Source organism: Neisseria sp. P0007.S010 (assembly GCF_051962875.1).
In the GTDB taxonomy this organism is placed as follows: Bacteria; Pseudomonadota; Gammaproteobacteria; order Burkholderiales; family Neisseriaceae; genus Neisseria; species Neisseria subflava_A.
The window spans coordinates 57,672-171,367 of the sequence record NZ_JBQCUX010000005.1; the positions used below are offsets into that span (position 1 = coordinate 57,672).

A 113,696-nucleotide genomic window follows, 5' to 3' on the forward strand; every position below is an offset into this window, starting at 1 on the left:
CATGCCTGTTGCGAAAACGGCTCGGTAGCGCGCACCAGCAAATCGCCGCCGATCAGAGCGGAAGATACAAATGTATGCTCCTTCGGATAGTTGCGCCCAATAGCAAACTGGAGTTTCAGACGGCCTGAAATATCGACGCCAGTCACACGGTTTTCCTCTTCCCATGCACAAACTGCGGTCAGCGGCAGGGTATATTGCGACAAATCCAACGGCTCGGCAAAAGTAATGCTGCCTGTCTTAAGGTCTGCCGTGTATTTCTCAGCGAGGACGTGTTTGCCCTTGCTGTCGACCAAGCAGAGGCGGTCGATATTTTGACGGTTGAGCATGATTTTTTGAGCGGCGGTAAACGCGCTGCCCAAATCCTGCTTGAGGCGGTTGGAAATCACGATCATATCGCCCTTGCGAATCACGGGGACGCGTCCGTCGGCAGGCAGGCGCACAGCATCGATACCGATAATCGATGAGTCCAAAGGCAGGTTGTCTTGGGTCACGGCGTTGTAGCGTAAATCTTCGGGGTAAAAACCCTCATCGCGCTTGATTTCATAAAAGCCTGTCTCGTAGTCGATTTTGCCTGTGATGCCGCCGGTAATTTCGCCTGCAGCGTTGCTTCTGCCGACAATTTCGCCATTGCCCGCGTAAACGGTAAAGCTTTCAGGCTTGACCGGCGCGGCAGGTGTGCGGCCTGCATAACTGAATGTCTTGACTTGGGGCAACCGGACGACACCACCTGTTACCTTAAGGCTTTGGAATTTAATGGCCGGATCTCGAATCGAAACATTACCGTTGATATATAACGTACCGATATTTTCTCCACTGCCTTTAGTCTCGCTCCAGTTTTTATAAAGCGTACCACCGTATTCAACAATTTCAGTCTCGCCGTCCGAGAAAGACCATGAGTTAAAGACACAGGCGCTGCCCTGATCAAAGTCAATTAAAACATTAAATGACAACCCACCCGCCAAACGTCCACTCCGGGCTTTAGCATGAGAGGAATCGGCAGACAGAAACTCCACATCCCACTTTCCAAAAGACATATCAACGGTCTTTTGAGCGGACACATTTTTTCTTTGCGCAAACCAAGTAGCCTCTAACGTCGAATGAGTCTCAACAGCCCATGCCAACGCCTCAACCCTTAATACCGATTTCGGAATAATGAGCTTTCCGCCATCCCAGCGAATGCCCTGTACGGCGTTTTTACCTAGCCGCCAGCCGCCGTTGAATGCAAACAAACTGATGCGGCCCGTACCCGATTTAACTACTTTACCCAAATAAATAGCCATTAAATCCCACCATTAAAATGTTTCTCTAAACGCCGCGCCATACCAATTCGGAACTGTATATTCGTTTTTTTCGGAGACGCTCCCCTCCAGCTTAAGACTAAAAGTAGCTTGATTTGGCAAGGAATCCTTAAACATAAGCTCAAAGTGTGTACCCTTATCTCCCAGCGTCATACCATATCCCGCGCCTCCGACCACGCTTGCGCTTATTTTGAGCGCCTCCTCGCAGGTGTAATCAACCGCATTGCTGTTGATGTAACGAACGGTCGTTATAACTCCGTTGAGATAATCCACTGCTCCTTGGATATCACCCATCAGATTTCCGTTACCATCATCTCGGGCAGTTTTTGCACCATTGTCGGTCCACGTTAAAACAAGCGTACCCGGCTTAATAGGGTGTCCCAAATCATAAGTACATTTACTCTCTGACGGCTTCGGCGTTGCCACTACCCCTGTTTTCCCGCCATCGAACGAGGCGAATCCGGAAATGCCGCCCCACTGGAACACTAGACGGCTACCGATATCGGGCAGAACAGGTAAATTGAGCACAACCGACCCCGTCGCCGATGATACTGTGCCGACAGCTTTCCCTGCCTCATCACGCAATATACCGTCGCCCGAATCTGAGAGCAGATACCAAACGCCCAAAGCCATAAACGACACTTTCAGACTGCCCAATACGGGAGTCGGCTTCAGGAGCGGCGCAAATGATGTACCGTGATTGGTTTCTTTAATTTCCACAGCAAAGGCATATCGCGCCGCAGATGAATTAGCGGCAGGAATTGCCGTTACCGTATGATAGCCATCAGGTAGGCCGGACAGGCGACCTTGTGCATAATCGACACTGATTAAATTGTCGCCGCTTTTTAGTTGCCCCAAAGCGTTGTCTTGATAATTCCCTATTTTCACGCTACCCGGTAGCAGCGAACATGGAAATATCAACGTCCCATTGCTGACACGACCAGAAAAAAGCTGCTTTTCCGGCGCAGCGGCGACCCATGCTTCGCCGGGAACCGGGTATTCATCCGCATAAGGTGTCTCGACTGTCGAGGTCGGTACAAGCTTTTCGTAAATGCTAGACACCGTCAGCGTGGCATCTCCTGCCGAAAGGCCGTCAGATACAGGTTTTACGCCATAATAAGCCGCGGAATCTGCAACTTGGGTTTCTAAAATCTTAACTTTAGGCGCGGCATAACCCTTGACCGGATAATCGACGCCGTCAAAATCTCGGGTTAACGGATTGCTGATTTCCATTTTGACTACACGGCGCGGTACTTCCTCGACCTCACCGTTTGATTTTGGAATCTCAAAAATACGCACTTCGTCCTCGATGTTGATAATGCGGAAATACTCCGTGATACGGCGCGTCACATCTTTGGTTTTTTCCTCATATTGCAGGCAATAACGCTCGCCGACCTTCGGTAAAGGAGCCTCTACGCGCTGATACGCCTGCACAAGGCGAACGCCTGCCAAATGGCGACCCAATAACGTCATGCGACTTTCGACAGTCGGCACAGAATACGCTTCAATACGCGGCATAATATCCGCGCGGCTCTCGCCGTAGTTGCGCGCTTTAAACGCCAAGAAAGACACGTTTTCAGAGGTCGGCGGCTCGGTAATGACGAAATGCCCGCCGTAAAGCGGCTCGGAGTCGTTACGCAGGACGGCAGGGTACAGCAGACGCGCGTCCAGGCTGCCCATCGTACGGTCAACGTCTGAGACGGGCGGGAAAATCTCGTTATCCTCGCCGGTCAGCGGCTGACCGACCATCAAACCACCGCCGTCAGGCGTATCGGTCATGCGCTGGCTGGGGTAAATCTGCAAATCCTGCTGCGTCAGACGCGTTGTTTTTTCCATGTTTGAAACCTTTTTAAATCCTGTTTAAATCTGTTTTCAGACGACCTTAAAATGTCATCAGGCAGAGCTGGGCAGTGTATCGCTCGCTATCCGTTTCCGGCGTTGAGTAATGCACGGGCTCGACATTATTCAAAGCCGCGTTGTGGGTACGCCAAATGACATTAAATTCGCGGCCGTCGTAGTGCGTCAGCGTCATTTCCAATTCGGGGACGTCCGTCCAGTCACGCAACGTACGCAAGATACTCAAATCAAGCCACACCCAATCGCCCGACAGCGTAATTGGGCGACCGTTTGCCTTAATTCCTTGCTGGATGACCAATCCGCCCGACAAGGTGCGCTGCGGCGCGGCCTGCGCCACCTTGCTCCATTCAAATTCATCGTCCCAGCGCATATCCTGCGGCAGATGTACGGCCACGCCATTGTCTTTCCGTTTCAGCGTCCATTCTTGATTTGCCATTTCAGACGGCCTTTGCGTATTTTTCTCAAAACCCTATTAAAACAAAAGCCCCGAAAATCGGGGCTTGGCATGGTTGCAGTCAGATGGTTGCAGGCCGTCTGAATTATGTCGTGCGCTTTAATGAAGTTTGTAAACTATTCATAAAACCGTTAACAGCTTTCTCGGCAACCGCTTGGTCGCGCTGCGCCAAAATTTGGTTAAGCTTTTCCGGGTCGATATTAACCTGCGGATTGCCGATTTGTTGCAACCGCTGGGCGGCATTGCTGTTACCCTGAGAACCTTGGTTGCGGACTTGCTCTTGCGCGGCAGATTCGGCGCGCTTGCTGCGCTGCCTGTTGTAAATCTGTTGCTGCAAATCGATTTGACGCTGATATTCGCGCGCAACATCGGTTTGCTTGAGGCGGTTGGCATTGTCGAGTTTTTGTTTTAGCTCACGGATTTTTCTTTCTTGCTGCAAAGAATAAATCGCTTCCGTATTGCCATTAAGCTCGGCAAGCTCGGCCTCAAGCGCGCGGGTTGCATCATGTGCTTCTTGACGCAGGGCATTCAGCCGGCGTTGGGCATCGGATATCGCATTGCGGAATTTTGTCAGCTCAGTATTCCCCAATTTATCGGCAGCACGAGATGCCGCGCTGGCCGCATCGTTCAAGATATCCTGTGTCACTGCGCCTTGAGCAGAAGCATTGGTCAGCCTTTGCATCGCGGTATTCGCGTTGTAAATCTGTTGCGTGTACTCTTTCATCTGAGCAGCGCGGAATGTGGCCTCCATGCCCAACTTAATCCCGGAGAACTGTCGGTTCATCAAATCCAGCTGCTCATTATTGAGCTTGTAAAAGCCTGCCGTTTGCGTCAGACGGTAGCCATAATCGCTAAACGATTTAGACGCATTTGCCGCCGCTTTGGCTGCATTGTCTGCCTCCGCTGCCGCCTCTTTGTTGGCTGTCGCCACTTTTCTGACCGATTGGGCATGGTTTTCCGCCGCTTGCGAGCCTTTGTCATGAGCGGATTTCGCGGCTTCGCCTGTTTTAGCGGCAGTATCGTTCAGCCCTTGATAGGCGGCTTTGGCTTTTTCAGCACCTCCCGAAGCCGCATCGCCCAAACGGGCAAGCTGCTCCTGTGTCAATAGTGCCGCGTCGCCGCTGGCTTTGAGCTGATGTTGAAACTCGGCAAATTCCTCCTTGCTTTTAAGTTTGCCCATCATAGCGTCAAAGGCTGCCTGTATCAGCTTGGCATCTTTTTGACCGGCGGCCGCCGCTTCTGCCGAGGCTGTCTGAAAATCAGCGAATGCCTGCCGCGCATCACTGCTGATTCCCGTCATCACAGCTTTGCTGTCCACGCCGATTTTGGCGAAGGCGTCGGCAACCTTGTCCGTCGACTCCCTTGCCGTATCTCCGATTTTCTTGATTTCCTCGGCCGTCAGCCCGGATTGTTTGCCTACCTTTTCCAATTCGGCCAAAAGAGCATCGGTTGATTCTTTACTGTCCATCTGCTTGAGCGCGGCCTGAAACACCCGGCCCATCTGCTCGGCATCATTACCAAACTGAGAGGCAACTCGCGAAAAATTGGCAATACCTTCCACCGCCTTTTTGCTCATGCCGGTCGTTACTTCTTCCGCCGTCAAACCCAAAGCCTCAAGGGCTTTTTGTGCTGCGGCGAGCTCGCCTGTATCTGCGCTGATTTTGACGTTTTTCTTGTCAAGTTCGGCTTTCAGTTCGGCAGTTTTGGTGCGCACGTTTTCCAGCTTGATTGCCAGTTCACTGTAAAAGTCGCTGGTTTCTCGACCGTCGGCACGCAAGGCGGCCATACTGTGTTCCAACGCTGACAACTCTGTTGCAGACGCACGATATTCGGCCTGCAGTGCTTTGACGGCAGCTACCTCTTCTTCGGCTGCTTTTTTCTTGGCGACGGCGGCTTTTTCGGCAGCTTCAGTAGCCTTTTTGTTTGATTCTGCAAGCTCGCGCTTGATTTCGGCGTCAGTTTTGAAAAATTCGTGATATTTATCCAAACTTCCCGTTGTTACCAGACTCTCTATCATGGCGATCGGGCGTGCTATCTCGTCAAAAATACCGCGTAGGCCCGGGATGTGTTCGTATAGGTCCTGAATAAATGATCCGAGGGCTTCACCGGCGGTTACCGCCAACGTCCCAATCAGTCCCCATCGGGAGGCGACCGCAGACAGTCCTGATGCCAAACCACTCACGCCGCGTGTTTGCGCCGCACCTGCCGCCGCACTTATTCCATATTCTTTGGCCGCCAAACCGGCTTTTCCATATGAAACGGTCAACGCATCGACAGCAGCTTTTTGAGACACCAAACTTTTCAGCGCAGCAGCACCACCAAGACGCACAACTGCAGAATACGCCTCCATTGCAACACGGGCGGCCGCAAAGTAAATTGCCAGCTTTGACAATACCGGGAAATCTTTTGTGAAATCGCTAATTGCCGTTGCAACCGTTTCAACTGTGGATGCCGTTATTTTTAAAATAGGCAATAAGGCATTACCCAGTTCTCCCGCCATATTGGAAACTGCCGCCTTGGCCTTATTGATTTGCCCTTCGGTAGTATTTAATGCAGCTGCCGCCTCCTTCTGCATCGCGCCTTGTATTTGTGATTGGTCGTTTACCAAGCCCAAAGCCTTTTCGTACTCGCCGAGCGAGCCGACCAAGAGGGCGATGTCGTCGCTGTACTCGGTGCCGAAGAGTTGCGAGAGTGTCAGGGCGCGGCTTTGTTTGTCCAAGCCTTCAAGTTTATGCAGGAACTCGGTCAAGGCCTGCTGCGGATTCGCGGCGATATTGGCCGCCATCTCGTCTGCGGACGTACCGATACCTTCCAAGGCCGCCTGAAAGTCTTTGCCCTGGCTTTGCGCGGTTTGCAGTTTTTGCAGCATGGCGTTGATGGCGGTCGCCGCCACTTCGGGCGGTTTGCCCAATGCGATAAATGCGTCGGCAAGCGCGGCGGCCTCGTCGGTAGCCAAGCCAAACTGTTTCGCCGTACCGCCGATACGCGCCATTGCGGCGACAATGTCTTTTTCTCTTGCGGCGGTATTGTTGCCCAAAACGTTGATGGCATCGCCGAGTTTTTCCACCTCTCCAATCGGAAGTTGGAACACGTTGGCAATCGTCGCGGCGGCATTGCCTGCCTCTTCAGCGGTCATGCCGAAGGCGGTTGCCATAGTCGCGGTAACGCGTGCAAATTCATCCAACTTATCGGCAGCAATACCTAACTGACCGCCAGCGGCAACAATTTCAGCCATCTGCTCCGGCATCATGCCGAACTCTACCGCCAGTTTTTTAACTTGCCCGCCCAACTGTTCGATCTGCTCAGGAGTGCCGTCCACGACTTTCCGAACACCTGCCATTGCGCTTTCAAATTTTACTGCCTCACGTGCAGCATACGTCAGCCCGGCAGCACCACTCGCCACCCCTCGGAACTCATTGGCAAAGTCGGAAAGTGTAGGACGCAAATCCGATAAGCTCTTATTCAACTGGAACACTTTATCGTTATAGTGGGCAGTTGCACGGGATAGCTCTTCCTTGGTTAACGTGCCGCTACTTTTTAAAAGGTCATAGCTTTTCTTAAGCTCCTGCAACTCACGCAAGGCTTTCTCATCGGTATCGATACCAAGTTTGATTTTTGCATCGGCAATGGCTTTAAGTTCCGATGCCTCGGCTGACAGCTTATCCAATTTTGCCGTCGCAGTTGCTGTCTCAGCAGTCAGTCGGCTTTCTTCGGCAGCAAGGTTTTTGACGGACACGCCCGACGCATTCATCGCCTGTGTGGTGAGAGCAAGACTGTCTTTCAGACGGCGTTTTGCTCCTTCGAGCCTGTTGACCTGTTCGGAAAGTTTTTGGTATTCCCGTTCCTGTGCCTTGGTTGCGCCATCCTTCATTTGCGCCGACAAGGCGGATAGGCTAGATTTTGCCACCTTCAGCGCAACATCCGTTTCTTCAAGTTCGCTGCCGAGCTTGCGGTAATAGTCGATAAGCCCCTGCTGCTTGGCAATTTCAGCAAATTCCCGACCTGCTTCATCGGTACTTTTTGCCAAAGCCGACGTATCCACACCCGCTGCTTCGATTTGTGCCGACAGTGCCTTGATGTTTTCGACACCCTCGACGCCCGCCTTAATCTCAATCCCTGCTTGAATATTCGCCATTATTTTGATACCTTTACTATCTCGAATGAATAACCCTTAACAGATTTCAGCCAATGAAAACCCTCGCTCTAACCATACTTTTCGCCGTCGGCGCATTCTTCGGTTTCGCTGCGCTGTATCTCGGTTTCGATATGTTGGCACACATCCGCGGCATGAAACTGCTGGAGTTTTTCGCCTTTATGGCCGTCAGCGGATACCTGATTAAATCAGTCCTGCATCGGTTCTAATCTGTTTTTAAAACCACTTTAAAAAAGGCCGTCTGAAACCTGCCGCCGCTGCGTCTAGACGCAGAAGCCAGTTTCAGACGGCCTTTGTTTATTACCGAATCTTTAGTTGTTGTACGACGTGAAGGAATAGGTCGAGGTCTCGCCCGAAGCCAATACCGCCGTGCCTTTAAATTCGGCTTCGTTGAAGTCGTCGCCGAACCAGTCGATACTGCCGTCCGCCGCCAGTACGGCATGGGGGATGTGCAGAATGCCTGTCTCGCCGGTAACGCGGTTGCGGCCGTCGACGTAGATTTCCAAGTCCAATTTAGACAAGGTCGCGGCAGAGACTTTATAGCCGCCGGAATCGCGGGTTTTGTAGTCGACGGTGATGTTTTCGCCGTCGTTGACGGTATCGGCGGCCGGCAGGATGGTAATCATGCCCAAGGTGGCATTGATGTCCAAATGCTTGGCATCAACATTGGCGTTTGACTTGTTTTTGACTTTGACGGTAGCTGGATCGATATTGCCGTTTGCCAGTTTGTACGCCATGCCTTTTTTGCCGATGGTCACGGTCTCGCCGGTAACGGTCTGCGTCGTAGCCGCGATGACGGCGGCTTCGCCCATCAGGGCAAGCGCGAGGTTGTCTTTATCGAAAGTATCGAGCTTCAGGCCGATTTCGGTAGGCTTGACGGTTTTCAGACTGTCCAGTGCGCTGCCATAAGTGCCTTTTTGCTTGGACACGCGCTCTTTGGTTTCCACGCTGGTCTGCGTGGTCAGGGCGGTGGTGTTGCCGATGTCGATAAAGCCTGAGCCTTTTTGATTGAGGTTGCGTACCTTGACGTCGCCCTCAAAGATTAAGCCGTGGTCGTTTTGTTTTGCCATGTGGCAGCTCCTTTAGTTTGCCGCCTGCACGGTATCGCAGGCGAATGAAATGGGGTAAAAAGCAAAGCCGTCGTTGTATTCGATGGATGGCGAGGCGATGCGGCGGAAGGGGGTAACGGCATATTCGTCGCCCGCGTCCCAGCCCGAAAACGCCCGTTGGATTGCCGTCAGGGTCTCGCCGACCTCGTACAGCGTGGATTTGCCGTTGGCGGTATAGCTTCGTGCGAGGACGAAGGTAAAGTGCAGCGTCGATTTGAGGAATTTGCCGTTTTTCGCTTCGTCGGCAAAGGTCGAGCCGCCGTAAACGACATAGACCGCGCCGTCCAGCGGGGCGGCTTTGCGTTTCGCCGCGCCTTGGGCGAGCAGCTCGGCAAGTTCGCCGATTTCCTTGACCGCCTTAATGCCTTTGACGGTTTTCAGACGGCCTAGGATTTCGGGATAGACCGCCAATAAGTTTTCATGCTGTTTCAAAGCCATATCAGACAATCAATCCTTCCAGCCAATCGGACATTAAATCGTCAATGTCCTGATAATCTTGCGAAGACAAGCCCAAAAACGGGCGGGCAGGCATGGTTTTCGTGCTTTCCTGTACATAAACCGAGTAGCCCATTACCGAGCCGGTAATCACGCTTTTTATCGATGCCTCGTGCGTAATGCTTGCCAAGAGGTTGCCGTGATCCACCAAAATCCCGCCGCGTCCGTTTTTGGCTTCTGCCGTAGCGGGGCTGACATCCTGCCAGCGTTTGCCGTCAGGCGCGGTTTTGGTTTCGGCGATACGGTGGCGGGTCGAAGATTCGAGGATGCCGCCGATAGCGCGCAAAGGCTCTTCAAGGCTGCCGTTCAACCTGCCCGACAGGCGGTTCAGGCTTTGGGCGATACGCGACAAGTCGTGCGATACCGTAATCCGCATTGCCTACTCCTTCAGCCATTCCCGCAAATCGGGTTCGGCATTCACATAAACGGCACACGTTGATGGTCTGCGGTCATCCGATACGCGGCTTTCGTCCAGCATATTCGGATTTTTGACGACCATCTTCAGCCAAGCGATTGCCGACTGATAACGCTCTTCGACAATACCTGTTACCGCATCGTCGTAGAGGTAGTAGCGGGCGATGTCGCAGACTTTGATTTTCAAAACCTGCGGCGCAGTGTCGTTGGTAAAAAACAGTTTCGCCGCCCGAAGGTAGCTTGCCGCTTCTTCTTCCGCATCGGAGATTGCCGCCGCCATCACCGCTTCGTCTATGGTTTCGTAGTTTTCATGGTTCGACCGCTCCGCCATTTCCTGCTCGCCGAAGCGGGTAATCATGTCTTGGATGGTAATCATGCCGTCCTCCGTTTTCAGACGACCTTTAAAACTGCCTTAAAGGCCGTCTGAAATCCGTTTAAGACATGGTCAGCGTTGCCAACAACTCGGGGCGCAGCGCAATCGGCAATGGATTGGACTGCATATGCAGGCTCCAGCCTTTGTCGTGCTGCAATTTCTCGCGGCTGGCGTAATACGGCAGGGCGCGGGTGTTGACGGTGGCGTTCATATCGGCAGGCGCGAAATACTCTTTGTAGAGGTTGCGGCCGACCGGCAGCAGAATGGCTTTGTCCGCACCGATGTCGGCTGCGCTGCCGAAATGGTTGGCATACTCGATAAAGCGGATGCCTTTGTGGACAAACTCGGTCGGATTGAGCGTATCGCCTTCGCGGTAGGCGCGTGCTTCGTCAAAGCGTTTGTACACTTCGAAGATAGACTTATGCTCTTTGAGCGCACTCAAAAACTCTGCGCCGCAATAGACAACCCAGCCGCGCACTTGCGCACCGTTGAATTTTTGGCGTTGTTCGGACAAGAGCTTGTCCAATACCGCGCCGACTTTGGTCTCGTCTTTCGACAATTCGATGTTTTGCGTTTTGCGCGTAACGCCGAAATCGGTGTTGATGTCCAAAATCACGCTGCCGTCCGCATCCAAAATCTTGCCTTGCAACGCGCCGAGCATGAGGTGTTCGCGGGTGTATTCAAGGTCGGATTTGCCGCCGGCCAGCTTTTCGTTGACCTTGTCCATGACGGTCGCGGCTTGGGTCGTGCCGAAAGCGCGCAGGTTCTGCACATCGTCCGCGCGGATGACGTCATGAATCGGCAGGTGTGGGATTTTGACGGTACGCACGGTGCGTTTCGGACTTTCGACCGCCTGGCCGGCTGTACCGCGCTCTTTGCTGGCTACCAAGTGGACTTTACCGTCTTGGAACTCAATGTCGGCGTAGGTGGTGGTCAGGTATTCGGGTTCGAAAATACCCAGTTCGCGGATTTGGCTTGCGCCCGGGTCGATTTTGTTGACGGCGGTGGTCAAAGCCTGCACGCCAAATTTGCTGTTGTCAGATAAAGGCATATTTTTTCCTTGTGGTTACAGTTCGTCGCCATTCGGGTTGACAATACGGTTTACAACATAAACGATGCCGTATGGATCGCCGTCTTTATTCAGCTGCTCAATCACATTACCTCCCGTTTTCGATGTACCGCCGCGAATTGCATCGTCTGAGCATCGATCCAGATTGATGATGCAATTGTGCGGCTGTACGATGACTTTACCGTCGGCTTCATCCGTCAACGCCAGCAGTTTGAACTCGCTGCGGAGAGGAAAGCTAACAAATGTACCGGCTTTTGTGCCTTGCGAAGCAGTAATCGCCACACGGGTCTGCGGTGTCGCTTCATATTTCAAAAAGTCGGAAATAGAAGGGCCTAAGATTTCGGTTTTGGCTTTAGACATAAGAGCCTCCCAATAAGCCTTTGTGGCTGGCGACGGAGAACTTGCCCTCCGCCTCGCCGGTGTGTTCGGATTCGCCTTTGCCTGCGCCTTCGCTCAACAGCGCGGGTGGTACGGAAGATTGAGCGGCTTTCGGCTTCAAGTCGGCAATCATGGCTTCCGCCGCTTCGATGTCGGCAGACAAAAGCACGGTCATCGTCGCATCGGACAAGCCTTCAAACTTGCCGTCTTCGGTTTCTTTGAAACCTGCGGCGGACAATTTCGCCTTGACTTGGTTTTTCTTGGCAGCCGCTTCGGCTTCTTTCAGCTTTTTATCGGTTTCGGCTTTTTCAGCCTTGAGCGTATCGACTTCCGCTTTCAGGTCGTCAAACGCTTGCTTTTCTTCGGGTGTCATAGATAACTCCAAAGGTTGTTTAAAAATATCCGGCAAGGGGCTGCCGTCCGACAACACCACCGCCTCCGTCTCACTGTCCACGCCGATAGCGGTAAACGATACTTCGCGGATGGTGCAGCGGCGCAAAATTACCGCAGGACCTGTTACCTCATTGCCGTTGACGGACAATACCGCGCCCGCCGCCAGCTCCTCGTAGGATTCCGCCTGCGCATAAACAGACATCTCCCACGGAAAGCCTTGGTCGGCGGCTTCGGCAATCTGCGTGCCAAACTCGTTGGACAACAGGCTGCCTTCCGCAATCAGGCCGTCCGCCGTTACCGACAGGCTGCACACGCCCACCATCTTGACGGGTGAATGCTCCAATAGGACGGGGACGGACGCTTTGTGCGACAGCTGGGCCAAATCGACGACTGTCTGATAACCGCCGTAGCCGAAGGGCTTGCCCGAATTGGCAACGCCTTTAAAAGTACGCACCTTGTCGGCACCGGTCGCCAAGGCAACCGGCAGCGCGGCGGACAATTTGATTTTGAGGGGGGTGTTGTTCGTATCCATTGCTCCATTTTGCCTTGCCAAGTTCAAAAAGACGGACGGCAGGATTTCACTTCCCAATCCAAATGCAAAAGCCGCCTAAAACCCGAATATCAGGTTTCAGACGGCCTTGTGCAGTTCATCTATTTAAAATTCGATTCAGGGGCGTTTTAGAAGCCTCTAGGATTGATTTTAAAATGCTGGATATATCTTTGCTTGCCCCAAGTATTTAAACGCGCTTAAACGCGAAATTTGAGCGGTTATGAAAAAAGGCCGTCTGAATCGGTTTCAGACGACCTTCGGAGTTATACAGGTTTAAATCTCGGATCAGCTTCAAGCGCGGTTTTTAAATCGGACTTGTACGGCTTAATCCACTCGGACTTTTCAGCAGCCTCAAGTATCCATCCGCATACACGGGCGAATGCCGCTGCGGACAAATCCGCAATCGAAAACACGCAGCCCGAAAACTCGCCCTGCATTTGCTCGGCTGCCTCCTTGTCAATTTCAGCAAGACGCGGGTACAGATAGTCCAACAATTCGGACGGGGCGGTTTTCCCGCCTAAAAATACTTTTACTTCGCGGCTGACATACAGTTCAGACGGCATGACTTACTCCGATATTTTTACCAATAAGCGAACTTTATCCCGCTGTTCTTTCGGCAATGATAACACATACTGCAACAATTTATGCCGGTTTGCCGCATTCAGATGGCGTAAATCAAGCGGGACAATATCGGCTTTATCAAAATGTTCCCGAATCTTATCGACCTTAGTATTCCACGCCCCGGCGGTGTGCGCAAAATAACGGTTCATCAATTCCGCACGTTCGGGATTTTCGGTAAACATAAAATCCAGTTTTACCCATTCTTCACGGGGCAGGTCGTCTGAAACAATCAGATAATCGGCTTGACCCTTACCTTTCTCTACGGGCAAATCAAACACTTCCAGCCTGTCGCCCGTTTCAGCCTGCCACGCTGCCGCAGCTCTCGCTTCGTGGTCTTTGGTATTGTTGGCAGACTGCTCTTTTGTCAGCCTGCGCACTTCTTTTTCCGATACCTTATCCGACAAAGCCAACACCGCCACTTTGTCAGACGGCACGCTATACCGCTTGTCCAGCCACGCCTCGCGCTCGGCAATCATGGCGGTCAGTGCCTCTTCGCCGTTTCGCTCGCCAAACAACGCGTCCATTGCGCCCAATCGGTCGCCGTGGTTGTGCGCGAAGCTCGGCGTGATGTCGTCGGGTATCAATACCGTTTTGCCTGTGCGCGGATTGGTAAACTCAACCATATCCACATCAGGCTCGCCGCTGATACCCTCGCGCTCCGCCTGCCGACGGGTCAGTGCAGACACCGAACATTTACAACCGTAGCCGTTGGGTGGGAAGATAACCTTCCAAATATCATGGTCAACCGGCAGGACTAAGCCGTAGTAGCGTTTATGGCTGTCGCGCGGATGCCCGGCGGCGGAATGGTTGTAGCGCAAATACGGCAAGGCTTTTTTGTTTGCCTGTATCCGCTGCCACTGCCCCGCCGCAAAGGCGGTTTGCATATTGGTGTTGAAGATGGTTTTCAGACGGCGCGTACTGCCGAGCTGTACCAATTTCGGCTCGCCGTCCAGCGGGTCGGTCATCACTTGCTCGCCCCACCAGCCTTTAGCCATCAAATACGGTTTTAAACGCTTTTTAAAATCGGCAAACGCCGTGCCGTTTTGTTGCGCGGATTCGATGGCGTCTTTGACTTCAGCGAGCATATCCGCGTCCATCATCTTGGCGACGGTAAACGCAAGGCTGTGTTGGTACAGCCAAACATCGTAATGACTGAATCCGGGCAGGATTTTCTTAGCCTTGAAATGCTCGAAAGCAGCTTTATCGACTAAGCCGGCGAAGTTGTATTCAATCCCTTCCATCGCCCGCTCCGTCGGCCCAAGCAGAAAGGCCGTCTGAAACCAAACGCTGAATCAAAAGATTGTCGCCCTTGCTCAAATCAAGCTTGGACAGTTTCGCCTCAAATTCGGCGTAGTCTTTGCAGCTTTCCAACAAACCCAACACCGCTTCCATCTTCGGACGGGCGATTGCCTGCTCCGCCGTATCGGGCGCATTACGGGCAAGTCCGTCTGAAAGGCCCAGGCTGAATTTGGCGGGCGCAGGGTTTTCAGACGACGTTTTCGGGTCGCGCAGCTCGAAATGTTCCGGTTCAAAGCCCAAGATGTCGCGGTAGTAGGTCTTGGTCAACACGAGTTGCCCTGTATCCATATACATCTTGTCGCGTTCGGCGCGGGTTTTATCGACCTTGATTTCGTCTTCGAACTCAAACCACACACCCTTTGGCGCATTAATCGGCTTGCCGTAGGCGTTGTTGACCATCACGAGCGCGTCGATAAAGTGCTGCGCGGCGCGGGAGAGCAGAGCGAGATACGCGCCGATACGCTCGTCGCGGTTGTTTTCTTCGGTCTCCTGGCTCGCTCGGCTGGCGGTCTCAAGGTCGCTGGTTTTGACTTTACCCAGCAGCGTTTTTTGGATGCGCGCATTGGCGAGGTTTTCCAGTCGGCGGAATGCCTGACCATCCGCGCTGTTTTGCAGCATCATCACATCGTCCTCGCGTTCGATACTCAACGCGCCGCCGGAAACAAAGCGGTAAAACCGGCTCATGAAGCTGTCGTGGTCGTCGTTGCTGTTGGCTTGGATTTTGGCAATCAGATAAGGCTGGGCGTAGCGCGTAATAAATTGCGCCGCGTAGATAAAGCCTTTTTTACGCAACGCAACCGGCGCATACAGCCGCGCCGCCGCCATTTCGCCCGCAGGATTGGTTGAAGTGGCGCGGTGGGTAATAAAGAGATACAGCACGTCCGTATTGCAGGCTTCCTCGCCACCGCTGCCGCGATACACCAGCGAGCCGTCGCGGTAGGGAACGTATTTCGCCAATTCGCCGCTTTTGTTGCTGATATGCTTAATCTTTAAAAAGCCGTCGGGTTCAGGCTGATAAACGTACCGACCGACACCATAGCCGCCCAAACGCGCCGTCACCACGATTTCGGCAAGTGCGGACAGATGGAGTTTAAGCGTTTTCCACAGACGGTCTTTATCCTTGTCGCTCAAGTCCTCGCCATAAATTCGCCAAGATTTTTTGAGCATGGCCGCGTGCAAATCCTCCAAACAGGAAGCCACTTCGTCATCGCTTACCACCGCGTCCAATGCCTGCTGCCTGTCCACGCCGAGGCGTGAAAGCAGCGCGTCCGTGCCCTCCATATTGGAAAACAGGCTTTCCAGCGCGTCTTCAGTCGCGCTCGTCAATGTCTTGATGGCGGCTCTCCGAGTTCCGCTTTTAATCAATCCGAACATAATTTTCTACTCCAAAGGTCGTCTGAAACCGTTTTCAGACGACCTTAAAATCACATTTCCAACATCGGCGCAGGCAAATCAATCGCTCGTGCTCTGTTTGACACATTGCCCGTCGTTGCCGCCATCCACAGCATATGAAGCGCATCGGGGCCGTCGTCGTGGTCGGCTTTCGGGAAGTGACGCAACTGGCTAATCAGCGTCTTTTGGTCGGGGTTGAGCAAAATCAGCCCGTTTGCCATATGTGGCTGTAAGGTCTCAATCCGCAACATCTTGTCCGAAGACGGCTTGATACCGCGCACCGGAATATGCACACCCGACCGCGCCCCGCGCTTAATCAGCTCGTCCTTGAGAAACTCTTGGAATTGCACCGTCTCTACGACCCACAACACCGGCTTGACCCGCGCCTCTTTTTGGATGCGGATCACGTCCTCGATAATCAAATCGGGCAGGCGTTTTTTGACTTGGGCAACGGTTACAAACAGTCGCCCCGTCGATTTTTGATAACCGCCGACCAAAATCGCCGACGGGTCACGCCCTGCGCCCGCTTTGCCCAATGACGGGTCGAGCGCGCCGTAATACACCAAATCGTCCGGCAATTCCGACCAGTATTTGATGTTTTCGGCAAACGGCGCATCTTCGCCACTGACCGGGTCGTTTTGGTACTCGCTGTCAAACGTCGCATGACCGTCGCGGGCGCGGATTTTCATCAGCGCGAGTACGCCGCGAGCCGCCCAGCTTGTTTGCGCGCCGCGTTCCATCTCGTCTTTGTGCGCCTGATAAAACGCTTCGGCTACCGCCGCGCCGTCGTTGCGATAAAGCTCCTCCCATCTGTCCCACAAATCCATGCGGTCAGGCCAGCGTTTCATCGCCTTGAATTTTCGCGTACTCCAAAACGGGTTATTTAACGTGCGGCTCAACACGCTGTCGTAATGCAAAATCGTGCCGATATAAATCACGTCAAACTTGGTACCGACCGCGCCCAACGGTAAGACGGTCTGCTTGAGCCACATTTCCAGCTTGTCGCGCTGGTCGGGGTTGCGCACCATCTCGTCGTTTTCGATATCGTCAAGGATGGCAAGGTCGGGGCGGAATGCACCATGCACCATGCCGCGCATTTTCTTACCCGAGCCGAAGACTTGGATTTTGACGTTGGATGCGGTAACAATCGTCCCCGCCTGCCAAACCCGACCTTGTCCGCACATCTCAGGAAAGTCGGTTTTTAAACGCGGGTTAAATTCAAGTTCCGCCTTGATGGCTTCCAGCATCGGATAGGCTTGGTCGATACTGTCCATCGCGATGACGATAAACTTTTTTGCGCCGGTGATGACCGTCCAAAGCGAGAATAAGCGCGTAACCAGCGTCGATTTTGCTTCGCCGCGCGGCGCAGCGTCCGCTTCGTTGATGCCTTCGGGCTGTTGTAGGATTTCGGGCAGGTGGGAAAACAGAAATTCATGCAGTTCCGACTTTTCAGACGACCTGACGTAATGAGGGAAGTAGGTATTGACGAAATATTCGTAACCATGCACAGGGTCTAATACTTTCGCCCGACGCTCAGCAATGGCTGCCGGTGACGCATCAAAGCCGTCCGCCTCCGCCTCGATGGTTTGGCGGAGTTGGGCGGCGTATTCGGCAAGCGACTTTAAAAACTCTTTGGACTTCATGTTTTATTCGTAATAGTGGACAACCGGCTTTTTCAGCGGCTTTTGATTAACCATGAAACAAAAGGGCAACGGCTCTCCCGTTTTCATTTCATTCATGGACGACATAAAGTAAAAAAACTGGTCGGCCAGCCAAAACAACGGCTCCAGCTTATAGCGTGGTGCGACAACAGGAGTTTCACTTTCCCAATCGGCAATCCAAATCGGGCAAAATAAAAACCAGCCCTTATGCGTGTATTCAACTTTTTGCATATCGCTTACCTGTATTTCTTTTCAATTTCCACGCCCAGCGGCTCGACCAACTCGACATAAGCCTGCAAGTGTTGTGGGTATCGCTCCTTGACCACTTCTCCGAACAATTCCAACACCTCAATCGCCGTCGCCAATTTTGACGTTTCCGGCATCACTTTGGCGTTTGCGGCTACGGTCTTTGTAAACGCATCCGACAGGCTCGCCAACAATTTGGCGCGCTCGGACGGCATCAGCTCCTCGACCGACGTGTCTTGCAACATCGTCATCGTCGATTGGTACTGCACCAAAAACCCCGCCAACAGCGAGCGGCTCAAGTCTTCGATACCTCCGCCCGCCAGCGTGTAGGCGGCGCGTACTTTGTCCCAATCGTCGCCGGTCTCTTTGGCGGCGCGTTTCCAGCTACGGGCGGTCGCAGTCGGGATTTCGCACATCATCGCCGCGATTTCGAGTGTTTGCCCGTCGCTGACGTACAGTCGGCGCAGCTTTTCGCGGGTTTCTTTCGGGTGTGCCATATCAGCCTCCGAACTTGGCTCGCAGCAGTTCCCAACCCGTCGTTACAATCACGCCGCCAAGACCACCATAAACCGCAGCAGATTTCTTGCAGTCTTTCTTAATTTGCTGCAATTCCTCGTCCATGCGCGCCTGATTGGCAAGCAGGTCATCCTGCTTGGCTTCGATACGCGCCAAGGCTTCTAAAATCGGGTCGCTCATGATTTGTCCGCTTTCCTGTCCAGTTTTTCGTTTACTTTTTCCAACTTGTTTTCAATTCGTTCCAAGGCCGCCGCAATATTAGTGCTGTCTGCCTTGGCATCCTGCTTGGTGTGATAAGAGAGCTTGACCGCGTGCAACTCCTCTTTAAGATCGTCGATACGCTTGTCCGCCTCTTTCAGACGGCTTGAAATGCCGTTGACCCAAAACCAAAACGCCGCTGTCGCAATCGGCCACAGGGTCCTAAATCCAAATTCAAAATCCATTTAAAACCCCTTTAAACAGGCACATCGCCAAATACGATACGCACCGCATAGCCTTCGGGATTTCGGCTCGCCGCCTCGACCTTTTGGCCGTCAAAAAAGACTGAATAATACTTTCGCAAAATACCAATCACATCAGCAGGGGCGATCGCGGAAAACTCCACACAAAAGGTCGTCTGAAAATCCTTATCCATGCGTACCGCGTACTCAATGCCTGCCTTATCCAACAGGTCGGAAACATGGATGACAAACGGCTCTTGTTCGCGTGCGCGGCTTAAGCCCAATTCCAAGTCCGCATGACGGCAGGCGACCGTGCGTTGCACCAAATCACGATAAGTCGTCATCGCGCACCCTCCGAACCGTCAACTTCCGCTTGACTGTTGACCCAATCGCGCCAAGCCTGATTTTGGTTTTCAAGTTCGGCAACATAGCCGCCAAACTCGGCGGCGTGTTCCAACAGCATGGCCGTCTTGCCGTCTTTCGGCGCATTCGGGCGCACCGGTGCGACCATCAATGCGGCAGGCGGTGTCGGCATGACCGCCTTTTCGACAACTTTAATTTCCGTAGCCGAGGGCGCGGTTGTAGAGCTGCAGGCCATGAGAGCCAAAGCCGTCAATACAACTGCCGCCTGCTTTTTGGCTGTCTTGAGTAAGCGCATTTTCGATTTCCTTTTTGTTTTCCGTTTTCAGGCGGCTTACTTCCGCCTGCTTTCGTGCCAAAGCCACACCGACGGCGTGCGCCTTGGCTTCAGATTTTTTTGCTTCTTCACGAGCTTGCTCCAGCTCGCGGGCGTAGTTTTGAGCCGACAACAGCAGGGCTTGCGCCTGATCGTGCTCCATCTTGTCGATGACCGCCTGCTGTTTGGAAAAGGCCGACTTATATCCTTGATGGTGTGACACCGCCAAACCCGTGCCGATAAGTGCAATGATGGCAATCGGTTGCCAGTTATTCGCCAGCAGTTTCACGAGATTCATTCTCAACCTCCTGACGTTTCACGCTGACAAACGAGCGTGCCACCGCATAGCCACCGACAATACCCAAATACACCGCCCAAATTTCCGCCGATGGATCGGGCAACATCACAAACTTAAACGTCCCAGCCGCGCAGGCAACATTTGCCCACAGTTTCGAGTGAGACACATTGCCTGTCGCCGGGTTTTTAAAAATATCCAAAATACGCATTGCTATTCCACACTTTTGGTTTGCAGGTGCCGTTTCAGCATTTCCCGATAATTGGCCAGTTCGCCCTCCGCAAATTCAAACGCCGCCAAATCAGCCCGTTCGCTTGCCTCATGGCTTTTGCTCGACCACAGCTCAATCATCTTTTCGTAAAACTCAACCTGTCCCATGATTAACGACGATTCTTGCGTTTACGCGCCGCGCGTTTGGCTGCCGCCACGCCTGATTTACCCAAGCGCAGGCTCGGATGTTGTTTCAAAGAGCCTACCCGAACAGGGCTTGGCGTGATTTTGATTTCAGGTAACGGCGGTACGCCAAAACCGTTTTTTAACTTTGCACAATAGGCAATAGATAAAGCAATCAAAGACTTTTTCATACCTTCGCCGCTCCCAATTCCATCGCAATCGCGTCCGCAATCGCGCGGCAGATGCCCCATTTAGTAGTCTTAAACAAGGCCAAATCAGTGTCGTTACTGATAAAAAACGGCTCAAACACAATGCCGCCGGCTTGTGCATAAGCCAGGCGCGAATGCTGGCCCGCATTGTCGGGTTTAAAGCCGTCTTCGCCGCGCAGTTTCCAGCCGGTAGCCTTCGCAACAGCCTTGCTCAGCACCTGACACCAGCGTTTGTTTTTGACGGTACTCAAAGCCTCAATGCCAGTGGCCGTTTTCGCGGCCGCAGCATTGGTGTGGAACTCAATCGCCACATCTGAGCCGCGAATCAGCTTGACCGCATCGCGCAGCGGCATATTGCCTTTGCCCGTGCCGTCGGTTTTAACGGTCAAGCCGTAGTCATCGCGCAAGATAGATGCCACGATGTTGCGCATATCCTGCGCCAAGTCCGCCTCACGGTCGCTTCCGTTGACCGCGCCCGGGTCGGTGTTGCTGTGTCCGGCGGTTAAAGTTACAGTTTTGCCCATAAACATCTCCGAAAATCAAATCACAATTTATTTTCAAAACCTTATTTAACCTTTTCAGACGGCATAAGACGGTCGGCACAAATGCACTTACTGTTCCGCAGACAAAAAAAAGCCCTGCAAAAAGCAGGGCAAAGGTCCACTCACAAGAAACACACAACACAATCAAGCTGCAAATAAATCCGTCTGCGCTCTTGCCGCCGCCTCGCGGTCGGCCTCTTTCAAAATGTATCGGATATTGCGCGTAGACAGGCGATGAGCCAATACCAGCTCGCGCACAATAATCAAATCGCTCAAACCCTCCGCGCTCATCGCATCATACTGCCGGCGTATAAATCGGTTGCGCAGCTCGCGCATCGCGTCCCAGCAGCGAGGAATGGCCAAGAAAGGTTGACCGGCATAAGCTCGCTCCAATCGTCCCGCAGCCTCCTCACCAATGTCCTCGACCAGTTGTGCGTGTAAGATTCGGCTCTGGCGCGTATTGCGCCGGCGATTGGAGATCGGGTAATTCGTCCCGCCCCAAACCTTGACCATGTGAAACGCCGCTTCAAGCCCGATGACCGTAATCATCGCCACCACGCTCTGCGGCAGAAGATGTTTCACATCCTCAAAGTCCTGCTCTGTCATTTCCCAACTTACACTCATTCCTATTCCTCCTTCTTCTTTCGGTTCGCCGCAATCTGCAACGCCGCCACCAGCTTGTGCATATTGCCGTCAGACAACCATTCCACACGGTCAACCTTAAACATCTTTTTCGCCGTACCGTGCGCATAATTCCAAGTCCAGCCGTTATCCAACAGCAAAGCCTCGATTTTGCGCATCATCGGATCGGCAGAGCTTCGGCGGTTCGGACGACGGCCTGCCGTTTTCTTCGGCGTAAAACCATGTTGGCGCAAATCCTCGACCACGCGCTCCAGCTCAGGGATACTGCACTCCGTACACGACCGCTTGCCCGTCACGCGCTCCAATACCGCGCGATAGGTACCGTCATCCAAGCCCAGCTCCTTTTGAGCAATTTTAATTTTCGCAATCAACGCCCGGCGCATTATTCCTCCAATACAACATATAGTATAAATTAGCGCATATTATACTAATAAAATACAATATATAGTATTAAGTCGATGTTTTTTTGCGAAACTGACAGACATAAAAAAGGCCGTCTGAAACAGGTTTTAAACCCCATTTCAGACGGCCTTTAATCAAGCTTTAAAAATCCCAGCCTTCAGAATCCAAACCCTCCATCATTCCTGCCAACCTCCCAGTAAATCCACCAACTCACCAAGAATCACACTCAGTGCAGCCGCCATCAGTAGCTGTGTGGCATAAGCCATACTTTCCGCATCATCGCAGCTGCCTTCAGCTTCTTCCTGCACAACGTCCAGCCATTGGATACGTTTCAGTGTTAAATCCTGTGTCAGAATAAATGCTACGCGGTCATTCCATACCAAGCCAAGTTCGGTTACTTTCATGCCGTTTTTGGCGTGTTGTACCACATCTTCGGCGGTAAGGTCTTTGCGGCTGATTTTAACTTTGGGAGCAACATCGCCCACACCGACCAGGGTAACATCACTATCCAACACAAACCGCCCCTGAGCTTCGCCCTGCAACAGCCAATTGGTCATCAATGATGCCGGAGATTGACGGGGAACTGGTTGTTGAGCCGGCAGGCCGCCAAGGGCTTCGCGCAACTTGGTCAACAGGTTTTCGGCCTTGCGGCGATTTGCCGTATCAACGAATAACCACTCGCCAGCAAATAAACCATAAGTGCGGCTGCTTTTAATCAACGCTTTAGGCAGCAGGTCGTCGATAATTGCTTCGCGTAATTCATGCTTTTCTCTGCGGCCGACATTACGGCCTTCGGCAGTTTGGATCTTAACAACCTGTTCGTCCAATTTATGCTTGATGGCCGCACTGGGTAATACTTTTTCTTCTCGCTTCAGGGCGATAAGCATAGTCTTTTCTGCTTCAAATACCGCTCTGTCAGAAAATGCGGTCGGGTGGGTAAAGCCCTCGGTAAACCAGTCCAAGCCCTGTAGTTCGGTAAACCAACTATTTCCAAGAGATTCATCTAAATAGCGTTTTTCGGGCAATTCAAAAACACGAAATGGAGTAACTTGTTTAAACCACATATTTAATCCTTTTTCAAAAATGGCGGGTTGTTTCCCGCCGTGGGTCAATTTGCTTTACTCAGCCTTTTTGCGGTCTCAAACTCAACCGCATCCATCAATTTCTTGATGTTATAAGCCGTCATCTGCGCCATCGTCAGTTCGCCTTGCGGCTCCAAATCGCCGTCATAACTGATGGTCACGCCATTCAAGCCGTTTACTGGCATCTCGTCTTTTATCGTAATAACAATTTTCGCCATCACGACATCTCCCGCTTTGACATACCTTGTATAGCCCCAATCTTTCCAAGCATATCAATAACATCTTGCACAGCAATCCAAGTTAATTGAGCAGGAGTGCCGCCATCTCGGATAAGGAGATCTCCATGAGGTACATAGCTAACTTTACCATTAGGCAAATCTTCAATTTCAATCACAATTTTCGCCATCACGCCAACTCCTGCTCAGTAGGCTCAATCACAAAATCCTCAAGCCCCGACACAATCTTAATTCCCGGCACTTGGCCGTCTGAAAAACGCTCTTTTTGATTCAGGATGGCGTCTTTGTCGATTTCCTTTTTAGTGCGGACAAACTCAGCAAAGGCGGATTTCTCGGAGAGCCACGCCAAGACGGCGGCCACGCCCGTTACCTTGACGGATGGCGGACGGATACGCCATTTAATCAGGCCGGTAGTAAAGTCCACGGTTTTGGTTTTACCGTTTTCCGTCAGCTCGTCCTTATGTGCCTCGCAGTATGCGGCCACACGTTCGGTCAGGCTCATGATTTCGGCACACATCGGCGCGGCTTTGGCGGCATATTCTTCTTCGATGACCGCTTTTTTGTCTCCGGCTTCGGTTTCCAGGCGTTTGACTTCGCGCTGCAAGTCGCCGATTTGGCGGATAAATGCGGTAACTTCCGCTTTGTCTTGTGCCGCTTCGATAGCGGGTTGTTTGATTCGGGTTTTAGCCATTTGCTTTTTCCTCCAGTTTGTTGAGTAGTTGATATACTTCGCTTGCTTCAAATCCTTTAGTTTCAGCAAAACTGATAAAGGCATCCCAGTCTTGCTCTAAATATTCGTCCAATAGACGGTACTCGTGCGGTTCAATCATGATGTTTTCCTTTTAAACTATAAAATTCTTAAAACTTTTAAATCACCGACTTGGTGTATTCCAATACGATAAGCCAGTATTTTTTCGCGTTTTTCCTTCGGTCTGATATAGGCAACCTTAACCTCTGTTAAATCAATATCTCTAACTCCTCCTCGTAAATAATTGTGGGTTATTACCAAATCGCCGTGCTCTGCCTTCAACTTTTCTAATTGACTGATTAAGTCCGATATTCGGTTATTACTTGTAAAATATTCATTTTCCATTTCAATGACCTTTCTTGTTTAAAACATCTTTCACTTCCGCCATTTTCTGACGGCCTTTTTCTTTATCCGGCGCGGGTTTCGCCAGCATCGCCCTTGGTATCAACCGTGGCGGCAGGTTGCGGAGCAGTTCGGCGGGGTGCGGCCATGTTTCCGCCGCTTGCAATACCTTAAACCCCGTCTGAATCCGTATTGGGTCATACTCCGGCGAGACGATTTCTTTTTTCTCCATCAGTTTCCGATACCAAATTTCCGCAACTACCGGCATATCCTGCGCTGCCGGTCGGTTGGGTAGATTGAGCGCGGCAAGCAATGCAAAACCTGAAGCGATTTCTCGTTTCGCCCAATCTTCTCCTGCCCATTCGCCCAAGGCTGCCACCCCCTGCCGCAGTTTTGACGGTGCGCCGCCTTCGCCCCCTCTCCCCGTGGGAGAGGGTTGGGGAGAGGGCAACCCTGAACCCTGCCACTGGCTGACAATCTCCAGCAAATAACCATGCGACTTTAAGGGCAGTTTCAGACGGCCTTGGTCGCGTGCATTGACCGTCTCGTTTAAACCATGAATCCAAGCCTCGGTAGGGGCAGGAAAACAAACCCCGTCACGCGCCGCCTCCTGCGCCTTAATCATCGGCAGCAACTCATTCAGCAGTTTCGCGGTACGCGCCCAAGAGAGCTGGGATTTCGCAGGACGGAACAAACCGATATACCGTATCGCCGCCTTGCCCAATTCAGCATCCATCTCCAACACAGCCTTTAATACCGCCGAAGCCTCCGCATCATTGATTAAGGTGTCCAGGCTATGCACCGCACCGCAGTTCGGGCATTTGATGTTCATGACTCGCTCTCCCATAATGTTCGACGTTCAACCGTCTTAACGGTCTTGACGACTTTCCGTTCCCATCTTCCGCAGTGTCGGCATTTGCGTGTTTGTTTATTGGCATAGACCCATTTGTGATGCCATTCAGTTAATGCACACCCTCCGATACGTTCGTATTCGTCCCATTTGACTTCGGCAACCACCCCTGTTTCAGGGGTTTTAATAAAACAAAATGTCTCATCCATTAGTTCTGAGTCGTAACAAATCCTGCTGCCAATAAAGTCCCCAAGACCGTTTTCAATAAACCAGCCGATACACCAGCCGAATCCATCTTTAAACTTAACAATTCGCGGATAAGCTCCTAAAGCTTCACGCAACTTGGATTTTTTCTTCAAAAATCGGAAAATATAGCCAATGTATTTAGGGTCTTTTTTCGGGTTGAATTTTTCGATGTTCATTGTTTATCCTTCCAAACATCACCACCAGCCTGTATATTTCCATTGCCTTTTACGATCTGGACATTGCCTGCCAAGTGATTTTCAAGTTCGGCTTGCTTATCGATCCATGCTTTAAAATCTGACCAAGTTTCAAACTTAGTTTGCTTGTCACGCATCAACCTGCCCAACTTAATGCCCAGATAAGACAAAAACATCAAACCGCTGATAAATGTCCAAAACACTGAGGCTGACCAGTGGCTGATATACACACAAAACCCTAACATCGCCCCAGAGAAAACATCCTTAATGATGCTTTCCAAAACACTTTCACTCGCGTTGTACGCAACAAAGTTTTTACCTCTGATTTCAATCATTTAATCACCCCAAGAATCGCCAAAAACGCCACAAGGACAACAACCAACCCAAAAAACATACCGCAGGCATCCAAAACAACAGCTTTAGTCCGTTGTTTAAACCAGTTTTCAATCAGGCTCATCAGTGCCAAAACCACCAGTGCCAAACCAATCAGCCCGCAGACCAATAGATAAATCATCATTCCGGTAGTCATCACGCTTCCTCCCATAAAGTTATCGCTTGAGCCAAAGTTTCCGCTTCCGCCGTTTTCCACATCCCATCCGGCGACCGCGCAGCAATCACAAATCCCTCGCCGTCCTTCTTCATGATCATCAGCTCGCCACGGTCTTCGATCCATTCGGTAATTTCTTTTTGATTCATTTCTGCTCTCCAATTTGTTTTACGCCGTCTGTACCATTCATGGCATGATGTAACTGCACTTTCTTGCCCGATTCCATTCCTTGAGCTAATGCCTCATATTCCATTGTTGACCCTTGCAGAATTGATGATTTCGCATCTCTTGTTTTCGCTTCGACCATGTCCGAATGTTCTTTTTTTGCGTATCTGTCCATAACGGCTTTTTCTTCATCAGACATCTCAAATTTTTTGACTATCTCCCAAGCACTCATAATCCAACCATTGCAAAATTGGTCGGCAAGATAAGTTCTATACGCTTGCTTTCTTGCTCGGCAGGTTTTCAAAAATTTGCGGCGTTCGGCGGAAATCTGCCGATAAACTACATCAAAGGCATAGGCTGAGATTTCTGCTCGATTTCCAATGCCGTAAAACATCATCGTCTTCCCGCGTTTGTAAGATTGGCATCCGAATACATCGGAAATCATAGTTGCAACACTCCATTGCCAATTTGCCAATTTAAAAGCCATTTTTCGATCGGCTTTCTGTTCAGAGACTTCTGATAAGGCAATATCTACAGCATTGACTTCATACTTCCCCATTAAAGCCTGCGCTTGCTTTAACGCCTGTGCGGCTTCGTGTTCATTTGCCGACTTACTCAAAGCCAAGCATTTCTTGATTTTGTCTAAGATTTTCTCTTTGTCCATCTTAAATTCCTTTTAAATCAATACCTTATATTTTCAATAAGGCAAAAAAATATAGAGCAGCATCAACGGCTTGCCGTTTTAATTGTCGTCATACCCGTCATGGCATTTGCCTATCATGTGCAACACGACGATTCGGGCCAGCATCTCAAGCCAAATCCCCAGCAGCACCAACACCGCCAATCCGACAACAAACCAAATCATTTTTTCTCCTCCTTCTTCTCGCCAGTCCGTTTAAAACGCGCCTGATATTCCTCGATTTCACGCTCCCGGCTTTTTTGCGCCATTCGCGCCGTCGCACGCCTGCGGTGTTGTCCCCAAGCCTGCCAATCCGTATTACGTCGTCCGAAACTCATTTCACACATCCTTTCACAATCGCCTTATCGCCATATTTCGCGCGGATTTCCTTGACCGCCCGATCCAAAGCCTCTTGTTTCGCCGTAGGGCTCAATGGCTTATCGCTCATAAACAATCCCTTTCATTTTTTCCTCCGTACTCATCGACTCGTATTGCTCGCCCAAGGCTTGAGCCTCCAAGTCCGCCAGACGCTCGCGGCGCGACATTTCCAACTTCGCCACCGACACCACCGGCTTAGAGCAGTTGTGCAGCATCGTGCCCACCAAAACCGCCCAAAACAACAACCAAAAAGCCAAACCGAGACACTTGGTTTTTCGTTCATAAAACAAATTAGACATTTTCCTATTTCCTTATAAATTAATTACTTAATATTTTCTCAAGGCAAAAAAATTATTGCGTACCCAAGCCGCCTTAACCTGCGCCGCCCATTCCTTGGCTTCCTCTTTGCTCTCGAAGCGTTTCCGCAGTCGGCGGATTTGCAGCCATGCGAAGCCTTCTTTGCGCTTGCCGCGTACATCCGCCCGCCAAATCTTCCGCCGTTTATGGGTTTCATAATCGTGCCAAGTGTCCTCATAGACTCCGGCGTGTACCGCATATTCGTGTCTCATTTCAGACGGCCTTTCTTATCGGATAATCAGGGAGCTGTATTTCTTAACGATACCGGCCTGCATCTTGATACCGTTCTTGTTCGCCGTGCGTACCGCGCCGCGCATCAATTTGCTCATCCGGCGTGTATTGCCGTTACTATGCTTAACCAGTTCCAAGAGCGTCTCCTCGTCCGCATCAGGCAAAGCCGCTTTCGCAATCTCAAAGAGTTCGTCATCCGGCAAAGATTCGCCCAAATTCAACGCGACAGACACTCGGCTATAAAGTTGCACCAGCTCGCCATGCTTACCGCGCAGGTTGGCCACCAGTCGGGGCATACCGCTCAACACCAAACCGCAGCCCGTCTCATCGTGCAGACGGCGTACAATTTCAAGGGCGCGTAACGGCAGGTTTTCCGCTTCATCGACCACAATCAGACGGCCCGAATCGCGCAGGCGGTCAGATACAGACTCAAACAAATCATTCAAACTGCCCATCGCCGATACCTTCGCCGCCGTCGCCAACTTGCGCATCAGGACAAGTGCCGTGAAGCTCGGATTAGCCTCAATCAAGATGGCCGCAGGGTTTTTCTCGCAGTAGTTTTTGACCGCCTGCGTCTTGCCCAAACCCGCCTGACCGTAGATCACCACTGTTTCGCCGCCTTCGTGCGCATCGCGCATCACTTCCGCGATTCGGCGGGTCGTCTTAGTCGATACAAACCCCAACACCAGCTCTTCGCGTCGCGCTTTGCTGTCCTGCATCTCCAAAAACGCCTCGATTTTCGGCTCGATGGTTTCATAATTGCCGCCTTTTTCCGCATAAGTGCCATTCAGATACATACTGATGGATGCCGGCGAAGTACCGATACCGCGTGCCAGTTGGGTTTGGTTCATCCCTGATTTGGCTTTAAATTCAGCCAGTTTTTGTTGCAATGCTTGATTAATTTGTTTCATTTTTAATATCCTTGAGTTTTAAACAACCTTTAAAGGCCGTCTGAAATGAAAGAGTTTCCCGATTTAGAAAAACGCCTGATCATGCTGGAAGTCGCCGTTCAAGACTTGGAAGACAGGTCGCTTGCCGATTCCCTCGTACTTGCCTGGCTGCTCCAGCGGATTACCCGTCAAGAGCCGACTTCGATTGAGCAGGTTCGCCGCTTCCTTCAAGCGCAGGCAAAAACGTTTGAGTCTGATTCCGTTCAGCGGGAACACCTTGAATCTTTGCTTGAAGTCGTTGAATCCGCCCAAGAGCTCGCTTGAGTTTCAATTTTTCAACAAGCTCGGCCGAAAACGCCGCATTTTGCTGTTTGTCCATTATGTTTTCCTTTACATATCCGCCTCAAACAACACAAAATCGTCTGTGCCCGTTTTCGGCAATACCGCATACTCCGCCTCGATGACGTTTCCGCCCAAATGTCCCAGCTCGTCCCAAGCTGCCGCCTGTTCCAGAGCCGGATTGACTTCCGCATTTGCGAGCTTGATTGCATTTTCCGCCCGCTTGATTTTGCCTTTTCGGCGTTTTTCCGCCAGTTGGTCGATACGCGCCGTCGGGAAAGCCTCGCGGCTATTGCCATTGACTTGTGCCTTCGTGATGAACTTGCCGTCCATATCAAACACATTGACCACCGACGCATCGTCCAAATCGTAGCTGACCCGTACCTCGTCTTTGTGATACTCCGCCAGCTCGACTGAAAAATAAGAGTTGTTGAACAAATCCAGCCAACCGCGCTGTACCTTTCGTACCTCTTGCGGCATAAACATCGTCGCCAGCTCTTCCGCCGACAACATATCCGGCGCGATACCGTCCTGTTCCAGCCTCATTTCTCGATAAGCCTTCGGCGTATAATGCCCGCCGTCAGGATGTCGGGGCAGCTCGCCGTGCGGGCGGTTGTTGTATTCGTCGATACACTTGACCACATCCGCGATAAATTGCGACCAGCTCGGCAGTTTTTTCAAATATTTTTGCTGCTCCTGCGTCGGCACCTTGCCTTTTTCCAAAGCGTTAAACGCACTTTCCATCTTGCGGTACATCAGGTTCTTCGTGCTGCTGTCCATCCCCGTGCCCGCAAACGTCTCATACTGGCGCGCCATCTCAATCAGATTGTCTTTCCACCATCGCTCGATGATGCCTCGACCTTGCGGGTTGCCCGCGATACCCGTTTCATGGCGGATACCCAATCGGGACGTAATACCCGTGATTTCATGGTCTATCGTCTTGCCTGTCTGACCGCCGCCGTTATCCGAGTAGTAGATAATCGGCAAACCAAAGTGCTTGACCCCGATACGCAGAGCGTCCGATACCGCCACACAACTTTCCGCGAGAGAGACCGAAAATCCGACCACAAACCGCGTACATCCGTCGATAATCACCGTCACTTCAGGCTTAAACGGTCTGCCGTGTACAGGGTGCGCCACCTTCGCCTTAAAGCTGTGTCCGTCGCCGATCCAAACATCGTTCGGCTTTAAAGCCCCCCAATCACGTTTCACATAAGGCAGCAGCGATTTATAAGCCGCCCCCGTTTTCCTGCCGCGCTCCTGCATAATCAACGGGAGCTTGTCCCAAACGCGCCGCACCATACTCAAGTTAGGCACATCGTTAACCGGCATATTTTCCGCTTCCGCCCACTGCACAAACCGGCGGTAGCTGTGTGCCAGTTTCGGCGCTGAAGGGATGTTGTGAAACTGCATAAATATCGGCAACCAACCGTAGCTCTCAATCGGCTTAACCGCCTTCGTCGTCTTCGGAGCCAAAGCAACCAACCGCTCCGTCGCGTTTTCCGCCTTAAGGTAGGCAGATATCCAGCCGTCTAAAGTACGTTCGCCAACCTTTGCCGACCGGCTGCGGTCATTGGCCTTTTCCAAATTCCCTAGCGTGACCACGTCCAATTTACCTTCTGCCAGCAAGCCCAAAAACTGAGCCACCGCAGCCTTCGCAGAGCAACCGTATTGGTATTTAATCCCCAACACTGCCGCCACCACCGCACATCGCGCATCCGCCACCGACCGTTGTTTCTCGTTCAACAGCTTGGCCGCTTCAGCCAGTGCCTGAGCCGACATCGCCGTCCCCGGTCTGACTTGGGGCAGGGTTTTCGGCATACTCTCCGCCAGCTCGTCCGACTGCCGTTTCATGATGGCTGCTCGGATTTCGGCAGGGAGGGAAGCGATTAAGTATTTTTTCAGACGGCCTCCACGCGCTTTGCCAACTTCTTCGATGTACGGCCAGCCTTGTGTCTTGGCTCGCTTCTCAATCGCCTGTCTTGATACTTGTAGATTTGGCAACCGTAAATTTGCGAGTTCTGATGATGAAAGACTATCTGTTTGCATATAAAACTCCACTTATCCCGCTTTTAGTTCATTTGTAATCATTTGCATGATTTCTTTTAAACATCTGCGTATAATTAGTGCGAAGCACTTAATACTGGCTTGAAATTACGTTCTTCATAGCGTGTCGGCCAAATTACTTCAGGTGGGACGCCTATTGCATCTGCAATGATTTTTTCTCCTTTCAAATAAGGGAATTGCAATGCGCCTTTCAATGTATTTGGTGACAAGCCGGATGCAACACTAAGAGCTCTTACTGACCAACCACGTTTTTTGAGTGCTGCAACAATATCTGCGCGGTGCCAATCTGCGTTTTTTTGTACCATTTCACTTACTCCATACGTTAAACCGTTTTTCTAACCGTTTGTTCTTGGTTGATTGAATAATATATGCAACCAGATAATATGTAAAGCGGTTGCATAGAGAAAAATATAAGCTTTCGCTTAGATTTTCTGTATGTTTTTGTTTATTAAACGAATTAATTTTATGCAGATAAATACATTTAGTTGCATAGAAAGTTGCATAGATATTTTTATGTATGCAACCACATATAGAGATAACTTATGAATACTTTTAAAGAAAGATTGACCTACTTATGGCGCGATAACCCAAAGCCTGCGGTTATTGCAAGAGATATTGGAATGAGCCCGCCCGGATTTAACCGGATTTGGTATAACGACGGCCTTCCAAACACTGAAACCCTTATAAAGATTCAAGAATCTACCGGGTGTGATTTGAACTGGCTGCTGACCGGCAAAGGCTTACCGTATCTTGATAAAGCCAGACCAGAAAACGCCGGAGCATTCTCTGTAAGCAGAAATTCTGATGGAATTACCGACACTATGGGCAACCCTGTCGACTTGTCAGAGTTTGTATTCGTGCCGCGCTACAACGTAGCCGCAGCAGCAGGGTATGGCGCACCGGTCTTCGGTGAAGAACCTTTGTTCTGCTTGGCTTTCCGGAAATATTGGATTGACAACTATGTGACCAAACAGCCGGAAAAGCTGTCTGTAATTACCGTTAAAGGCGATTCAATGGAGGGCGTGCTCAATCATGGGGATTCCATTCTCATCAATCACGCCGAAACCGACCCGCGTGACGGCCTATATGTCTTGCGTATAGGCAATGACCTCTTTGTCAAACGTGTGCAACGCATACCGGGCAAACTGCTTGTAACGTCCGAAAATCCACGTTACGCACCGTTTGAAATAGATTTGAGCAATGCCCAAGACGACATCGCCATCATAGGCCGTGTTGAGTGGTATGGCCGGAGTATTGATTAAATCCATTTTAAAAACCTCTTAAAACAGTTTTAAAAATTCCCTAATCTCGTCAGCTTTAAACAGAAAACCGCGCATTCCGGCGCGGTTTTGTGAAAAAGCTGGCGTAATTTTTCCGGATACAAAAAAACGCTGAAATCCACGTCTTTCCGAGATTTCAGCGTTTTTTTACTCTATTTGTTCCTTGTGCAAAAACTAACAGTCCCCCACAGAACTTTGATGTTCAGACGGCCTTTTCATCTTTTCAATATAACAAAATCGTCTTTATACCTAACAAAGCATTCTTTCCAGTTTTCAGACGGCCTTGTTAAAGTAAGCGTGTATTAAATTCTGACGGTTGCCATTATGTTGTTACTCAAAACGCCCTCTGTATTGCCGGGTTTCAAGCTCAGCCTGGGTTTGACGGTTTTGTGCCTGTCGCTTTTGGTGGTTTTGCCGTTTGCGATGATGGCGGCCAAAGCGGCGGAAATCGGCTGGAGCGGATTTTGGAACACGATTACCGAACCCAATGTCTTGGCGGCCGTCTGGCTGAGTTTGCGGATGTCGTTTTATGCGATGTTGACCAATATCGTGTTCGGCACGTTGGTCGCCTGGGTATTGGTGCGCTATGAATTTCCGGGCAAAGGATTGGTAAACGCTTTGGTCGATTTGCCGTTTGCGCTGCCGACGGCGGTAACAGGCATTGCGTTGGCAACCCTGTATGCACCCAATGGCTGGATAGGCCGTTTTTTCGAGCCTTTGGGCATCAAAATCGCCTTTACGCCCATCGGCATCTGGATTGCGCTGATTGTCGTCAGCCTGCCCTTTATCGTCCGCGCCGTGCAGCCGGTATTGGAAGAATTGTCGGGCGAGTATGAAGAAGCGGCGGCAACTTTGGGCGCAAGCCGTTGGACTACGTTCCGCCACGTCCTCTTGCCAGAAATCACACCAGCCCTGTTGACTGGTGCAGGCATGATGTTTGCCCGCTCTACCGGCGAATACGGCTCAGTTATTTTTATCGCAGGCAATATTCCGATGGTGTCTGAAATCCTGCCCTTGATTATTACCGGAAAACTGGAGCAATACGATGCTCAGGGTGCGTCAGCCGTTGCTCTGTTTATGCTGATGATTTCGTTTGTCATCCTGCTGATTTTAAACATCATGCAATGGACTTTAAGCCGCCGTGCCGGAGCGAGGGTTTAACAAACAACAGGCCGTCTGAAACATCAAGCAAAAATTTTTCAGACGGCCTAAACGGATACAAGAATAAATAGAGACTTCACTAACATGAAAACCCATTCCACCAATCCAAACCTGAGCGAACCGCGCTGGCTGCGCGTATTGCTGACTGCTACCGCCTTGGGCTTTCTGCTGCTGATGCTGGTCGTGCCTTTGGTTGCCGTATTCTATGAAGCCTTAAAAGGCGGTTGGGATTTGTACCTGCAATCTCTGACCGATCCAGAGGCATGGTCTGCCATCAAATTGACGCTGATTACTGCGCTGATTGTCGTTCCCGTCAATGCCGTATTGGGCGTAGCGATGGCGTGGCTGCTGACCCGTTTCGACTTCCGCGGCAAGCAGTTGCTGACCACCCTGCTCGATTTGCCGTTTTCCGTATCACCCGTGGTGGCCGGTTTGATGTTCGTCTTATTGTTCGGCGCGCACACGGCATTGGGCGGCTGGCTCGAAGCGCAAGGCATACAGATTATCTTCGCCATCCCCGGCATTATTTTGGCGACCCTGTTCGTTACCTTCCCCTTTGTCGCACGCGAAATCATTCCTTTAATGCAGGCGCAGGGCGACAGCGAAGAACAAGCCGCACTGATACTCGGCGCAAGCGGCTGGCAGATGTTTTGGTGCGTTACCCTACCCAACATCAAATGGGCGCTGCTCTACGGCATCATCCTCACCAACGCCCGCGCGATGGGCGAGTTCGGCGCGGTCAGCGTAGTATCGGGACACATACGCGGAGAAACCAACACCATCCCGCTTTTGGTCGAAATCTTCTACAACGAATACAACTTCACCGGCGCATTCGCCCTCTCCGGCGTATTGGCACTTTTAGCCTTGGCCACCTTGCTGGTGCAAAATATCATCACAAAATTACAAGACAAAAAACTCGCCGCCGCCGAAAGGAACGTAGCATGAGCATTACTATTCAAAACCTAAACAAACACTTCGGAGCGTTCCACGCGCTGAAAAACATCAACCTCAACGTCCCCACCGGCAAACTCGTTTCCCTGCTCGGCCCTTCCGGCTGCGGCAAAACCACGCTCCTGCGCATCATCGCCGGACTGGAAAACGCCGATGGCGGCCAAATTCTCTTTGACGGCCAAGACGTAACCGCCAAGCATGTGCGCGAGCGCAAAGTCGGCTTCGTATTCCAACACTACGCCCTCTTCCGCCACATGAACGTGTTTGACAACGTTGCTTTCGGTTTGACCGTATTGCCCAAGTCTGAACGCCCGTCCAAAGAACAAATCCAAGCCAAAGTCGAAGAATTGCTCAAACTCGTGCAGCTCTCCCACCTCGCCAAATCCTATCCGCACCAGCTGTCCGGCGGCCAACGCCAACGCATCGCCCTCGCCCGCGCCCTCGCCGTCGAACCGAAACTCCTGCTCCTGGACGAACCCTTCGGCGCGCTGGATGCCAAAGTACGCAAAGAATTGCGTACCTGGCTGCGCGACATTCATCACAACCTAGGCGTAACCAGCATTCTGGTGACGCACGACCAAGAAGAAGCCCTCGAAGTTTCCGACGAAATCGTCGTCATGAACCACGGCAAAATCGAACAAACCGGCAGCGCTGAAACCATTTACCGCAAACCCGAAAACGCCTTCGTTACCGAATTTCTCGGCGAAACCGACGCATTTGAAGGCAGAATCGAAAAAGGCATTTGGCATTACAACGGCTTTGCGTGGAAATTGGACGCGCAATACAAATGGCAGGAGCAAACTGCCATCGGCTACATTCGTCCGCACGAATGGCAGCTGGCCGCCGAAAACGAAACACCGATGATCCGCGCCGAAATCGAAAAAATCCACGCCGTCGGCGCACTGACGCATATTTTGGTGAAACACGACAAACAAGACGTGCATATCACGCTGGCAGGCAGCGATGCCGCGCGTTACCAAATCGCCGAAGGCAAAGAATTGAGGCTGATTCCGAAACAGGTTTATGTCTTCTCTCAAAACGAGCTGATTGAATATTCGATTTGAGACTAAAGCATAAGGCCGTCTGAAAATCTGCTTTCAGACGGCCTTTTATCTTATTAAAGCTGCCAATCAATCGGCTCTAAACCATGCGCCTGCAAATAAGCGTTTGCCTGCGAAAAATGTTTGCAGCCGAAAAAGCCGCGATACGCCGACAAGGGCGAAGGATGCGGCGCGGTCAGCACCAAATGACGGTTGCGGTCGATAAACGCGCCTTTCTTCTGCGCATGGCTGCCCCACAGCATAAAGACCAAACGCTCGCGTTCCTTATCCAATTGTCGGATGACTTCATCGGTAAACGCCTCCCAGCCAAAAGTCGCATGAGAATGCGCCGCACCGGCACGGACAGTCAACACCGTGTTCAACAGCAACACGCCCTGTTCCGCCCAATGCTGCAAATAGCCGTGTTGCGGAATCTGAAAACCCTCAATATCCGTCGCCAACTCTTTATAAATATTGACCAGTGACGGCGGCACCGCAATTTCAGGTTGCACGGAAAACGCCAAACCATGCGCCTGACCTGCGCCGTGATACGGGTCTTGCCCCAAAATCACTACCTTTACTTGTCCGAATTCAGTCGTCCGAAAGGCATTGAATACGTCGCGTTCAGGCGGATAAACGGTTATCCCCGCCTGCCTTTCATGGCGTACCTTCTCCAAAATCGTTTGAAAATACACCTTTTCTTTTTCCGCACCAATTGCCTCGTGCCAAGTCTGCATTATTTGCCGCTCCGTATTTGAATAGACTTAATTATAACTGAAATAATTTTCAGCCTTAGCCTTTTCATTTTAAGCCCTTGCCATTATGATAAGGATTATCAAAAGACTATTAAAAGGATATGCCGCATGACGATATGGTTTGTTGCCGCCGCCGTTGTTCTGATTGTCGAATTGTTTATCGGAACGGTTTATCTTTTGGTGGTCAGCGTAGCGCTGGCCACCGCCGGAATCATATACGGATTAAGCGGACACTTTTCTGCCGCCGTTTTGACTGCCGCCATCATCAGCGCACTCGGTATCTGGCTGGTACACGGCCGTCTGAAAAACCGCTTGGCTCCCCAAGCGCTCAACGATGATTTGGATATTGGGCAAAACGTCCGTATCCTACGCCACCTGCATGATAATATTTACGAAGTCGCCTACCGCGGTACATACTGGCAGGCGCAAGCCGAACGGCCTCAAGATACTTTTCAGACGGCCTCAAGCGCAGTCATTACTGCCAGAAACGGTAATCTACTGATTATCCGCACACTCTCCCAACCATCATCATAAGGAAACATTATGGAATTTCTGCTCAGCCTCCCCGTCCTCATCCTCATCGTCGTTGTTGTTTTTGGTTTCAAATCCTTTATCGTTGTACCGCAACAGGAAGTTTATGTAGTCGAACGATTAGGCCGTTTTCACAAAGCGCTGACTGCAGGCCTGAACATCCTTATCCCATTTATCGACCGTGTCGCCTATCGTCACTCGCTGAAAGAAGTTCCTTTGGATGTTCCCAGCCAAGTCTGTATTACCCGCGACAACACTCAGCTGACTGTGGACGGCATCATCTACTTCCAAGTTACCGATCCTAAACTCGCTTCATATGGTTCCAGCAACTACATCATGGCGATTACCCAGCTTGCGCAAACAACTTTGCGCTCTGTCATCGGCCGCATGGAATTGGATAAAACCTTTGAAGAACGAGACGAAATCAACAGCATTGTTGTTGCTGCTTTGGACGAAGCGGCAGGCGCATGGGGCGTGAAAGTCTTACGTTACGAAATCAAAGACTTGGTTCCGCCGCAAGAAATTCTGCGCTCCATGCAGGCACAAATTACCGCCGAACGTGAAAAACGCGCACGCATTGCCGAATCCGAAGGCCGTAAAATCGAGCAGATCAACCTTGCCAGCGGTCAGCGCGAAGCAGAAATCCAACAATCCGAAGGTGAAGCGCAAGCCGCCATCAACGCATCAAACGGTGAAAAAATCGCCCGCATCAACCGCGCACAAGGTGAAGCCGAAGCCCTGCGCCTGGTGGCCGAAGCCAACGCCGACGCCATCCGCAAAATCGCCGAGGCTGTCCGCTCCGAGGGCGGTGCTGAAGCCGTTAACCTGAAAGTTGCCGAGCAATACGTTGCCGCCTTCAGCAATTTGGCTAAAGAAAGCAACACGCTGATTATGCCTGCCAACGTTGCCGACATCGGCAGCTTGGTCTCCGCCGGTTTGAAAATCATCGACGGCAACAAGCCTAAAGCGTCATAATAGCGTTCTGACTCAGGCCGTCTGAAAACCCAATACGGCTTTTCAGACGGCCTTTTTATATCGTTCGATTTTTATATGAATACACAAACCATCAAAACCTATCTTGTCGGCGGCGCAGTCCGCGACCATCTGTTAGGCCTGCCCGTCAAAGACCGCGATTGGGTAGTCGTCGGTGCAGATGCGCAAGCCATGTTGGCTCAAGGCTATCAACCTGTGGGCAAGGATTTTCCCGTCTTTCTCCATCCTGAGAGCCACGAAGAATACGCCCTCGCCCGTACCGAACGCAAAACCGCCAAAGGCTATGCCGGATTCAGCTTTCATGCCGATAAAGACGTTACGCTGGAACAAGACCTGATGCGCCGCGACCTGACCATCAATGCCATGGCTCAGGATTCAGACGGCACAATCATCGATCCTTTTGGCGGACAACAAGATTTGGCGGCCGGCATCCTGCGCCACGTTTCGCCTGCCTTTGCCGAAGACCCCGTGCGGATTTTGCGTATCGCCCGTTTTGCCGCGCGTTATGGTTTTCAAATTGCCGCTGAAACCCTGTCGCTGATGCGGCAAATGGTAGAAAACGGCGAAGCGGATGCCTTGGTTGCCGAACGCGTCTGGCAAGAATTGGCCAAAGGCTTGATGGAAAAAAATCCGCGCCGAATGATTGAAGTTTTGCGCGAATGCGGCGCACTCAAAGTCTTACTGCCCGAGCTTGATGCCCTGTTCGGCGTACCGCAACGCGCCGACTATCATCCCGAAATCGACAGCGGTATTCATACGCTGATGGTTGTACAACGAGCCGCCGAGATGAACCTATCCCTCGCCGAACGTTATGCCGCCTTATTGCACGACTTGGGCAAGGCAAAAACACCGGCCGATATACTGCCAAAACACTACGGACACGACCTTAACGGCGTCGAACCCGTCCGCGAAGTCAATCAACGCCTGCGCGCATCCAAACACTGCGCCGAACTTGCCGAACTCGTCTGCCGTTGGCACATCATGCTCCATCAAGTCGGGCAGTTTAAAAGCAAAACCATTTTGAATGTTTTGAAAAAAACCGATGCATTCCGCCGCCCCGAACGTTTTCAGACGGCCTTAAACGTCTGCGTGGCCGACAAACAAGGCCGTCTGAATCTTGAAGATACCCCCTATCCGCAACGCGAACACTGGCTGGCCTTACTTGAGGCCGCCAACCAAGTAGATGCAGGCAAAATTGCCGCCGAGTGCCGCGCACAAGGAAAAGCCCATTTAATTGCCGAACAAATTGATCATGCCCGCTTGGCGCAAATTACACCGCTGCAAAGAGCGTATCAGGCTGAAAAAATAGGAGGCTATTGATGGTATAGACAAGCTTTGAAACAGCCGACACAATATCCGCTATAATCCGCACCTTGACCATCTTATTTCAACAATAAAAATCATGACTATCCAGACCGATTTACTTCACGAAAAAATCAGCAATGAAGATTATCAACGCCTCATTGTCAAACACAGCGAATCTTTCAGCGACGGCGAAATCCGCCTATTGAATGAGATTTTGGAAAAATTTGAATTTGATGTCGTACAGGAACAAGCATTGGCGCAAGCTGTGATGCAGCAGGTGCGCTTCGATCCAAACGACTACCATATCGACAGCGACGATGAAGACACAACCGGTATCTGTCCGCACTGCATCAATCCGCCCATGCCACCCCTGCGCGATTATTTGGTTTGGCGCGAAACACGCGGCTGAAAATTTTCCTAATCGATTTTGATAAGTTATTAACCATTCGTTATCGAACAAGGCCGTCTGAACAGGTGTCATCGTTACATTTGTTCAGACGGCCTTTTGTAAATAAATGTTCATGACTAGGATAAATCAGTATAATCTGCGCCGTTTGAATTTTATTCGGAGCTTTTATGAACCAGCTTAAAACGGCGGTAGCCGGTGCGCAGATTTTGTTTGTCGCATTCGGTGCCATGGTGCTTGTGCCGCTTCTGACGGGACTGAACCCGGCTTTGGCATTATTGGGCGCAGGCTTGGGCACTTTGTTGTTCCAATTGGTTACCAAACGTAAAGTGCCGATTTTCCTCGGCTCTTCTTTTGCCTTTATTGCACCGATTATCTACTCCATCGGCGAATGGGGCCTGCCTTCTACCATGTTCGGCCTGTTTGCGGCAGGTTTCATGTACTTTGTCTTTGCCGCGCTGATTAGATGGCGCGGTCTGGATGCGGTACACAAGCTGTTGCCGCCCGTGGTTATCGGCCCGGTGATTATGGTAATCGGTTTATCCGTGGCCGCTGCAGCCAGCAGCATGGCTATGGGTCAGGCAGATGGAAAACAGGTCATCGACTATATCGACTCGCTGATTCTCTCCGGCTTTACCTTTGCGGTAACCGTCATTGTTTCTGTCTTCGGCAGCAAAATGATGAAGCTGATTCCGATTCTGATCGGGGTGGCTTCCGGCTATGTGTTGGCTTTGATCATGGGCTTGGTCGATACCAGCGCCATCATCAACGCTCCTTGGTTTGCCGTCCCTCATTTTGAAACGCCTCAAGTCAACTGGCAGGCTGCCTTGTTTATGTTGCCCGTTGCCATCGCCCCGGCCATCGAACACATCGGCGGCATTATGGCCATCGGTAATGTAACCGGAAAAAACTACACCAAAGACCCTGGCTTGGACAAAACCCTCGCCGGCGACGGCTTGGGCGTGTGCGTGGCCGGTTTGATTGGCGGCCCTCCTGTGACCACTTACGGCGAGGTAACCGGCGCGGTGATGATTACCAAAAACAGCAACCCCGTCATCATGACTTGGGCGGCAATTTTTGCGATTTTCATGGCGTTTTTCGGTAAGTTCAACGCGTTTTTGGCTTCGATTCCCATGCCGGTTATGGGCGGCATTATGTTGCTGCTGTTCGGTACAATCGCCTCTTTGGGCATCAAAACATTGATTGATTCGAAAGTCGATTTGATGCAGCCGAAAAATCTGGTTATCGTCAGCTCCGTATTGACAACCGGTATCGGCGGCATGATTATCAAAGTAGGTACTTTGAGCTTCGCCGGTGTAGGTTTGTGCGCCGTATTGGCGATTATTCTGAACTGCGTTTTGCCCAATACAAAATCAGAAGAAGCATAAATAGCTGGTTCATAAACTCAAAGGCCGTCTGAAATTTCATTTTCAGACGGTCTTTTTATTACGCTTTATACAATGAAAAATGCCGGAGACTTAACCATCTCCGGCATTTTTGAATAAGGTGGCGAGCCGACCCCCCGGCACTGGCTCATCAGAGTGGGCTGCTGGCTTCCGCCCCTGACCCGGTGTTCCGAATTACCATGCGGGGAGACCCGCCATAGAAGAAAGGCATTATAGCGGTTTTACAGAAAAACTCAAGCGATAAAATCTGTCAGGCCGTCTGAAAACCATTTGCACGACAAGATTGTAAACAATATTACCTAGTTGCAAATCATTCCCATTGAAATGTTTATTGTCTTTTCCGTTGAAAAATATCGGAAATTACACTACATTAACACTTTACGCCATCAAGAAGAAATTGCATTTTTCAGACGGCCTTTAATATAAAAACATTACATCCATCAACGGAACACGACCATGACCACGACTACTGCCCCTCAGCGTATTCGAGAAATTCCCTATAACTATACTTCTTATACCGACCGCGAAATCGTCATCCGACTGTTGGGTAACGAAGCGTGGCAAATCCTGCAAGACCTACGCGGTCAACGCAAAACAGGACGTTCGGCACGAATGCTGTTTGAAGTATTGGGCGATATTTGGGTGGTCGTGCGCAATCCGTATCTGGTCGATGACTTGCTGGAGCACCCAAAACGCCGCGCCGCGTTGGTACGCGAAATGCGCCACCGCTTAAATGAAATCCGCAAACGCCGCGACGATAATCGGCAAGTGGATGTCTTGGTTGCCGCAGCAGAAAAAGCAGTCGAGCGTTTTGATAGCAGTTTTGATGAAACCAGCCAAAAACGCCATCAGATTTTGGAACGCTTAAGCAAAATCACCAAACCGCACAACATCATGTTTGACGGCTTGGCTCGCGTAACGCACGTTACCGATGCAACCGACTGGCGCGTGGAGTATCCGTTTGTTGTCGTTAATCCTGATACCGAGGCAGAGATCGCGCCTTTGGTGCGCGCTTTAATTGAGTTGGACTTGGTCATTATCCCACGCGGCGGCGGCACGGGTTATACCGGCGGCGCCGTGCCTTTGGATGCGATGAGCGCAGTCATCAATACGGAAAAGCTGGACAAGCATCGCGGCGTCGAATTTGTCGAACTGGCGGGCTTGGACGGCAAACATCCGATTATCCATTGCGGCGCGGGCGTGGTAACGCGGCGGGTGGAAGAAACCGCACATCAGGCGGGTTTGGTGTTCGCCGTCGATCCGACTTCCGCCGACGCGTCCTGCGTGGGCGGTAATGTGGCGATGAACGCAGGCGGTAAAAAAGCCGTGCTGTGGGGGACAGCGTTGGACAACCTCGCCTACTGGCAGATGGTCAACCCGCAGGGCGAATGGCTGCGCATCGAGCGCGTGCGCCACAATTTCGGCAAAATCCACGATGAAGAAACCGCCGTGTTCGACGTTCACACGCTGGATTCAGACGGCATCAATGTCGTTAAAACCGAACGCTTGGAAATCCCCGGCCACAAATTCCGCAAAGTCGGTTTGGGCAAAGACGTTACCGACAAATTCTTGAGCGGCCTGCCCGGCGTGCAGAAAGAAGGCACGGATGGCATCATCACCAGCGTCGCCTTCGTGTTACATAAAATGCCGAAATACACGCGCACCGTGTGTATGGAGTTTTTCGGCACGGTCGCTACTGCTACACCTTCTATCGTCGAAATCCGCGATTTCCTGCTCGCCCACGACAGCGTGCGGCTGGCGGGTTTGGAGCATCTGGACTGGCGTTATGTCCGCGCCGTCGGTTACGCCACCAAAGCGGCGGGTAAAGGACGGCCGAAAATGGTCTTGCTGGCGGACGTGGTTTCAGACGACGAAGCCGCCGTAGAGGCAGCCGCCGAACACATCTGCGAACTTGCCCGCGCCCGCGACGGCGAAGGCTTTATCGCCGTGTCGCCCGAAGCGCGCAAAACCTTCTGGCTCGACCGCAGCCGAACCGCCGCCATCGCCAAGCACACCAACGCCTTTAAAATCAACGAAGACGTGGTGATCCCGCTGGAGCGGCTGGGCGAGTATTCAGACGGCATCGAACGCATCAACATTGAGCTTTCCATCCAAAACAAACTCAAACTCTGCGCCGCATTGGAGCAATATCTTTCCGGCAAACTCCCCATCGACAAAATGGGCACGGACCTGCCGACCGCCGAACTTTTAGGCGAACGCGGCAAACACGCCCTTGCCCATGTTTCCGCCGTTAAAGAATGTTGGGACTGGTTGCTTGCCCATCTCGATACGCCGCTTGCCGACTACAAAGCCCGCTACGGCGCAGCCGTCCATGCCGCGCCCGAAGCCAAAGACGACGAGAGCTGTTTCACCGCATTCCGCGATTTCCGCCTGCGCGTGTCCGTCAAAGACGACGTAATGAAACCGCTCGCCGAAATCTTCAGCGGAAAAACCGACACCAAAATCATCGAAGGCTTGGGCAAAATCCACGCCAAAACCGTGCGCGGCAGAGTCTTCGTCGCCCTGCACATGCACGCGGGCGACGGCAACGTCCACACCAACATCCCCGTCAATTCAGACGACGCCCAAATGCTTCAAACCGCCTACCGCTCGGTCGAACGCATCATGAAGCTCGCCCGCTCGCTCGGCGGCGTGATTTCGGGCGAACACGGCATCGGCATCACCAAGCTCGAATTCCTAACCGATGAAGATTTGCAACCGTTTTGGGACTACAAAAACCAAGTCGACCCCAAACACACCTTCAACCGTCACAAACTGATGAAAGGCTCGGACTTACGCAACGCCTACACGCCGTCTTTCGAGCTTTTGGGTGCGGAATCGCTGATTATGGAAAAATCAGACCTCGGCACCATCGCCGATTCCGTCAAAGACTGCCTGCGCTGCGGCAAATGCAAACCTGTTTGCTCTACTCATGTTCCGCGTGCCAACCTACTGTATAGCCCCCGCAACAAAATCCTCGGTGTGGGCTTACTGACCGAAGCCTTCTTATACGAAGAACAAACCCGTCGCGGTGTTTCCGTCAAACATTTTGAAGAACTGATGGACATCGGCGACCACTGCACCGTGTGCCACCGTTGCGTTAAACCTTGCCCTGTCAATATCGACTTCGGCGATGTTACCGTAGCCGTCCGCAACTATCTTGCCGATTCCGGCCACAAACGATTTGCGCCTGCGGCTTCAATGGGCATGGCATTTTTGAACGCCACAGGCCCGAAAACCATCAAAGCCCTTCGCGCCGCAATGATACAGACCGGCTTCCCTGCACAAAACTTTGCCTACAAAATCGGCAAGCTTCTTCCGATTGGCACTAAAAAGCAAAAAGCCGAACCGAAAGCCACCGTCGGCACCGCTCCGGTCAAAGAACAAATCATCCATTTCATCAACCGTCCTTTGCCCAAAAGCGTGCCCGCCAAAACACCGCGCTCCATGCTCGGCATAGAAGACGACAAAAGCATCCCCATCATCCGCAATCCGGCTGCGCCGGAAGATGCCGAAGCCGTGTTCTACTTCCCAGGTTGTGGCTCTGAGCGCCTGTTTAGCCAAATCGGACTTGCCGTTCAAGCCATGCTCTGGCATGTCGGTGTACAAACCGTCCTGCCACCCGGCTATATGTGTTGCGGCTATCCGCAAGACGCAGGCGGCAATAAGGCTAAAGCCGAAGAAATGAGCACTAACAACCGCGTGGCTTTCCACCGTATGGCAAACACCCTTAACTACCTCGACATTAAGACCGTCGTCGTCAGTTGCGGTACCTGCTACGACCAACTGGAAAAATACCGTTTTGAGGAAATCTTCCCAGGCTGCCGTATCATCGACATCCACGAATATCTGCTTGAAAAAGGCGTGCAACTAAACGGCGTACAAGGTCAGCAATACCTCTACCACGACCCTTGCCATACCCCGATCAAAACCATGAATGCCACCCAAATGGCCAGCAGCCTGATGGGACAGAAAGTCGTCTTAAGCGACCGCTGCTGCGGCGAGTCCGGTATGTTTGCCGTCAAACGACCCGACATCGCCACCCAAGTCAAATTCCGCAAACAAGAGGAAATTGAGAAAAATCTCAAGGAGCTGCCGCAAGGCGAACCTGTCAAAATGCTTACCTCCTGCCCAGCCTGCCTGCAAGGCTTGAGCCGCTACGCTGACGACAACAATATGCCTGCAGACTACATCGTCATCGAAATGGCAAAACACATCCTCGGTGAAAACTGGCTGGATGAGTTTGTGAAAAAAGCCAATAACGGAGGTGTAGAAAAAGTATTGCTCTAAGGACTTAGACAAAAACTTTTGGCTGTAATAAAGGCCGTCTGAAAATCTTTCAGACGGCCTTTTTATTCAAAAGAATCAAAATACAATAATAAAATCAAATGCCTTTACAAATAGCGATGCTACACCAACAGCATTCAATAAAAAATAAAACCTGAGGCTTTTATCCCCCAGGTTTTATTTTCAAGTCTTATGCTTTTTCTTGCTGACGTTTTCTTTCTGCCATCATCTCATGCAATGTTTGCTTGGCAGGTTTCATCGGAACACGGTTATCCGTCCAACCCAGCTGCTTGCTAGGCGTCAATGCACGGAATTTGGTAGCAGCCCAGCCGAATGCTCGATAAGCTTTACTGCCGCTGAAAATACCGTCAAACGTACGCCACGCCATTTGCTCGCCGAAGGTATGCGATGCGCCTTGACCACGGATAGGATGAGGAACGGTTTCTGTTGGCGAACGTTGCGCTTCAACACGCAGACGTTGCATTTGTTCGGTAATCGGAATGCGTACCGGACAAACTTCAACACAGGCGCCACACATGGTACACGCAGTCGGCAGATCGCGTGTCGCATCCAAGCCTAACAAATGTGGAGAGATAATCTCGCCAATCGGACCGGGATAAGTCGTACCGTAAGCCGCGCCACCGATACGGGTATAAACCGGACAGTGGTTCATACACGCACCGCAACGGATACATTGCAAAGTACGGCGCATTTGATCTTCTGCATAAGCTTGGCTACGGCCGTTATCAAGCAGTACCAAGTGCATTTCTTGAGGGCCGTCCAGCTCTTCGCTACGGCGAGGGCCGGTAATCATATTGAAATAAGTGGTAATGTTCTGACCGATGGCGGAGCGTGGCAACAGGCTGTACAAAGGCGGAACATCCGACAGCTTCGCAACCACTTTTTCAATACCGGTAATGGCAATATGCACAGGCGGTACAGTGGTACTCAAGCGGCCGTTGCCTTCGTTTTCGACCAGACACAAAGTACCTGTTTCCGCTACGGCAAAGTTCACACCGCTCAAACCGACATCGGCAGTGCTGTAAATATCGCGCAATGCTTTACGCGCAAATCCGGTCAGTTGGTCTACATCGTCTGTTAATGGAGTGCCAAGGTTTTGATGAAAAAGCTCGCTAACCTGCTCTTTGGTCTTGTGAATGGCAGGCATCACGATATGGGTTGGTTTCTCGCCGGCCATTTGAACGATAAACTCGCCCAAGTCGCTCTCAACTGCTTTGATGCCTTGGTCTTGCAGATAATGGTTCAGCTCAATCTCTTCGCTGACCATAGATTTGCCTTTCACCATCAGCTTACCGTTTTTATCGGTAATGATGTTGTGAATGATTTGGCAGGCTTCGGCAGGTGTTTCCGCCCAGTGGACTTTAACGCCTAACTTGGTCAGGTTTTCTTCCAGCTGTTCCAGCAATGAAGGCAATTTGGACAACGAACGTTGACGGACATGCTCACACAAGTCACGAAGGCTTTGCAGCTCTTCTTCATCTGTCAAAACGGCTTTGCGCTTGGTCATCAGCATATCCATCGCTGTGCGCAAGCTTTTACGCAGAGGCTTGTCTTGCAAAGAAATTGCGGCGTTTTGCTTGAATGTTTCCGGCTTCATATAGAATTTAATGGTTTGGGAGCTCATGCTTTTTCCTCCAAATCGGCAGGGGAAATGTGATCAGGCAGAACGGCCAAAACCACTAAATCGCGCGGGCCATGTGCACCATAGGCCAAAGTCAATTGAATATCGGCAGTCTTAGACGGGCCGGAAATCAAAATAACGTTGGTAGGCATGCCTTTTTCTACCAGTTTTTCGCCTTCAACAGCATTATGGAATTCGTTGTACATTTTGCTGGTGTCAAACAAGCAGAAATGCACAGGCGGAACCAAACTCAGGCTGCGTGGCTCAAGAGAGCTGGACTCCAGCATAATCGTACCGGTACGGGCAATACCGCATTTAGAGCCGCTAAAACCAGCTTCAATATCGGTAAAGAATTCGTTTTTCCAGTCGTCGATTTTTCGCTCAAAACCACGCGCTTCAATATTGGTATCGGCCAAAGCTGCACGGGCCAGCTGACCATGTTCTGTTTCCAATGGGAGCAGAATGTTTTTTAAGCCTTTGCCTTCGGCTGCTTGACGGAATACTTGAGGCCAGTTGGATTTGGTAACCCAATAAATTTCAGTTTTAACGGCACGCATGGCAGCCGCCCAATGTTTCAAACGCTCGACATCGTTTGCCCAAGAAACACCCATTTCACGGTAATAATCGAAAACCGGCGGCTCTTCCATCGGCAAGGCATCGGCTTTTTTCAATTTCGCTAAAATATTTTCGCGCGCGCTCATGCTTTACCTCCGGTACGTTCCAACAGGAAAGATGCAATATGTTTCGGACGTGGCATATTGGGTTCGTCTTTGGCAATTTTACCGCCGATATTCATCATGCAGCCGCAGTCCGCGCTGATGATTTCAGTTGCGCCTGTTTCTTTCAGGGCTGCAACTTTGTCGGTTACCATCGCGCCGGAAATATCGGCCTGTTTCACAGAGAATGTACCGCCAAAACCGCAGCATTCACTTTCATGGTCGTGAACGATACGTTCAACATTTTCCATGCCGTCAATCAGCTGCCAGCCTGACAAATGGACATTCATCTCGCGACGCGCCGCGCAGGAAGTATGAACGGCTACTTTAACCGGCTCGCCTTTATCTTCAGGTTTGTAACCAATCGCCAGCAAGAAGTGGGTAAATTCAATGATACGATTGGCGCAATCAATAGCTTTTTGTTCGTACTCGGTACCTTTAAACAAAGTCGGCCAGTGGTGTTTCATCATGCCGCCGCAAGAACCGGAAGGCACGACAATCGGCCAATTTTCAGGGAATAAATCCAGTTGCGCTTTGGCAACATCAAAGGCTTCTTTAGGATGACCTGACGAATAGGCCGGTTGGCCGCAGCAGCTTTGTTCCATTGGATAATGGACACGGATGCCCTGTTGTTCAATTAAAGTGATGGCATCCATGCCTGCTTCGGGCATGAAAAGGTCGAGAACGCAAGTACCGAAGAAATAAGCATCGGTTGGCTTGCTGTCGAATACGGTGATTTGTGGTGGTTTGATTGCGCTCATTTTTTTGGAACGGGACAACCCGTTTTCTTGTGTAAAAATAAGATGGGTACTTTAAGTAATTGCTTGTAATGGGTCAAGTCTAATTTTAAAAAATAATATTAAAAAAGCATGACAAACCAGACAAACACTCCTTCCTTATTAACTTGATAATCTATATAATAACCACTATCAATAAGAAAACTGATGGATTCATTTTTTAATAAATGAAACTCGTACATTCCCTCTCTATATTAAAACAGAATAACTGCCTCTTTATAGAATCTTGATTTACATCAGAAGTCATGAACTTAATCTCTATGACACGTTTTTAGATGAAATAAGTAATCCGCTATGTTGCACATATGTTTCAGACGGCCATATTGAAATAAAGAGATATCTAAGATAATAAAAATAAAAGTTTTTCTCACAAGACTCAGGTCGTCTGAAAGATAAGTTCGTCAAAAGGCCACTTTCCATATACTCAACCCTACTTTTAATCAAAATCAAACACTTGAAAAATCGTCCTTCTTAACCGCGAAAACCCTATGCACACTCAAGCACTTCCAGTATCATTGAGACAGTTTCTTGACGCAAAATTACAGTCTTAGCCGCCCACAATCGGCATGGATTTGCAAAAGAAGTGAAACCAAGCCTCAAAACAATTTCACCTTAATTTCGGAGTAGGCATTATGTTGACCCAGACTCAACAGGTTGATTTGACCTTGCATCACCTTAAAGAACGCACCCTATCGATTTATACCCCCGAACAGCGTGCAAGCATCGAAGCATCTGAAGACTGGAAACAGTTTGACAGACGACTTGAGGAACACTTCCCAAAACTGATGCACGAGCTGGACAACGTTTACAATAACAACGAAGCCGTCCTCCCCATGCTGGAGCAACTGATTGCCCAAGCATGGCAAAGCTATTCCCAACGCAACTCATCCTTAAAAGACATCGATATCGCGCGCGAAAACGATCCTGACTGGATTTTGTCCAACAAACAGGTTGGCGGCGTGTGCTATGTCGATTTGTTTGCAGGCGATCTACAAGGCTTAAAAGCCAAAATCCCTTATTTTCAAGAATTGGGGCTAACCTATCTGCACCTGATGCCCCTGTTTAAATGCCCTGAAGGCAAGAGCGACGGCGGCTATGCAGTCAGCAGCTACCGCGACGTCAATCCGGCACTGGGTACAATAGACGACTTGCGCGATGTCATTGCCGCCTTGCACGAAGCAGGTATTTCTGCCGTTGTCGATTTCATCTTCAACCATACTTCTAATGAACACGAATGGGCAAAAGGCTGCGCCGCCAGCAATCCGCTTTACGACAATTTCTACTACATCTTCCCCGACCGCTGGATGCCCGACCAATACGACCGTACCCTGCGTGAAATCTTCCCCGACCAACATCCGGGCGGTTTCTCCCAACTGGAAGACGGACGCTGGGTATGGACGACGTTCAACTCCTTCCAATGGGACTTAAATTACAGCAACCCATGGGTATTCCGTGCCATGGCAGGCGAAATGATGTTTCTTGCCAACTTGGGCGTTGATATTCTGCGCATGGACGCCGTTGCCTTTATTTGGAAGCAAATGGGCACAAGCTGCGAAAACCTGCCTCAGGCACACGCTCTGATTCGTGCGTTTAACTCTGTAATGCGTATCGCAGCGCCAGCCGTCTTCTTCAAATCCGAAGCCATTGTCCATCCTGACCAAGTTGTCCAATACATCAGCCAAGACGAATGCCAAATCGGCTACAACCCTCTGCAAATGGCATTGTTGTGGAACACGCTTGCGACACGCGAAGTCAACCTGCTCCATCAAGCACTGACCTACCGCCACAACCTGCCCGACCACACAGCATGGGTCAACTACGTCCGCAGCCATGACGACATCGGCTGGACGTTTGCCGATGAGGATGCATGGCAGTTCGGTATTCACGGCTACGACCACCGACAATTCCTCAACCGCTTCTTCGTCAACCATTTCGACGGCAGCTTCGCACGTGGCGTACCGTTCCAATACAACCCAAGCACAGGCGACTGCCGTGTCAGCGGTACAGCCGCGGCATTGGTCGGCTTGGCTCAAAATGACCCGTATGCCGTTGACCGCATCAAACTTTTGTACAGCATCGCTTTGAGTACCGGCGGCCTGCCACTGATTTACCTAGGCGACGAAGTCGGTACGCTCAATGACGATGATTGGTCGCAAGACAGCAATAAGAGCGATGACAGCCGCTGGGCACACCGTCCTCGTTACAATGAGGAGTTGTACAACCAACGCCATGACGGCTCGACCACTGCCGGTCAAATTTTCCAAGGTTTGCGCCATATGATCTCCATCCGCCAAAGCAATCCGCGCTTTAATGGCGGCAGATTGGTCACCTTCAACACCAACAACAAACACATCATCGGCTATATGCGCAACAACGCGCTTTTGGCATTCGGCAACTTCAGCGAACATGCGCAAACCATCAGTGCGCACACCCTGCAGGCCATGCCGTTTAAAGCGCACGATTTGATCAGCGGTCAAACCGTTTCTCTGAATCAGGATTTGGTCCTGCAACCCTATCAAGTCATGTGGCTTGAAATTGCATAAGCTGAATTTTTTATACATCATTCAAGGCCGTCTGAACAAATCAGCGTTCAGACGGCCTTTTAAGGCATAAGATGTATTTTGTATTTTGGGCAGTTTCGCTTAGAATGCACGCTTTAATACTAAATGACACACTTAAAGTCAGGAGTAAAAATCCATGTTGAAAAAATTCGTACTTGGCAGCATCGCTGCAGTAGTTTTGGCTGCTTGCGGTGGAGAAGGTAGCAACTCAGCTTCTTCTGCTCCGGCACAATCCGGTGCGGCCTCAGGCTCATTGATTGAGCGTATCAACAACAAAGGTACCATCACTGTCGGTACGGAAGGTACTTACGCACCATTCACTTACCACGACAAAGACGGCAAATTGACCGGCTACGATGTCGAAGTAACCCGCGCAGTTGCCGACAAACTGGGTATCAAAGTTGAATTTAAAGAAACACGTTGGGACTCTATGATGGCAGGTTTGAAAGCCGGCCGTTTTGACGTGGTCGCCAACCAAGTCGGCCTGACCAGCCCTGAACGTCAAGCGACTTTTGACAAATCCGAGCCTTACAGCTGGAGCGGTGCCGTATTGGTTGTACGCAAAGACAGCAACATCAAATCCATCGATGACATCAAAGGCGTGAAAACCGCACAATCCCTGACCAGCAACTATGGCGAAAAAGCCAAAGCGGCAGGAGCTGAACTCGTGCCGGTAGATGGTTTGGCGCAATCTCTGACTCTGATTGAACAAAAACGTGCCGACGCAACCCTGAACGACGAATTGGCAGTATTGGACTATCTGAAAAATAAACCTGATGCTGGTGTAAAAATCGTTTGGTCTGCCCCGGCTGACGAAAAAGTCGGCTCCGGCTTGATTGTCAATAAAGGCAATGATGAGGCATTGGCCAAATTCAGCACAGCCATGAACGAACTGAAGGCCGACGGTACGCTGAAAAAACTGGGCGAACAATTCTTCGGAAAAGACATCAGTGTTAAATAATTTCCTTGCCTCTCTGCCGTTTATGACGGAAACACGCGCTGATATGCTCATCAGCGCGTTTTGGCCTATGGTCAAAGCCGGCTTTATAGTATCTCTTCCTCTGGCGATTGCTTCTTTCGTTATCGGTATGATTATTGCTGTAGCCGTTGCTTTGGTAAGAATCATGCCACCTGGTGGAATTCTTCAAAAAATTCTACTTAAAGTGGTTGAATTCTATATTTCTGTCATTCGTGGAACACCGCTTTTAATACAACTAGCAGTGGCCTTCTATGGTCTGCCATCTGTTGGTATTTATATCGACCCGATTCCTGCCGCCATCATCGGCTTTTCGCTCAACGTTGGTGCATACGCTTCCGAAACCATACGCGCGGCAATTTTGTCCGTACCTAAAGGTCAATGGGAAGCTGGTTTCTCCATCGGTATGACCTATATGCAGACATTCCGCCGCATTGTCGCTCCGCAGGCATTCCGCGTTGCCGTACCGCCTTTGAGCAATGAATTTATCGGTTTGTTCAAAAATACCTCGCTTGCAGCAGTTGTAACGGTAACTGAATTATTCCAAGTTACTCAACAGATTGCTAATCGCTCCTATGACTATCTACCGGTTTATATCGAAGCCGGATTGGTTTATTGGTGTTTCTGCAAAGTGCTGTTTTTGATTCAGGCGCGTTTGGAAAAACGTTTCGACCGCTATGTCGCCAAATAAGGAGTTGTCATGATTAAAATCCGCAATATCCATAAGACCTTTGGCGAAAATACCATTTTGCGCGGCATCGATTTGGATGTCGGCAAAGGACAAGTGGTTGTTATCTTAGGCCCTTCCGGCTCAGGCAAAACCACGTTTTTACGCTGTTTAAACGCTTTGGAAATGCCTGAACAAGGTCAAATCGAGTTTGACAATGCGCAGCCGTTAAGCATCGATTTTTCCAAAAAACCAAGCAAACACGATATTTTGGCACTGCGCCGCAAATCCGGCATGGTGTTCCAACAATACAACCTCTTTCCGCACAAAACTGCGTTGGAAAACGTCATGGAAGGACCGGTTGCCGTACAAGGCAAGCCTGTCGCTCAAGCGCGTGAAGAGGCTGTCAAATTGCTTGAAAAAGTCGGTTTGGGCGATAAGATTGACCTCTACCCCTACCAGCTTTCCGGCGGTCAACAGCAGCGTGTCGGCATTGCCCGAGCATTGGCGATTCAGCCTGAATTGATGCTGTTTGACGAACCGACTTCCGCGCTTGACCCTGAATTGGTGCAAGATGTTTTGGATACCATGAAGGAATTGGCACAAGAAGGCTGGACCATGGTTGTCGTTACGCATGAAATCAAATTCGCCTTAGAAGTGGCAACCACGGTCGTCGTGATGGACGGCGGCGTTATTGTCGAACAAGGCAGCCCGCAAGATTTGTTCAATCATCCCAAACATGAGCGGACACAAAAATTCCTGCGCCAAATCCGTGCGGACAATGCCGATCTTCAAATTTAATTGAAACGACAGACAATTTGAAAGCATTTCCGACCGTCATTTCATAAAGGCCGTCTGAATTAAGTGAAATAGAAATCGTTGATTTCGTTTTCATACTTGTTCAGACGGCCTTTTATATATCTTTTCAGGTAAAATAACGCCTTTCGTTTTACTCATCCCCTTGCCTGCCATCATGATAGAAATTAAAAAACTCACCTTACAACGCGGTTTGAAAGTCCTACTCGATAAAGCCGATGCCGTAATCAACCCCGGCCAACGCGTTGGTTTAATCGGTAAAAACGGTACAGGCAAATCCAGCCTGTTTGCGCTGATAAAAGGTGAAATCACGCAAGATGGCGGCGAAATCCTTATTCCTAAAACATGGCGCCTTGCTTCCGTCTCTCAAGAAACGCCTGATTTAGATATTTCCGCTTTAGACTACGTTTTGCAAGGTGATGCCGAATTGCAGGCTTTTCAGACGACCTTGGCTCAAGCAGAAGCGCAAAACGACGGCATGAAGCAAGCCGAATATCACGCCAAACTTGAAGAAATCGATGCCTATACCGCTCCGGCACGCGCCGCCAAACTGCTTAACGGCTTAGGTTTCTCGCAAGAAGAACATACGCGCCCCGTCAAATCTTTTTCCGGCGGCTGGCGTATGCGCCTCAACCTTGCCCAAGCGCTGATTTGTCGTGCCGATTTGCTGCTTTTGGACGAACCGACCAACCACTTGGATTTAGAAACCGTGTTGTGGCTGGAAAACCATCTCGCTTCCCTGCCCTGTACGCAAATCATCATCTCCCATGACCGCGACTTCTTGAATGCCACCACAACACAAACCATCGAGCTGTCACAACAAAAACTGACCCAATACGGCGGCAATTACGATTTCTACCAAGCGGAACGTGCCCAACGTCTGGCGCAACAACAAGCCGCCTACGTCAAACAGCAGGCGCAAATCAAACATCTGCAATCCTTTATCGACCGTTTCAAAGCCAAAGCCACAAAGGCCGTACAAGCCCAAAGCCGCATAAAGGCCCTGGCCAAACTCGAGCGCATCGCCCCTGCGCATTTGGATAGCGAGTTTTCCTTTGAGTTTGCCAATCCGACCCACCTGCCTAATCCATTATTGAAACTCGACCATGCCGACTTAGGTTATGGCGACAATACCGTTTTACACGATATCACCTTGTCTTTGGAAAGCGGCGCACGTTACGGCCTGTTAGGTGTTAACGGCAGCGGTAAATCCACATTTATCAAAGCATTGGCAGGAAAAATCGATTTACTTTCCGGCAGCATCGTTCGCTCCGAAAAGCTCAATATCGGCTATTTTGCCCAGCACCAACTGGATACTTTACGCGCAGACCAAAGTCCGGTTTGGCATATCCAACAGCTTTCGCCCGAAGTCCGCGAACAAGAAATCCGCAACTTTTTAGGCGGTTTCAACTTCGTCGGCGATATGGCGGTTCAAAAGACCGAGCCGTTCTCCGGCGGGGAAAAAGCGCGGCTTGCCCTTGCCATGATTATCTGGCAAAAGCCTAATCTGCTGTTGCTTGACGAACCGACCAACCACCTAGACTTGGATATGCGCCACGCCCTGACACTTGCACTGCAAAGTTTCCAAGGTGCATTGATTGTCGTTTCGCACGACCGCAGCCTGCTTGAAGCGACTACCGACAGCTTCCTATTGATTGACAAAGGCCGTCTGAACAACTTCGACGGTGATTTGAACGACTACCGTCAATGGCGGTTGGCACAAGAAAACGCAGCTGCTGCCCCCGCCGCTTCTGCACAAAGCCAAAGCCGCAAAGACACCAAGCGCATAGAAGCACAAATCCGTCAGGAAAAAGCCAAACGCAGCAAACCGATTCAGCAGAAAATCGACAAAGCCGAAAAAGAAATCGCACGATTGACTGATATTCAGACGGCCTGTGAAGCATTTTTGGCACAAGAATCTGCTTATTCAGAAGAAAATAAACCCAAATTGCAAGAGATACTCGCACAATTAACAGAAACTAAAGTAAAATTAACGCAACTGGAAGAAAACTGGCTGCAATGGCAGGAAGAGCTTGAGCAAATCCAAGTGGATGTCGAAGCCGAGTTTTCCCAATAAAAATAGAGCCATCAGGCCGTCTGAAATAAAACACAATACGGAAAAACATGACTTCAACCATCAAACAAGCCGGATACTTCCTCGTATCCTCTTTCGTCTTGGGCATTTCTCTTCACGCAGCTGCCGCAGTCTATTCCTGCGGCAACGGCAGCTATACCTCCGAACCCAAATCCTCCTGCGCACAGGCTCAATTGCCTAAAATCAGCGGCCATCAAGGCAGCGGTTACCACCTCAACATCCGAAGCCTCAATACCTCTGATGAACGCGCAAGTGCAAAGCCTAAGAAAAAGGCACGCGCGGAAAAATCCGATAAACAAGAGAAAAAAGCCGACAAACCGAGCAAAAACAAAAACGGTGCAAAAGCTAAAAAACAGCAGCCCATGCCGTCTGAACAAGAATAAAATGCTCAAGTGCAACGAATCAGCCCTACCTGAATCATGAAAAAATATCTGCTTACCCTATCCCTGCTGCCGCTTGCCATTTTCAACAGCCAAGCCCATGCCGCAAAAATCTACACCTGTGAAGTCAACGGCTCGATTGTCTATACCTCGCGCCCAAGCGGCAACTGCCAGGCCGTCAACGATTTGCCGATTATCGGCAAATACAGCAGCAGCCGATACGATGCCCCGGTCAGCGATGCGCCTACACTCAACGCGCCGACATCACAAACGGCTCCGGCAAAAAGCAAAAATACAGCGGCAAAATCTAACCACAAAGCAACACCCAAACCTGCCCCTGTCCGCACCGCTTCTGAAACAGCTCCTCCTCCGGTTCCAAAATCCTCCGGTGTCAACAGCCGCCGCTCTATTTTGGAAACTGAGTTATCCAATGAACGCGCGGCTTTGGCCGATGCCAAAAAGCAACTGAGCCAAGCGCGGACAGCCAAAGGCGGCAGCGTCAATCAACAGGCCATCAGTACGTTGCAAGGTGCGGTTTTGGATAGGGAGAAAAATATTCAAGCCCTCCAACGCGAACTGGGCAGAATGTAAGTCCAAATCAATCAAAACATCAGGCCGTCTGAACAGGTGGAAACGAAATCCAAAATTTTCGTCACGCCAAACAGACGGCCTGAATCCATAATGATTACGCCCGTTTCAATTTCTTGTGCCTAGTAAATACGGTATAATTTGCCCTTTACACACATTACCTCCGGTCTTTTCAGACGGCCTTTATCTCATGACTGCAAAATCTTCTAAAACCCAAACAAAAAAACGCGTCTCTACCAAACCGGCAGCCAAACCGACCACACGCAAATCCACCAAAGCACAAACTCAAGCCGACAATAAAGTCTCCCAACGCCTGAAAGCCGCCAAAGAGCTGCAAAAAAACGAAGAAAAAAAAGCGCGTCCCGAGCATGTCGTCAACTTAATCAATGATGCTTTGTGGCTGTTTGGCTTGGTTATCACCATTTATCTGACCATTTCCCTGGCCAGCTTCAGCATGGACGACCCTGCATGGTCACGCAGCGTTCCCAAAAGCAACGATGTCGCCAACCTCGGCGGCCTCTTTGGCGCATATCTTTCCGATGTCGGATATTATCTGTTCGGCCTATCGTTTTGGTGGTGGATAGCCGCCTCTTGCGTTTTCCTCTACAAAAATTTCCGCCCCATGAAAAAGCAGGAAAACCATAAGCCCTACAATCACGGCGTAGCCGCTTTGGCATTGTTTCTCCTGCTGGTGTGCAGTCCGATTATCGAACATTTCCTGTTTGACAACGCATTGAGCGAATCCCTTCCCGTCGGTGCCGGCGGCCTGGTCGGCTTATTGGCCGGCTCAGGCTTGGCTTGGCTGTTGGGCAAATCAGGCAGCCTGTTGATTATGCTGGTGATGTTGCTGTTGTCCATTTCCCTGTTGGCTCAGGTGTCATGGTTGGAAGTCATGGCCAAATCCGGCAGCCATGTGGGCGACCTGTTTGGCAGCTTGATGAAAAAACTGTCGCAATATCAAAATAAAAAAGAAGATGTCAGCGCCGAAGCTTTGGAAACCCAAAATACGCGCCGCATGGTTAAAGAAGCTAAAACCATTACCGCTACTCCGGTTGCTCCGTTGGCAGGCAGCAGCAGCAACCGTAAAACCGTTGCCGTATCTGTTGCGCCGCCTCCTAAAATCCAAACTTCCCTGTTTGACGATACTGAACCTAAAAACAACGGCGAATACCACAAACCCAACATGAACCTGTTGCGTATGCCGTCTGAAGAACCGGTTGCCGTCAATCCGGATGAATTGCAACAAACCGCAGAATTGATCGAAGCCAAGCTGGCTGAATTTGGCATCGGCGTACAAGTTGTTTCCGCCACTTCCGGCCCCGTGATTACCCGCTACGAAATCGAACCGGCACAAGGTGTCAAAGGCAGCCAAATTGTCGCCTTGTCCAAAGATTTGGCGCGCTCGATGTCTCTGCAAGCGGTACGTATCGTAGAAACCATTGCCGGTAAAAACACCATGGGCATTGAATTACCCAATGAGAAACGTCAAGACGTGATGTTGAGCGAAATCCTCTCTTCGCCCGTGTTTACCGACGCCAAGTCCAAACTGACCGTTGCCTTGGGTAAAGATATTGCAGGTACACCCGTTGTCGGCGACTTGGCAAAAATGCCGCATCTTTTGGTTGCAGGTATGACCGGCTCAGGTAAATCCGTCGGTGTGAACGGCATGATTATGTCCATGCTCTTTAAAGCTACCCCCAACGAAGTCCGCTTCATTATGATTGACCCGAAAATGCTGGAATTGAGCATTTACGACGGCATCCCGCACCTGCTCTGCCCGGTTGTAACCGATATGCGCGAGGCAGGACAAGCGTTGAACTGGTGCGTTGCCGAAATGGAAAAACGCTATCGCCTGCTTTCTCATGCCGGCGTGCGCAATCTGGACGGTTTCAACCAAAAAGTCGAACAAGCCAAAGCAGCAGGCAAACCATTACTCAATCCGTTCAGCTTAAATCCTGATGATCCTGAGCCTCTGGAAAAACTGCCGTTGATTGTGGTCGTTATCGATGAGTTGGCTGACTTGATGATGACCGAACGCAAATCCGTTGAGCAGCAAATCGCACGCCTTGCCCAAAAAGCACGTGCTGCAGGCATTCACATGATTGTCGCTACCCAGCGTCCGAGTGTCGACGTGGTTACCGGCCTGATTAAAGCCAACATTCCGACACGAATGGCCTTTACCGTACAAAGCAAAATTGACAGCCGCACCATTCTTGACCAAATGGGTGCAGACGAATTGCTCAAATACGGCGACTCATTATTCCTGCAACCGGGCAGCGCAGAACCGACACGCCTGCAAGGTGCGTTTGTTTCCGATGATGAAGTACATCAAGTCGTCAATTTCGTCAAAGAACAGGCTCCGACCAATTATGTGGAAGGCCTGCTCAGTGGCGAAGCAGCCATCGAAACCACCAATATTGTTAATCCGAACGCAAACAGCGATGAGTTATTTGATCAAGCCGTCGCCTTCGTATTGGAAAGCCGGAAAACTTCCATTTCCGCACTCCAACGCCAATTACGCATCGGCTACAACCGGGCCGCCAATTTGGTAGATGCGCTTGAAAATGCCGGTGTTCTTTCTCCGGCAGACATCAACGGCAGCCGACGGATTATGGCTCAAAAAGACCAGCTGTAAAAAACAACAATATCGAAACGCAAAGGCCGTCTGAAAAGAATTTCCTACTTTTCAGACGGCCTTTTTATGTTATTCGTGAAACATTGTGTTATACTAAGCAGCTAAATTTTGACCTTATGCACGCTTCCGAAATTCTTCGGAATACTGAGCAGAAGGATAACCGTTTAAACACAACAAATTTAAGGGCTTACGATGAGCGTAACTGTTGAAACTTTAGAAAATCTGGAACGCAAAGTAGTATTGTCTCTGCCTTGGTCCAAAATCAACGCAGAAACTGAGAAAAAACTGAAACAAACCCAACGCCGCGCAAAAATTGACGGCTTCCGTCCGGGTAAAGCACCGTTCAAAATGATTGCCCAAATGTACGGCGCAAGCGCACAAAACGACGTTATCAACGAATTGGTACAACGCGAATTCTACGAAGTTGCCGTCGCTCAAGAATTGAAAGTTGCCGGTTACCCACGCTTTGAAGGCGTTGAAGAACAAGACGATCAAGAGTCTTTCAAAGTTGCCGCTATTTTTGAAGTTTTCCCTGAAGTAACTATTGGCGACCTGTCTGCCCAAGAAGTAGAAAAAGTTACTGCGACTGTTGGCGATGCCGAAGTCGACCAAACTGTAGAAATCCTGCGTAAACAACGTACCCGCTTCAACCATGTTGACCGCGAAGCCCAAAACGGCGACCGCGTCATCATCGACTTTGAAGGCAAAATCGACGGCGAACCTTTCGCTGGCGGCGCATCTAAAAACTATGCTTTCGTATTGGGCGCAGGTCAAATGCTGCCTGAATTCGAAGCCGGTGTTGTCGGCATGAAAGCTGGCGAAAGCAAAGATGTTACCGTAAACTTCCCTGAAGACTACCACGGTAAAGATGTTGCCGGTAAATCTGCCGTATTCACCATCACTCTGAACAACGTTTCTGAAGCTACTTTGCCTGAAGTTGACGCTGACTTCGCTAAAGCTCTGGGTATTGAAGACGGCGATGTTGCCAAAATGCGCGAAGAAGTGAAGAAAAACGTTGGCCGCGAAGTTGAGCGCCGCATCGGTGAACAAACCAAAGAATCTGTAATGAACGCCCTGCTCAAAGCAGCTGATTTGCAAGTTCCTGTTGCTTTGGTCAACGAAGAAGCTGCCCGCTTGGCAAACGAAATGAAACAAAACTTCGTTAACCAAGGTATGGCTGACGCTGCCAACTTGGATCTGCCTTTGGACATGTTCAAAGAACAAGCAGAACGCCGCGTTTCTTTGGGCCTGATTTTGGCTAAATTGGTTGAAGAAAACAAACTTGAGCCAACTGAAGACCAAATCAAAGCCGTTGTTGCCAACTTCGCAGAAAGCTACGAAGATCCTCAAGAAGTTATCGACTGGTACTACGCAGAGCCTTCCCGCCTGCAAGGTCCGACTTCTTTGGCAGTAGAAAGCAACGTTGTTGATTTCGTTCTGAGCAAAGCTAAAGTAACCGAAAAAGCGCTGTCTTTTGACGAAGTAATGGGCGCACAAGCTTAATTGCTCTAAGGCCGTCTGAAACAGACAATCAAAAGCACCGAAGCGCTTTAAATGGCTTTGGTGCTTTTCCATCATTAACAGGAGACAAAAATGTCCTTCGATTTCAATAATTACCTTGTCCCTACCGTTATCGAACAAAGCGGTCGCGGCGAGCGCGCATTCGACATCTACTCACGCCTTTTGAAAGAGCGCATTGTTTTCTTGATCGGCCCGGTGACAGACGAATCTGCCAACTTGGTTGTTGCGCAATTACTGTTCTTGGAAAGTGAAAACCCTGATAAAGATATCTTCTTCTATATCAACTCTCCGGGCGGTTCGGTTACTGCCGGTATGTCGATTTACGACACCATGAACTTCATCAAGCCTCATGTTTCTACTTTATGCTTGGGCCAAGCGGCAAGCATGGGCGCATTCCTGTTGTCCGCAGGCGAAAAAGGCAAACGCTTTGCCCTGCCAAACAGCCGCATCATGATTCACCAACCGCTCATCAGCGGCGGCTTGGCCGGCCAGGCTTCCGACATTGAAATTCACGCTAAAGAGCTGCTGAAAATCAAAGAGAAACTGAACCGCTTACTCGCCAAACATTGTGATCGCGATTTGGCCGACTTGGAACGCGATACCGACCGCGACAATTATATGTCTGCCGATGAAGCTAAAGAATATGGTTTGATTGACCAAGTTTTGGAAAACCGCGCCTCTCTGCAAGCCTAATCTTTATAGTTTTTAAATCAAAAGGCCGTCTGAAAAATATATATTCAGACGGCCTTTCTTCAATCTTACTTCGTGTTGTCTTTGTTATTCACTTGAACCGGATACAGCAAAATCAAAGGATTGGCTTTCACTTGACTCCAGAAGCTCTTCAGTAGATTACGCATACTGCCCAAACGCGTGCCGCGAGAACGAAGTGCAACAGCCAAAGCCAGAGAAAAGCTGACCACCAGATTCACCATGCCGATTGCCAATACACTTGCCAAGCCAAGCATAAAAGTGAATATATCTGCATGACCGCTAATCGCGGCATAACCCAAATTTGCCGAAGAGAACGCTACATGACGAATATCCAGCGGCAAGCCGAAAAGATGGCCGAAATAGCCGGTCATCCCCAAAAGCATACCGAAAATAAAATTACCCATAAGCGAGCCATAATGCTTATGAATATAAGCGGCCAAACGGCGGCGCGGCTGCGGGCGCATGATTTTTCGTAAAAACGGATTAAACGGCAGACGCTGACGCAGGTTCAGATAATCGGAACGGTTGTCAAAGAAGCCGGCAATAATCCCCGAGCAAAACAGCCATACACCGGCAATAGCGGCATACCATAAGGTCGGCTGAGTAAAAATCTCAATAGATTTAAGCTGGTAGGCTGTAACCGCCTCATTCAACAAGGGCTGGCCATGCGTATGGGCATAGCCAAAAGCAATCCCGGCCGCTAACAATACCGCAATCGATACATTGCCAAACACGGCGACACTTTGCGAACGACACACGTCAATCAGCAGTTTAGCCAATTTATTGTCCACTGCTTTGCTGCCTTCATTTGAGTCCACCTGCTCGGCAAAGCTCGCCGCCGTCATGGCAGGCTGCTTGGTCGCAACGGTGCAGTGCAGCATATGAATCAGCATAAAGCCTAAGCCGTAGTTAAGTCCGGCAAGGAATGAAGTAGTAAACTCGCCGAATCCCAAAGACGCAATATGGATTTTATTCAATGCCATCAAAGCAATAATTACGCCGCCGCCTGCTGCAGAATAAAACATTTTGAAATATTCACTACGGTTGCGCGTAATGTAATGCTCACCATGATGGCTTTTGTTTTCCGTAATACTGCGTGCCAGCATTCGGATACTGCTTTTACGCAAGTGGCTGGTGCTGTATTGCTCTACCGCCGCGTAAATCATCGCATTCATCAGATTGATGGTTAAGCGGGTGCGGCTGCCGGTTTCGATTTGAATATTGGTCAACAATTTCAGACGGCCTATGGTTTGTTGCAGGCGCTCCAGCAAGTGTGCCACTTTCACTGACGAACCAGACCCTGCTCCCGTACCGCGACGGCGCAAATAGTCAATTTGATTTTCACACTGGTCAAACATAACCTCCAAGTGCGCCGTGTCATAAGTTTCTTCGCTATGGCGATAGTGTTCAACCATCTTCGCAACTTCGCGCTGTAAAGCGACAAATGCAGAATCCGCTTCCAATAAACGGGGGGCAATCCGTATTAAATCCGGCTCAATCGCTTCAGAAGCAATCCAGATGGACAACATTTCTACCGCACGCAAACGTGCATCTGTCAATTGTCGGCTGGCCGTCTGAAGCAAAGTGGGATCCGCCTTAGCTAACAACAATTCATACATACCCAGCCATTGTCGCAAACTCAGTGTTTGCAACCATTTATCATCGTTTTCAGAATGAAAAAGATATAAAAATACTTCGCGCAAATTGGAAAAATCTTTATAAGACGGGCTGAACCGCTCATAAATCCGTATGCCCATTTCTCGGGTAAAACTATGGCGCGAGAAAATACCCAGCTTAATCAGCGCAGGATAAATGTGAACTTTAGACAGCCAAGTATAAAAGCGCAGGCTGAATTGACGGCATAAAGCATCGTCTTGTTTTAACGTAGATAAAATCAAATCAAAACGTTCGGAAGCCTTTTTTTTGCCTCCTCGGCGCAAAAATTTGATTAAGGCATTGAGGATAAGAACAAAGTCAGTATCGTTTAAGCGTTCCGACAAAATAATGTGAAGATTTTGATTAGTCAGTTTTTGCATTGTAGTATTATTACATTAAATTAGGTATTTAGCAAGAACCTTGGTAAACAAGTCGGATTATATCGCATTCTTTATCAACCCATGTCACAAGATTTTCAATTAATATTCTCTAAAATTCAATGAATAATCAAATTACATAACAAATATATGATGTGAATCAATAACTAAGAAAGGCCGTCTGAATTCTTTCAGACGGCCTTTTACAACAACATACTACATTGTTTTAAACTTATACAAACAAGAGCTTACCACCCTCTTCTTTAACATGGATTGTGCTATCAGGTGCATATTTACCTTCAAGCAATGCTTTTGCCAGCGTATTTTCGATTTCTGACTGGATGGCGCGTTTGAGCGGACGGGCACCATACACAGGATCAAAACCGGCTTCGGCAATCAGATCCAAGGCAGCATCATCGACTTTCAGATGCAGATGTTGCGCCTCCAAACGTTTTTCCAAACCTTTAAGCTGGATTTTCGCAATGCTGCGGATATTAGCCTGATCCAAACCGTGGAACACGACTACTTCGTCAATACGGTTGATCATTTCAGGACGGAAATGTTCTTTCACATCCTCCATTACAACTTCTTTTACTGCTTCGTAGTCCTGAGTACCCATTTGTTGGATATGTTGGCTACCGATGTTGGAAGTCATGACGATAACAGTATTTTTAAAGTCTACGGTACGGCCTTGTCCGTCGGTCAAGCGACCGTCATCCAACACTTGCAGCAAGATGTTGAACACGTCCGGATGGGCTTTTTCCACTTCATCCAAAAGAATCACGCTGTATGGTTTGCGGCGGACTTGCTCAGTCAGGTAACCGCCTTCTTCGTAGCCAACATAGCCGGGAGGCGCACCAATTAAGCGGGCAACAGCATGTTTTTCCATGTATTCGGACATATCGATACGAATCAGATGATCTTCGCTGTCAAACAGGAAGCCTGCCAAAGCTTTGCACAACTCGGTTTTACCCACACCAGTCGGGCCTAAGAACAAGAAGCTGCCATAAGGTTTATTCGGATCGGCCAAACCGGAACGGCTGCGGCGGATAGCGTCAGACACGGCACGCACAGCTTCATCTTGGCCGACCACACGGCGATGCAATACTTCTTCCATTTTCAACAGCTTGTCGCGTTCACCTTCCATCATTTTGGACACAGGGATGCCGGTCATGCGCGATACGATTTCGGCCACTTCGTCCGCACCAACTTCGGTACGGAAGAGTTTGTTTTGTTTTTTGCCGTCGGGGTTATTTTCCGCAGCTTGCAACTGTGCGCCCAATTTCGGCAACTCGCCGTATTCGAGTTCAGACGCGCGGGCAAAGTCGCCTTGGCGTTTGGCCTGCTCGATTTTGACTTTGATGTCGTCCATCTGTTTCTTGATGTCGGCAGTGCTGGAAGAGGCGGCTTTCTCGGCTTTCCAGATTTCGTCCAAATCAGCGTATTCTTTTTGCAGGCCGTCAATTTCTTCGTCTATCAGTTCCAAACGTTTTTTGCTGGCATCGTCGCTCTCTTTGGCAACGTGCATTTTTTCCATTTTGAGCTGGATGATGCGGCGGTCGAGTTTGTCCATCTGCTCGGGTTTGCTGTCCAGCTCCATTTTGATGCGGCTGGCAGCTTCGTCAATCAAATCAATCGCTTTATCAGGCAGGAAGCGGTCGGTAATATAACGGTCGCTCAACTCCGCTGCGGCAACGATAGCAGGGTCTGTAATATCGATACCGTGGTGGATCTCATAACGCTCTTGCAAACCGCGCAGGATGGCGATGGTGTCTTCCACACTTGGCTCGCCGACCAATACTTTTTGGAAGCGGCGTTCGAGTGCCGCATCTTTCTCGATGTACTGACGGTATTCGTCCAAAGTAGTCGCGCCGATGCAGTGCAGTTCGCCGCGTGCCAAGGCCGGTTTCAACATATTACCCGCGTCCATCGCACCGTCGGTTTTACCTGCGCCAACCAAAGTATGAATTTCGTCGATGAAAATCAGTGTATTGCCATCATCTTTAGCCAAGTCGTTCAACACGCCTTTCAAGCGTTCTTCAAATTCGCCGCGGTATTTCGCGCCGGCAATCAAAGCCGCCAAGTCCAAAACCAAAAGGCGTTTGTTACGCAGGGATTCAGGTACTTCGCCGTTGACAATACGTTGCGCCAAGCCTTCAACAATAGCGGTTTTACCTACGCCAGGCTCACCAATCAGCACAGGGTTGTTTTTGGTACGGCGTTGCAATACCTGAATCGCACGACGAATCTCATCATCACGACCGATAACAGGGTCAAGCTTGCCGTCTCGGGCGCGCTGGGTCAGGTCGAGCGTGTATTTTTTCAACGCATCGCGTTGGTCTTCGGCATTGGCATCATTCACGTTTTGTCCTCCTCGTACCGCATCAATCGCGGCATTGATATTTTGTTCGGTCGCACCGGCCTCTTTCAAAATTTTGCCGGTCGCATCGTTCTGCTGAACCAAAGCCAACAGGAAAAGTTCACTGGCAATATAGGCATCGCCGCGCTTGGTTGCAGCCTTGTCCATCAAGTTCAATACAGCTTGCAGCTCACGGCTAGGCATAATATCGCCACCTTGTCCGGATATTTTTGGCAAGCTGCTCAAATGTTGCTGCAAACGTTGTTTTACTTGAGGCACATTTACACCTGCATGAGCCAGCAACGCAGCAGCACCACTGTTTTGATCATCAAGCAACGCTTTTAAGATAAAGCCGGCTTCAAGGTAGCTGCTGTCCGCAGCCAAAGCCAAACTTTGACCTTCTTGCAGAGCTTGCTGAAATTTAGCAGTCAATTTATCAAATCTCATTTAACGTTCCTCTACAAATATATTTCCGTTTAAGCTTATATAAGCGCAAATGTGGATAACTCAAGAGTTATTTTTTCATTAAATAGTAAATTTTATTTATCTTATTGTTTTACAATGATTAATTTTTATGATTTTATGTGTATAACTTTTCTTTTTCATTTGCCCCATACGTAAAAGGCCGTCTGAAAAATCAAGAAGAATCAGGTATAATCGGCAACATATTAATTTTCAGACGGCCTTTGCGCCGAAGGATACTTTCATGAGCAAAAAACGAGTTTTAACAGGCGTTACCACAACAGGTATTCCGCACTTGGGCAACTACGTCGGCGCCATCCGCCCGGCTATCCGTGCGGCGCAGGATGCCAATACCGAATCATTCCTCTTTTTGGCCGACTATCACGGCATCATCAAATGTCATGAGCCGGAAATGATTCATCAATCTACTCAAGCTGTTGCTGCCACATGGCTCGCCTGCGGACTCAATCCGGAACAGACCACTTTCTACCGTCAAAGCGATATTCCCGAAGTCATGGAATTGAACTGGATTCTGACCTGTATTACTGCAAAGGGTCTGATGAACCGCGCACACGCTTACAAAGCCGCAGTACAGGCAAACACCGAAAACGGTCAGGAAGATCCGGATCATGGCGTGGAAATGGGCCTATACAGCTACCCTATCCTCATGACTGCCGACATTCTTATGTTCAATGCCCATGAAGTACCTGTCGGTCGCGACCAAATCCAACACGTCGAAATGGCGCGCGATATTGCCGGCCGCTTTAACCACCGCTTCCAAGAACTCTTCACCCTGCCTGAAGTAAAAATCGACGAAAACGTCGAACTCTTGGTCGGCTTGGACGGACGTAAAATGTCCAAATCCTACGGCAATACCATTCCGCTTTGGGAAAACGACAAGAAAACCCAAAAATCAGTTAACAAAATCATCACCAACATGAAAGAGCCCGGTGAACCAAAACAGCCTGATGAAAGTCCTCTGTTTGAAATCTACAAAGCCTTCTCCACGCCGTCTGAAACTGCCGAATTCACACAAATGCTGGCCGAAGGCCTTGCTTGGGGCGAAGCCAAGAAACTCTTGGGCGCAAAAATCAATGCCGAACTTGCAGAACCGCGCGAGCGTTATAATGAATTGACAGCAAAACCCTCTCAAATTGAAGATATTTTGCAGGCCGGCGCACAAAAAGCGCGTAAAGAAGCACGCGAATTGTTGGATAAAGTACGCGATGCAGTAGGTATTCGTCCGTTGAAATAATAGCAAGGCCGTCTGAAAATTTCAGACGGCCATAATATCGTTTATTATTTGAAATATAACCGTTTTTCTAGGGTTTCTCATATGAAAAAAATCTTTCCCCTTATCTTGTTCAGCCTTTCATTGGCTGCCTGCAGCGGTAAATCTGAAGATACTGCCGCCAATGATGCTGCTTCAGGCAAAGCGCCCAAACCTACCTTCAAAGTTAAATATATCGATGAACAAGCCATAGCCGGTTTGGATTTAGGTACAGCTCAAGACGGCGAAACGAAAGAAGGTAAGAAACAACGCACCTATCCGATTAACGGCATAGAGGGCGGTGTTATCAATCTGATTGGTAAGCACCCTACCGACTTAGAAGTCATCAGCGGTCAATGCATGGAAAAAAATGAAAAAGGCGTTTCAGCCGGCTGGTCAACCAACGGCGTCTGCCACACTGCCTTTGCAAAAATGGTGGACAATATTGCCCAAGACGGCGGCAAACTGACTGACTATCTGATTTCACACGCTGCTTTGCAACCTTATACCGAAGGTAAAAGCGGCTATGCCGCCATACAAAACGGCCGCTATATTTTAGAAATTGACAGCGAAGGCATGTTCTATTTCCGTCGCCGTCATTACTAAACTCCTGACCATCCTATTTTCCCCCTGACACAAGGACTGAATCATGGCCCAAGTTACTTTCCAAGGCTCACCTATTTCTACAAACGGCAATTTGCCCGCTATCGGCCAAGTTGCACCTGATTTCACATTGGTAGCGGCAGACCTATCTGAGAAATCATTGGCTGACTTTGCAGGCAAACGCAAAGTGCTGAATATTTTCCCCAGCATTGACACCGGCGTATGCGCCCAGTCCGTCCGCACTTTCAACAAACGTGCCTCTTCTTTGGATAATACCGTTGTTTTGTGCATTTCTGCCGATTTACCGTTTGCACAAGCCCGTTTCTGCGGCGCAGAAGGTTTGGAAAATGTAGTGACACTTTCTACATTCCGCAGCAGCTTTTCTAACGATTACGGTGTTACACTGACAGAAAGCCCATTACGCGGCCTGACTGCCCGTGCAGTGGTGGTTTTGGACGAGCAAAACCACGTTCTCCACGCTGAGTTAGTTTCTGAAATTGCGAACGAGCCTGACTACGAAGCTGCTTTGGCTGTTTTGTAATTAACCAAATAAAATCAGGCCGTCTGAAGCTTTTCAGACGGCCTGAGACCTTTGCAAAATTCCTTTTCCCCCGACAGCCGAAACCTAAACAAAGATTTTCGGCTGTTTTTGTTTCAAATATCCACTGATTCTACCCAAATACCCCCTTAATCCCTCTTGGATACCTGCTTAATCAGGCATCCAACCGCCTTTTAGGCAGCAACAGGCGCACTTAGCCTGAGACCTTTAGATTATCCTCAAAATAAAAACGGTAGCTTAAAAGCTACCGTTTTCTGTTTCAAACCTTATACAGATTTATCTGTTTTGTCTGCTTCCACTGACTCAGTATTCTGAACCTCATTTTGCTCAACAGGTTCAGCAGCTTCAGCAATAGGCGCTTTAGGCTCTTCTACTTTGTCATCACGGACATTGTGGCTGTAATCTTTAGGCGGACTAGGCTGTTTACCGGCCATAATTTCCAAAACTTGATCTCGATCGATGGTTTCCCAATCCATCAGTGCTTTGCACATGGTTTCCATCTTATCGCGATTTTCATCCAAGATTTTGTAAGCCACTTGGTATTGCTCATCCAAAATACGGCGGATTTCCGCATCGATATCTTGTTGAGTTTTCTCGGAAATATTTTGAGAACGGGTTACGCTGCGACCCAAGAATACTTCACCTTCGTTCTCAGCATAAACCATCACACCCATTTTGTCGCTCATACCATAACGCGTTACCATCTCGCGTGCCATTTGAGTTGCACGTTCGAAGTCGTTAGATGCACCGGTAGAAATACGGCCGACAAAAATATCTTCAGCAATACGGCCACCAAACAAGATTGAGAGCTGGCTCAGCATTTGGTCTTTGTACATACTGATGCGGTCACGCTCAGGCAGCTGCCAAGTCAAACCCAATGCACGGCCACGAGGCATAATTGTTACTTTGTGAACCGGATCGGTAAACGGCAGGCTTTCCGCTACGATTGCATGACCGGCCTCATGATAGGCTGTCGCACGTTTTTCATCTTCGTGCATCACCATGCTGCGACGTTCCGGACCCATGTAGATTTTGTCTTTAGCATCTTCAAAGTCGCTTTGATCGACTTTAACTTTATTACGACGACCGGCAAACAAAGCTGCTTCATTGACCAAATTTGCCAAATCCGCACCTGAAAAACCAGGGGTACCGCGTGCTAAAGAGGTCAAATCTACGGATGCATCCAAAGGTACTTTTTTAGCGTGTACTTTCAAGATTTGCTCACGGCCACGGATATCAGGCAATGGAACAACGACTTGACGGTCAAAACGGCCCGGACGCTGCAACGCTGGGTCAAGTACATCAGGACGGTTGGTTGCTGCGATCACAATAACGGTTTGGTTGCTTTCAAAACCATCCATTTCAACCAACAATTGGTTTAATGTTTGCTCACGCTCATCATTACCACCACCCAAACCAGCACCACGCTGACGGCCAACCGCATCAATTTCATCGATAAAGATGATACATGGCGCGTTTTTCTTGGCCTGCTCGAACATATCGCGGACACGGCTCGCACCGACACCGACAAACATTTCTACGAAGTCAGAACCTGAAATACTGAAGAATGGCACACCGGCCTCACCGGCAATCGCTTTAGCCAGCAATGTTTTACCCGTACCAGGGCTACCGGCTAACAAAATACCGCGAGGTACACGACCACCCAGGCTTTGATAGCGGTTAGGCGATTTCAGGTAATCCACGATTTCTTGTACTTCTTCTTTTGCCTCATCACAACCGGCAACATCGGCAAAAGTAACTTTATTGGAATCTTTGTCCAGTAAACGTGCACGGCTCTTACCAAAAGAGAATGCGCCGCCTTTACCGCCACCGCCGCTTTGCATGCGCATGAAGTAGAACCATGCACCGATCAACAATAAAACAGGCAGCAGGCTGTAAAACAGACTGGCCAGCATGCTTGGTTTTTCTTCCGGAGTCACTTTGACGCGTACTTTGTTGTCCAACAGTGTTTTAACCAAGTTGTCATCTAAAGGCGCATTGGTATAGAAGGCAGTTTTATCGGTGCGCTCACCTTTAATCAGATAGCCGCTGACAACAGATCCTTCAATATTGACATTGGATACTTCGCCACTATTAACTTGCTGAATAAATTGAGAATATTCGATTTGCTGTTTATCTTCCTGCTTATCGCTGAGCGCATTGAATGCTGCTAAAAGCATAGCACCACCCACTACCCAGACTAATATGTTTTTAATGGTATTCCCCACTGAACAGGCTCCATGGTTACAAAATAAATAAAATCAAGGGAAAGAATTTTAAAGCACCCACCCTACATTGTCAGCGTTTATTTTTACCTAATAGGTAAATCTCACTGGAACGATTGCGGGAAGCATCCGGCTTTCGAGTTTGTACACTGGCAAAAATTTCACGCATAGCCGCCGTATACTCTTGATAACCCGCGCCTTGAAACACCTTCACTAAAAAACTGCCGCCGGTTTTCAAATGTTGGGAGGCAAAATCCAAGGCCAGTTCACACAAATAAAAACTGCGTGCCTGGTCGGTTACGGCATTGCCTGACATATTGGGTGCCATATCACAGATTACAAGGTCTAACGGACGATTATCCAATAAGGCTTCAAACTGCTCCAAAACAGCATCTTCCCTAAAGTCACCCTGAATAAACGACACACCTTCAATAGCTTCCATCGGCAAAATATCCAAAGCAAACACTGCTCCTGTTTTACCGACCAGCTTGGCCGCAACCTGTGACCAACTTCCCGGCGCGCTGCCCAAATCCGCCAAAACCGTACCTGGCTTGATTAATTTGTCTTTTTGATTTATTTCCAATAATTTATAAGCCGCTCTGGCACGATATCCGTCCTTTTGTGCCATATGGACATAATGATCGTTGACGTGCTCATGCAGCCATGCTTTTGAAGATTTTGAGCGTACAGCCATCTTGATTTGAAATGCTTAAGTTAAAATCAGCATTGTACGTTATTTCCCCCGTAAATGTTCTAAATCGCGTACAATATAGCCATTATTCTTTTGAATTGGATACTTATTAATATGAACGACAACAAATTAAGCACCAAAGAAATTTTAGCCTTGAAAGCCCAAGCACACCACCTCCACCCTGTCGTAATGGTTGGCCAACAAGGCTTGACCGACTCGGTCATCAAAGAAACCGATGCCGCATTGACAGCACACGAATTGATTAAAGTCCGTGTTTTTGGCGATGATCGTGCTGAACGTATTGAAATTTGCAATGCCCTGTGTGAAACACTGGGTGCTCAACTGGTACAACATATTGGCAAATTACTTGTTTTGTGGCGTAAGAAACCGGACGACGAATAATTTAAAATGAATAAACAGCAGAAGTATTTTCTTGACCCACTTTAATCATATCCTTCTGTTGTATTTATGCAGTACGGAATGATTTATTCCATTATTCTAAGCATCAAAATACAAATACGGTTGTCTGTTTTTGTAAATAACCTCAAAATTACAAAATCATAACGGCCGCACTCTGTCGGCCGATTATTTTATTCTTAATCCTTCGCAAAATATAAAAGCAAACCGATGAATGCTCAACAATATGAAGAATCTTTTCTTCTAGCAGAAAAATTAATCACTCAAGACCCTCCTGACTTTGCACGAGCCATCCCATTGCTCTGCGAGGCAGCAGAAGCCGGGCATATTGAGGCTGCATTTCAACTGGCAGGATGCCTGATCGAACACCACGAAAATGCGCAAGATTTAGCAATTGCAGTTGAATATTTAAAGCAAGCTGCAAGAGCTGGTCATCCATACGCCCGCTATAATCTTCTCCAGTTACAAGAAAATAATGGAATAGAAATAGAAAAGCTCATTGCAGCCTATCAAGAGCTTGCTGAAGAAGGATTAGCCCCAGCACAACTACACCTCATGCGTTTATATGCAGATAATGGCAATGACCAAGAAGCAGTCAAATGGGCATTGAAAGCTGCCGAACAGCAAAATCCTCAGGCACAATACTTCTTAGCCCAACATTACCAATATTCCAGCTCTTCTGATTTGGAATATTCTCATAAACTTTATCAACAATCCGCTGCGCAGGGATTTATTGCAGCACACTGGCAACTCGGTCTCCAATACAAATTGGGGCAAGGTGTCGCACAAAATCCTGAAAAAGCAATCGAACATTTACGTATTGCCGCCGATTACGACATTGTTCCAGCGCAAACTTCTCTTGCGGAACTCTTAGCCGCATCAAATCCTGCTGAAGCATTGGAATGGTTTGAAAAAGCTGCCGCACAAGGTGACAGCAATGCGAATGTAGCACTTGCCGAAATCTATCTGCTAGGCAAAAACACCGAACGAGACCCTCAGAAGGCCTATCAGCACGCTAAATTTGCTGCTGATCAAAATGATCCGGAAGGCTTGCGCCTTTTAGGTGATATCCATCGCTACGGATTGGGACAAGCAGTTGATGCAGACACCGCACGTCAATATTATCAACGCTCGGCTGATTTAGGTAATCTTGCCGCTTACCAAAAACTTCTGTCTGACAGTGCGTTGAATAACCAGAAAAACTATCAGCTAACCAAAGAAATCGCTCTCCAACGTCAAGAAGCCGAGCGTCTGTACAAGCTGGCATTTGCATCGCACTATGGCTTAAAACGCAAACAGAATTACGCTGAAGCACTGGAGTTATACCATCAGTCCGCAGAACGTGGACACAGTAAATCCCAAACCAATCTAGGTATGATGTATTACTGCGGACAAGGCGTACCTGTCGACTACGCCCAAGCTGCAAAATGGTTTGAAGCAGCGGCCAAACAAAGAGACACGATGGCTCAATATAATCTTGCCTGTCTGTATTATCACGGCATGGGTGTAAAAAAAGACATCAACAATGCTTGCTTCTGGCTGCAAGAAGCCATCCAACATGGACATGAACAGCAAGACGTTCTCAAAGAGCTTTTGACTCAATGGAAGCAATTCGCTCAAAAAGGCTCTACCGATTAAAGGCCATCTGAAATTCTAACTTCCTACATAAATGACATGTCAGCGCTAAAGTAGCCTGTACATGTCATTTTTTTCATTTACCCTTCCTCAACGATCGCCATCTTCAAATCCCATTTCTCCTTAATCTCTTTAGAGTCTTAAGACGGCCTATTCTCTTTGTGAAAAACCAGATAATCTAAATTTAATTTTCTATTTACAACAAAATTTAAAAAATATTTTTCGTATACGAATCCATTTACTCAAATATCTGATACTTTTTTACTGTATCCACTCAATATCCCGATTTAAAAACAAGCTCCATAACTCTTTTAAAAAATTTTAATTTCAACTTCTAAATCCTATCAATATCTACAGCACAATTTGCCAGTTTGCCCAATTACTGATAGCATTTGCAGGTTAGCTGGTTTGTAAAAAGTTCAATTCTTTCTGATTTTTTATCAACGGTTATAACGTATTGATAATATTTCAGTAATTAAAACTTTTTTCGAATTTGACTCTAGGAATTTTCGTTTTAAACTCACATCTGTTCGCAAACGAAAATATCGGAGTAATACTCCGTCATTGAAAAACACTCAACACAAGGATAGATATTATGTCCACCCAATTACACGATGTTGACCCAATTGAAACCAAAGAATGGTTAGACGCGTTAAGCTCTGTTTTAGAATATGAAGGCAGCGAGCGCGCCCAGTATCTGCTGGAAAGTTTGGTCAAATACAGCCGTGACAAAGGCATCCGTATGCCTCACGGCACCACTACTCCATACTTGAACACTGTTTCCGTTGAAGACGAAAAAGGCATCCCTGGCGACCAAAACATCGAACACCGCATCCGTGCATTCGTTCGTTGGAACGCTGCCGCTATCGTTTTGCGCGCAGGTAAAAAAGATTTGGAATTGGGTGGACACATTGCATCTTTCCAATCAGCCGCCACTATGTACGAAGTCGGCTTCAACCACTTCTGGAAAGCTAAAGGCGAAGGCGAAGAAGGCGATTTGGTATTCTTCCAAGGCCACGTTGCCCCTGGCATCTACGCACGCGCTTTCGTTGAAGGCCGTCTGACCGAAGACCAATTGAACAACTTCCGTCAAGAAGTTGACGGTAAAGGTCTGCCTTCTTACCCTCACCCTCACCTGTTGCCTGACTTCTGGCAATTCCCAACCGTATCTATGGGTCTTGGCCCATTGATGGCGATTTACCAAGCACGCTTCCTGAAATACTTGGAATCTCGCGGCCTGGCTAAAACCAAAGGCCGTAAAGTATGGGTATTCTGCGGCGACGGCGAAATGGATGAACCTGAAAGCCAAGGTGCTATTGCTCTGGCTTCACGCGAAGGCTTGGACAACTTGGTATTCGTCATCAACTGTAACCTGCAACGTTTGGACGGCCCAGTACGCGGTAACGGCAAAATCATTCAAGAGCTGGAAGGCAACTTTGCCGGCGCCGGCTGGAATGTTGTGAAAGTCGTCTGGGGTCGTCGTTGGGACCGCCTCTTGGCAAAAGACAAAGATGGCATCCTGCGCAAACGTATGGAAGAGTGCTTGGACGGTGACTACCAAACTTACAAATCCAAAGACGGTGCATACGTTCGCGAACACTTCTTCAATACACCTGAACTGAAAGCATTGGTCGCCGATATGACTGATGACGAAATTTGGGCATTGAACCGCGGTGGTCATGACCCTCAAAAAGTCTACAACGCTTACGACCGCGCTGCGAACCACGCTAACGGCAAACCTACTGTAATCTTGGCAAAAACCATTAAAGGTTACGGTATGGGTGCATCCGGCGAAGGTCAAAACGTTGCCCACCAAGCCAAAAAAATGGACAAAGCGTCTCTGAAACAATTCCGTGACCGCTTTGACATTCCTGTAACTGACGAGCAAATCGACAGTGGCGACCTGCCTTACCTGACTTTTGCTCCTGACAGCGAAGAATACAAATACCTGCACGCACGTCGCGAATCTTTGGGTGGCTACCTGCCTCAACGCAAACCTACCCAAGAAGTTCTGGAAGTGCCTGAACTGTCTGCATTTGATGCTCAACTGAAATCCAGCGGTGACCGTGAATTCTCAACCACCATGGCTTTCGTCCGCATCCTGTCTACTTTGCTGAAAGACAAAAAAATTGGCAAACGCGTGGTGCCTATCGTTCCAGATGAAAGCCGTACGTTCGGTATGGAAGGCATGTTCCGTCAATACGGTATTTGGAACCCTAAAGGCCAACAATACACTCCTCAAGATAAAGACCAACTGATGTTCTATAAAGAGTCTGTTGACGGTCAAATCTTGCAAGAAGGTATTAACGAGCCAGGCGCAATGGCTGACTGGATCGCGGCTGCAACCAGCTACGCCAACAGCAACTTTGCGATGATTCCTTTCTACATCTACTACTCTATGTTCGGTTTCCAACGTATCGGCGACTTGGCATGGGCTGCCGGCGATATGCACGCACGCGGCTTCCTGTTGGGTGGTACTGCCGGCCGTACAACGCTGAATGGTGAAGGTCTGCAACACGAAGACGGCCACAGCCATATTCAAGCAGATTTGATTCCAAACTGCGTTTCTTACGATCCAACATTCCAATACGAAGTAGCCGTTATCGTTCAAGACGGTCTGCGCCGTATGTATGCCAATAACGAAGACGTGTTCTACTACATCACCCTAATGAACGAGAACTACGCTCACCCGGATATGCCTGAAGGCGCAGAAGAAAACATCCTGAAAGGTATGTATCTGCTGAAAGCCAGCGGCAAAGGCGACAAGAAAGTTCAATTGATGGGTTCCGGTACCATCCTGCAAGAAGTAATTGCCGGTGCCGAATTGTTGAAAGCCGACTTCGGCGTAGAAGCAGACATCTGGTCTTGCCCATCATTCAACCAGCTGCACCGCGATGCCATCGAAGTGGAACGCTTCAATCGTCTGAACCCATTGGAAACTGCAAAAGTACCGTTTGTTACTTCTCAACTGCAAGGTCATGACGGCCCAGTGATTGCCGCTACCGACTACATCCGCAGCTATGCTGACCGCATCCGTGCCTACATCCCTAACGACTACCACGTCTTGGGTACTGACGGCTTCGGTCGCTCCGACAGCCGTGCCAACCTGCGCAGCTTCTTCGAAGTTGACCGCTACAACGTTGCCGTTGCTGCATTGAGCGCATTGGCTGAGCAAGGCAAAGTCAGCAAAGAAACCGTTCAACAAGCTATTGAAAAATATGGCATCAAGGTCGATTCAGCCCCTAGCTGGAAACGCTAATTGATGTTTCAGACGGCCTGTTTGCTTCATTCATACATCAGGCCGTCTGAAAACCAAATGCTTGAATGGTTTGAACAAACTGTACCGATGCCGTGTGAAACAGTTTTCAGACGGCATCAAACTGAAAATATTAAAGGAACTCAAATGAGTATCGTAGAAATCAAAGTCCCTGATATCGGCGGTCATGAAAACGTCGACATCATCGCCGTAGAAGTCAAAGTAGGCGACACTATTGCCGTTGACGACACCCTGATTACATTAGAAACCGACAAAGCCACTATGGACGTACCTGCTGATGCAGCCGGCGTCGTTAAAGAAGTTAAAGTTAAAGTTGGCGATAAAATCTCTGAAGGCGGCGTTATTCTGACCGTTGAAACCGGTGCCGCCGCTGCCGATGCAGCCCCGGCTCCTGCAGCTGAAGCTCCTGCAGCTCCCGCTGCCGCTCCTGCCGCAGCCCCTGCAGGCGGGGCAACTGTAAAAGTTGTTGTACCGGATATTGGCGGTCATACAGATGTAGACATTATTGCCGTTGAAATTAAAGTTGGCGACACTGTTGCCGTTGACGACACCCTGATTACTTTGGAAACCGACAAAGCCACTATGGACGTACCATGCACAGAAGCCGGTGTGGTTAAAGCCGTATTTGTAAAAGTTGGCGACAAAGTATCTGAAGGTTCTGCCATTATCGAAGTAGAAACCGCCGGTTCCGCCGCAGCTGCTCCTGTCGCTCAAGCTGCCGCATCTGCACCAGCCGCTGCTCCAGCTCCTGCTGCCGCTCTCGCACCAGCCGCTGCGCCTGCACCTTCTGCACCTGCAGCTGCCAAAATCGACGAAGCTGCATTTGCCAAAGCTCATGCCGGTCCTTCCGCACGCAAACTGGCACGCGAATTGGGCGTAGATCTGGGTCAAGTCAAAGGTACCGGTCTGAAAGGCCGTATCATGGGCGAAGACGTTAAAGCCTTCGTTAAATCCGTTATGCAAAGCGGTGCAGGCAAACCTGCCGCTGCCTCTTTGGGCGGTGGTCTGGACTTGTTGCCATGGCCTAAAGTTGACTTCTCTAAATTCGGCAGCGTCGAAGTTAAAGAACTGTCTCGCATTAAGAAAATCTCCGGTCAAAACCTGTCTCGCAACTGGGTTGTGATTCCTCACGTTACCGTACACGAAGAAGCGGACATGACCGAATTGGAAGAATTCCGCAAACAACTGAACAAAGAATGGGAACGTGAAGGCGTGAAATTGTCCCCATTGGCGTTCATCATTAAAGCCTCTGTTGCTGCGCTGAAAGCCTTCCCTGAATTCAATGCCTCTTTGGATGGCGACAACTTGGTGCTGAAAAACTACTTCAACATCGGTTTCGCAGCAGACACGCCAAACGGCTTGGTTGTTCCAGTAATCAAAGACGTAGATCAAAAAGGCTTGAAACAAATCAGCCAAGAGCTGACCGAATTGTCTAAAAAAGCCCGCGAAGGCAAGCTCAAACCACAAGAAATGCAAGGCGCATGCTTTACTATTTCCAGCTTGGGCGGTATCGGCGGTACAGGTTTCACACCAATCGTGAATGCTCCTGAAGTTGCTATCTTGGGCGTATGCAAATCCCAAATCAAACCGGTTTGGAACGGCAAAGAATTTGCTCCTCGCCTGATGTGCCCGTTGAGCCTGTCCTTTGACCACCGTGTCATCGACGGTGCTGCCGGCATGCGCTTCACCGTATTCTTGGCGAACCTGTTGAAAGACTTCCGCCGCATTACTCTGTAATCCGAGCATTTTCAGACGGCCTTTTTACTCAGGCCGTCTGAAAAAAGAAGTCCGAACATCATTCAGAAAGATTAGACATGAGCTTAGTTGAATTAAAAGTGCCCGACATTGGCGGTCACGAAAATGTAGATATTATTGCGGTTGAAGTAAATGTGGGCGATACCATTGCTGTGGACGATACCCTGATTACTTTGGAAACCGATAAAGCGACTATGGACGTACCTGCCGAAGTTGCAGGCGTAGTCAAAGAAGTTAAAGTTAAAGTAGGCGACAAAATCTCCGAAGGCGGCTTGATTGTTGTCGTTGAGGCCGAAGGTGCAGCTGCTGCTCCTAAAGCCGAAGCACCAGCTGCTCCTGCACAAGAAGCCCCTAAAGCAGCCGCTCCTGCTCCTCAAGCTGCTCAATTCGGCGGTTCTGCCGATGCCGAATACGACGTAGTCGTATTGGGTGGCGGCCCTGGCGGTTATTCTGCTGCATTTGCTGCTGCTGACGAAGGCTTGAAAGTTGCCATCGTTGAACGTTACAAAACTTTGGGCGGCGTTTGCTTGAACGTCGGCTGTATCCCTTCCAAAGCCCTGTTGCACAACGCTGCCGTTATCGATGAAGTACGTCACTTGGCTGCCAACGGTATCAAATACCCTGAGCCTGAACTCGATATCGACATGCTGCGCGGCTACAAAGACGGCGTTGTTTCCCGCCTGACTACCGGTTTGGCAGGCATGGCTAAAGGCCGTAAAGTAGACATTATCCAAGGTGATGGCCAATTCTTGGACCCACACCACTTGGAAGTTTCTCTGACGACCAGCGAAGTGTACGAACAAGCTACGCCTACCGGTGAGAAAAAAATCGTTGCCTTCAAAAACTGTATCATCGCAGCAGGCAGCCGCGTAACCAAACTGCCTTTCATCCCTGAAGATCCGCGCATCATCGACTCCAGCGGTGCTTTGGCTCTGAAAGAAGTGCCGGGCAAACTACTGATTATCGGCGGTGGCATCATCGGTCTCGAAATGGGTACGGTTTACAGCACTCTGGGTTCTCGCCTGGATGTTGTTGAAATGATGGACGGCCTGATGCAAGGTGCAGACCGCGACTTGGTTAAAGTATGGCAAAAACAAAACGAATACCGTTTTGACAACATCATGATTAACACCAAAACTGTTGCTGTCGAGCCTAAAGAAGACGGCGTTTACGTTACCTTCGAAGGTGCAAATGCGCCTAAAGAGCCACAACGTTACGATGCCGTACTCGTAGCTGCCGGTCGTGCGCCTAACGGCAAACTGATCAGCGCTGAGAAAGCCGGTGTTGCTGTGACTGACCGCGGCTTCATCGAAGTTGACAAACAAATGCGTACAAACGTGCCGCACATCTACGCCATCGGCGATATCGTCGGTCAACCGATGTTGGCACACAAAGCCGTTCACGAAGGCCACGTTGCCGCTGAAAACTGCGCCGGCCACAAAGCCTACTTCGACGCACGCGTTATTCCGGGCGTTGCCTACACTTCTCCTGAGGTGGCATGGGTTGGCGAAACCGAGTTGTCTGCCAAAACCTCCGGCCGCAAAATCACCAAAGCCAACTTCCCATGGGCTGCTTCCGGCCGTGCGATTGCCAACGGTTGCGACAATGGTTTCACTAAGCTGATTTTTGATGCTGAAACCGGCCGCATCATCGGTGGCGGTATCGTTGGCCCTAACGGCGGCGATATGATCGGCGAAGTCTGCTTGGCCATCGAAATGGGCTGTGATGCAGCCGATATCGGTAAAACCATCCACCCACACCCAACCCTGGGCGAATCCATCGGTATGGCTGCGGAAGTGGCATTGGGCGTATGTACCGACCTGCCTGCTCAGAAAAAGAAATAAGTTCACTCAAATAAAATTTGAACGAACTTGATGGAACAAAGGCCGTCTGAATGTTTCAGACGGCCTTTTCGCAAATAAGGAGACTCAATATGAAAAAAATCGAAGCTATTATCAAACCTTTCAAACTTGACGATGTACGCGAAACCCTGACTGAAATCGGCATTACCGGCATGACTGTCAGCGAAGTCAAAGGTTTCGGCCGCCAAAAAGGCCACACAGAAATTTATCGTGGCGCGGAATACGCAGTCGATTTTCTGCCTAAAGTAAAAATCGAATTGGTATTGGCTGACGATAAAGTCGATCAAGCTGTTGATGCCATCTTGGAAACCGCGCATTCCGGCAAAATCGGTGACGGTAAAATCTTTATTTATCCGGTTGAAGAAGCTATCCGTATCCGTACCGGTGAACGCTCGGAAGCAGCGCTTTAATAGAAATCGCAAAACACAGAATACAAATGCCGTCTGAAAATAAGTCGTAGCGTGGTTTGTTCAGGACTTATTTTTCAGACGGCATTAATTGAATACCCCCCCATTCTCTAAAGTCTATCCAAGTAAACCGGTTACCGAAAACCTCACGCCATCAAGTATGGAGGAATTCAAGGCAATGCTTCCCTTGGCCTTCATGAACGACTTTACCGTATCAAATAACTCTTTCCAAAAAATAAATTACCCAATCCCATTCTTAAAAACCTCAACGCCCTACTTCTAAAATCAAATCCCCCATATTTTTCCCTATTCTTATTGCCGCTTTACTTTTCAGACGACCCCTTTATCCAAACTCCGTTATAATGACGGCTTTAAAATTAATTCATTCCCAAGACGGTCTTATCATGAAACACATCCACATTATCGGTATCGGCGGCACATTTATGGGCGGCGTAGCGGCTATTGCCAAAGAAGCAGGTTTTAAAGTCAGCGGTTGCGACGCAAAGATGTATCCGCCGATGAGTACCCAGCTTGAAGCCTTGGGCATAGACGTACACGAAGGTTTTGATGCCGCGCAGTTGGACGAATTTCAAGCCGATATTTACGTTATCGGTAATGTTGCCAAACGCGGCATGGATGTGATTGAAGCCATTTTGAACAAAGGCCTGCCTTATATTTCAGGCCCGCAATGGCTTGCTGAAAACGTATTACACCAGCACTGGGTACTCGGCGTAGCCGGAACACACGGCAAAACGACTACCGCCTCCATGCTCGCCTGGGTCTTAGAATATGCCGGACTCGCACCAGGCTTCCTGATTGGCGGCGTACCGGAAAACTTCAGCGTTTCCGCCCGTCTGCCGCAAACTCCGCGCCAAGACCCTAATTCAAAATCCCCATTCTTCGTTATCGAAGCCGACGAATACGATACCGCCTTTTTTGACAAACGCTCCAAATTCGTACACTACCGTCCGCGTACCGCCATTTTAAACAATCTGGAATTCGACCACGCCGATATTTTTGCCGATTTGGGCGCCATTCAAACCCAATTCCATCATTTGGTACGCACCGTGCCGTCTGAAGGCCTCATCGTCTGCAACGGCCAGCAGCAAAGCCTGCAAGATACTTTGGACAAAGGCTGCTGGACGCCCGTAGAAAAATTCGGTACCGAACAAGGCTGGCAGGTTGGTACCGTCCATGCCGACGGCTCGTTTGACGTACGCCATCACGGCGAAACGGTCGGACACGTCGCTTGGGAACTGATGGGTGAACACAACCGTATGAACGCCCTCGCCGTTATCTCCGCTGCACGCCATGCCGGAGTCGATATTCAGACGGCCTGCGAAGCCTTGAGTGCATTTAAAAACGTCAAACGCCGTATGGAAATCAAAGGCACGGTAAACGGCATCACTGTTTACGACGACTTCGCCCACCATCCGACCGCCATCGAAACCACCATCGAAGGCCTGCGCCAACGCGTCGGTAACGCACGCATCCTCGCCGTCCTCGAGCCACGTTCCAACACCATGAAGCTCGGCACCATGAAAGCCGCCCTGCCCGAAAGCTTAAACGATGCAGACCAAGTGTTCTGCTACGCCGGCGGCGTGGACTGGGACGTCGCCGAAGCCCTCGCGCCTTTAGGCAGCAAGCTGCACGTTGGCAAAGACTTCGATGCCTTTGTTGCCGAAATCGTGAAAAATGCCGAAGCAGGCGACCATATTTTGGTCATGAGCAACGGCGGTTTCGGCGGAATACACGGGAAGCTGCTGGAAGCGTTGAAATAAGGGTTTATTTAAAGTTTTGAATGATTGAGGCCGTCTGAAAACCGGAATTTGGTTTTCAGACGGCCTTTTTGTTGTGGATTAAGGAAAAATAGATTTGATTGTTATCTCTGATATTTTGGATAATTTGAAGGATTCACTGGATATAATCTACCCTACGCTTACTGAAAGTATCGAAATAAAATAAGGTCTCTTGAATGTTAAAATAGCCTGAAGGCTTTAGATGACAGATGATGAATATTATAGGAGGATTTTTATATGGAAAAATTTGGTGTAAACATTTTGTATCATGGAACAAACTTAAAATTTAAGAAATGGAAAGTAGGTCATCAAGCACATAACAAAGGATATAAAGCACATTCCGCTTTATTTTTTACAACAGACAAAGAATATGCTAAGGGTGCAGGTGAAAATAAATATTTAGCTGGTTTTAAATATAAAAAAGAAGCATGTAAAAAAATATTAGATTTAAGAGATTGTTCTGATGATGTTTATGAAAACTTCAGGAACCATGTGATTGAAAAATACCCTGTGATTAATGAGTATTTTGGCTTGATATCCGATTCGTCTCAATGGAAAAAGTTCTGGCAAGAAGGAAAAACTTTTAAATTAGTTAGTCCATCTTCTGATCAGATTAAGTACCATCATTCAATTTTCCAGAGTACAAATAACCAATACTCTTGGAATTTTTTGCAGGGGAAAACTAGAGAATTAATAGAGTATTGGATTTTGGCTGCAAGAGATTTGGGATACAACATTCTTATTTGTAACGAATGGAATTCGTTTGGACTTAAAGAGCCTAAAACGTCTTTATGTATTGCTATTTTAGATTTAAATATTATCGAAGATGAGCCAGATTGGCTAAATTAAATAATAATTTCCTAAACATCTTATAAGTATCTGAAGTACATTACTGTTCCAAATTAAAAAGGCCGTCTGAAACAGTTCCAGACGGCCTTTTACTTACCTAACCCTCTTTATTTAACCGCAACCGCCGCATTTGCCGCAGCCGCTGCTGCAGTCGCGTTTTTTCGGTTTGAATACGAATTTTCGCAAGAGGAAGAATACGCAGGCAAGCATAATCAAGCCGACGATAATATATTGAGTCATGACGATAGGATCCTTGAAGAAATTTGATAAACCACGAATGCGGCAAAATAAGCCATCAGGAACAAATAGCCTGTAATCATAAGCATATTTTTCGTGGATTTGGTTTCGCGTTTAATTACGGCCAAAGTCGCGGCACACATCGGCGCATAAACATACCAAGCCAAGAAGGCAAAGGCAGTCGGCAGGCCCCAGTTGTTGTGTATGATAGGAATCAGTGCGTTTTGTACTGCATCTTCAGACGATGCGCTGACGGCGTAAACAGTACCCAAAGCGGCAACGACCACTTCGCGCGCGGCAATACCCGGAATCATGGCGATACACATTTCCCAAGTAAAACCCAAAGGTGCAAAAAACGGCTGAATAGCATGACCAAGCGTACCTGCCAAGCTGTAATCGATGGCGGCACCGGTTGCGCCTTCAGGCGGTTGCGGCCAGCTTACCAAGCCCCACAAGACCACGGCCAACGCAAAAATGATGGTACCCGCGCGTTTCAGGAAGGCTTTTACCCTATCCCACAAGCTGGTCATGATGTGTTTGAAGTTAGGCGTACGGAAAGTCGGCAATTCCATCAAAAGTGGGAATTGTTGCACATTGCCTTTCATCCGCGCCAAGCGTTTCATGATATACGCTGCCAATGCGGCCGACAGAATGCCTACGATATAAAGAATAAACAATGTCAGGCCTTGCAGGTTGAAAATACCGCCCACTGTACGGTCAGGAATGACGGCGGCGATAATCAGCGCATACACCGGCAAACGTGCGGAGCAAGTCAGCAACGGCGCAACCGCGATGGTAACAAGGCGTTCGCGCGGGTCGTTAATGGTTCGCGCCGACATCACGGCAGGAACGGCACAGGCAAAGCTGGACAAAAGGGGAATAAACGAACGGCCGGACAAACCGCTTTTTGCCATGATGTTATCCAGCAGGAAGGCTGCACGCGGCAGATAGCCTGAGTCTTCCAATAGCAGGATAAAGGCAAACAAAATCGTAATCTGCGGCAGGAACACCAACACGCTGCCCAAACCGGCAATGACGCCGTTGACGAGCAAGTCGTTGAGGATGCCCGGCTCCATGTTGGCGCCTATCCATTCGCCCAGCGCGGCAAAGCCGCCTTCAATGGCATCCATAATCGGTGCCGCCCAAGTGTAAACCGCTTGGAACACCATAAACAGGATCACCAGCAGCATAATCATGCCCCAGACGGGGTGCAGCACGATGTCGTCGAGTTTTTTGTGCCATGCGGGCAGCGTCATCTGGGTGCGTACCACTTGTGCCAAAATCGATTCGACTTCTTGATAAAGTTTGTCGCTATCCAGCGCATCGAGCGTGCGTTCGGCAGAGGCGGGGTTTGCGGGGAAAGAGCGTTTGCGCGGCAGCTTCGCCACGGCTTCGCGTACAGCCTGTACGCCCGACGCGCTCACTGCAACTGTTTCCAAAACAGGTGCATCCAACAACTCGCTCAGTTTGGCCGCGTCGATATTCAAGCCCCTTTTGCGGGCCACGTCGCTCAAATTCAGCGACACCACCATAGGCAGTCCCAGCGTTTTCAGTTCCAAAATCATGCGCAGGGTCATACGCAGGTTGGTCGCGTCGGCAACGGCAATAATGGCATCGGGCGGAATGCCCATCTTGCCTACCATTACATCTTTCGCCACCGCTTCGTCGGGGCTGGTCGTGCGTAGGCTGTATGTGCCCGGCAGGTCGATAATGCGGACGGCCTCGTCGTCGAGGAAGGCGCCCTCGCGCTTATCGACAGTTACGCCCGGATAATTGGCAACCTTGGCATGTGAGCCGGTCAAACCGTTGAACAAAACGGTTTTGCCGCAGTTTGGCGCGCCAATCAAGGCAAAATAGCTTAGTTCCATCATTTTTCCTTATTCTTTCAGACGGCCTTAAACGGCCTCAACGATACGACACATAATCTTCCCGGCCTCTTCCAAACGCAGGGAAAATTGAGATTGGTTACCCAAACGTACCGCAAACGGGCCTCTCCCAAAACCACCCACTGCAATCACTTGCAACGGCATTCCGCTGGAAAAACCCAAATCCGAAAGACGACGGGTTACCAAGGTATCCAAATCACCAAAAACAGGGTTGGGAGCAATGGAATCAATATGTACGACTGCGCCTTTTTTAAGGCTTGATAAAGGAATGGTAGACATAAGCCTCTCTTTTCATTTGTTTTAAAAGTAGATTATTGAAAAAATGTGAGAAGTATGACGAGTGCGTGGCACATTTGAAAGGTTGGTTATGAGTGGCTATTCGCTACTTCTTTCAATAAGTGCGGTTTGTTTTAAGTATTGTTATTTTCTTTGCTAATGATAAATCTTATTAATGTAAAAATCAAATGTAACAAGATAAACTAAAACAAGCTGAAATCCTTTTATCATTAGGATTTCAGCCTTTTTATACACTCAACAAACTAAAGGCCGTCTGAAAGGTTTCAGACGGCCTTCAAAATAAAAAACCGAATCAAATCGGTCTTTTATTCCCATTCAGGGAAAGACTCTAAATTACAGAGCGTCTTTCAATGCTTTACCGGCACGGAATTTAGGAGTTTTAGCAGCAGCAATAGTCAAAGGCTCGCCAGTTTTTGGGTTGCGGCCTTGACGTTCGGCGCGTTCGCCGACGTAGAAAGTACCGAAACCGACCAGAGTAACAGTGTCGCCGTTTTTCAACGCGTTGGTTACGGCATTAGTAGTAGCATCCAAAGCTTTTTGCGCAGCAGATTTGGAAATGCCGGCTTCTTGAGCAATTGCTTCGATCAATTCAGACTTGTTCACAATTAGTCCCTTCCTATCGTAAAAAATGATGAAATGCCCGAATACTCGGGGCTTAAGCACTTTTAAAGCACATACGCACTTTATAGCAATTCTGAAATTATCATGTCAAGTAAAAGATGTGGAATTGCCCTATTTTTGTGGCATTCAGGGCAAAACCACATTTTTTGCAACATCAGACGGCCAACTTAATGCTTGGTTGCTTTTGTTCTTGACTTCGTCTTAGAAGTTTGCGGGGTCTCGGCAACCGCCAATTCAGCAACCCATTGCTCAGGCTGAGTTTCTAAGCCCAAAGTCAACACTTCATCAATCCATTTGACCGGATGAATGGTCAGACCGGTTTTGACATTTTCAGGGATTTCTTCCAAATCTTTGACGTTGTCTTTTGGAATCAATACATGCTTGACACCGCCACGCAAAGCAGCCAGCAGTTTTTCCTTCAAACCACCAATCGGCAAGACTTCGCCACGCAAAGTGATTTCGCCGGTCATCGCCACGTCCGCACGCACCGGAATTTTGGTGAAGGCAGAAACCATCGCCAAAGTCATGGCGATACCTGCGCTTGGACCGTCTTTCGGCGTCGCACCTTCAGGTACATGGACGTGAATGTCTTTCTTCTCGTAAAAATCAGGAGCCAGACCCACTGATTCAGCACGTGAACGGACAACCGACCATGCGGCCGATACCGATTCTTTCATGACATCGCCCAGTTGGCCGGTGCATTGAATCGTACCTTTGCCCGGCAAGGCAACCGCCTCAACGGTCAACAACTCGCCACCGACTTCGGTCCAAGCCAGACCGGTTACCTGACCGATGCGATTTTCGCTTTCGGCCACACCATAGTCGAAACGGCGCACGCCCAGATAGTCATGCAGATTTTTCTCAGTAACTTTAATCGCTTTAGGCTTGGCCTTGCTTACTGTTTTGGATTTGGACGCTTTTTTCTTGTCCTCATTCAAAGTAACCTGCATCACTACTTTGCGGCAGATTTTGGCAATTTCGCGATCCAACGAGCGGACACCGGCCTCGCGGGTGTAGTAACGGATAATATCGCGCACCGCACTTTCATCAACCACCAACTCGCCTTCTTTCACACCATTGCGCTTCATTTGTTTCGGCACAAGGTATTGCATGGCGATATTGATTTTTTCGTCTTCTGTATAACCGGACAGACGGATGATTTCCATACGGTCAAGCAGCGGAGTCGGGATATTCAAGCTGTTTGAAGTGGCAATAAACATCACATCGCTCAAATCATAATCGACTTCGGCATAGTGGTCGGCAAACTTGTTGTTTTGCTCAGGATCAAGCACCTCAAGCAATGCACTGGCCGGATCACCGCGGAAATCGCTGCCCATCTTGTCGATTTCATCCAGTAGGAACAATGGATTTTTCACACCCGCTTTCGCCATGTTTTGCAGGATTTTGCCCGGCATAGAGCCGATATAGGTACGGCGGTGGCCTCGGATTTCACTTTCATCACGCACGCCGCCCAACGCCATACGCACATATTGTCGGCCTGTGGCTTTGGCAATCGATTCACCCAAGGAAGTTTTACCCACCCCCGGAGGACCAACCAGACACAAAATCGGGCCTTTGAGCTTGTCCATACGTTTTTGAACGGCCAAATATTCCAAAATGCGCTCTTTGACTTTTTCCAAACCATAGTGGTCGGCATTCAAAATTAAATCAGCTTTGGCAATATCTTTGCTGACACGGGATTTTTTCTTCCACGGCAACTCAAGCAAAGTATCGATATAGTTGCGCACGACGGTAGATTCCGCAGACATCGGCGGCATCATTTTCAGTTTTTTCAATTCAGACAGACATTTTTCTTCAGCCTCTTTGCTCATGCCTGCTTCTTTGATTTTGTTTTCCAGCGCATCCAGCTCGTCGCGCTCGTCTTCTTCGCCCAACTCTTTCTGAATCGCTTTCACTTGCTCATTCAAGTAATACTCGCGTTGGGATTTCTCCATTTGACGTTTCACGCGGCCACGGATGCGTTTCTCAACCTGCATGATGTCGAGTTCGGCTTCCAACTGCGCCAGTAGAAATTCCAAACGGTCAACAATGCCGGCAGTCTCCAATACATATTGACGCTGCTCCAATTTCAGCTGCAAATGCGCGGCAATAGTATCGGCAAGACGGCTGTTGTCATCGATACTACTGATGGTACTGATAACTTCGGCAGGGATTTTTTTGTTCAATTTCGCATATTGCTCAAATTGAGTCAGCAGAGTCCGGCGCAAGGCCTCAATTTCAGGATTATCCTTGTCGCTATTCTCATCAATCGCCTCAACATGGGACAAAAATAATCCACCTGTTTCATCAACCGTCAACGCGCGCGCACGACGGATACCTTCTACCAATACTTTAACGGTACCGTCAGGCAGCTTCAAAACCTGCAAAACTTGGGCGACTGTACCGGTCTGGTGCAAATCTTCAGCTTTAGGGTCTTCTGTATTAGGGTCAAGCTGGGCCAACAGGAAAACCGGATCATCATTAGCCATTGCCGCCTCAAGGGCCGCAATCGATTTAGGACGACCGACGAACAGCGGCAATACCATATGCGGATACACCACGACATCGCGTAAAGGCAAGGTAGCCAGCGCACTGTATTCCTCGAAATATTTGTCTTTTGTCGGCATAGTTAGAAATCTCAATCATTGTTAAATCAGAATGTAGCTCAAAATTGGGCTGAAGCGCTGCATTTCAAGACTTGAAAACAGCTTATCCGCACCTATTTTCGAAAACATCATTTTTAATAGCCCGATATGGACGTTTACGATAAAATATATCGGATTTCGGGCCGTCTGAAAACTTTTCAGACGGCCCTGGCTAACCAAACAAGGTAGTAAACCATGACAGACTCAACCGAAAAAAAATCACTGATTGAATTCCCCTGCACTTTCCCCTTAAAAGTTATGGGCGTAGTTCATCCCGAATTCGAATCCGCCATCTTGGAAACCGTGCGCAAACACGCTCCCGATACCGAGCCGCACCACATTACTACGCGCCCAAGCAGCAAAGGCAACTATACCGGTGCAACCGTCAAAGTAAATGTCGACAACCAAGAGCAGCTCGACAATATCTACCGCGACCTGACTTCACACGAATTGGTAAAAGTGGTGCTGTAATGAAAATCGTGCACAAAGGCTTGGTTGATTACCTGCCGACTTTCGAAGCCATGAAGGCATTTAATGCCTCGCGTGACGAAAACACCGAAGACGAATTATGGGTGGTCGAACATCCGCCCGTATTTACCCAAGGCTTGGCCGGAAAACCCGAACACCTCCTCATTCGCGACGATATTCCCGTTGTCCAAATTGACAGAGGAGGTCAAATTACCTATCACGGCCCCGGCCAACTGGTCGTCTATACGATGATCAATTTCAAACGCCGTAAAACCAGTGTCCGCCATATCGTTTCCACACTTGAAAACAGCATCATCGCCACCTTGGCAGAATACGGCATCGAAGCAGCAGCCGATCCAAAACGTCCCGGCGTTTATGTCGGCGAGCGTAAAATCGCTTCCCTGGGCCTGCGTATCAAAGACGGTTCCGTTTACCACGGCTTGGCGCTTAACGTGAATATGGATTTAAGTCCGTTTACCCACATCAACCCCTGCGGTTATGCAGGTATGGAAATGACCCAAATTGCCGACTATGTCTCTCCGGCACCCAGTTTGGCAGAGGTTTCAGACAAACTGACCAAGCATTTACAAAAAGAGCTGGCATAAGGCCGTCTGAAATATTCGACCCAAACGCCATCTTTTAACTGCCCCTCTGAACTCACAAGCCCTTAGGCCATAAAGGCCACAATCAGCTTTTCAGACGGCCTTTATAACGACAGAAAGAACACATCACCATGAGTGAAGAAGTAAAAAACGACCCCAAACGCGGCATCAAACTGAAAGGCGCAGACAAAACTGCACGTATTCCGATTAAAGTGGTTCCATTGGAACAAAAATTGAAAAAGCCCGAATGGATCCGCGCCAAATTACCGGGCAAGAAATTCTTTGAAATCAAAAACATTCTTCGTGAACAAAAAATGCATACCGTGTGCGAAGAAGCATCTTGTCCAAATATCAGCGAATGCTTTACCAAGGGTACGGCCACATTCATGATCATGGGCGATATTTGTACCCGCCGCTGCCCGTTCTGCGACGTTGGTCATGGCCGCCCCAATATGTTGGATCCTGATGAGCCTAAACACTTGGCCGAATCCGTCAAGTCCATGAACCTGCGCTATGTCGTAATCACTTCCGTCGACCGTGACGACCTGCGTGATGGCGGCGCCCAACACTTCGCCGACTGCATCAAAGCCATCCGCGAAACCAGCCCGAATACCAAAATCGAAATCCTTGTTCCCGATTTCCGCGGCCGTTTGGATATCGCACTGGAAATCTTGGCAGAAACGCCACCCGACGTGATGAACCATAACTTGGAAACCCATCCAAGCCTGTATAAAAAAGCCCGTCCGGGTGCCAACTACCAACATTCCCTCGAGCTTCTGCGCCGCTACAAAGAAATGATGCCCCATATCCCGACCAAATCCGGCATCATGGTCGGCTTGGGCGAAACCGACGAGGACGTGCGCGAAATCATGCGCGATATGCGTGCCAACAATATCGAGATGATTACCATCGGCCAATATCTGCAACCTTCAGACGGCCACTTGCCCGTCTTGCGCTATGTAACGCCCGACCAATTCAAAGTTTTTGAAAAAGAAGCATACGAATTGGGCTTTACCAATGCCGCCATCGGCGCAATGGTTCGTTCCAGCTACCACGCTGACGAACAAGCAGCCGAAGCTTTGCGTGAAACCTGTGAATTCTGACGCTATTTGCGACTGAACTACGCTATTTGCGACTTTATAACGATAAGTTCGACTGGGCAAATATGGATCAACAACCAGTTATTGAAATTGCCGAATTCCCACATGATAATAAATTGTGGCGAATTGATAGGTTAGGGAAGATTTTTTCCCAATTGAAAAATAACAATAACCTGTTTATTGAAGTCTATTTACGCCCAGTTAACTTTCATGATAATTCTGTATATAACTTTGCTAGATTTGATAATTCTGGTAGAGAAATTCCAGAATATAATCAATTAAAAAAGATTCCTGTTAATATAGGCTTGCTTCCTATTTTAAGAGTTGGATCTCTTTGGATAAAAGGAAAACTTCAAAATAATAAAGCAGTTACAGATATAGTTACTCTTAAAAATATTGAAATAAATGCAAATACAGTAGAAATAATTAATAGCAATTACAAAATAAAATATTTAGATTCAAGCGGAAGAGAGCAAGAATGCAAACTATTGTTGCAGAAAAATTTTGCAACAGATGCAAAAGTACCTTTTTCTTGCTTAAAAATTCAAAATGAGAATTACAAAAATGGAATAATTATTCCAGTAATAGAAATTATCCGTTTTTATTATGCCTGTTCAACTAGACTAGCTCATTTAACATTTTCTAATCCAGAAGAAATTACAAAAATTTCATATGCGATAGATAATGAAACAGACAAGGTAGTCATTAAATTACCACAGCAATATACAGATCAAGAGGCCTTTATTTTAGCAAGAATATTGACTTCAGATATTGCTTTATCCGGATTCTTTCAGATTAAAAACTCCCTAATAAAAATAGGTTTTAACGAACAACCAACTACATTATTATCTACCAATTTCCCATTTATCAATTCAACCAATTTAGTGGTTCGCGGTATTAAAATTGTTGATAGATTCTTAGTTACGGAGATTTGTTCTTGTTCGGCTCCTTTTCCCGATATTTCTGTTGATAGGAATAATGACAACCGAAAGGGAGATAAGAAAACAGATATACCTGATGATGAAAAGAAAGAGTATCGAAGAGAGGGACGAACTTCCAGTCTCAAAGGAAACTCCATTATCCAAAATCAATATGAATCAGACACTTGCGTATCAACATTACAATTTGACTTAAACATAAATTGCTTTTCAGATTTGATCGGTAAAAAGATTGAAAAACCCAAAAAACCGTTTAATGAATACAAAGCACAGAAACTTGTTATAAATGAACAAATGAATGTAACCGGCTTAGGCGCGGATTTAGGTACATGGGGCCAAACTACAATTGCACCTGCGTCCATTAGCACATTTAATACCCAATCCGAAAAACACAATAGAGATGCCTTAGCTGCAACTTTTGAAAATTCCGTACGGGCTATCGAACATTTGAATGAAGAATATTCAAATATTCAAGCAGCTATCTATATGTCCAGCTCTCCGGCTTGTGAGTTTGTTCCATTAACTGATTCAGCCCATAAAGCCCAATGGTCGTATCTTGTTTCCAAAACCAAAACAAGGCGTAAGGTATTATTAGGAAAAATTGATTATAAAGATAGGACATTTTGGTTGATTGAAATTCAAGCTCGGAAAAGTGAGCATTTCGTTACAGCAATTATTTATTTTGAGACAAATGACGAGATGAAGTATCTGGGTCAATTGTTATACGTCTTGGCAAAAAAACGAGGAATTTGGGATAAAATTCCCAAAAGAACTAGTTTGCAAATTACTACTCTAAAACATACGCATAAAGATATTGCGAGTTTTGCACGGAAAATTAGCGAAAAAGTTTTTGAATTTACGAATAATTTAGATTTTAAAAAATAAGTTTTCAGCCCCTAAAGCTGGTACATGTTTTAATGGGGTATTCAGTTTAGATTGTATTAAAAACTTTGAACTTGGAAAAAATATGGAACAATTTATTCAATGGATTAAATCAGATATAGGAGTAACAATTGCTTGGATAGTTGGTGTAGTTTTTCCCGTTATAGGTCTAATTGCAACGCTTTTTAAGTTCAAAAAGTCAAAACATGATAAAAAAAACAATATTATAAATCAATCTATTCAAGGCGATAATAATCAGCAAGCGGGGAAAAACATTATCAAACGAAAGGGTAAACCATGATTGGCGGAAAACATCAGCAAGATATAAGCGGAAATAATAATATACAAGCTGGTGGGGATGTTATTAATAACATTACTTACTATCAAAACACCGATGTAGATATTTTATCAGCGATTGAAAAGGTGCTGAGCGGAATATATAAAAACGCTCAAAATGGAGAAGAATTTACTCCAATAGATACAAAATCTTATACCATCGAAAATAAAATTAACTTTAATGAAATTTCTTATTTTGATCCATTAGAAGACTTCCAGGAGGGGTATCACTATGTTAAAAATCAAATCAAAATACTTTCTGAAGTAGATCCTGCATGTGAAACAAGCATTACCCAGCATATTAAACATTATTATCGTAAGATACGCCGCAAAAATACTAATTGTTCTGCAGATAAAATTATTGAAAAAGTCTGTTCCGAAATTGAAACTGCATTAATTGGAAAGAACACAAGACTTGCTCTAGAAGAACAAAAAGCTGTTGAATTTGTGGTATTCTATATATTTGCAGAATGCAAAATTTTTGACAAACCACCATCCGACTATGCTTCTCAATAGGACAGAACCCCAAAAAAGCCTTTACTCTGTAGGGGCTTATTTAATAGGTAAACTTCGTGAATCCACGGAGCCATTTTATGCTGTAGAAATGTTTGAAAAATACGGTAACCAGCTGAATGTCAGCTTTCCTCAATTCATGCTAACACTTGACTGGTTGTTTCTGGCAGGCTTAATTGATTCGAATGGTGATGGAAGATTAAAAAAATGTTTCTAAAAAAATTTACGCTAACTAGTGAAACAGGTAAGACCATTAGGGAAGTAACCTTCAAAAAAGGCATTAATATCATCTTAGGCAGTTCGGATGAAAACCAACAAAACTCTTCCAATAGTTTAGGTAAAACTACCCTAATTCGCTGTCTTGATTTTTGCTTGGCAGGTAAAGACGCAAAAGCTATTTACACCGATTCTGAATTTAAAACAGAAAACCGCCTAGTTGTTGATTTTCTCAAAAAAGAAAAACCTACATTCAAACTTACACTTTCACACTCTTTTGATGCATCCGATGAAATCATTATCGAACGTTGTCTTGATCTAACCGCTCGAAGCAAAATTACTAACTATATTGATGGCAAAAAATACAAGCACGAAGAGTTTGACCTAAAGCTGAAAGAGCTTTTGTTTAATTTTACCGACCCCAAACCTACTCTACGCCAATTACTTGGAAAATTTATCCGCCAGCGGGACAACCAAATTGATAAGATATTATATTTCAATGGAAGTTTTTGCAAAAATGTTGAATATGAAAAAATTCATCTGTTTTTATTCGGCTTTAATCAAACAAATCTGTTAAGTAAAAAATCCGAAGTAGAGAAGCAACAGCGAAGTATAGAAAATGCACTTTACGTATTGGAAAAGCGTAATAGCATTAGCTCATTGAAGCAACGAATCAATTTGATTGAAGGTGAACTTTATGATTTAGAAGCTCAGCGCAATGCTTTTAACATTTCCGATAAATATGACGAAGAAGCGGCGCAATTAGAGAATATTCAAATTCAATTAAACAAAAACGAACAATTACTGGCAGAACAACGTTTAAAACGGAACGGTGCAAACGAAAGAATTACGCGGTTAGAGCGTGACGCAGTATCTGCAAACGGTAGTACTTTGCAATATCTCTATGAGGAAGCAAATTTTTATAACGAAGAATTAGCAAAGACTTTTGATGAAGTAGTTAATTTTCATAATACTATGCTGAAAAACGAAATCGCTTTTCTTAAAAAAAGCATACAAAAAAGCGATACTCGTATTTCTGAGTTGGAAAACGAGCGTTCTTATTTGACTGACGAATATAATCGGCTACTTTATAAATTAGGACAAACTGGCTCATTACGTGAATACACTAAACTCAACGACAGGATTGCCACCAAATACAAAGAAAAGGGAGAAGCAGACGCATTATTAGAAGAGCTAAACCATTACATTGGAGAATCAAAAGAACTAAAGGAAAAATTAGATAATCTCGTAGAAGAAATGCATAGAAATACTGAACTACTAGATGAGAATTTGAAAATATTCAATTTCTACTTTTCCAAATATACCGAACAGTTAACCGGCCAAAAATACTTGTTGTCATTCAACCTAACTAAAGATACTAACATATTTAAATTTCAAATAGATGAGTTTAACCACAACCCAGGCTCAGGAGAAAAACAAGCAGTAGTAATGGCCTTTGATTTAGCTTATATGGCCTTTTGCAATGATAAAAACCTTAGAAGACCGTTATTTGCAACTCAAGATAAAATCGAAGTTGTTGATATTCAGAAGATTTCTGTATTATTCAACTTGGCAAATCAACAAAATGGCCAATTAATTATTCCTATTATTAACGATAAAATTAAAGATTATCCTGATTTGGAAAAAGATACAGTTTTATTTTTGACTTCTGAAGATAAATTCTTTCGTATTGATAATGCCAAATGATGCCCATAACCCACCTCTTTAGTAGGTTTTATTCTATCTTTCAGACAGCACGCTTAAAATTAGAGGCTAATCTACTTCGACCTCATCAAAAACTCATAACTTCCGATATAATTCCTTATAAATATTCCTATTCATTTGAGAAACAATTTGACGAAAATCATCAGGACAATCTCGGAAATCTTTCAGTAAATGGTTATATCGAATTACTTTATCATGCCATGCTTGGATCAAATTATTCGGATAATTTTGCAACAACCACATACAAGAATAAATCGTGCTGTGTCGTTCCACCAAACTGCGACTTTCCCAACTCAGTCGACGAGAACGTTCTAATTGAACTGGAGTCTGATGTATTTGCTTGCACAAATAAGAGTACAAATCCGGTGCAAACTTCTTTGATGTAGTAATCGCCAAAAAGTGATGCAGAATTTTTAGTTGTTCTTTTTCAGATTGGTTAAAAAGATAATCAAGATTAGCAATTCGGTTTAACCAATTTTGCCATTGCAGCCTGATTTCATCATTAAAGAAAATAACATTCTCACAAGGACTGTTGCTCAAGTCATATTGACAATTCCAACAATATTTCAACTCTGTAAAGCGCTGCAAATTAGGTTTACCTAAATCTTGTCGGTGAAAAGCAACATATATACCACATTTAGGACAGCAATCATGCATCATGATTTGATGTATTGGACAAAATGTATATAGGGCTATGCGCCATGATTTTCGGAAATATGTTTCATTGTCAGTAGCTAGACATAGCGGGCAATAAACAATAGCATTATTATCGCGTTTACGGTGATTGGCTTTAAGGCTGTTTATCCACGTCAATTGTCCTGAAAAATTGTTTTTGTCAAATAATCGACCTTGTAGGCTATCTAATGTGGTTGTTTTGATTCGAATGGTTGAACAGCCTGTTTTTTCAGCCAATGTATTGACCAACCAGTCAGGAGTATGGCGATCTATATCCCTATTCCATATCTCATAATTAGGAAATAGCAAATGACAGAAGGTTTGTACTTTCAACCCGTTTGCATGTGCTAAGCGAACCAACCATGATGTAAACAATTCATCAGGATAAGGTTTCGGATGAGCGGGTAAAATCATCTGAGTTTATCCAATTGACGTTTACGTTGGCTTGGGCTAATCCAGTTGATTGAATTTAAGATTGTTTCGTTAATACATTCAGTTTGTTGTTGAATAGCGGCTACAGCAGCTTGTGTCAGCAAACGAGAAAGCTCTCCAATATATCCTTCACTCATGGCATATAACTTTGTAGCCAACGAAATTTCATGTAAATCCGACGGTTGACTAAGCGGCAGCATCCGTTCAAAGCTCATCAATAAACGCATAAAATCCTTATTTAATTCCCAACGAGGAAGCACCGCAGGTTCAAAACGGTTGGCCAACTGTGCATCAGTTTGAATGGCTCGATATGCGTCTTTAATACCTACACCTACAATCGGAATTTGTAATTCATTTCCTAAGTATTTAATTACATTTAAAAACGTTTTCTGCTTATTCAAACTCCCGGAAAGGATATGGTGGATTTCATCAATAATCAACATTTTAGTATTAACGTATTTGAGCAAATGAAGCACTTGGGCAAGTTTTTTATCTGTCCTGTCATGAGTTTTATAGGGGGCAAACAGTAAATCTAAAATAGCATTGTAAAAACGGCTTTCATCAGGTATAGGCGGTGCTTGAATAATCACTACTGGTGCGATAATACCATTTCCATGTGGATTATCATGGGCTGGATGTTGCCGCAAAAAATATTTAATCAACATGGTTTTACCGTTATTAGTATCACCAACCAACAACATATTAGGCATACGGTTTTGTTTCGGGAAACTTAGCAAATCTTCCAGTTTTACCAAAATCTGTTGAGCCTGCGGATAACCTATCCAACGTGGGGAACGTATGTATTCAATGCGCTCAATATCACTATACTTTAGTTGTTCTTCTGCTTTGGGAGAAAGGTGAGGATAATTCATGATAAATCGTCCAAATCTTCAAAAGGCTGAATATCATCAAACATATTTTCCTCATTTTCAGACGATATAATATTCCTCGAATCAATTTGAGGCATAGGTAAAGATGCTCGAGTACTTTGATCTAATTGGCGACGTTGTTGAGCGCGACGGATGGCTTTAGTCTTACCTTGAGCTTGCTGTTCCAATTCTCGCATTCGTCCGTATGCTGCAAAAATCATGTTCTCATCAATATTCTGTTTCTGCTCATTTTTTAATTGTCTCTGAATCTCTCGTAACTCCCAAATGCTGATAACCGGATTCGAACTGTTCCGATAAGGTATTGGAAAATACATCAATAAATCTGGGTCATAAAACCAAATCACGCTCAAATCACGTGGATCTATGCGAAAAATGAACTGGCGAGCCTGTCTAGGATTAGTCGGATTAGTTGCTGCAATCCACGGTCGTAAAACGTCATGCCAATAAGTGATTTTATGGATAACTACCCCATATTGCTGCACCGTTCGCATTTCAAACGGCATAAAGGTCAAGCGCAATAGTGTCTCATCAACCACTTTATCAGGTAATCCTGTTCCTAAAGAAACATCATCTCCTAATACACCTGATTTCCATTTGGCTAACGGTGAGATTCCCAATCCAGAATGAGTACGCTGATGATAAACATCACAAATAAATAGTGTTAACCACGTTTCAAATTCAGTTAGCGTTAATGCCGCCTTGCTTTCGGAAGCATAATCTTTTCTTTGTTGTGTATTTGCAAAAGTAGTACCAGTTAAACCGTGGACTTCATCCAAAATCGTACCCAGTAAACGCTCAATGTGTCCTCCGAAATGAGGACGTGCCACAGGCCTCCACTCAATTTCAATACCGTATTGTTTACACGCCTTTTCCAGCACTTTGCCACGGAATTCTTTTGCATTATCCAAATGAATTTTGCGTGGCAAACCCCACACAGGCCACCGCCCTTTCACTCCATGTTTTGCCAACCAGCTTTCTTTAGACAAAATACTATGTGCTAAACACAAACCTGTAGATAATGCACTTGGTGGATCGAATGACACATAAAATCCCGTAACCATTCGGCTGAACACATCAATCGCCAGCGTAATCCACGGCCTACCAATAGGCTTACGATATACATCATCGACTAAAATAATGTCTAACTTTGTATGATCTATTTGTACCACTGAAAGCGGATAATCGGCATTTGGAAAGCTACCTTGTAAAGGAGAAAATTTCATTTCTGCTGCTTTATGGCTTAGCCGTTTAGCAGTTTTAATTTGAGGCGCAATATTTTTGATTCGAGAACGAATGGTATTAGCATGAGGAGCTGGTAAATTTTGTTTATGGCAACGCCGTGTAATTTCTCTAATGATTTTCTGTATTGATTTACGTTGTGTGCTTAAATAATCCACTTCCAATACTTGCCTGATAAGCTGTTCTACATCATCAGAAAGCTGTGTTTTACCACTATCACTACGCTGCTTACGTGTTAAAGCAGTCAGAACGCCGCTTTCCTTATAACTTTTTAACCAGCGATAAACCGTACTGATATGTACACCGCATTCGGCAGCTCTCGCTTGAACATCAGATTTACTACGTTTTGGATTTCGGATAAGTGGCTCAATTACATCGAAATGTTGTTGAGCTAATTGCCATTTTTGCTCAGGAATACTATCTAAGTGGGTTAATTCAGCACTCTGGACTGTTGATAGATCCGCTAATTTTGCTTGGTAATCTGCACCGGTTACACTATCGCGTAACTGATATGTTTCTAAATCCAGGACTGCTGTAATTACACAGATTTTGTTTTGAAACAAAACCATTGCACCGACATTCACATTTAAAGTTGCTTTCATTTTTTAAACCATATAGCGGATTGCATAGTGAGTGGTTGATTTAAATCTGCGCCAATTTTTCGTTCTGCAATTAAGTACCACAATACAGGCAATAATTTTGCTTGATTGTATTCATCCTGAAAAGTCTGTTGAATAAGCTGTTTAGGTGTGGATTTTTTCAATTCGCGTAACGATTCATCCAATAAAGTCATATATGCTTCGCTGTATTCGCCAGATAAGCCATTTTGTTGATATGGCAATAAAAAGCGTACATTGCATAAATAATCAGTATGAATCTCTAACTCTGTAATCAGTTTAAAATGCCAACCGTGTAATTTGCAAAAATGTAAGGCAGCCTGAAATTTAGGTTTGAGTTCACACCAGTTTTTACGTAAATCGCTACGATATTTTACTTCGTAAATAATTACATCATTTTGATAATGAACCAAAACATCAGGGGTATAGATATGCTTCTTTCCTGCTGGGTCAAACCACTCAATCGTGATAGGCTGTACTTCGAAATGCTGCACATTAGAATCAAATTCCAGCAGAGTTAAAAAATCACGCTCCAAAGATGACTCATAAGCTGCAATGCCTATAGCTTTGTTATATGGAGCGATACCTGTAATATTTCGATAGTTTTTAGGAATTTTACGGATTGGCATAGTTTTATATGTGTAGTAGAAAAAGGATTAAAAGGAAGACAATCTTAATGAGTTAATGCCCTTTATCAATAACCCAAACTCAATTAGCTTTCTTATAATTTAGTCTCAAATAACAATATTATTTTCAAATCTTAATGCAAAATTTTTGTTTTCAGTCGCAAATAACATTATTAGAAGTATAAGATTTTGCATATTCTAGTCGTAAACAACATTGGAATTCACAAAACCCACGGCGGTTGTAGCCACCACTAAGGTTTAAATCATATAAGGCCGTCTGGTAACTGTTTTTCAGACGGCCTTTATTTATGCAAAACTCTTTAGATTTTCAAAAAATAAACCTTAGTCAGGCCCTATTGAGCCAATCTTAAGTAATACAAAAAAGCGGCTAAACAGGATAAACACTGTTTGCCGCTTTTTGATTTATTTCTTTATTTTACTTCTTCAACAATTTTGCCGCTTCAATCGCATAGTAAGTCAAAATACCATCAGCACCAGCACGTTTGAATGCCAATAAGCTTTCCAAAATGGTTTTTTCGCCATCCAACCAGCCGTTTTGAATGGCAGCCTGAAGCATGGCATATTCGCCGGAAACTTGGTAAGCGTAAGTCGGTACGCCAAACTCGTCTTTAACTCGGCGGACGACATCCAGATACGGCAGACCCGGTTTTACCATGACCATATCTGCGCCCTCTTGAATATCCAATGCTACTTCGTGCAAGGCTTCATTAGTGTTTGCAGGGTCCATTTGGTAGGTTTTCTTGTCTGCTTTACCCAAATTGCCGGAGCTGCCGACGGCATCGCGGAATGGGCCATAGAATGCTGAAGCATATTTTGCCGAATATGCCATGATGCGCGTATGGATATGTCCTGCATCTTCCAAGGCTTCGCGGATAGCAAGAATACGTCCGTCCATCATATCTGATGGGGCAATGACTTGTGCGCCCGCATCAGCATGACACAAAGCCTGCTTTACCAAAACTTCAATGGTTTCATCATTGAGGACATAGCCATTTTCATCGGTTAAACCGTCTTGGCCGTGAATGGTATAAGGATCCAAGGCAACGTCGGTCATGATACCCAGTTCTGGGAATTTCTCGCGCAAGGTTCGTACTACTGTCGGTACCAAGCCTTCAGGGTTATAAGCCTCCTCCGCAAACTCGGTTTTGTTTTGCGTTACCACGGGAAACAAAGCCAGCATAGGAATGCCAAGCTTCAGTGCTTCTTCAGCGGTAAACAACAATTTGTCCAAACTTTGGCGTTTGACACCCGGCATAGATGGTACTGCCTCTTCCTGATTCTGGCCTTCCAATACAAAAACCGGATAGATCAAATCATCTGCCGTCAAAGTATGCTCGCGCATCAGACGACGTGAAAAATCATCTTTACGCATACGACGCATACGGGTGTTTGAGACATAACGCTGAGGGAAATTCATAACAATTGCCTTTCAATAATGAAGTCTTAAAATCAGTCTTCGACTTGACGTATGGCTTTGACCGAACGTTTGATTTCGCTGAGCGTACCGGTTTTATAACTATTACGTTCTTGTTCGGTCATACCGTTTTGATCCAATTTGGCGATATTTTTCAATGCCTCGGCATACTGGCCGTCTGAAAGCTTTTCCTGTTTGATGCGCCAACGGTTGTTCACTTCGGAAGCCGTCCATAAGCCTACTTTGTTGTAGTAGAACAAAATGCTTGCCGCCAGCGTCTTCATATCGCTGTCGGGTTTGGCACTGCCGATACTGCGGCCGATACGGTTGTTGCGTTGATCGACTGCCTGGTCGGCAAGGTAACGGCTGAAGTAATCGTCTTTACCTTCTCGCAACTCCATATCCGTCAGGCGCGCATTACCTGCTTTTTCGGCAATAATGCTGTCGAATTTAGAAGCAATCGCCGCCTGCCATAATGCTTGGCGTACGGCATTGACCTGTGTCCCCCTGCTGTCGCTGTTTGCTTTGTCGTCCAAACCTGTACGCTCGGCAAAGCGTGTGGCATTACTGGTCATATTGATTAAGCCTTCGTCTTCCATGCCGATAACTTGGGCGGCTACGGGATGGTTAAGCGCAAATTGTGCCATTTTACTGCGGCGGCTTTGATCTTCCTGATACGATTGGCAACCGGACAATACCAGCATGCCGAAAACGGCGCATTGAATGTGTTTTTTAATATGTTTCATGATGTAACTATCGATATTATTGTGTGAGTTCAACTTCTTTGTTTAACATAGAAACGCCCGTAAGCGCAAATTAATTTCCATACGGACAAATCGGCGCATGAATGGCTATTTTATAATAAAAATAAGACCGTCTGAAAACTTTCAGACGGCCTGAGTATTTTTAACCTACCAAGCTGCGAATCTGCGGCCAGTAAAACAGGCAGGCTATCGAACAAATAGCAATGCTGATACCGGCTGCATTAATTCTGCTGATTTTTTCCTTAAATATTGCCGCACCAATCAGCGTACCCAAAACAATCACGCCGATGTTCATTCCGGCAAATACCAAGGTCGGATTATCCTTCATGATTTGGTGTGCAGAAATGTAGGTAACAATATTCAAAAAGTTCAGGCAGCCTAAAATCATACCGCCCACTATGCCCTCTTTGGTCCATTTGCTTCCTTTGGCAAACAGGTAGCCAAACATCAAGATACCGGCCAAACAAAACGCCACCAGCAAATTACCGGCAAACGCGGTACCGCTTTTCGCCACTTGTTTGAACAAAATATCGATGACGCCGTAGCCGCACCAAACGCCCAAAAGCAGCATCACTTGCGTGCTGAGGCCGCCGGATTTCTTGCCGCCATCGCTTTTCCAAAGCAAGAAAAACAGTGCCGTAAATGCCAATACCAAACCAATCAGACGGCCTTCGGTCAACTGTTCATGGAAAAGCGTGAATGAAGCGACAATCGGCAGAAACAGCGATAAGCGTTGTGCCGCGTCCGATTTGACGATACCTGCCGCATCTACGGATTTGCCCATAATGACAAACACGCTTGGCAACAAGATGCCCAAGGCCGCAAAAAGCCACCAAGTCGGTAAAAATACCTGCGGATTGCTCAAATCGGGTTTTAACACCAGCATGGTCAAAGTGACGGCAACGATGTAGTTCACCGCCACCGCCTGCTCGATATTGATTTTTTGCTTGCGCGCCACTTTCAGCAATACGGAAACCAACACGCTGCAAACGATACTTGCCAATAAATATGCCATGCTTTAAAACCATCCTTGAGTGGAAACAGGCTTATCTTCATTCAGTTTGATAAGTCCTACGACTACGCGATAAATGAGCCAAATACCGGTTGCTGCCAAAATCAGCCAACCGATTAAGATAAGTATGGTCAGCATCCCTAAAACCATACCAATCAAAGACACCCAAAATGTCTTAATCAGATAATCAATATGGCTGGCGTAAATGCTGCCTTGCGCTTCATCGCGTTTGATAAACGCCAAAATCACACCGACGACGGGTGTAAACCAAATAAACAAGCCCAAGGCATATGTCACATAGGCAATAAAAACATAGTTTTTTACGTCAGAGCTGGGCGTGTTGACCACATTTGTCGCCGTATCATTGAAGCTGTTTTCTTTGACTTCCTGACGCTCGTACTGCATAGCCGCATCATAAGCCAAACGTTTTTCCGGATGAGACAATACTTCAAACGCCTGTCCGATGACTTTAAACCGCTCCGCATCTTTCTGAATGTCCGGATTGGCCACCAATTTACCGTAAGCCTCGCGGATAACGCTGATATCAGCATCCTGAGATACACCCAAGATTTCGTATAAATTTAATTGTTCCATCTGTATTCCTATCCTTTATGAATCGACTGCAACATGAACATCTTTCGGATTGAGCGTCCGCAGGTTTTCAGGCTTCATGCCTACGATAAACCCTCGTTTGCCGCCATTGATAAAAATCTCGTCCAAAGCCCAAATGCTTTCTTCCACATAAACCGGCAACGCGGTTTTCATACCGAACGGCGATGTCCCGCCAACCAAATAGCCCGTCCATTTCGCCGCCTGATCCGCCGTTGCCGGCTCGATGTGTTTCAAGTCCAGTTCACGCGCCAGATTGCGGGTAGAAATATGTTTGTCGCCGTGCATTAAAACAACCAAACCTTTTTTATGCTCATCCTGCAAAACAATCGTTTTGATGACCTGATGCTCGGGCTTGCCCGTACATTCGGCAAAACGCGCCGTACCGCCGTGTTCTTCATACGCGTAAACATAAGGAACAAAATCGATTTTCTTACTGCGTAAAAAGCGTACTGCCTGCGTAACCGGATATTCTGCTTTACTCATAGGTTGTTTTCCGCCATCCTTTTCAGACGGCCCCTCTTAAATGTGGAACGTAAACATTCGCAATGTTACCATACCTTCTTTTTGAAATCAGGAGACAACATGGACATCCGCTATCTTGGCACAAGCAAACGCTATTCGGAAGCCGTCGTGGCCAACGGCTTGGTTTTCCTCTCCGGCATGGTTCCCGAAAATCCTGAAGCCGATGCCAAAGCGCAAACTGAAAATGTTTTGGCACAAATCGATTCATGGCTCGCACAATGCCAATCCGACAAAGCCCATATTTTGGAGGCCACCATCTATCTGCCCGATATGAACGACTACGCCGCCATGAACGAAGCCTGGGACGCATGGACGGCACCTGAACGCGCTCCGGCCCGCGCCTGCGTGAAAGCGAAACTGGCTTCACCAAACTGGAAGGTTGAAATCAAAATTACCGCCCTTCAAATCAAATAGAACACAAATATCAGGCCGTCTGAAAACGCCGCTTCAATCAAACAAGCGCAGTTTTTCAGACGGCCTTTATTCTTTTGCGGTACAATACCGCCCTTAAATTTTTCTATTATTTCAAAGCACAAACAGCCATGTCAAAAAAAACCAAGCAAGAATTAGAAAACAACAAACTCAGCAAACGCCTGCGCCACGCCGTCGGCGATGCCATTAACGATTTCAACATGATCGAGCCGGGCGACAAAATCATGGTCTGCCTCTCCGGCGGCAAAGACAGCTACGCCCTGTTAGACATTCTGCGCCAGCTTCAAGCCAGCGCGCCGATTGATTTCGAGCTGGTCGCCGTCAATCTCGACCAAAAACAGCCGGGCTTCCCTGAAGAAGTATTGCCGACCTATCTCGAAAGCATCGGCGTTCCCTACAAAATCGTTGAAGAAGACACCTACTCCACCGTTAAACGCGTGTTGGACGAAGGTAAAACAACTTGTTCGCTGTGCAGCCGCCTGCGCCGCGGTATTCTCTATCGTACTGCAAAAGAATTGGGCTGCACCAAAATCGCCTTAGGACACCACCGCGACGATATCCTCGCCACCATGTTCCTGAATATGTTCTACGGCGGCAAACTCAAAGCCATGCCGCCCAAACTGGTCAGCGACAACGGCGAACACATCGTCATCCGTCCTCTGGCGTATGTCAAAGAGAAGGACTTGATCAAATACGCCGAGCTGAAGCAATTCCCAATTATTCCATGTAACCTCTGTGGCTCTCAGCCCAACCTGCAACGCCAAGTCATCGGCGATATGTTGCGCGATTGGGACAAACGTTTCCCCGGCCGTATTGAATCTATGTTCTCCGCCCTGCAAAACGTCATTCCATCGCATTTGGCCGATACCGAACTTTTCGACTTTGTCGGCTTGGAGCGTGGTCAAAGCCTGAAACACGGCGGCGACTTGGCGTTTGACAGCGAAAAAATGCCGGAACGTTTCTCCGACGGCAGCGAAGAAGACGAAAGCGAAATCAAAATCGAACCGCAAAAAGTCGAACGCAAAGTCATCAATATTTTGGCAAATAAACCCAAAACCTGCGGTTTATAATTCCATTTAATTTTCAGACGGCCTTTCGGTAGCTATTTACCGAAAGGCCGTCTGAATATTCATATTTAAAATTTCTTCTATTCTTTTTTATCTATTCTTTCCCTGACAAACCGTGCAGCAGCAATCCCAATACGTCTTGCGGCAACTTTTGCGGCGCGGCGGCATAAAGCGCGGCCAGTTGCGGATGGCGCATCAATATATCCGCCTGACGGATGAACAGGTCGATGAGTTCCACCGGCAAATCGGGCTGGATCAGGCGGCGTTGTTGCAGGGTATGGAAGAAGCCGCGCATAAAGGCGTATTTTTCTTCGTTCAACTCATGGAAAAACCGCTCCAGCTCCAAATCGGTATTTTCTTCAATATCGCGCAGAAAGGCGGCGGAATAAAGCTCGTCGAACGACTGCCGTTGCAGGGCAAACACAGCCTCGGCAGCTTCGCGCAGGCTGCATTGCCGTGCAAGCAGATTTTCAAATTCGGCACGGACGCAGTTTTTCTGCTCGGTAACAATTTCCTGCAAGAGTGCGTTTTTACCGCTGTAATATTTGTAAAAAGTGACGCGGCTGACGCTGGCCTCGGCGCAGATACTGCCTACGGATACGGCGGAAAAGCCATGTTCGCGGAATAGGCGGCGGGCGGTGTCGGTGATGGTTTGTTGTTTGCTGGAGGTCATGACGGTAAGAAGATTTTGATTTTATTCATAAAGGTTTTTCATTAAAGTTATCCGCAAGTCGGATACTCATCATATTTCCCCACGGCGGAAATGGCAATACGGCGGCGTTTCAGACGGCCTCTTTCCTTATTCCTTCACTGCCCTACTGATAGAGGCTGTCGGATGCTTAGCAGGCTAAATTCATGAAAATTACATAATTTTCCTCCTCCAACCTTCTTCCCCAAATAGGAGAGGGATTTTTTTGGACAATTCACGATAAGAGGGGAAACAAAGTGAATGATAAACACTTGCATTCCTGTTTCTTATTTCTTATACTTTACATTAATAGTTTGTTTTATGTAAATATGTAAACACAAATATTTGCATACTGACGGAGCAATTGGATTACCTGATGTTCAATCCACCCCGACGTATGCCGTCTGAAAGGATAAGGAAATGCAGAAACACACCCTCCGCCGCCTCCCCCTATTGATTGCTGCCGCTTTCGCCTCCGAATGGATTTATGCCGCCGATGCGGTGCAAGATGTGGAACAGGTGCAGTTGGAAGAAGTCGTCGTCACCGGCGAACGCACCAACCGCAGCGGCTTTGAAACCGCCACGTCCAACCGCGTTTTCACCACGCCGAACATCGACCGCAGCGGCCACAATCTTTCCGCGACCGACCTGCTCAAACAGACTGTGAATACGGTGGACTTGGGCAGCGGCAACGATTTGCCGACCGTGCGCGGCGTGGACGGCTCCAGCTCTGCCGTCGGTGCAGTGGCGTTTTTTGCGGGCACGCGGCCGCGCCTGAACCTGTCCATAGACGGCCGCTCCGCCACTTACAACGAATACGCCTTCGGCACGCAGTCGCTGTGGGACATGCAGCAGGTGGAAGTCTTGCGCGGGCCGCAAAGCCATGTGCGCGGGCAGAACGCAGTGGCGGGCGCAGTGGTGATGCGCTCCAAAGACCCGATCGACGAATGGGAAGGCGCGCTGCGCTTGGGTTTGGGCAACCAGAAAACGCGCAATATCGCCGGCGTAGTGTCCGGTCCGATTGTGAAAAACAACCTTGCCTTCCGCTTGAGCGCGGAACGGCAGCAGCGCGAAAGCTACGAGCCGTTCGTGTCCTATGAGCCGACCGGCAACCCGCGCCGTGTGGAAAACACCAACGTGCGCTTCAAACTCCTGCTCACGCCCGAAAGCCATCCCGATTTTTACAGCCGCCTGACGCTGAACCACATCCGTTCGCGCGCGCCGCAAAACGAAATCATGGGCAACACCGCCAGCCGCCGTTTTTTAAAAGAAAAGCCCGTGTTCGTAACCGGCTCGACATCAGGCATCTGGGACGTATCGTGGCAGCTTAACGACTATCTGAAACTGGAAAACAAACTGGTTTACGGCCGCTACCACAACGAGCGGCTGCATCTGCCGATGACCGTCAGCCCGCAAGGCGTACCCGCCGAACTCAAAGGCCGCGAACTGCAATGGGAGCCGGTATTGCATTTTTCCAACAAAGGCCGTCTGAAAGGCCTTGCCGGGCTGCACTACTTCCACAGCAAACAAGATGAATGGGTAGACATCCGCAGCGTCGGCGGTCGCAACACCTTTGATGACCGCAACAACGTGCGTGCCTTGTTTGCCGAAACCACATACAGTCCGAGCGAACAATGGGACATCACGGCCGCCGCCCGCATTGAAAAAGAAACGCACAAACGAAACGGCGGTAGCGGCGCACTGCACCTTGATTTAGACAAAGGCCAGACCGTGTTCCTGCCCAAAATCGACATCGCCTTCAAACCCACCGACCAATGGGTCAGCGGCATCAAAGCCGCGCGCGGCTACAACCCGGGCGGCGCGGGCATCACCTTCGGCCGCCCCGTCGTAACCTACACTTATGAACCCGAATATGTGAACAACTACGAGTGGTACACCCGCTGGCGCAGCGCAGACCGCCGCCTGCAACTCTCCGGCAACCTGTTCCTGAACCACTACCGCGACATGCAGCTTCCCTTCTATCTCGGCACCAACTCCGTCGTCATCCGCAACGCCAAAAAAGTCCATACCTACGGCGCAGAACTCGCCGCCGACTGGCAGGCGACCGACAGCCTGAAACTCACCACCGGACTGGGGCTGCTCAACACCAAAATTAAAAGCTATCCCGACACTGGCATCGAAGGCAACAAACTCGGCCGCGCGCCCAAATACACCGCCAACATCGGCGTGAAATACCTGAACGACAAAGGCTGGGAAGCCGGCGGCGACGTGCGCTTCTACGGCGGCTACTACTCCGCCGCCAACAATGCCGAATCAGGCAAAATCGGCGCATACAACCAAGTCAACCTCTACACCGCCTACAACTTCAAACAAGGCCGCGTCTCGCTCTACGCCGACAACGTGTTCAACCGCCGCCGACCCATATTCATTTCCAGCGCCGACCGCCAAGATGCGCTCTACCAACGCCCCAGAAGCGTGGGCGTGAGCGCGGAATGGAAGTTTTAAATGAAGCTGAAATGATGGAGGCCGTCTGAAAAAACATAGGTCGGACATTTATGCCCGACCTACCGTTTATTCCTCCAAAACACCCAAAGGAATCCCATGCACTACTTCACCCCCGCCAAAACCCTGCCCGAAGGCACCATCTACCTGACCGACCTGACCCACGTCGCCGACTTCGCCGGCTGGCTGACCGAATTCGAAACCCTGTTAAACCAAAACCCCCGCTTCGCCACCGTCTGCGCCCCGATGCGGCGGCAGGTAAGCGACGAACAGCGCATTGCCGACCGTAAAACTTACATCGAATGGATAAAGGCACATCGGCCGCAACTGTCCGAACGCTGCGCCGCCATGCTCCTTATCGAATCCGACGCGGCACAACTGGCGTTCTTCCGCGAACAATCGTCCAAACTCGGCCCCGCGCTGGGCGTGAACTACATCGTTGAAGTAGATGAAACAACCGCCCTACTTCGCGCAGAAGAAGCGTTGAAGGCCGTCTGAAAAGATACTAAACCTATTTAAATACAAATCAAGTATTACCACCCAATATGTTCAGACGGCCTTGTCCCTTTATTTGCCTCATCTTCAAAAGAATCATGTGATGTCCGACAATCAGACTTCCCCAAACTCACGCGACTGGCTGCTGCTTATCGGCGGCAGCACTTACAAATTCACGCTAACCGGTTTTTATCTGGTCGCACTGGTCGCTATTTTGAAAAATCACGGTTATAGCCTGAATCAACTGAGCTGGATTCATTTAATCGGCAGTATCGAAGCAGCGAAGGTATTGTTTGCCGCACTGATGGAACGGCGGCCGGCGGGGCGGTTCGGGCGGTTTCGCGGCTGGCTGCTGGCGGCGACGCTGGGGCTTTCGGCAGTATTCGGGCTGATGGCCTGTACCGACATCACGCAGAACTTCCCGCTGCTTCTGGCCTGCTGCGTTTTGCTCTCGGCGATGTCGGCGGTGTACGGCTGCGCGATGCTGGGTTTGTCGTGCATCGTCCTACCGCATCGCGAACGCGGTTTCGGCGGCGTGATTCAAACGATGGCGGCACGCGGCGGCAAGATGATCGGCGGTGCGCTGGTGTTGTGGCTGTATCAGGAATACGGGCAGACGGCGGCGGCGGGCTTTATGCTGGCGTTCAGCCTGCTGATGTTGCTGCAACTCTTGTGCTACCGCGAGCCGGAAAGTCCGACTGCGCAAGGCAGTTGGACGGCGTTGGCAGCACGGCTGGTTTCTTTTTGGCAGCAACCTGAAACGGGCTGGCGGTGGCTGGTTTTGCTGTTTGCCGTTGCCGCACCGTATGCGTTTATGGCGGCGACTTTTGTGCCCAAGCTGGCGGATTTGGGCTTCACTCCGAAACAGACGGGTGGAATTTTGGCGGTAGGTATTCCTGTTGCCTGCCTGATTGTGACGCCGCTGTCGGGCTGGTTTTCGCGCAATTATCCGCGCCGCAAACTCGTGTTCCTGCTCTACGCGCTGCAACTGCCGCTTTTGGCGTCCATGACCGCCATCGATACGCTCGCCCGCGTCCGCTCTTGGCTGCCCCCCACGCAAATCATCGCCCTGAGCCTGAGCTACACGCTGCTACTGCCGGTGATACTGGCGTTGGTGATGGACAAATCCGACCGTGCCACCGCCGCACTCGACAGCAGCCTGCAATTTTCCGTCGTCCTGCTCGGCAGTTACGCGGCCGGTTTCGCCGCCCTGCGGCTGGCAAAGGCTATTGGTTATACAGATGCGTATTGGGTTGCAGTGTGCTTGGCCGTATTGGTAGGCCTGCTTTTATATTTGAATAGAAATTTATTCAATCATTCAGAGCGTGATTCACAATAATTCGCTCAGATATTTATCTATTGATTTTAATTGGGCGCTCCTCCGGATAATTTTTCATTTTATTGCACAATCTCTCATGAAAATATAACAAAACGTGCCCATAATACTGCCGTTATTACACTCTTAAATTCAAAAGGAACCTTATGACTGCTGTTCTCATCGTTCTCGGCTTGATCGCCATTATTGTCGGTATTTTAGGCACTATTTATCCTGCCTTGCCCGGATTGGGTTTGATGTTTGGTGGTGCATGGCTGTTGGGTTATGCCGGCGATTATCAAGTGTTTGGCTCGGGTACGCTGACATTTTTGGCCATCGTTGCCGTATTCGGTACTGCGATGGACTATGTGGCGGGCGCATTGGGTGCAAAATATACCGGCGCAAGCAAAACCGCGGTTTGGGGTGCGTTTATCGGCGGCATCGTCGGCGCATTCTTCTCCATTCCCGGCTTGTTGCTCGGCCCGTTGACCGGTGCGGCCATCGGCGAATTTATCGCACGCAAAGACACTTGGCAGGCAGGCAAAGTCGGTATCGGTACGTTTATCGGCTTTATCATCGGTACCGTGGCCAAAATCGGCTGCGCCTTGACCATCGCACTGACCATTCTGTTTGTTTGGTTGGCCTCGTTGTTCTAAGACAAAACATTAAAGGCCGTCTGAATTTCAAGCATTCAGACGGCCTTTTCATTGCACTATTTATTTTCTTATTTGCCGCAGCAGGCTTTGTATTTTTTACCGCTGCCACACGGACAAGGATCGTTGCGCCCCACTTTTTCGCCTTCGCGGCGTACGGTTTGCGGCTTATTGATGATGGCCTGCCAATACCAGTAAATATCCAGCAGGACATGCGGCAAATCAGACTCCAGCTGGGTCAGCTCTTTTTCATTCAGATGCAAGATGACTTCGCCGTTTTCCTCATCATCATAGATGCCGCCCAAAGCCATAATCGGATAGAACAAATCCTCAAACTCTTCTTGATCGACTGCTTCAAACCAATCGGTAGGCACAATATCCAATGCGTAAAGATAGGCGTTACACCAAGTGTAGAAATCCGGATTGCCGGCTTCATCTTCATAAAACCACAAATCAGGCAGAATTTTCTCGTTGAGCTTCATGCGCATATCGGCGGCCATTGCCATCACCAAACGCTCGATTTCGGTGCGTTCTTTGGCATCAAACAAAGATTCCTCACCCAAAATCTCAGGCAACCAGTTGGTCGGATTCAAAGCATCCGGACCGCTCAATAAAGCCATCATAAAACCTTGAACCTCATCACAACGCATGGTGTTGTGGGCTTCGGATTTGGCATCCAGTAATTCCATCAAGCGGCTGCGTGCCACTTCATCAAAAGTCAGTATTTGCATTTTTATTCCTTAAAATAAAATCGTATTATTATTTTCAGACGGCCTGAGCATGGATACGCTGCCGCATTTGTTCAAATAAACAAACCGTTGCCGCCATCGCGACATTCAATGATTCGGTTTGTCCCAACATTGGGATTTTGACACAGGCATCGGCCTTCTCTTTTACCGTTTCGCTCACGCCGCTGCCCTCGTTGCCAAACACCCAAGCACAAGGTTGACTGAGGTCCATTTCATACAAACCGATATTGCGCTCCCCTAAGGCAGTTGCCCAAATTTGATGCTGATACATTCCCATCCAAGCGGATAATTCCACTCGGCTGAAAATAGACAGCAAAAAATGCGCGCCCATCCCCGCCCGCAACACTTTAGGCGACCAGATATCCACGGAATCATTGCCGCACACGATTTGCCTGACTCCTGCCGCCGCCGCGCTGCGCAAAATTGTGCCTGCATTGCCGGGGTCTTGTACCCGCTCCAATACCACGCAATCGCCGTCTGAAGGCAAGCCTGTCTGTTTCGGAATATTAATCCAAGTCATCACATCATCGGCATCGGTCAAACTGGTGATTTTAGATAGCGCTTCGTTACCGACCCAAGTAATCAATCCCTCATCCAACTGCGCCGCAATTTCTTGAATTTCAGGATGCTGCTGTTTCTTTTCAGGCAGATAAACCTGTTTGGGCGTACCGCCGCTTTGCAAATAAGTTTGCAGCAGATGTATGCCTTCCAATACGGTTTCACCGCTTTCACGCCTTGCTTTGGCCTGCGTCAGCAGACGGAATAAATGTTTGAGCTGTTCGTTTTGAGCAGAGGTAATCAGTTTCATGGAGCGCATTATAACTGTTTTGACTTCGTTGAAGCTATGCTTTCAGACGGCCTGACGGTTTTACTTCGGAAATAAAAAACCCTTG

Annotated in this window: 118 protein-coding genes, 1 other RNA gene and 2 pseudogenes (1 of these 121 only partly in view); 48 read left to right on the forward strand and 73 right to left on the reverse strand. The window is 48.4% G+C overall.

Annotated features, from left to right (window positions below; all coding sequences use genetic code 11):
- From ACTHR7_RS04940 to ACTHR7_RS04955, 4 genes are all read right to left on the reverse strand, one after another.
- Window positions 1-1,280 carry the 5' portion of a hypothetical protein gene (locus ACTHR7_RS04940; RefSeq protein WP_440370425.1) on the reverse strand. It extends 409 nt beyond the left edge of the window, so 1,280 of the gene's 1,689 nt are visible here — the first part of the coding sequence; its start codon is at window positions 1,278-1,280; its stop codon lies off the left edge, out of view.
- Window positions 1,281-1,292: 12 nt separating this feature from the next.
- A complete protein-coding gene (locus ACTHR7_RS04945; protein ID WP_440370426.1) occupies window positions 1,293-3,134 on the reverse strand; it encodes a hypothetical protein in 1,842 nt (613 codons plus the stop codon).
- A gap of 46 nt (window positions 3,135-3,180) precedes the next feature.
- Window positions 3,181-3,591, reverse strand: coding sequence for a hypothetical protein (locus tag ACTHR7_RS04950; protein WP_049344592.1), 411 nt, complete (start codon window positions 3,589-3,591; stop codon window positions 3,181-3,183).
- 103 nt (window positions 3,592-3,694) lie between these two features.
- Window positions 3,695-7,744: a phage tail tape measure protein gene (locus ACTHR7_RS04955; RefSeq protein ID WP_440370427.1), complete on the reverse strand. Its 4,050-nt coding sequence runs from the start codon at window positions 7,742-7,744 to the stop codon at window positions 3,695-3,697.
- Window positions 7,745-7,797: 53 nt separating this feature from the next.
- On the opposite strand from ACTHR7_RS04955, the gene ACTHR7_RS04960 reads away from it, so the two are divergent.
- On the forward strand, window positions 7,798-7,971 hold the full coding sequence (locus ACTHR7_RS04960; RefSeq protein ID WP_440370428.1) for a CDP-diacylglycerol--serine O-phosphatidyltransferase: 174 nt from the start codon (window positions 7,798-7,800) through the stop codon (window positions 7,969-7,971).
- A 102-nt stretch (window positions 7,972-8,073) separates the two neighbouring features.
- Here the strand turns inward: ACTHR7_RS04960 and ACTHR7_RS04965 are convergent, their stop codons facing one another.
- The 41 genes from ACTHR7_RS04965 to ACTHR7_RS05165 all read right to left on the reverse strand — a co-directional run bounded on the left by ACTHR7_RS04965 (window position 8,074) and on the right by ACTHR7_RS05165 (window position 28,843).
- The gene (locus ACTHR7_RS04965; protein ID WP_440370429.1) at window positions 8,074-8,832 is read right to left on the reverse strand and encodes a hypothetical protein; all 759 of its coding nucleotides are present in this window, start codon (window positions 8,830-8,832) and stop codon (window positions 8,074-8,076) included.
- A gap of 12 nt (window positions 8,833-8,844) precedes the next feature.
- Window positions 8,845-9,309, reverse strand: a complete 465-nt coding sequence (locus tag ACTHR7_RS04970) for a phage tail terminator protein (RefSeq protein ID WP_285070029.1) — start codon at window positions 9,307-9,309, stop codon at window positions 8,845-8,847.
- Window position 9,310: 1 nt separating this feature from the next.
- Window positions 9,311-9,742, reverse strand: coding sequence for a phage virion morphogenesis protein (locus ACTHR7_RS04975; protein ID WP_440370430.1), 432 nt, complete (start codon window positions 9,740-9,742; stop codon window positions 9,311-9,313).
- A gap of 3 nt (window positions 9,743-9,745) precedes the next feature.
- Window positions 9,746-10,156, reverse strand: coding sequence for a phage protein Gp36 family protein (locus tag ACTHR7_RS04980; protein WP_440370431.1), 411 nt, complete (start codon window positions 10,154-10,156; stop codon window positions 9,746-9,748).
- A gap of 58 nt (window positions 10,157-10,214) precedes the next feature.
- Complete coding sequence (locus ACTHR7_RS04985) at window positions 10,215-11,204, reverse strand: major capsid protein (protein WP_440370432.1); 990 nt, start codon at window positions 11,202-11,204, stop codon at window positions 10,215-10,217.
- A gap of 15 nt (window positions 11,205-11,219) precedes the next feature.
- Window positions 11,220-11,582, reverse strand: coding sequence for an oxaloacetate decarboxylase alpha chain (locus ACTHR7_RS04990; protein WP_440370433.1), 363 nt, complete (start codon window positions 11,580-11,582; stop codon window positions 11,220-11,222).
- Window positions 11,575-12,525, reverse strand: a complete 951-nt coding sequence (locus tag ACTHR7_RS04995; protein WP_440370434.1) for a hypothetical protein — start codon at window positions 12,523-12,525, stop codon at window positions 11,575-11,577. Before ACTHR7_RS04995 ends, ACTHR7_RS04990 begins: the two co-directional genes overlap by 8 nt.
- A gap of 281 nt (window positions 12,526-12,806) precedes the next feature.
- Window positions 12,807-13,106, reverse strand: coding sequence for a hypothetical protein (locus tag ACTHR7_RS05000; RefSeq protein WP_049335934.1), 300 nt, complete (start codon window positions 13,104-13,106; stop codon window positions 12,807-12,809).
- Window positions 13,107-13,109: 3 nt separating this feature from the next.
- Complete coding sequence (locus ACTHR7_RS05005) at window positions 13,110-14,405, reverse strand: phage minor head protein (RefSeq protein ID WP_440370435.1); 1,296 nt, start codon at window positions 14,403-14,405, stop codon at window positions 13,110-13,112.
- Window positions 14,392-15,837 carry a phage portal protein family protein gene (locus ACTHR7_RS05010; RefSeq protein ID WP_440370436.1) on the reverse strand — a complete coding sequence of 482 codons (1,446 nt, stop codon included), beginning with the start codon at window positions 15,835-15,837 and terminating at the stop codon, window positions 14,392-14,394. The genes ACTHR7_RS05005 and ACTHR7_RS05010 overlap by 14 nt, the downstream gene beginning before the upstream one ends.
- Before the next feature lie 50 nt (window positions 15,838-15,887).
- A complete protein-coding gene (gene terL / locus ACTHR7_RS05015; protein ID WP_440370437.1) occupies window positions 15,888-17,498 on the reverse strand; it encodes a phage terminase large subunit in 1,611 nt (536 codons plus the stop codon).
- A gap of 3 nt (window positions 17,499-17,501) precedes the next feature.
- Window positions 17,502-17,747: a hypothetical protein gene (locus tag ACTHR7_RS05020; RefSeq protein ID WP_063076054.1), complete on the reverse strand. Its 246-nt coding sequence runs from the start codon at window positions 17,745-17,747 to the stop codon at window positions 17,502-17,504.
- A gap of 5 nt (window positions 17,748-17,752) precedes the next feature.
- On the reverse strand, window positions 17,753-18,259 hold the full coding sequence (locus tag ACTHR7_RS05025; RefSeq protein WP_049226999.1) for a DUF1804 family protein: 507 nt from the start codon (window positions 18,257-18,259) through the stop codon (window positions 17,753-17,755).
- Between the two features lies 1 nt (window position 18,260).
- Window positions 18,261-18,458, reverse strand: a complete 198-nt coding sequence (locus tag ACTHR7_RS05030) for a hypothetical protein (RefSeq protein WP_049227001.1) — start codon at window positions 18,456-18,458, stop codon at window positions 18,261-18,263.
- Complete coding sequence (locus tag ACTHR7_RS05035; RefSeq protein ID WP_070646088.1) at window positions 18,455-18,721, reverse strand: hypothetical protein; 267 nt, start codon at window positions 18,719-18,721, stop codon at window positions 18,455-18,457. The genes ACTHR7_RS05030 and ACTHR7_RS05035 overlap by 4 nt, the downstream gene beginning before the upstream one ends.
- 11 nt (window positions 18,722-18,732) lie before the next feature.
- Complete coding sequence (locus tag ACTHR7_RS05040) at window positions 18,733-19,062, reverse strand: hypothetical protein (protein ID WP_070646086.1); 330 nt, start codon at window positions 19,060-19,062, stop codon at window positions 18,733-18,735.
- Window positions 19,059-19,376 carry a hypothetical protein gene (locus tag ACTHR7_RS05045; RefSeq protein ID WP_440370438.1) on the reverse strand — a complete coding sequence of 106 codons (318 nt, stop codon included), beginning with the start codon at window positions 19,374-19,376 and terminating at the stop codon, window positions 19,059-19,061. The genes ACTHR7_RS05040 and ACTHR7_RS05045 overlap by 4 nt, the downstream gene beginning before the upstream one ends.
- Window positions 19,273-19,692 (reverse strand): hypothetical protein, encoded by a 420-nt coding sequence (locus ACTHR7_RS05050; protein WP_440370439.1) that lies wholly within the window; start codon window positions 19,690-19,692, stop codon window positions 19,273-19,275. The genes ACTHR7_RS05045 and ACTHR7_RS05050 overlap by 104 nt, the downstream gene beginning before the upstream one ends.
- The gene (locus ACTHR7_RS05055) at window positions 19,664-19,900 is read right to left on the reverse strand and encodes a hypothetical protein (RefSeq protein WP_002219316.1); all 237 of its coding nucleotides are present in this window, start codon (window positions 19,898-19,900) and stop codon (window positions 19,664-19,666) included. The genes ACTHR7_RS05050 and ACTHR7_RS05055 overlap by 29 nt, the downstream gene beginning before the upstream one ends.
- Before the next feature lie 2 nt (window positions 19,901-19,902).
- On the reverse strand, window positions 19,903-20,067 hold the full coding sequence (locus tag ACTHR7_RS05060) for a hypothetical protein (RefSeq protein WP_440370440.1): 165 nt from the start codon (window positions 20,065-20,067) through the stop codon (window positions 19,903-19,905).
- 2 nt (window positions 20,068-20,069) lie between these two features.
- A complete protein-coding gene (locus ACTHR7_RS05065; RefSeq protein WP_440370441.1) occupies window positions 20,070-20,273 on the reverse strand; it encodes a hypothetical protein in 204 nt (67 codons plus the stop codon).
- The gene (locus ACTHR7_RS05070; protein WP_440370442.1) at window positions 20,270-20,815 is read right to left on the reverse strand and encodes an N-acetylmuramoyl-L-alanine amidase; all 546 of its coding nucleotides are present in this window, start codon (window positions 20,813-20,815) and stop codon (window positions 20,270-20,272) included. Before ACTHR7_RS05070 ends, ACTHR7_RS05065 begins: the two co-directional genes overlap by 4 nt.
- Before the next feature lie 162 nt (window positions 20,816-20,977).
- Entirely contained in the window at window positions 20,978-21,457 is a 480-nt protein-coding gene (locus ACTHR7_RS05075; protein WP_070646075.1) for a Mor transcription activator family protein, read from the reverse strand.
- A gap of 2 nt (window positions 21,458-21,459) precedes the next feature.
- Window positions 21,460-21,858 (reverse strand): gp16 family protein, encoded by a 399-nt coding sequence (locus ACTHR7_RS05080; RefSeq protein WP_049343838.1) that lies wholly within the window; start codon window positions 21,856-21,858, stop codon window positions 21,460-21,462.
- Between the two features lie 195 nt (window positions 21,859-22,053).
- The gene (locus ACTHR7_RS05085; protein ID WP_440370443.1) at window positions 22,054-22,941 is read right to left on the reverse strand and encodes a recombination-associated protein RdgC; all 888 of its coding nucleotides are present in this window, start codon (window positions 22,939-22,941) and stop codon (window positions 22,054-22,056) included.
- Between the two features lie 44 nt (window positions 22,942-22,985).
- Window positions 22,986-23,177, reverse strand: coding sequence for a hypothetical protein (locus tag ACTHR7_RS05090; protein WP_002232400.1), 192 nt, complete (start codon window positions 23,175-23,177; stop codon window positions 22,986-22,988).
- Window positions 23,177-23,365 (reverse strand): hypothetical protein, encoded by a 189-nt coding sequence (locus ACTHR7_RS05095; RefSeq protein WP_049343834.1) that lies wholly within the window; start codon window positions 23,363-23,365, stop codon window positions 23,177-23,179. Before ACTHR7_RS05095 ends, ACTHR7_RS05090 begins: the two co-directional genes overlap by 1 nt.
- Window positions 23,365-23,886, reverse strand: a complete 522-nt coding sequence (locus ACTHR7_RS05100; RefSeq protein WP_070630701.1) for a host-nuclease inhibitor Gam family protein — start codon at window positions 23,884-23,886, stop codon at window positions 23,365-23,367. The genes ACTHR7_RS05095 and ACTHR7_RS05100 overlap by 1 nt, the downstream gene beginning before the upstream one ends.
- Window positions 23,879-24,025: a hypothetical protein gene (locus ACTHR7_RS05105; protein WP_168162674.1), complete on the reverse strand. Its 147-nt coding sequence runs from the start codon at window positions 24,023-24,025 to the stop codon at window positions 23,879-23,881. Before ACTHR7_RS05105 ends, ACTHR7_RS05100 begins: the two co-directional genes overlap by 8 nt.
- A 17-nt stretch (window positions 24,026-24,042) precedes the next feature.
- Entirely contained in the window at window positions 24,043-24,288 is a 246-nt protein-coding gene (locus tag ACTHR7_RS05110; protein ID WP_311457663.1) for a head morphogeneis protein, read from the reverse strand.
- A gap of 1 nt (window position 24,289) precedes the next feature.
- A complete protein-coding gene (locus tag ACTHR7_RS05115; RefSeq protein ID WP_440370444.1) occupies window positions 24,290-25,117 on the reverse strand; it encodes a hypothetical protein in 828 nt (275 codons plus the stop codon).
- Window positions 25,114-25,557 carry a hypothetical protein gene (locus ACTHR7_RS05120; protein WP_440370445.1) on the reverse strand — a complete coding sequence of 148 codons (444 nt, stop codon included), beginning with the start codon at window positions 25,555-25,557 and terminating at the stop codon, window positions 25,114-25,116. The genes ACTHR7_RS05115 and ACTHR7_RS05120 overlap by 4 nt, the downstream gene beginning before the upstream one ends.
- On the reverse strand, window positions 25,554-25,910 hold the full coding sequence (locus ACTHR7_RS05125; RefSeq protein WP_440370446.1) for a hypothetical protein: 357 nt from the start codon (window positions 25,908-25,910) through the stop codon (window positions 25,554-25,556). Before ACTHR7_RS05125 ends, ACTHR7_RS05120 begins: the two co-directional genes overlap by 4 nt.
- Entirely contained in the window at window positions 25,907-26,104 is a 198-nt protein-coding gene (locus ACTHR7_RS05130) for a hypothetical protein (RefSeq protein ID WP_016687334.1), read from the reverse strand. Before ACTHR7_RS05130 ends, ACTHR7_RS05125 begins: the two co-directional genes overlap by 4 nt.
- Window positions 26,104-26,271, reverse strand: coding sequence for a hypothetical protein (locus ACTHR7_RS05135; protein ID WP_440370447.1), 168 nt, complete (start codon window positions 26,269-26,271; stop codon window positions 26,104-26,106). Before ACTHR7_RS05135 ends, ACTHR7_RS05130 begins: the two co-directional genes overlap by 1 nt.
- A complete protein-coding gene (locus tag ACTHR7_RS05140) occupies window positions 26,268-26,951 on the reverse strand; it encodes a DUF7168 domain-containing protein (protein ID WP_440370448.1) in 684 nt (227 codons plus the stop codon). Before ACTHR7_RS05140 ends, ACTHR7_RS05135 begins: the two co-directional genes overlap by 4 nt.
- A gap of 78 nt (window positions 26,952-27,029) precedes the next feature.
- The gene (locus ACTHR7_RS05145) at window positions 27,030-27,152 is read right to left on the reverse strand and encodes a hypothetical protein (protein WP_256388732.1); all 123 of its coding nucleotides are present in this window, start codon (window positions 27,150-27,152) and stop codon (window positions 27,030-27,032) included.
- Window positions 27,149-27,304 carry a hypothetical protein gene (locus tag ACTHR7_RS05150; RefSeq protein WP_440370449.1) on the reverse strand — a complete coding sequence of 52 codons (156 nt, stop codon included), beginning with the start codon at window positions 27,302-27,304 and terminating at the stop codon, window positions 27,149-27,151. Before ACTHR7_RS05150 ends, ACTHR7_RS05145 begins: the two co-directional genes overlap by 4 nt.
- A gap of 99 nt (window positions 27,305-27,403) precedes the next feature.
- Window positions 27,404-27,643: a hypothetical protein gene (locus ACTHR7_RS05155; protein ID WP_440370450.1), complete on the reverse strand. Its 240-nt coding sequence runs from the start codon at window positions 27,641-27,643 to the stop codon at window positions 27,404-27,406.
- 27 nt (window positions 27,644-27,670) lie between these two features.
- Complete coding sequence (locus ACTHR7_RS05160; RefSeq protein ID WP_440370451.1) at window positions 27,671-27,913, reverse strand: toxin PIN; 243 nt, start codon at window positions 27,911-27,913, stop codon at window positions 27,671-27,673.
- Between the two features lie 15 nt (window positions 27,914-27,928).
- The gene (locus ACTHR7_RS05165; RefSeq protein WP_128581853.1) at window positions 27,929-28,843 is read right to left on the reverse strand and encodes an AAA family ATPase; all 915 of its coding nucleotides are present in this window, start codon (window positions 28,841-28,843) and stop codon (window positions 27,929-27,931) included.
- Window positions 28,844-28,888: 45 nt separating this feature from the next.
- Between ACTHR7_RS05165 and ACTHR7_RS05170 the strand changes: the two genes are divergently transcribed.
- Window positions 28,889-29,146 carry a GntR family transcriptional regulator gene (locus ACTHR7_RS05170; RefSeq protein ID WP_440370452.1) on the forward strand — a complete coding sequence of 86 codons (258 nt, stop codon included), beginning with the start codon at window positions 28,889-28,891 and terminating at the stop codon, window positions 29,144-29,146.
- A 66-nt stretch (window positions 29,147-29,212) separates the two neighbouring features.
- Here ACTHR7_RS05170 and ACTHR7_RS05175 read toward each other — a convergent pair whose 3' ends face one another.
- Both ACTHR7_RS05175 and ACTHR7_RS05180 read right to left on the reverse strand, forming a co-directional pair.
- Complete coding sequence (locus ACTHR7_RS05175) at window positions 29,213-31,210, reverse strand: Mu transposase C-terminal domain-containing protein (RefSeq protein ID WP_440370453.1); 1,998 nt, start codon at window positions 31,208-31,210, stop codon at window positions 29,213-29,215.
- Window positions 31,211-31,284: 74 nt separating this feature from the next.
- Window positions 31,285-31,533 carry a helix-turn-helix domain-containing protein gene (locus tag ACTHR7_RS05180; protein WP_039862369.1) on the reverse strand — a complete coding sequence of 83 codons (249 nt, stop codon included), beginning with the start codon at window positions 31,531-31,533 and terminating at the stop codon, window positions 31,285-31,287.
- 237 nt (window positions 31,534-31,770) lie between these two features.
- Between ACTHR7_RS05180 and ACTHR7_RS05185 the strand changes: the two genes are divergently transcribed.
- From ACTHR7_RS05185 to ACTHR7_RS05200, 4 genes are all read left to right on the forward strand, one after another.
- Complete coding sequence (locus ACTHR7_RS05185; RefSeq protein WP_004520485.1) at window positions 31,771-32,490, forward strand: S24 family peptidase; 720 nt, start codon at window positions 31,771-31,773, stop codon at window positions 32,488-32,490.
- Between the two features lie 342 nt (window positions 32,491-32,832).
- Window positions 32,833-33,669: a sulfate ABC transporter permease subunit CysT gene (gene cysT, locus ACTHR7_RS05190; protein ID WP_440370454.1), complete on the forward strand. Its 837-nt coding sequence runs from the start codon at window positions 32,833-32,835 to the stop codon at window positions 33,667-33,669.
- 84 nt (window positions 33,670-33,753) lie between these two features.
- Entirely contained in the window at window positions 33,754-34,614 is an 861-nt protein-coding gene (cysW, locus tag ACTHR7_RS05195) for a sulfate ABC transporter permease subunit CysW (RefSeq protein WP_440370455.1), read from the forward strand.
- The gene (locus ACTHR7_RS05200; protein WP_440370456.1) at window positions 34,611-35,684 is read left to right on the forward strand and encodes a sulfate/molybdate ABC transporter ATP-binding protein; all 1,074 of its coding nucleotides are present in this window, start codon (window positions 34,611-34,613) and stop codon (window positions 35,682-35,684) included. Before cysW ends, ACTHR7_RS05200 begins: the two co-directional genes overlap by 4 nt.
- A 53-nt stretch (window positions 35,685-35,737) precedes the next feature.
- Here ACTHR7_RS05200 and ung read toward each other — a convergent pair whose 3' ends face one another.
- Window positions 35,738-36,397 carry a uracil-DNA glycosylase gene (gene ung / locus ACTHR7_RS05205; RefSeq protein ID WP_440370457.1) on the reverse strand — a complete coding sequence of 220 codons (660 nt, stop codon included), beginning with the start codon at window positions 36,395-36,397 and terminating at the stop codon, window positions 35,738-35,740.
- Between the two features lie 126 nt (window positions 36,398-36,523).
- Between ung and ACTHR7_RS05210 the strand changes: the two genes are divergently transcribed.
- From ACTHR7_RS05210 to ACTHR7_RS05230, 5 genes are all read left to right on the forward strand, one after another.
- A complete protein-coding gene (locus tag ACTHR7_RS05210; protein ID WP_440370458.1) occupies window positions 36,524-36,949 on the forward strand; it encodes an NfeD family protein in 426 nt (141 codons plus the stop codon).
- A gap of 9 nt (window positions 36,950-36,958) precedes the next feature.
- Complete coding sequence (locus ACTHR7_RS05215; protein ID WP_039863787.1) at window positions 36,959-37,921, forward strand: SPFH domain-containing protein; 963 nt, start codon at window positions 36,959-36,961, stop codon at window positions 37,919-37,921.
- Window positions 37,922-38,011: 90 nt separating this feature from the next.
- Entirely contained in the window at window positions 38,012-39,259 is a 1,248-nt protein-coding gene (locus ACTHR7_RS05220) for a multifunctional CCA addition/repair protein (protein WP_440370486.1), read from the forward strand.
- A gap of 82 nt (window positions 39,260-39,341) precedes the next feature.
- Window positions 39,342-39,653 (forward strand): hypothetical protein, encoded by a 312-nt coding sequence (locus ACTHR7_RS05225; RefSeq protein WP_107792023.1) that lies wholly within the window; start codon window positions 39,342-39,344, stop codon window positions 39,651-39,653.
- 167 nt (window positions 39,654-39,820) lie between these two features.
- Window positions 39,821-41,038: a uracil-xanthine permease family protein gene (locus ACTHR7_RS05230; protein ID WP_440370459.1), complete on the forward strand. Its 1,218-nt coding sequence runs from the start codon at window positions 39,821-39,823 to the stop codon at window positions 41,036-41,038.
- A gap of 117 nt (window positions 41,039-41,155) precedes the next feature.
- On the opposite strand, the gene ffs is transcribed toward ACTHR7_RS05230, so the two are convergent.
- Window positions 41,156-41,252: signal recognition particle sRNA small type (gene ffs / locus ACTHR7_RS05235), an RNA gene on the reverse strand.
- A 260-nt stretch (window positions 41,253-41,512) separates the two neighbouring features.
- Here ffs and ACTHR7_RS05240 point away from each other — a divergent pair.
- On the forward strand, window positions 41,513-45,346 hold the full coding sequence (locus tag ACTHR7_RS05240; RefSeq protein WP_440370460.1) for a DUF3683 domain-containing protein: 3,834 nt from the start codon (window positions 41,513-41,515) through the stop codon (window positions 45,344-45,346).
- Between the two features lie 187 nt (window positions 45,347-45,533).
- On the opposite strand, the gene ACTHR7_RS05245 is transcribed toward ACTHR7_RS05240, so the two are convergent.
- Genes ACTHR7_RS05245 through ACTHR7_RS05255 form a run of 3 tightly spaced genes read right to left on the reverse strand, consistent with a single transcriptional unit; the run spans window position 45,534 to window position 48,462 of the window.
- The gene (locus ACTHR7_RS05245; protein WP_440370461.1) at window positions 45,534-46,988 is read right to left on the reverse strand and encodes a LutB/LldF family L-lactate oxidation iron-sulfur protein; all 1,455 of its coding nucleotides are present in this window, start codon (window positions 46,986-46,988) and stop codon (window positions 45,534-45,536) included.
- Window positions 46,985-47,686: a LutC/YkgG family protein gene (locus ACTHR7_RS05250; protein WP_440370462.1), complete on the reverse strand. Its 702-nt coding sequence runs from the start codon at window positions 47,684-47,686 to the stop codon at window positions 46,985-46,987. The genes ACTHR7_RS05245 and ACTHR7_RS05250 overlap by 4 nt, the downstream gene beginning before the upstream one ends.
- The gene (locus ACTHR7_RS05255; protein ID WP_049344813.1) at window positions 47,683-48,462 is read right to left on the reverse strand and encodes a (Fe-S)-binding protein; all 780 of its coding nucleotides are present in this window, start codon (window positions 48,460-48,462) and stop codon (window positions 47,683-47,685) included. Before ACTHR7_RS05255 ends, ACTHR7_RS05250 begins: the two co-directional genes overlap by 4 nt.
- 668 nt (window positions 48,463-49,130) lie before the next feature.
- On the opposite strand from ACTHR7_RS05255, the gene ACTHR7_RS05260 reads away from it, so the two are divergent.
- From ACTHR7_RS05260 to clpP, 11 genes and pseudogenes are all read left to right on the forward strand, one after another.
- Complete coding sequence (locus tag ACTHR7_RS05260; RefSeq protein WP_440370463.1) at window positions 49,131-51,041, forward strand: alpha-amylase family protein; 1,911 nt, start codon at window positions 49,131-49,133, stop codon at window positions 51,039-51,041.
- A gap of 154 nt (window positions 51,042-51,195) precedes the next feature.
- Window positions 51,196-52,020, forward strand: coding sequence for an amino acid ABC transporter substrate-binding protein (locus tag ACTHR7_RS05265; RefSeq protein ID WP_070460706.1), 825 nt, complete (start codon window positions 51,196-51,198; stop codon window positions 52,018-52,020).
- Window positions 52,010-52,726: an amino acid ABC transporter permease gene (locus ACTHR7_RS05270; RefSeq protein ID WP_083290040.1), complete on the forward strand. Its 717-nt coding sequence runs from the start codon at window positions 52,010-52,012 to the stop codon at window positions 52,724-52,726. Before ACTHR7_RS05265 ends, ACTHR7_RS05270 begins: the two co-directional genes overlap by 11 nt.
- Before the next feature lie 9 nt (window positions 52,727-52,735).
- On the forward strand, window positions 52,736-53,503 hold the full coding sequence (locus ACTHR7_RS05275; protein ID WP_049333845.1) for an amino acid ABC transporter ATP-binding protein: 768 nt from the start codon (window positions 52,736-52,738) through the stop codon (window positions 53,501-53,503).
- Window positions 53,504-53,675: 172 nt separating this feature from the next.
- Entirely contained in the window at window positions 53,676-55,595 is a 1,920-nt protein-coding gene (locus tag ACTHR7_RS05280; RefSeq protein ID WP_440370464.1) for an ATP-binding cassette domain-containing protein, read from the forward strand.
- 47 nt (window positions 55,596-55,642) lie between these two features.
- Window positions 55,643-55,996 carry a nucleolar protein gene (locus tag ACTHR7_RS05285; protein WP_440370465.1) on the forward strand — a complete coding sequence of 118 codons (354 nt, stop codon included), beginning with the start codon at window positions 55,643-55,645 and terminating at the stop codon, window positions 55,994-55,996.
- A gap of 36 nt (window positions 55,997-56,032) precedes the next feature.
- Window positions 56,033-56,584: a hypothetical protein gene (locus tag ACTHR7_RS05290; protein WP_440370466.1), complete on the forward strand. Its 552-nt coding sequence runs from the start codon at window positions 56,033-56,035 to the stop codon at window positions 56,582-56,584.
- A gap of 187 nt (window positions 56,585-56,771) precedes the next feature.
- Window positions 56,772-57,474: pseudogene (locus ACTHR7_RS05295) on the forward strand (DNA translocase FtsK 4TM domain-containing protein); the annotation flags it as partial.
- A gap of 101 nt (window positions 57,475-57,575) precedes the next feature.
- Window positions 57,576-59,216, forward strand: a pseudogene (locus ACTHR7_RS05300) (DNA translocase FtsK); the annotation flags it as partial.
- Between the two features lie 192 nt (window positions 59,217-59,408).
- Window positions 59,409-60,719: a trigger factor gene (gene tig, locus ACTHR7_RS05305; RefSeq protein WP_440370467.1), complete on the forward strand. Its 1,311-nt coding sequence runs from the start codon at window positions 59,409-59,411 to the stop codon at window positions 60,717-60,719.
- A 90-nt stretch (window positions 60,720-60,809) separates the two neighbouring features.
- The gene (gene clpP / locus ACTHR7_RS05310; protein WP_003683589.1) at window positions 60,810-61,430 is read left to right on the forward strand and encodes an ATP-dependent Clp endopeptidase proteolytic subunit ClpP; all 621 of its coding nucleotides are present in this window, start codon (window positions 60,810-60,812) and stop codon (window positions 61,428-61,430) included.
- 65 nt (window positions 61,431-61,495) lie between these two features.
- Here the strand turns inward: clpP and ACTHR7_RS05315 are convergent, their stop codons facing one another.
- Complete coding sequence (locus ACTHR7_RS05315; RefSeq protein WP_440370468.1) at window positions 61,496-63,484, reverse strand: site-specific recombinase; 1,989 nt, start codon at window positions 63,482-63,484, stop codon at window positions 61,496-61,498.
- Window positions 63,485-63,713: 229 nt separating this feature from the next.
- Window positions 63,714-66,287 (reverse strand): ATP-dependent chaperone ClpB, encoded by a 2,574-nt coding sequence (gene clpB / locus ACTHR7_RS05320; protein WP_440370469.1) that lies wholly within the window; start codon window positions 66,285-66,287, stop codon window positions 63,714-63,716.
- A 259-nt stretch (window positions 66,288-66,546) separates the two neighbouring features.
- Between clpB and trpS the strand changes: the two genes are divergently transcribed.
- From trpS to tpx, 3 genes are all read left to right on the forward strand, one after another.
- Window positions 66,547-67,557 (forward strand): tryptophan--tRNA ligase, encoded by a 1,011-nt coding sequence (gene trpS / locus ACTHR7_RS05325; RefSeq protein WP_003746855.1) that lies wholly within the window; start codon window positions 66,547-66,549, stop codon window positions 67,555-67,557.
- 81 nt (window positions 67,558-67,638) lie between these two features.
- Window positions 67,639-68,178, forward strand: a complete 540-nt coding sequence (locus tag ACTHR7_RS05330) for a hypothetical protein (protein ID WP_107867394.1) — start codon at window positions 67,639-67,641, stop codon at window positions 68,176-68,178.
- Between the two features lie 43 nt (window positions 68,179-68,221).
- Entirely contained in the window at window positions 68,222-68,716 is a 495-nt protein-coding gene (gene tpx, locus ACTHR7_RS05335; protein ID WP_293207918.1) for a thiol peroxidase, read from the forward strand.
- 284 nt (window positions 68,717-69,000) lie between these two features.
- Here the strand turns inward: tpx and ftsH are convergent, their stop codons facing one another.
- Together ftsH and ACTHR7_RS05345 are read right to left on the reverse strand one after the other, a co-directional pair.
- Window positions 69,001-70,962 carry an ATP-dependent zinc metalloprotease FtsH gene (gene ftsH, locus ACTHR7_RS05340; protein WP_293207921.1) on the reverse strand — a complete coding sequence of 654 codons (1,962 nt, stop codon included), beginning with the start codon at window positions 70,960-70,962 and terminating at the stop codon, window positions 69,001-69,003.
- Window positions 70,963-71,032: 70 nt separating this feature from the next.
- On the reverse strand, window positions 71,033-71,653 hold the full coding sequence (locus tag ACTHR7_RS05345; protein ID WP_070460733.1) for an RlmE family RNA methyltransferase: 621 nt from the start codon (window positions 71,651-71,653) through the stop codon (window positions 71,033-71,035).
- Between the two features lie 111 nt (window positions 71,654-71,764).
- Between ACTHR7_RS05345 and yhbY the strand changes: the two genes are divergently transcribed.
- From yhbY to ACTHR7_RS05385, 8 genes are all read left to right on the forward strand, one after another.
- A complete protein-coding gene (gene yhbY, locus ACTHR7_RS05350) occupies window positions 71,765-72,052 on the forward strand; it encodes a ribosome assembly RNA-binding protein YhbY (protein ID WP_070460735.1) in 288 nt (95 codons plus the stop codon).
- Window positions 72,053-72,277: 225 nt separating this feature from the next.
- Entirely contained in the window at window positions 72,278-73,705 is a 1,428-nt protein-coding gene (locus ACTHR7_RS05355; protein WP_293207924.1) for a tetratricopeptide repeat protein, read from the forward strand.
- A gap of 592 nt (window positions 73,706-74,297) precedes the next feature.
- Window positions 74,298-76,961, forward strand: a complete 2,664-nt coding sequence (gene aceE / locus ACTHR7_RS05360; RefSeq protein ID WP_293207927.1) for a pyruvate dehydrogenase (acetyl-transferring), homodimeric type — start codon at window positions 74,298-74,300, stop codon at window positions 76,959-76,961.
- Window positions 76,962-77,105: 144 nt separating this feature from the next.
- Window positions 77,106-78,716, forward strand: coding sequence for a dihydrolipoyllysine-residue acetyltransferase (gene aceF / locus ACTHR7_RS05365; protein ID WP_440370470.1), 1,611 nt, complete (start codon window positions 77,106-77,108; stop codon window positions 78,714-78,716).
- 77 nt (window positions 78,717-78,793) lie between these two features.
- Window positions 78,794-80,578 (forward strand): dihydrolipoyl dehydrogenase, encoded by a 1,785-nt coding sequence (gene lpdA / locus ACTHR7_RS05370; protein WP_070647100.1) that lies wholly within the window; start codon window positions 78,794-78,796, stop codon window positions 80,576-80,578.
- A gap of 89 nt (window positions 80,579-80,667) precedes the next feature.
- Window positions 80,668-81,006, forward strand: a complete 339-nt coding sequence (locus ACTHR7_RS05375; protein ID WP_070647098.1) for a P-II family nitrogen regulator — start codon at window positions 80,668-80,670, stop codon at window positions 81,004-81,006.
- Window positions 81,007-81,407: 401 nt separating this feature from the next.
- Window positions 81,408-82,784 (forward strand): UDP-N-acetylmuramate:L-alanyl-gamma-D-glutamyl-meso-diaminopimelate ligase, encoded by a 1,377-nt coding sequence (gene mpl, locus ACTHR7_RS05380; RefSeq protein WP_293205000.1) that lies wholly within the window; start codon window positions 81,408-81,410, stop codon window positions 82,782-82,784.
- Between the two features lie 255 nt (window positions 82,785-83,039).
- Entirely contained in the window at window positions 83,040-83,651 is a 612-nt protein-coding gene (locus tag ACTHR7_RS05385) for a hypothetical protein (RefSeq protein WP_293205003.1), read from the forward strand.
- 111 nt (window positions 83,652-83,762) lie between these two features.
- Here ACTHR7_RS05385 and ACTHR7_RS05390 read toward each other — a convergent pair whose 3' ends face one another.
- The 5 genes from ACTHR7_RS05390 to lon all read right to left on the reverse strand — a co-directional run bounded on the left by ACTHR7_RS05390 (window position 83,763) and on the right by lon (window position 89,319).
- A complete protein-coding gene (locus tag ACTHR7_RS05390) occupies window positions 83,763-83,891 on the reverse strand; it encodes a FeoB-associated Cys-rich membrane protein (protein ID WP_003683546.1) in 129 nt (42 codons plus the stop codon).
- Entirely contained in the window at window positions 83,888-85,756 is a 1,869-nt protein-coding gene (feoB, locus tag ACTHR7_RS05395; RefSeq protein WP_440370487.1) for a ferrous iron transporter B, read from the reverse strand. Before feoB ends, ACTHR7_RS05390 begins: the two co-directional genes overlap by 4 nt.
- Before the next feature lie 27 nt (window positions 85,757-85,783).
- Window positions 85,784-86,053 (reverse strand): FeoA family protein, encoded by a 270-nt coding sequence (locus ACTHR7_RS05400; RefSeq protein ID WP_049349822.1) that lies wholly within the window; start codon window positions 86,051-86,053, stop codon window positions 85,784-85,786.
- A 351-nt stretch (window positions 86,054-86,404) separates the two neighbouring features.
- A complete protein-coding gene (locus ACTHR7_RS05405; protein ID WP_003683413.1) occupies window positions 86,405-86,674 on the reverse strand; it encodes an HU family DNA-binding protein in 270 nt (89 codons plus the stop codon).
- 185 nt (window positions 86,675-86,859) lie between these two features.
- Window positions 86,860-89,319, reverse strand: coding sequence for an endopeptidase La (lon, locus tag ACTHR7_RS05410; RefSeq protein ID WP_440370471.1), 2,460 nt, complete (start codon window positions 89,317-89,319; stop codon window positions 86,860-86,862).
- 213 nt (window positions 89,320-89,532) lie between these two features.
- On the opposite strand from lon, the gene ACTHR7_RS05415 reads away from it, so the two are divergent.
- The 8 genes from ACTHR7_RS05415 to ACTHR7_RS05450 all read left to right on the forward strand — a co-directional run bounded on the left by ACTHR7_RS05415 (window position 89,533) and on the right by ACTHR7_RS05450 (window position 96,099).
- A complete protein-coding gene (locus ACTHR7_RS05415; RefSeq protein ID WP_003683543.1) occupies window positions 89,533-89,808 on the forward strand; it encodes an HP0495 family protein in 276 nt (91 codons plus the stop codon).
- Window positions 89,808-90,410 carry a lipoyl(octanoyl) transferase LipB gene (gene lipB, locus ACTHR7_RS05420; protein ID WP_293205010.1) on the forward strand — a complete coding sequence of 201 codons (603 nt, stop codon included), beginning with the start codon at window positions 89,808-89,810 and terminating at the stop codon, window positions 90,408-90,410. Before ACTHR7_RS05415 ends, lipB begins: the two co-directional genes overlap by 1 nt.
- 128 nt (window positions 90,411-90,538) lie before the next feature.
- Window positions 90,539-91,510: a lipoyl synthase gene (gene lipA, locus ACTHR7_RS05425; protein ID WP_440370472.1), complete on the forward strand. Its 972-nt coding sequence runs from the start codon at window positions 90,539-90,541 to the stop codon at window positions 91,508-91,510.
- 62 nt (window positions 91,511-91,572) lie between these two features.
- Complete coding sequence (locus tag ACTHR7_RS05430) at window positions 91,573-93,330, forward strand: hypothetical protein (RefSeq protein ID WP_009311761.1); 1,758 nt, start codon at window positions 91,573-91,575, stop codon at window positions 93,328-93,330.
- 82 nt (window positions 93,331-93,412) lie between these two features.
- On the forward strand, window positions 93,413-93,628 hold the full coding sequence (locus tag ACTHR7_RS05435; protein WP_049344796.1) for a hypothetical protein: 216 nt from the start codon (window positions 93,413-93,415) through the stop codon (window positions 93,626-93,628).
- The gene (locus tag ACTHR7_RS05440; protein ID WP_049344795.1) at window positions 93,625-94,179 is read left to right on the forward strand and encodes an ABC-three component system protein; all 555 of its coding nucleotides are present in this window, start codon (window positions 93,625-93,627) and stop codon (window positions 94,177-94,179) included. Before ACTHR7_RS05435 ends, ACTHR7_RS05440 begins: the two co-directional genes overlap by 4 nt.
- Window positions 94,166-94,393 (forward strand): ABC-three component system middle component 6, encoded by a 228-nt coding sequence (locus ACTHR7_RS05445; RefSeq protein ID WP_036529231.1) that lies wholly within the window; start codon window positions 94,166-94,168, stop codon window positions 94,391-94,393. The genes ACTHR7_RS05440 and ACTHR7_RS05445 overlap by 14 nt, the downstream gene beginning before the upstream one ends.
- Complete coding sequence (locus tag ACTHR7_RS05450) at window positions 94,384-96,099, forward strand: DUF2326 domain-containing protein (RefSeq protein ID WP_009311764.1); 1,716 nt, start codon at window positions 94,384-94,386, stop codon at window positions 96,097-96,099. The genes ACTHR7_RS05445 and ACTHR7_RS05450 overlap by 10 nt, the downstream gene beginning before the upstream one ends.
- A 93-nt stretch (window positions 96,100-96,192) precedes the next feature.
- Here ACTHR7_RS05450 and ACTHR7_RS05455 read toward each other — a convergent pair whose 3' ends face one another.
- The 9 genes from ACTHR7_RS05455 to ACTHR7_RS05495 form a co-directional block, all read right to left on the reverse strand.
- Complete coding sequence (locus ACTHR7_RS05455; protein WP_107996798.1) at window positions 96,193-97,206, reverse strand: TniQ family protein; 1,014 nt, start codon at window positions 97,204-97,206, stop codon at window positions 96,193-96,195.
- On the reverse strand, window positions 97,203-98,096 hold the full coding sequence (locus tag ACTHR7_RS05460) for a TniB family NTP-binding protein (protein ID WP_107996797.1): 894 nt from the start codon (window positions 98,094-98,096) through the stop codon (window positions 97,203-97,205). Before ACTHR7_RS05460 ends, ACTHR7_RS05455 begins: the two co-directional genes overlap by 4 nt.
- Window positions 98,093-99,955, reverse strand: a complete 1,863-nt coding sequence (locus ACTHR7_RS05465) for a Mu transposase C-terminal domain-containing protein (RefSeq protein WP_009311767.1) — start codon at window positions 99,953-99,955, stop codon at window positions 98,093-98,095. The genes ACTHR7_RS05460 and ACTHR7_RS05465 overlap by 4 nt, the downstream gene beginning before the upstream one ends.
- On the reverse strand, window positions 99,952-100,599 hold the full coding sequence (locus tag ACTHR7_RS05470; protein WP_070765480.1) for a heteromeric transposase endonuclease subunit TnsA: 648 nt from the start codon (window positions 100,597-100,599) through the stop codon (window positions 99,952-99,954). Before ACTHR7_RS05470 ends, ACTHR7_RS05465 begins: the two co-directional genes overlap by 4 nt.
- Before the next feature lie 433 nt (window positions 100,600-101,032).
- On the reverse strand, window positions 101,033-102,034 hold the full coding sequence (hemB, locus tag ACTHR7_RS05475) for a porphobilinogen synthase (protein WP_293205013.1): 1,002 nt from the start codon (window positions 102,032-102,034) through the stop codon (window positions 101,033-101,035).
- Between the two features lie 32 nt (window positions 102,035-102,066).
- The gene (locus tag ACTHR7_RS05480; protein WP_293205016.1) at window positions 102,067-102,777 is read right to left on the reverse strand and encodes a DUF6973 domain-containing protein; all 711 of its coding nucleotides are present in this window, start codon (window positions 102,775-102,777) and stop codon (window positions 102,067-102,069) included.
- Window positions 102,778-102,937: 160 nt separating this feature from the next.
- Complete coding sequence (locus ACTHR7_RS05485) at window positions 102,938-103,810, reverse strand: EamA/RhaT family transporter (RefSeq protein WP_440370473.1); 873 nt, start codon at window positions 103,808-103,810, stop codon at window positions 102,938-102,940.
- A gap of 3 nt (window positions 103,811-103,813) precedes the next feature.
- Window positions 103,814-104,401 carry a DnaJ domain-containing protein gene (locus ACTHR7_RS05490; protein ID WP_440370474.1) on the reverse strand — a complete coding sequence of 196 codons (588 nt, stop codon included), beginning with the start codon at window positions 104,399-104,401 and terminating at the stop codon, window positions 103,814-103,816.
- Window positions 104,402-104,416: 15 nt separating this feature from the next.
- On the reverse strand, window positions 104,417-104,902 hold the full coding sequence (locus ACTHR7_RS05495; protein ID WP_440370475.1) for an aminoacyl-tRNA deacylase: 486 nt from the start codon (window positions 104,900-104,902) through the stop codon (window positions 104,417-104,419).
- Window positions 104,903-105,001: 99 nt separating this feature from the next.
- On the opposite strand from ACTHR7_RS05495, the gene ACTHR7_RS05500 reads away from it, so the two are divergent.
- Together ACTHR7_RS05500 and ttcA are read left to right on the forward strand one after the other, a co-directional pair.
- Window positions 105,002-105,355 carry a RidA family protein gene (locus ACTHR7_RS05500; protein ID WP_440370476.1) on the forward strand — a complete coding sequence of 118 codons (354 nt, stop codon included), beginning with the start codon at window positions 105,002-105,004 and terminating at the stop codon, window positions 105,353-105,355.
- A 128-nt stretch (window positions 105,356-105,483) separates the two neighbouring features.
- Window positions 105,484-106,443, forward strand: a complete 960-nt coding sequence (gene ttcA / locus ACTHR7_RS05505) for a tRNA 2-thiocytidine(32) synthetase TtcA (protein ID WP_440370477.1) — start codon at window positions 105,484-105,486, stop codon at window positions 106,441-106,443.
- Window positions 106,444-106,534: 91 nt separating this feature from the next.
- On the opposite strand, the gene ACTHR7_RS05510 is transcribed toward ttcA, so the two are convergent.
- The gene (locus ACTHR7_RS05510; protein WP_440370478.1) at window positions 106,535-107,113 is read right to left on the reverse strand and encodes a TetR/AcrR family transcriptional regulator; all 579 of its coding nucleotides are present in this window, start codon (window positions 107,111-107,113) and stop codon (window positions 106,535-106,537) included.
- Between the two features lie 435 nt (window positions 107,114-107,548).
- On the opposite strand from ACTHR7_RS05510, the gene ACTHR7_RS05515 reads away from it, so the two are divergent.
- The 4 genes from ACTHR7_RS05515 to ACTHR7_RS05530 all read left to right on the forward strand — a co-directional run bounded on the left by ACTHR7_RS05515 (window position 107,549) and on the right by ACTHR7_RS05530 (window position 112,057).
- Entirely contained in the window at window positions 107,549-109,594 is a 2,046-nt protein-coding gene (locus tag ACTHR7_RS05515; protein WP_440370479.1) for a TonB-dependent receptor, read from the forward strand.
- Between the two features lie 96 nt (window positions 109,595-109,690).
- Complete coding sequence (locus tag ACTHR7_RS05520) at window positions 109,691-110,089, forward strand: extensin (protein ID WP_440370480.1); 399 nt, start codon at window positions 109,691-109,693, stop codon at window positions 110,087-110,089.
- Between the two features lie 100 nt (window positions 110,090-110,189).
- Complete coding sequence (locus ACTHR7_RS05525; RefSeq protein WP_440370481.1) at window positions 110,190-111,425, forward strand: MFS transporter; 1,236 nt, start codon at window positions 110,190-110,192, stop codon at window positions 111,423-111,425.
- Between the two features lie 143 nt (window positions 111,426-111,568).
- On the forward strand, window positions 111,569-112,057 hold the full coding sequence (locus tag ACTHR7_RS05530) for a DUF456 domain-containing protein (protein WP_440370482.1): 489 nt from the start codon (window positions 111,569-111,571) through the stop codon (window positions 112,055-112,057).
- Window positions 112,058-112,125: 68 nt separating this feature from the next.
- Here ACTHR7_RS05530 and ACTHR7_RS05535 read toward each other — a convergent pair whose 3' ends face one another.
- Complete coding sequence (locus ACTHR7_RS05535; RefSeq protein ID WP_003679105.1) at window positions 112,126-112,785, reverse strand: YecA family protein; 660 nt, start codon at window positions 112,783-112,785, stop codon at window positions 112,126-112,128.
- Window positions 112,786-112,819: 34 nt separating this feature from the next.
- Window positions 112,820-113,611, reverse strand: coding sequence for an RNA methyltransferase (locus ACTHR7_RS05540; RefSeq protein WP_314765947.1), 792 nt, complete (start codon window positions 113,609-113,611; stop codon window positions 112,820-112,822).
- Between the last annotated feature and the right edge of the window lie 85 nt (window positions 113,612-113,696).

Bases quoted from the DNA above. Each gene is read 5' to 3' on its own strand.
- ACTHR7_RS04945 (WP_440370426.1), bottom strand. From the start codon at position 3,134: ATGGAAAAAACAACGCGTCTGACGCAGCAGGATTTGCAGATTTACCCC.
- ACTHR7_RS04950 (WP_049344592.1), bottom strand. From the start codon at position 3,591: ATGGCAAATCAAGAATGGACGCTGAAACGGAAAGACAATGGCGTGGCC.
- ACTHR7_RS04955 (WP_440370427.1), bottom strand. From the start codon at position 7,744: ATGGCGAATATTCAAGCAGGGATTGAGATTAAGGCGGGCGTCGAGGGT.
- ACTHR7_RS04960 (WP_440370428.1), top strand. From the start codon at position 7,798: ATGAAAACCCTCGCTCTAACCATACTTTTCGCCGTCGGCGCATTCTTC.
- ACTHR7_RS04965 (WP_440370429.1), bottom strand. From the start codon at position 8,832: ATGGCAAAACAAAACGACCACGGCTTAATCTTTGAGGGCGACGTCAAG.
- ACTHR7_RS04970 (WP_285070029.1), bottom strand. From the start codon at position 9,309: ATGGCTTTGAAACAGCATGAAAACTTATTGGCGGTCTATCCCGAAATC.
- ACTHR7_RS04975 (WP_440370430.1), bottom strand. From the start codon at position 9,742: ATGCGGATTACGGTATCGCACGACTTGTCGCGTATCGCCCAAAGCCTG.
- ACTHR7_RS04980 (WP_440370431.1), bottom strand. From the start codon at position 10,156: ATGATTACCATCCAAGACATGATTACCCGCTTCGGCGAGCAGGAAATG.
- ACTHR7_RS04985 (WP_440370432.1), bottom strand. From the start codon at position 11,204: ATGCCTTTATCTGACAACAGCAAATTTGGCGTGCAGGCTTTGACCACC.
- ACTHR7_RS04990 (WP_440370433.1), bottom strand. From the start codon at position 11,582: ATGTCTAAAGCCAAAACCGAAATCTTAGGCCCTTCTATTTCCGACTTT.
- ACTHR7_RS04995 (WP_440370434.1), bottom strand. From the start codon at position 12,525: ATGGATACGAACAACACCCCCCTCAAAATCAAATTGTCCGCCGCGCTG.
- ACTHR7_RS05000 (WP_049335934.1), bottom strand. From the start codon at position 13,106: ATGCCGTCTGAACTGTATGTCAGCCGCGAAGTAAAAGTATTTTTAGGC.
- ACTHR7_RS05005 (WP_440370435.1), bottom strand. From the start codon at position 14,405: ATGGAAGGGATTGAATACAACTTCGCCGGCTTAGTCGATAAAGCTGCT.
- ACTHR7_RS05010 (WP_440370436.1), bottom strand. From the start codon at position 15,837: ATGTTCGGATTGATTAAAAGCGGAACTCGGAGAGCCGCCATCAAGACA.
- terL (WP_440370437.1), bottom strand. From the start codon at position 17,498: ATGAAGTCCAAAGAGTTTTTAAAGTCGCTTGCCGAATACGCCGCCCAA.
- ACTHR7_RS05020 (WP_063076054.1), bottom strand. From the start codon at position 17,747: ATGCAAAAAGTTGAATACACGCATAAGGGCTGGTTTTTATTTTGCCCG.
- ACTHR7_RS05025 (WP_049226999.1), bottom strand. From the start codon at position 18,259: ATGGCACACCCGAAAGAAACCCGCGAAAAGCTGCGCCGACTGTACGTC.
- ACTHR7_RS05030 (WP_049227001.1), bottom strand. From the start codon at position 18,458: ATGAGCGACCCGATTTTAGAAGCCTTGGCGCGTATCGAAGCCAAGCAG.
- ACTHR7_RS05035 (WP_070646088.1), bottom strand. From the start codon at position 18,721: ATGGATTTTGAATTTGGATTTAGGACCCTGTGGCCGATTGCGACAGCG.
- ACTHR7_RS05040 (WP_070646086.1), bottom strand. From the start codon at position 19,062: ATGACGACTTATCGTGATTTGGTGCAACGCACGGTCGCCTGCCGTCAT.
- ACTHR7_RS05045 (WP_440370438.1), bottom strand. From the start codon at position 19,376: ATGCGCTTACTCAAGACAGCCAAAAAGCAGGCGGCAGTTGTATTGACG.
- ACTHR7_RS05050 (WP_440370439.1), bottom strand. From the start codon at position 19,692: ATGAATCTCGTGAAACTGCTGGCGAATAACTGGCAACCGATTGCCATC.
- ACTHR7_RS05055 (WP_002219316.1), bottom strand. From the start codon at position 19,900: ATGCGTATTTTGGATATTTTTAAAAACCCGGCGACAGGCAATGTGTCT.
- ACTHR7_RS05060 (WP_440370440.1), bottom strand. From the start codon at position 20,067: ATGGGACAGGTTGAGTTTTACGAAAAGATGATTGAGCTGTGGTCGAGC.
- ACTHR7_RS05065 (WP_440370441.1), bottom strand. From the start codon at position 20,273: ATGAAAAAGTCTTTGATTGCTTTATCTATTGCCTATTGTGCAAAGTTA.
- ACTHR7_RS05070 (WP_440370442.1), bottom strand. From the start codon at position 20,815: ATGGGCAAAACTGTAACTTTAACCGCCGGACACAGCAACACCGACCCG.
- ACTHR7_RS05075 (WP_070646075.1), bottom strand. From the start codon at position 21,457: ATGAGTGTAAGTTGGGAAATGACAGAGCAGGACTTTGAGGATGTGAAA.
- ACTHR7_RS05080 (WP_049343838.1), bottom strand. From the start codon at position 21,858: ATGCGCCGGGCGTTGATTGCGAAAATTAAAATTGCTCAAAAGGAGCTG.
- ACTHR7_RS05085 (WP_440370443.1), bottom strand. From the start codon at position 22,941: ATGTGGTTTAAACAAGTTACTCCATTTCGTGTTTTTGAATTGCCCGAA.
- ACTHR7_RS05090 (WP_002232400.1), bottom strand. From the start codon at position 23,177: ATGGCGAAAATTGTTATTACGATAAAAGACGAGATGCCAGTAAACGGC.
- ACTHR7_RS05095 (WP_049343834.1), bottom strand. From the start codon at position 23,365: ATGGCGAAAATTGTGATTGAAATTGAAGATTTGCCTAATGGTAAAGTT.
- ACTHR7_RS05100 (WP_070630701.1), bottom strand. From the start codon at position 23,886: ATGGCTAAAACCCGAATCAAACAACCCGCTATCGAAGCGGCACAAGAC.
- ACTHR7_RS05105 (WP_168162674.1), bottom strand. From the start codon at position 24,025: ATGATTGAACCGCACGAGTACCGTCTATTGGACGAATATTTAGAGCAA.
- ACTHR7_RS05110 (WP_311457663.1), bottom strand. From the start codon at position 24,288: ATGGAAAATGAATATTTTACAAGTAATAACCGAATATCGGACTTAATC.
- ACTHR7_RS05115 (WP_440370444.1), bottom strand. From the start codon at position 25,117: ATGAACATCAAATGCCCGAACTGCGGTGCGGTGCATAGCCTGGACACC.
- ACTHR7_RS05120 (WP_440370445.1), bottom strand. From the start codon at position 25,557: ATGAACATCGAAAAATTCAACCCGAAAAAAGACCCTAAATACATTGGC.
- ACTHR7_RS05125 (WP_440370446.1), bottom strand. From the start codon at position 25,910: ATGATTGAAATCAGAGGTAAAAACTTTGTTGCGTACAACGCGAGTGAA.
- ACTHR7_RS05130 (WP_016687334.1), bottom strand. From the start codon at position 26,104: ATGACTACCGGAATGATGATTTATCTATTGGTCTGCGGGCTGATTGGT.
- ACTHR7_RS05135 (WP_440370447.1), bottom strand. From the start codon at position 26,271: ATGAATCAAAAAGAAATTACCGAATGGATCGAAGACCGTGGCGAGCTG.
- ACTHR7_RS05140 (WP_440370448.1), bottom strand. From the start codon at position 26,951: ATGGACAAAGAGAAAATCTTAGACAAAATCAAGAAATGCTTGGCTTTG.
- ACTHR7_RS05145 (WP_256388732.1), bottom strand. From the start codon at position 27,152: ATGATTTGGTTTGTTGTCGGATTGGCGGTGTTGGTGCTGCTGGGGATT.
- ACTHR7_RS05150 (WP_440370449.1), bottom strand. From the start codon at position 27,304: ATGAGTTTCGGACGACGTAATACGGATTGGCAGGCTTGGGGACAACAC.
- ACTHR7_RS05155 (WP_440370450.1), bottom strand. From the start codon at position 27,643: ATGTCTAATTTGTTTTATGAACGAAAAACCAAGTGTCTCGGTTTGGCT.
- ACTHR7_RS05160 (WP_440370451.1), bottom strand. From the start codon at position 27,913: ATGAGACACGAATATGCGGTACACGCCGGAGTCTATGAGGACACTTGG.
- ACTHR7_RS05165 (WP_128581853.1), bottom strand. From the start codon at position 28,843: ATGAAACAAATTAATCAAGCATTGCAACAAAAACTGGCTGAATTTAAA.
- ACTHR7_RS05170 (WP_440370452.1), top strand. From the start codon at position 28,889: ATGAAAGAGTTTCCCGATTTAGAAAAACGCCTGATCATGCTGGAAGTC.
- ACTHR7_RS05175 (WP_440370453.1), bottom strand. From the start codon at position 31,210: ATGCAAACAGATAGTCTTTCATCATCAGAACTCGCAAATTTACGGTTG.
- ACTHR7_RS05180 (WP_039862369.1), bottom strand. From the start codon at position 31,533: ATGGTACAAAAAAACGCAGATTGGCACCGCGCAGATATTGTTGCAGCA.
- ACTHR7_RS05185 (WP_004520485.1), top strand. From the start codon at position 31,771: ATGAATACTTTTAAAGAAAGATTGACCTACTTATGGCGCGATAACCCA.
- cysT (WP_440370454.1), top strand. From the start codon at position 32,833: ATGTTGTTACTCAAAACGCCCTCTGTATTGCCGGGTTTCAAGCTCAGC.
- cysW (WP_440370455.1), top strand. From the start codon at position 33,754: ATGAAAACCCATTCCACCAATCCAAACCTGAGCGAACCGCGCTGGCTG.
- ACTHR7_RS05200 (WP_440370456.1), top strand. From the start codon at position 34,611: ATGAGCATTACTATTCAAAACCTAAACAAACACTTCGGAGCGTTCCAC.
- ung (WP_440370457.1), bottom strand. From the start codon at position 36,397: ATGCAGACTTGGCACGAGGCAATTGGTGCGGAAAAAGAAAAGGTGTAT.
- ACTHR7_RS05210 (WP_440370458.1), top strand. From the start codon at position 36,524: ATGACGATATGGTTTGTTGCCGCCGCCGTTGTTCTGATTGTCGAATTG.
- ACTHR7_RS05215 (WP_039863787.1), top strand. From the start codon at position 36,959: ATGGAATTTCTGCTCAGCCTCCCCGTCCTCATCCTCATCGTCGTTGTT.
- ACTHR7_RS05225 (WP_107792023.1), top strand. From the start codon at position 39,342: ATGACTATCCAGACCGATTTACTTCACGAAAAAATCAGCAATGAAGAT.
- ACTHR7_RS05230 (WP_440370459.1), top strand. From the start codon at position 39,821: ATGAACCAGCTTAAAACGGCGGTAGCCGGTGCGCAGATTTTGTTTGTC.
- ACTHR7_RS05240 (WP_440370460.1), top strand. From the start codon at position 41,513: ATGACCACGACTACTGCCCCTCAGCGTATTCGAGAAATTCCCTATAAC.
- ACTHR7_RS05245 (WP_440370461.1), bottom strand. From the start codon at position 46,988: ATGAGCTCCCAAACCATTAAATTCTATATGAAGCCGGAAACATTCAAG.
- ACTHR7_RS05250 (WP_440370462.1), bottom strand. From the start codon at position 47,686: ATGAGCGCGCGCGAAAATATTTTAGCGAAATTGAAAAAAGCCGATGCC.
- ACTHR7_RS05255 (WP_049344813.1), bottom strand. From the start codon at position 48,462: ATGAGCGCAATCAAACCACCACAAATCACCGTATTCGACAGCAAGCCA.
- ACTHR7_RS05260 (WP_440370463.1), top strand. From the start codon at position 49,131: ATGTTGACCCAGACTCAACAGGTTGATTTGACCTTGCATCACCTTAAA.
- ACTHR7_RS05265 (WP_070460706.1), top strand. From the start codon at position 51,196: ATGTTGAAAAAATTCGTACTTGGCAGCATCGCTGCAGTAGTTTTGGCT.
- ACTHR7_RS05275 (WP_049333845.1), top strand. From the start codon at position 52,736: ATGATTAAAATCCGCAATATCCATAAGACCTTTGGCGAAAATACCATT.
- ACTHR7_RS05280 (WP_440370464.1), top strand. From the start codon at position 53,676: ATGATAGAAATTAAAAAACTCACCTTACAACGCGGTTTGAAAGTCCTA.
- ACTHR7_RS05285 (WP_440370465.1), top strand. From the start codon at position 55,643: ATGACTTCAACCATCAAACAAGCCGGATACTTCCTCGTATCCTCTTTC.
- ACTHR7_RS05290 (WP_440370466.1), top strand. From the start codon at position 56,033: ATGAAAAAATATCTGCTTACCCTATCCCTGCTGCCGCTTGCCATTTTC.
- tig (WP_440370467.1), top strand. From the start codon at position 59,409: ATGAGCGTAACTGTTGAAACTTTAGAAAATCTGGAACGCAAAGTAGTA.
- clpP (WP_003683589.1), top strand. From the start codon at position 60,810: ATGTCCTTCGATTTCAATAATTACCTTGTCCCTACCGTTATCGAACAA.
- ACTHR7_RS05315 (WP_440370468.1), bottom strand. From the start codon at position 63,484: ATGCAAAAACTGACTAATCAAAATCTTCACATTATTTTGTCGGAACGC.
- clpB (WP_440370469.1), bottom strand. From the start codon at position 66,287: ATGAGATTTGATAAATTGACTGCTAAATTTCAGCAAGCTCTGCAAGAA.
- trpS (WP_003746855.1), top strand. From the start codon at position 66,547: ATGAGCAAAAAACGAGTTTTAACAGGCGTTACCACAACAGGTATTCCG.
- ACTHR7_RS05330 (WP_107867394.1), top strand. From the start codon at position 67,639: ATGAAAAAAATCTTTCCCCTTATCTTGTTCAGCCTTTCATTGGCTGCC.
- tpx (WP_293207918.1), top strand. From the start codon at position 68,222: ATGGCCCAAGTTACTTTCCAAGGCTCACCTATTTCTACAAACGGCAAT.
- ACTHR7_RS05345 (WP_070460733.1), bottom strand. From the start codon at position 71,653: ATGGCTGTACGCTCAAAATCTTCAAAAGCATGGCTGCATGAGCACGTC.
- yhbY (WP_070460735.1), top strand. From the start codon at position 71,765: ATGAACGACAACAAATTAAGCACCAAAGAAATTTTAGCCTTGAAAGCC.
- ACTHR7_RS05355 (WP_293207924.1), top strand. From the start codon at position 72,278: ATGAATGCTCAACAATATGAAGAATCTTTTCTTCTAGCAGAAAAATTA.
- aceE (WP_293207927.1), top strand. From the start codon at position 74,298: ATGTCCACCCAATTACACGATGTTGACCCAATTGAAACCAAAGAATGG.
- aceF (WP_440370470.1), top strand. From the start codon at position 77,106: ATGAGTATCGTAGAAATCAAAGTCCCTGATATCGGCGGTCATGAAAAC.
- lpdA (WP_070647100.1), top strand. From the start codon at position 78,794: ATGAGCTTAGTTGAATTAAAAGTGCCCGACATTGGCGGTCACGAAAAT.
- ACTHR7_RS05375 (WP_070647098.1), top strand. From the start codon at position 80,668: ATGAAAAAAATCGAAGCTATTATCAAACCTTTCAAACTTGACGATGTA.
- mpl (WP_293205000.1), top strand. From the start codon at position 81,408: ATGAAACACATCCACATTATCGGTATCGGCGGCACATTTATGGGCGGC.
- ACTHR7_RS05385 (WP_293205003.1), top strand. From the start codon at position 83,040: ATGGAAAAATTTGGTGTAAACATTTTGTATCATGGAACAAACTTAAAA.
- ACTHR7_RS05390 (WP_003683546.1), bottom strand. From the start codon at position 83,891: ATGACTCAATATATTATCGTCGGCTTGATTATGCTTGCCTGCGTATTC.
- feoB (WP_440370487.1), bottom strand. From the start codon at position 85,756: ATGGAACTAAGCTATTTTGCCTTGATTGGCGCGCCAAACTGCGGCAAA.
- ACTHR7_RS05400 (WP_049349822.1), bottom strand. From the start codon at position 86,053: ATGTCTACCATTCCTTTATCAAGCCTTAAAAAAGGCGCAGTCGTACAT.
- lon (WP_440370471.1), bottom strand. From the start codon at position 89,319: ATGCCGACAAAAGACAAATATTTCGAGGAATACAGTGCGCTGGCTACC.
- ACTHR7_RS05415 (WP_003683543.1), top strand. From the start codon at position 89,533: ATGACAGACTCAACCGAAAAAAAATCACTGATTGAATTCCCCTGCACT.
- lipB (WP_293205010.1), top strand. From the start codon at position 89,808: ATGAAAATCGTGCACAAAGGCTTGGTTGATTACCTGCCGACTTTCGAA.
- lipA (WP_440370472.1), top strand. From the start codon at position 90,539: ATGAGTGAAGAAGTAAAAAACGACCCCAAACGCGGCATCAAACTGAAA.
- ACTHR7_RS05430 (WP_009311761.1), top strand. From the start codon at position 91,573: ATGGATCAACAACCAGTTATTGAAATTGCCGAATTCCCACATGATAAT.
- ACTHR7_RS05435 (WP_049344796.1), top strand. From the start codon at position 93,413: ATGGAACAATTTATTCAATGGATTAAATCAGATATAGGAGTAACAATT.
- ACTHR7_RS05440 (WP_049344795.1), top strand. From the start codon at position 93,625: ATGATTGGCGGAAAACATCAGCAAGATATAAGCGGAAATAATAATATA.
- ACTHR7_RS05445 (WP_036529231.1), top strand. From the start codon at position 94,166: ATGCTTCTCAATAGGACAGAACCCCAAAAAAGCCTTTACTCTGTAGGG.
- ACTHR7_RS05450 (WP_009311764.1), top strand. From the start codon at position 94,384: ATGTTTCTAAAAAAATTTACGCTAACTAGTGAAACAGGTAAGACCATT.
- ACTHR7_RS05455 (WP_107996798.1), bottom strand. From the start codon at position 97,206: ATGATTTTACCCGCTCATCCGAAACCTTATCCTGATGAATTGTTTACA.
- ACTHR7_RS05460 (WP_107996797.1), bottom strand. From the start codon at position 98,096: ATGAATTATCCTCACCTTTCTCCCAAAGCAGAAGAACAACTAAAGTAT.
- ACTHR7_RS05465 (WP_009311767.1), bottom strand. From the start codon at position 99,955: ATGAAAGCAACTTTAAATGTGAATGTCGGTGCAATGGTTTTGTTTCAA.
- ACTHR7_RS05470 (WP_070765480.1), bottom strand. From the start codon at position 100,599: ATGCCAATCCGTAAAATTCCTAAAAACTATCGAAATATTACAGGTATC.
- hemB (WP_293205013.1), bottom strand. From the start codon at position 102,034: ATGAATTTCCCTCAGCGTTATGTCTCAAACACCCGTATGCGTCGTATG.
- ACTHR7_RS05480 (WP_293205016.1), bottom strand. From the start codon at position 102,777: ATGAAACATATTAAAAAACACATTCAATGCGCCGTTTTCGGCATGCTG.
- ACTHR7_RS05485 (WP_440370473.1), bottom strand. From the start codon at position 103,810: ATGGCATATTTATTGGCAAGTATCGTTTGCAGCGTGTTGGTTTCCGTA.
- ACTHR7_RS05490 (WP_440370474.1), bottom strand. From the start codon at position 104,401: ATGGAACAATTAAATTTATACGAAATCTTGGGTGTATCTCAGGATGCT.
- ACTHR7_RS05495 (WP_440370475.1), bottom strand. From the start codon at position 104,902: ATGAGTAAAGCAGAATATCCGGTTACGCAGGCAGTACGCTTTTTACGC.
- ACTHR7_RS05500 (WP_440370476.1), top strand. From the start codon at position 105,002: ATGGACATCCGCTATCTTGGCACAAGCAAACGCTATTCGGAAGCCGTC.
- ttcA (WP_440370477.1), top strand. From the start codon at position 105,484: ATGTCAAAAAAAACCAAGCAAGAATTAGAAAACAACAAACTCAGCAAA.
- ACTHR7_RS05510 (WP_440370478.1), bottom strand. From the start codon at position 107,113: ATGACCTCCAGCAAACAACAAACCATCACCGACACCGCCCGCCGCCTA.
- ACTHR7_RS05515 (WP_440370479.1), top strand. From the start codon at position 107,549: ATGCAGAAACACACCCTCCGCCGCCTCCCCCTATTGATTGCTGCCGCT.
- ACTHR7_RS05520 (WP_440370480.1), top strand. From the start codon at position 109,691: ATGCACTACTTCACCCCCGCCAAAACCCTGCCCGAAGGCACCATCTAC.
- ACTHR7_RS05525 (WP_440370481.1), top strand. From the start codon at position 110,190: ATGTCCGACAATCAGACTTCCCCAAACTCACGCGACTGGCTGCTGCTT.
- ACTHR7_RS05530 (WP_440370482.1), top strand. From the start codon at position 111,569: ATGACTGCTGTTCTCATCGTTCTCGGCTTGATCGCCATTATTGTCGGT.
- ACTHR7_RS05535 (WP_003679105.1), bottom strand. From the start codon at position 112,785: ATGCAAATACTGACTTTTGATGAAGTGGCACGCAGCCGCTTGATGGAA.
- ACTHR7_RS05540 (WP_314765947.1), bottom strand. From the start codon at position 113,611: ATGAAACTGATTACCTCTGCTCAAAACGAACAGCTCAAACATTTATTC.